The following is a 115,343-nucleotide window of genomic DNA, read 5'->3' as shown; positions in this document are numbered from 1 at the left end:
AGCCGTGCTGGCCCGCGCCCTCGCCGGGCACTTCAAGGAAGCCAAGCACGCGCTCGATGACCCTGACGGACGCTGGGGCGAGGGTGATCCCGTGCCCCGCCGCTTCACCGCCGAACAGCTCACGGCACTCGTCGAGGGCGCGGGCCTGCGGGTCGGCGCCGTGCACGGCGTACGGATCTTCGCGGACCTGGTCCCCGGCGTCCTCGTCGACACCGAGCCGGGAGCCCTGGAAGCCCTCCTGAAGCTGGAGGAGGCGACCGCCGAACTGGCCGCGTTCCACTCCGTGGCCACGCAGCTTCATGTGCTCGGTGAGACGCGGGGGGCCGACGAGAGCTGAGCCGTCTCCCGTGGTGCGCCCCTGATCAGGGGCGGGACGGCAGATGGAGTACGCCACAGGCCCCCCGATCGGGCGCTCGGCGCCGTATGATCGAGGGAGACCGTCCGGCATGACGGACCGTCCTCTGGGGAATGCACGCCTCAGTGGATCGGGGCGGCCATGGCGGGTCCCGGTTGGCGAATTGGCGCAGAGGGGCGGGTTTCACGGGGGCGATTCCCTGCCTATCCTTAAGGGGACCCCCGGTCGCCCCGGCGACTGCACGATGAGGAGGACGCCGTGCCGCTCTCGGAGCACGAGCAGCGAATGCTCGAGCAGATGGAGCGAGCGCTGTACGCCGAAGATCCCAAGTTCGCGACAGCGCTTGAGGGTAGCGGGCTGCGTACGTACACCCGGCGACGGGTCTACCAGGCGGTCGCGGGTTTTCTGGTGGGTATCGCGCTCCTCATGGCCGGAATGGTCGCCCAGCAGATCTGGGTGAGCGTGGTGGGCTTTCTCGTCATGCTGGGCTGCGCGGTGCTAGCCGTCACCGGATGGCGCAAGGCTCCCAAGCCGGGTGAACAGCCGGCCACGCCCGGTGCATCCGGCGCACCTGCCGCGCGCCGCCAGGGCCGACAGCGCCGCTCCATGATGGACCGCATCGAGGAACGCTGGCAGCGCCGCCGAGACGAGCAGGGCGGGCACTAGCCTCCGGGCGCCCCTAGCCCAAAGACATCGCGTGAGGGGGTGTCCACCGACAGGGTGGACACCCCCTCACGCACGCCCTGAAGCAGTCGCGCCGAAGTGGTGAGCCTGAGTGCCGCCAACGGCGATGAGGTATCTGCCCGATCGCGCCGAGCTCTCGGCTGAGCCGAGACCGCGGGGAGGGCGTGCGTACAGCAGTCCCGGTCAGCCGTCCCGGTCAGCGGTGCCTGTGCATCCGTGTGGGCCTGTATCCCGGCCGACCGGGATACAGGCCCACACGGGCACCGACGTCAGCCGCTCTGCTCCGAAGGGCGCTCGGAAGGACGCCACCGCCGCAGCAGGGACTCCCTGCGGGCAGCCAGGCGAACCGTCAGGCTCGCCCAGCGGTCCAACGCCGTCCAGGCCACTCTGACGGCTGAGCGGGGAGCGAGGAGCGCCCGGAGGCGGGCGGCGCGGCTGGCCGGCGCGCGGAGGGCGTCCGCGACACGGCAGGCGTCTTCCGTGAGACCTGCCGTCGGGCGGGGATGCGGAGCGTAGAGCACTTGCTCCACCGCCGCGGCCATCCGGTGCACCGCCCCCGACGCCTCCGCATCGAGGAGCCCGAGCCGCACGATCCGTGCGGCGGCCTTGCGCGGCGTCTGGGACTCGTCCGGCACGATCCCGTAGTCCCACGCCGTATCGGTCACTTCCAGCCAGGCCGCCAGTGTGTACGCCGCTGCGTCCGCCTCACTTCGGCCGTGCGCACCGAGCCGCAAGGACCGGACCCGTATCCGCCACAGCATCGGCAGCAACGGCACCGCCAGCACCACGAGTCCCGCCAGAGCCAGCCCCAGGATCTGGAACCACGGTGTGCCGTCGTCCTTGGAGCCCACCGTGGCCAGCGCGGACTCGCTCGCGCACGCTTCTCGCCTCTGCTGTCCTTGAACCTGGCAGTCGTCGTCGGCCGAGGGGGCGGCGGGAGGCGCCACGGACGTCGATGTCGACGGCCTCGGCACGGTCGGCGCGTCGAGGCCGGGGGTGTCCGTCTGGGTGTACTCGGGCACCGAGCCCCGGTTCGGGGTCGGCTCGAAGCGGGTCCAGCCCACCCCTTCGAAGTACAGCTCGGGCCAGGCGTGCGCGTCCCGCAGCATCACCGACATCGAACCGTCCGCCTGCGGAGAGCCGGGCGTGAATCCCACCGCGACCCGGGCCGGTATCCCCAGCGTGCGGGCCATCGCGGCCATGGCGAAGGAGAAGTGGACGCAGAAGCCCTCCCTGTCCTTCAGGAAGCGCGCGATCGCGGCCGAACCGCTGCCGACCTGCACTTGGGTGTCATAGGTGAATCCACCGGACACGGCGAAGTAGTCCTGGAGTTTGACCGCCTGCTCGTAGTGATTGGCCGAGCCTTCGGTGACCTCTCGCGCGGTGTCCGCCACCAACGACGGCAGCGACTCGGGCACCTTGGTGAACTCGCGCTTCAGGGCTGCCGACGGCTCCGGCGCGTTCGCGAGCTGTTCCGCGGTCGGCTGGACGATCAGGCTCGTCACGCCGTACCGCACGCCGCGCGTGTTCTGGCCGTGGTCACCGACCAGCGTGCGCCCCACCGGCTCGTACCGCCAACTGCCCTCGATGCTCACCCGGCTCGCGGGATAGGGCATCGGCAGCCAGTCCTGCGCATACCAGTCCGCCGCCGAGATACTGGTCTGGATCTCACTGCGCTGGATGTCGGCCCCGAGGCCGATCGGTGTCGGAAGCGTGTCCGGCACGTCCTCGATGCGCCGCTGGGCCGGCTTCCACGCCGTGCCGTCGAACTCGTCCAGCGACACGATCCGCAGATACAGGTCCTGGGTGTCGTCGGAGTTGGTGCGGTAGGACATGACCTGGCGGTCCTCGTCCACGTTCAGACTGTCGCGGAGCGAGACCAGCGGGTTCACCGCGGAGATCGTGCCGCCGCCCCCGGAGCCCGAGCCGACGCCCGCGCCCGCGCCGTCCAGCAGACCGCCGTCGAGTGCGGGCAGACCGAGCGGCACCACCAGGGCGACGCCCAGGGCGACCGCACCGATGCGCCGCCCTGTGCGGACGGGCGCGACCGCCCCAGCCGCGGGATCCGGCCCCTGCGTGCGGGGCGCGCCACCGAAGACGCGGCCCCATTGCGACAGCCGGTCGCGGCCCTCCGCCAGGAGGAGCGTCAGATAGCCGGCGGCCGCGAGCAGGAACCACAGCCAAGTGGCGCCGCCGTCCGACAGCCCCGCAGCGACCGAGTACAGCGCGAGCAGCGGGAGTCCCGCGGGGGCCGCACTGCGGAACGTCACCGCGAGCGCGTCCACCGCGAGCCCGATCACCAGGACACCGCCGACCAGCATCAGCCGGATACCGTCGGACAGCGGTGCCGGTATGGCGAATCGCCCGACGTCGTCCGTGCCGGCCTGCAGCAGCACCCCGAACTGGTTGAACACCTCGGGCCCCGGGATGATCCCGAGGACTGCCTGCTGCCTGGCGAAGACCAGCGTCAACAGCAGCAGCGTCACCAGCGCCTGCACCGCCACGGTCAGCGGTCGGGCCAGCGGAACCCGCCGGGTCAGCGCGCCCACACCGGACTGCACCGCCAGCAGGAACGCCGCCTGGAAGAGCCAGGTCACCTGGCCGACCAGCGGCAGCAGCGCGCACGCCGCCGTCAGCGTGGCCGCCGCCGAGCACAGCGTCAGTCGCGCGCGCCCGCTCATGAGCCTCCACCCCCTGCTGTACTCCCGGTCGACGCGACGTCCGTGCGCTGCCGGTCCGCCTGCCGCCACAGGTCGGCGAGCCCCGCCCCCCGTGGCACCATCACGGCGGTCCAGCCCGCCTCGCGCAGCATGCGCAGTCGATCCTCGCTCTTGTCCAACGGGCCGGGGACGTCGGTCGGTTCCCGCACCCATGTCTCGCTGTCCAGCAGGAAGGCGACGGCCCCGCCGCTGCGCTGGCGCATCTTGGCGAGCACCGTCGCCTGCTCCTGGTCCAGGTCACCGAGAAAGGCGATCAGCAGCCCCTCGTTGCCACCACGCAGCACGTCGTACGCGCGTGAGAGTCCGGTGCCGTCCGAGTGGTCGATGACCGCGAGCGTGTCCATCATCAGCCCGGCCGCGTCGGCCGACTGCTGGTTTGCGCCCGCGAATCCGTCGGCCCCCTCGCCGGGCACCGAACTGCCGTCGTCCGTCAACAGCCTTACCGAAAAGCCTCGCTCGAGCATGTGCACCAGCGCCGACGCCGTGCCCGAGACGGCCCACTCGAAGGCCGAGTCCGGGCCCGCGCCGGCGTAGGCGAGGCCCCGGGTGTCGAGCAGCACCGTGCAGCGGGAGCGCTGTGGCTGCTCCTCGCGACGGACCATCAGCTCGCCGTAGCGCGCGGTCAGGCGCCAGTGCACCCGGCGCAGATCGTCGCCGTAGCGATATCCGCGGGGGATGATGTCGTCCTCGCCGGCCAGCGCGAGCGAGCGCTGCCGCCCGTCGCCGTACCCCTTCGCTTCGCCGCTCAGCCGCACCGGCGGCAGCGGTTCCACGCGCGGGACGACCGTCAGGGTGTCGTACGTCGAGAAGGAGCGGGTCAGCTCGCACATTCCGAAGGGGTCCGTGAGCCGCAACTGCAGCGGCCCCAGCGGATACCGGCCGCGCAGGTCCGAGCGCACCCGGTAGGACACCTCGCGGCGGCCGCCCGCCTCCACCCGGTCCAGGACGAACCGGGGTCGCGGGCCGAGCACGTACGGCACCCGGTCCTGGAGCATCAGCAGTCCGGTGGGCAGCCGTGAGACGTTGTCCATCCGGAGATGGACCCGGGCTTCGGAACCGGCGGGCACGCGCGCGGGAGAGAGCCTGCGGCTGCCCGCGACCCGGTAGCGGGTGCGGTACAGCACGGTTGTGCAGACCAGCGGCAGCACGGCGAGCAGCAGCCCGACCCGGAGCAGATCGCTTTGCCCCAGGACGTACGCGCAGATCGCCGCCGCGACTCCGGCGGCCAGGAAGGAGCGTCCGCGCGTGGTGAGACCGGCGAGCGCGGTGCGCAGCCCGCCCTTGTCCTCCTCGGCGTCGCTCGTCCCCCCGGACGTCATCACAGCCTCCGGGGCGGCTGCTGGCCGTACGCGGGCGCCCCGCGGCCCATCGTGAAGCCGGGCTGCTGCTGGGGCGCGGCAGGCAGGGGGGTGCGCTGCAGGATCTCCTCGACGACCTGCTCGGCCGTACGACGGTTCAACTGCGCCTGGGCCGTGGGCAGGAGACGGTGGGCCAGGACCGCTACGGCGAGTGCCTGGATGTCGTCCGGCAGCGCGTACTCCCGGCCGCTGAGCGCCGCGGAGGCCTTCGCCGCGCGCAGCAGGTGCAACGTGGCACGCGGCGAGGCGCCGAGTCTGAGGTCGGGGTGGGTGCGGGTGGCGGCGACCAGATCCACCGCGTACCGCCGAACCGTGTCCGCGACGTGAACCGTGCGGACGGCGTCGATCAGCTTCACGATCTCGTGCGCGTGCGCCACCGGCTGGAGGTCGTCCAGCGGGGAGACCCCGCCGTGGATGTCCAGCATCTGCAATTCGGCGTCCGCACTGGGGTAGCCGATGGAGACGCGGGCCATGAAGCGGTCGCGCTGGGCCTCCGGCAGCGGGTACGTGCCCTCCATCTCGACCGGGTTCTGCGTGGCCACCACCATGAAGGGGCTGGGCAGTTCGTAGGTCTGACCGTCGATGGTGACCTGGCGCTCCTCCATCGACTCCAGGAGCGCGGACTGCGTCTTGGGCGAGGCGCGGTTGATCTCGTCGCCGATCACGATCTGAGCGAAGATCGCACCCGGCTTGAACTCGAAGTCCCGGCGCTGCTGGTCCCAGATGGACACCCCGGTGATGTCCGAGGGCAGCAGGTCGGGCGTGAACTGAATACGCCGCACTGAGCAGTCGATGGACCGCGCCAGTGCTTTGGCGAGCATGGTCTTGCCGACGCCCGGGACATCCTCGATCAGAAGATGCCCCTCGGCCAGCAGCACGGTCAGCGAAAGCCGTACGACCTCAGGCTTGCCTTCGATCACTCCTTCCACCGAACTGCGGACACGCTCCACAGTGGCGGTCAGATCTGTAAGGCTCGCTCGATCGTCATAGGTCGTCACCCGGCCCTCCTCGGCCCTTTCTCGGGCCGACGCCCTGTGCGGACCGGCCCACCCCGAAACACGGACACCACTTGGGAGAAGTTCCCCGTGATGCCACACCCGCATTCTTGTTGCCGTTACCGGTTCGTGTCATCCGCCTGTGGATAACTGGCTGCGATATGTCAGGTCTTACGGCCTTTTGGGAGCCGGAAGGTCGGGGTTTTTCGTGAAGAGAGAGTGCCACGAGGGCCCCGGGGAGTTTCGGCGGGGCCCGCGGAGCGGTCAGGCAGGGTCGATCTCGCGCAGCAGACCCGTCGTCACGTCGAAGACGAAGCCGCGCACGTCATCCGTGTGCAGAAGGAACGGGGAGGTGCGCACGCGCTGCATCGACTGCCGTACGTCCTGTTCGACGTCCCGGAAGGCTTCGACCGCCCAGGCGGGACGCTGACCGACCTCCATCTCCAGGTCGTGCCGGAAGTCCTCGGTGAGGGACTCCAGGCCGCACCCGGTGTGGTGGATGAGCACGACGCTGCGGGTGCCGAGCGCCCGCTGGCTGATGGTGAGGGAGCGGATCACGTCATCGGTGACGACCCCGCCCGCGTTGCGGATGGTGTGGCAGTCGCCCAGCTCCAAGCCGAGCGCGGCGTGCAGGTCGAGCCTTGCGTCCATGCACGCGACCACCGCCACGTGGAGTACGGGACGGGCATCCATCCCGGGGTCGGTGAATGCGGCGGCGTACTGATGGTTCGCGTCGATGAGACGGTCGGTCACCGTGTCGCCGGTGGATCCGCCCTTGGTCGTTATGGCGCCTTCGGGCTCGGTGGGAACGGATGCAGAAGTCGTCATACCTATGACGGTACTGGTCACGCCCGGAGGAGTCCTGCTGTGAGAGGGGACAAAGAACGTCATCGCGTCTTGTTGTGAGGTAACCCACACGGGCAGTGCGAGAGCATCCATATGGCTGATTTTTCCGATTCAGGGCTTCGTCCAGGGGTTCGTCCAGGCGTTCGTCGAGGTGTGGTCAGCGACGCGCATGCTGATTGATTGACCCCGAGACACCGTGGACTAAAGTGACGCGAAGCGGGAGGTGAGACTCTCCCTGCTGGACAGATTTCCCCCGGAGACCCGGCGATTTTCCGGCGTCTTCCCCGCGTGCGCGGTGCGTACGTACGGCTCGGCCTCCTCCCGCTCCCGGTCGGCTGACGCCACTCACCCGGCGCCGGCAGGCCTCTCCTTCTCGAGCGGGTGGGGACCCGGTGGTGCGTACGGCCGCGCCGGACCTGAGAGGGCCCCTTGAGCCAGAGTCGACACGTCCCGGTGATGCTCCAGCGGTGCCTGGACATGTTGGCCCCGGCCCTCACCGAGCCGGGAGCCGTCGTCGTCGACTGCACCCTCGGACTCGGCGGCCACAGCGAGGCGCTCCTCACCCAGTTCCCTGACGCCCGTCTCGTAGCCCTCGACCGCGACAAGGAAGCGCTGCGCCTCTCCGGGGAACGGCTCGCTCCCTTCGGTGACCGTGCCACCCTTGTGCACGCCGTTTACGACGAACTGCCCGACGTACTCGACCGCCTGGGCCTGCCCCGCGTCCAAGGTGTCTTGTTCGACCTCGGCGTCTCCTCCATGCAACTCGACGAGGCGGACCGTGGGTTCGCGTATGCGCAGGACGCCCCGCTCGACATGCGCATGGACCAGACCACCGGCATCGGCGCGGCCGAGGTGCTGAATACCTACCCGCCGGGCGAACTGGTGCGGATCCTGCGGGCGTACGGCGAGGAGAAGCAGGCCAAGCGGATCGTCTCGGCCATCGTGCGCGAACGCGCGAAGGAGCCCTTCAGTAACAGCGCGCGGCTCGTCGAGTTGATCCGCGACTCGCTGCCGCAGGCCGCCAAGCGCACCGGCGGCAACCCCGCCAAGCGCACCTTCCAGGCGCTGCGCATCGAGGTCAACGGCGAACTCACCGTCCTGGAGCGGGCGATTCCCGCGGCCGTGAAGGCGCTCGCCGTCGGTGGCCGGATCGCGGTCCTCTCGTATCACTCGCTCGAGGACCGGTTGGTCAAGCAGGTGTTCGCGGCCGGCGCCGCCACCACCGCGCCGCCCGGACTGCCGGTCGTGCCCGAGCGCTACCAGCCCCGGCTCAAGCTGCTCACCCGCGGTGCCGAACTTCCCACGGAGGAAGAGGTCGCCGAGAACCGGCGAGCGGCTCCCGCGCGGCTGCGCGGGGCGCAGCGCATCCGAGAGGACGCCGTGTGAGGCGCGGGGAGGGGGCGGCGAGTGAGTCGGAAATCTCAACTCGCACGGGCCATGGGTCGAGGTTCCTCACCCGGACGGGCCCAGGGTCGAGGTTCCTCACTCGCGCGGGCCGAGGGTCGAGTTTCCAAACTCGATCGAGGTCGTGGGGTGAGGGTTCAAGCTTCCGCAATGCTGTGGGTTGGGGATCTGGACTCATGCGAGGGTCCAGACGGGGAATCCGGACTCGCGGAGGGCTCCGGACGGGGGACCCTGGCTTTCCGGGTATCGGCGGGTTGGGAATCCAAACCCGCCTGCCGTCGGTCAGTCGGGGAGGCAGATCTGTACGGTGGCGGCGAGTTTGAAAGACAAACCCACGCGGCGGCGGCGAAGCGGGAAGACAACCCCGCGCGGCAACCGCGAGTCGAGAAGGCAAACTCGCAGCGCGGCAGCGAGTCGGAAAGGCAGACTCACGTCGCGATCGTGAGTCGAGAAGACAAACCCGCAAGGAGGGCCCGTGAGTAGGAAACCCGAACTCAGGGGCCGAGCCGCCCGGCTCGCCCGCCTCCTCCCCGCCGGCGGTGGCCAAGCCGCCCGCACCCCTTTCGTCCTGCTCGTCGTGCTCCTGCTCGGCGGCGGCCTCATCGGTCTCCTCGTGCTGAACTCCGCGCTCAGCGAGGGCTCGTTCCGCCTGGACGACCTGCAGAAGGACGCCACGAGCCTCACCGACGAGGAACAGGGGCTGCAGCGGGACGTGGACGCCTACTCCGCCCCCGACGCCCTCCAGCGCCGTGCCCGTGAGTTGGGCATGGTCCCGGGCGGCGACCCGGCCTTCCTCAACCCGGACGGCACGGTCAAGGGCGTCCCAGGAGCGGCCACGCAACAGTCCTCCGCGCATACATCGGTGGTGCGCCCGCCTGAGGCCATCGCCCCCATGCAGGCGGTGAGCCCAGCCCCGACCTCGACGACGGCGGCCACGAACGCGCCCGCCGCCGTCACCCCCACGCCCGCCACGCAGCTCCCCACCCTCACCCCCGCCCCCAACCGCACACCCCACCTCACCCCCACCCCGTCCGTACAGCCCTCCACAACCCCCGGCAGGTGACGGAAGTGTCCGACAGGGAACCGCCGCGCCGCCGTGTGCCCGGACCCGCCAGGCCCGTACGCCCCGGAAATCAGCGGCGTCCGGGCCCAGGCGCCCGCCCCGTACGCCGGCCGGGCACGCCGCCCCGGCCAGGCGGCCCGCAGGTCCTCAGGCTCGGCAGCCCCCGGCCCCGGCTCCGCATGGTCAGCCTCGCGCTGACGCTGGTGATGATCGCCTTCGTCGTACGGCTGCTCCAGGTGCAGGCCGTGGACGCGGGCGCGTACACCGCGAAGGCCGACCAGAACCGGTACGTCGGCCGCACGCTGGCCGCCACCCGCGGTCAGATCACGGACCGCAACGGCGTCGAGCTGGCGTCGAGCGTGGACGCGTACGACATCACGGCCGACCCCACGCTGTTCACGCGCGCGGCGACGAAGGTGGGCGACGCGCCCGAGCAGGCCGCGGCGCTGCTCGGGCCGATCCTCGGGCAGAGCGTGGACACGGTCGCCAAGAAGCTGCGGACGAAGAACACCCGTTACACCCTGCTCGCGCACCGCCAGACCCCCCAGGTCTGGAAGCAGATCAAGGACCTGAAGACCACGCTCGCGGCCAAAGCGGGGACCGACGCGAGCACGGTCAACTTCCTCGCGGGCGTCCTCGCGGTCCCCGCGAGCAAGCGCGTGTATCCGAACGGTGATCTCGCCGCCGGGATACTCGGCTGGGTCAATGCCGAAGGCAAGGGCGGCGGCGGAGTCGAGCAGGAGCTGGACAAGGAGCTCACCGGCAAGGACGGCGAGATCCGTTACGCCCAGTCCGGCGGCCTCCAGGTGCCGACCGCGGGCTCCACCGAGACGCCCGCCGTGGCCGGCTCGGACGTCGAGCTGACCATCGACCGCGACATCCAGTGGGCCGCCCAGAACGCCATCACCGAGCAGGTGAAGAAGTCCAAGGCGGACCGCGGGTATGTGATCGTGCAGGACTCCAGGACCGGCGAGATCCTCGCCATGGCCAATTCGCCGGGCTTCGACCCCAACGACCTCTCCCAGGCCGACTCGGCGGCCCTCGGCAACGCGGCCATCCAGGACGCGTACGAGCCCGGCTCCACCGCCAAGGTCATGTCGATGGCCGCCGTGCTGGAGGAGAACGCCGCCACGCCCGGGACGCACGTGGTCGTGCCCAACCGGCTGCACCGCGGTGACCGGCTCTTCCAGGACGACATCGACCACCCGACCTGGAACCTGACGCTCAACGGCGTGCTGGCCAAGTCCAGCAACATCGGCACCATCCTGGCGGTCGGCCAGCTCGGCAAGACGCAGAAGGAGGCCAACCAGGTCCTCCACTCGTATCTGCGCAAGTTCGGCATCGGCAGCTACACCGGACTCGGCTTCCCCGGTGAGACGAAGGGCATTCTCGCGTCCCCCGACAAGTGGTCGACCTCGCAGCAGTACACGATTCCTTTCGGCCAGGGCGTGTCCATCAACGCGATGCAGGCCGCGTCCGTCTACTCGACGATCGCCAACGGCGGCGTGCGCGTCGAGCCGACACTGGTACGCGGCACGAAGGGACCCGACGGCCGCTTCACTCCGGCCGCCCAGCCCAAGAAGACCAGGGTCGTGAGCGAGAAGACGGCCAAGACCCTCGCCCAGATGCTGGAGTCCGTCGTGGACGACGAGGAGGGCACCGGCACCAAGGCGCGCATCCCCGGCTACCGGGTCGCGGGCAAGACGGGTACGGCCAACCGCGTGGATCCGGCCACCGGCAAGTACCGCGGCTACACATCGTCGTTCGCCGGATTCGCCCCCGCGGACAACCCCCGGATCACCGTCTACTGCGCGATCCAGAACGCCACCCAGGGCGGCTATTTCGGCGGCCAGATCTGCGGGCCCATCTACAAGCAGGTCATGGAGTTCGCCCTCAAGACCCTCCAGGTCCCGCCGACGGGGGCCGGGGCCGCGAAACTGCCCGTCACCTTCACGCCCTGATCAGACAGGAAGCACAGTCGTACGCACAGCCGCACGCACCATGCACGCACCAATGGACCAGGAACCAGCTCGTGACAACGATCACCCCGGATTCCGGGAACCACGGCCAGCTACGCCCCTCGCTTCGCTCGGGCGGGGGTGCGCCCGGTACGCTCACCGCCGTGCCACACGCTGATCAGTCCCAAACCACCCAGAAGGGCGTTCCTGTGACATATCCGGGGCCGCCGCGACCGGCCCAGAACTCCGCCACACCCCTCGCGGAGCTCGCCGATCAGCTGGGTGCCACCGCCCCGGCGTCGACCGCGGAGGTCACGGGCATCACCCACGATTCCCGCGCCGTGCGCCCCGGGGACCTCTACGCCGCGCTGCCCGGAGCCCGTCTGCACGGCGCCGACTTCGTGACGCAGGCGGCCGGTCTCGGCGCGGTCGCCGTGCTGACCGACCCGACCGGCGCCGAACGCGCCGTCGCCACCGGCCTGCCCGTCCTCGTCGTGGACGACCCGCGAGGGCGGATGGGAGGGCTGGCGGCCACGATCTACGGCCACCCCGGGCGCGATCTGCTCCAGATCGGCATCACCGGCACGTCCGGCAAGACCACGACGGCGTACCTCGTCGAGGGCGGTCTGAAGACGGTCCGCAGCACCGGGCTGATCGGCACCGTGGAGATGCGCATCGGTGACGAGCGCATCAAGTCGGAGCGCACGACCCCCGAAGCCACCGATCTCCAGGCACTGTTCGCGGTCATGCGCGAGCGTGGTGTCGAGGCGGTCGCGATGGAGGTTTCCAGCCATGCGCTGATCCTCGGCCGGGTCGACGGCTGCGTCTTCGACATCGCCGTCTTCAACAACCTCAGCCCGGAGCACATGGAGTTCCACTCCGACATGGAGGACTACTTCCGGGCCAAGGCACGGCTGTTCACCCGTGAACGCAGCAAACTCGGCGTCATCAACCTCGACGACGAGTACGGGCGCCGGCTGGCCAAGGAGGCCGCCGTCCCCGTCATCACCTTCTCCGCCGAGGGCCACCCGGACGCCGACTGGCGTGCCGAGGACGTCGAGGTCGGCCCGATGGACTCGGCCTTCGTCGCGGTCGGCCCCCAGGGCGAGCGGATCACCGCCAGGTCGCCGCTCGCCGGCCCCTTCAACGTGGCGAACACCCTCGCCGCGATCGTTGCCCTCGCCGCCGCCGGGATCGACCCGCAGACCGCCGCCGACGGCATCGCCGCGGTGCCGGGTGTTCCGGGCAGACTGGAGCGCGTGGACGCGGGCCAGCCCTACCTCGCGGTCGTCGACTACGCCCACAAGACGGACGCCGTCGAGTCGGTCCTGCGCGCACTGCGCAAGGTCACCGAGGGCAAGTTGCATGTCGTGCTCGGCTGTGGCGGCGACCGCGACAGGACCAAGCGGATGCCGATGGGCGCGGCGGTGGCCCGCCTCGCCGACACCGCCGTACTGACCTCCGACAACCCCCGCTCCGAAGACCCCCTCGCGATCCTCGCCACGATGCTCGCGGGAGCCGCCGAGGTGCCGGCGCACGAGCGCGGTGAGGTCCAGGTCTTCGAGGACCGGGCCGCCGCCATCGCCGCCGCCGTCGCCCGCGCACGGCCCGGCGACACCGTGCTGGTCGCGGGCAAGGGCCACGAGCAGGGCCAGGACATCGCCGGGGTGGTGCGTCCCTTCGACGACCGCCAAGTGCTTCGCGCAGCTATCCAGAAGACTCAGGGATGAACTTGTGATCGCCCTCTCCCTCGCCGAGATCGCAGCAGTCGTCGGCGGGCAGACGTACGACATACCGGATCCGGCGGTACAGGTCACCGGACCGATCGTCAGAGACTCCCGCGAGGTGGAGTCCGGCAGCCTCTTTGTCGCCTTCGCCGGCGAACGCGTGGACGGCCACGACTTCGCCCGGGCGGTCGTCGACGCGGGCGCGGTCGCCGTACTGGCCTCCCGGCCCGTCGGTGTCCCCGCGATCGTCGTCGCGGACGTCCAGACGGCCCTGGGCGCCCTCGCGCGCCACGTCGTCGAGCGGCTCGGCGCCACCCTCGTGGCCCTCACCGGCTCCGCGGGCAAGACCAGCACCAAGGACCTGATCGCTCAGGTACTGCGGCGCAAGGCACCGACCGTCTTCACGCCCGGCTCGCTCAACAACGAGATCGGGCTGCCGCTCACCGCGCTCAGCGCCACCGAGGAGACCAAGTTCCTCGTGCTGGAGATGGGAGCCCGCGGCATCGGCCACATCAGGTACCTCACGGACCTCACCCCACCCAGAATCGGTCTCGTCCTCAACGTCGGCACCGCCCACATCGGCGAGTTCGGCGGCCGCGAGCAGATCGCGCAAGCGAAGGGCGAACTCGTCGAGAGCCTCCCGGCGGACGGCGCGGCGGTTCTCAACGCCGACGATCCCCTCGTACGCGCCATGGCGTCCCGGACGAAGGCGCGCGTGATCCTCTTCGGAGAGTCCGGCGAAGCGGACGTACGCGCAGAGAACGTGCGTCTCACGGCGGCCGGACAGCCCGCGTTCAGGCTTCACACACCCTCCGGGTGCAGCGATGTGACCATGCGCCTGTACGGTGAGCACCACGTGTCGAACGCGCTCGCCGCGGCCGCCGTCGCCCATGAGCTGGGCATGTCCGCAGACGAGATCGCCCTCGCGCTCTCCGAGGCGGGCTCCCTCTCCCGCTGGCGCATGGAGGTCACCGAGCGCCCGGACGGCGTGACGGTCGTCAACGACGCCTACAACGCGAACCCCGAGTCCATGCGAGCCGCCCTGCGCGCGCTCGCGGCCATGGGCAAAGCCTCACAGGCACAGGGGGGAAGGACGTGGGCGGTGCTCGGTCAGATGGCCGAGCTCGGGGACGAGGCGCTCGCCGAGCACGACGCGGTCGGGCGGCTCGCCGTTCGACTCAACGTCAGCAAGCTCGTCGCGGTCGGGGGCAGGGAAGCGTCCTGGCTCCAACTGGGCGCATATAACGAGGGTTCGTGGGGTGAGGAGTCGGTGCACGTGTCCGACGCACAGGCGGCTGTCGACCTGTTGCGCAGTGAACTGCGCCCGGGGGACGTCGTACTCGTGAAGGCGTCCCGGTCGGTCGGGCTCGAACGGGTGGCGCAGGCGCTGCTCGACGGTGGCGTCGAGGGTGAGGTTGTCGCCCGATGATGAAGCAGATCCTGTTCGCAGGAGTCATTGGTCTCTTCCTGACCCTGATCGGCACTCCGCTGCTGATCAAGCTGCTGGCCCGCAAGGGTTACGGGCAGTACATCCGTGACGACGGCCCGCGCGAGCACCACAGCAAGCGCGGTACGCCGACCATGGGTGGTATCGCCTTCATCCTGGCGACGATCATCGCGTACTTCACGTCCAAGATGATCACTGGTTATGCCCCGACCTTCTCGGGTCTGCTGGTGCTCGGCCTGATGGCGGGCATGGGCCTGGTCGGCTTCCTGGACGACTACATCAAGATCGTCAAGAGGCGTTCGCTCGGTCTGCGCGCCAAGGCGAAGATGGCCGGTCAGCTGATCGTCGGTATCGCCTTCGCGGTCCTCGCACTGCAGTTCGCGGACAGTCGGGGCCAGACCCCGGCGTCCACCAAGCTCTCCTTCGTCCAGGACTTCGGCTGGACCATCGGCCCGGTGCTCTTCGTCATCTGGGCGCTGTTCATGATCCTCGCCATGTCCAACGGCGTGAACCTCACGGACGGTCTGGACGGTCTGGCCACCGGCGCGGCGACGATGGTCTTCGGCGCCTACACGTTCATCGGCGTCTGGCAGTTCCAGGAGTCCTGCGCCAACACGCAGACCCTGACCAACCCGGCCGCCTGTTACGAGGTGCGAGATCCGCTGGACCTCGCGATCGTCGCCTCCGCCCTGATGGGTTCCTGCTTCGGCTTCCTGTGGTGGAACACCTCGCCGGCCAAGATCTTCATGGGTGACACCGGTTCGCTGGCGCTCGGCGGCGCGCTCGCCGGTCTCGCGATCTGCTCCCGCACGGAGCTCCTGGTCGCGCTCCTCGGCGGTCTCTTCGTCCTGATCACCATGTCGGTCGTCATCCAGGTCGGCTCCTTCCGGCTCACCGGGAAGCGCGTCTTCCGAATGGCGCCACTCCAGCACCACTTCGAACTGAAGGGGTGGTCCGAAGTCCTTGTGGTGGTCCGCTTCTGGATCATCCAGGGCATGTGCGTGATCGTCGGACTCGGTCTCTTCTACGCGGGATGGGCAGCCCAGAAGTGAGCGACTGGCAGGGCAAACACGTCACCGTTGCCGGGCTCGGCGTCTCCGGCATCCCGGCGGCCAAGGTGCTGCACGGCCTCGGCGCGGTCGTCACGGTCGTCAACGACGGCGACGACGAGCGTGCCCGGGCCCAGGCCGCGGAGCTGGAGGCGCTCGGCATCACCGTGCGCCTCGGTGACGGTGCGACCCTGCCCGAGCGCAGCGAACTCATCGTCACCGCGCCCGGCTGGAAGCCGGACAAGCCGCTGTTCGCCGCGGCCGCCGCGGCGGGCGTCCCGGTCTGGGGCGACGTCGAGCTGGCCTGGCGGCTGAGGGGACCCGACGCGGCTCCCTGGCTCGCCGTCACCGGCACCAACGGCAAGACCACGACCGTGCAGATGCTCGCCTCCATCCTGAAGGCGGCCGGACTGCGCACGGCCGCCGTCGGCAACATCGGCGTCTCGCTGCTGGACGCCGTGCTGGGCGAGGAGACGTACGACGTCCTGGCGGTGGAGCTGTCCAGCTACCAGCTGCACTGGGCGCCCTCACTGCGCGCCCACTCCGCGACGGTGCTGAACCTGGCGCCCGACCACCTCGACTGGCACGGCTCCATGGAGGCGTACGCCGCCGACAAGGGCCGTATCTACGAAGGGAATCGGGTCGCCTGCGTCTACAACGCGGCCGACAAGGCCACCGAGGACCTGGTGCGGGCAGCGGACGTCGAAGAGGGCTGCCGGGCGGTCGGCTTCACGCTGGGCACGCCCGGACCCTCCCAACTGGGCGTCGTGGAAGGCATCCTGGTCGACCGCGCCTTCGTCGAGAACCGGCAGCAGAACGCCCAGGAACTGGCGGAGGTGTCGGACGTCAATCCGCCCGCCCCGCACAACATCGCCAACGCCCTTGCGGCGGCGGCCCTGGCGCGTGCCTTCGGGGTGCCCGCCAAGGCCGTACGGGACGGTCTGCGGGCCTTCACGCCGGACGCCCACCGCATCGCGCACGTCGCCGATGTGGACGGCGTCGCATACGTCGACGACTCCAAGGCGACCAACACGCATGCGACGGAAGCCTCTTTGGCGGCTTACGAGTCGATCGTGTGGATCGCGGGCGGGCTCGCCAAGGGTGCCACCTTCGACGAGCTGGTCGCCAAGTCGGCAAAGCGACTTCGGGGGGCCGTGCTGATCGGCGCGGATCGTGCGCTGATCCGTGAAGCCCTGGCGCGACACGCGCCGGAAGTACCCGTCGTCGACCTCGACCGGACCGACACTGGGGCGATGCTCGCGGCGGTCCAGGAGGCCCAGCGGCTCGCGGAACCAGGGGACACCGTTCTACTGGCGCCGGCCTGCGCTTCCATGGATATGTTCGCCAACTACAACAAGCGCGGTGACGCTTTCGCGGAGGCGGTCCGCGAACTCGGCACCGCGAGCGCCTGACGGCGGTCTGAGCCGGTCCAGGGCGCCCGGGACCCTTGGAGGGACGCGTGACGCCATCGTGGTCGGGGCCAAGCCGTCGGCGATCCGCCGGCGGCACGACGCCGGTTCGGCCCTACGTCTGCGCGGACGGCGGAGTGGCTGATGACCAGTAGCCGTACCGGCCGTCCCCCCGTCCAGCGCGCCCCCCGGCGCCCCGTCGGACCACGACCCCCGCGCGACAACCCCGTACGCCGGTTCTGCACGCGTGCCCGCAAGGCCTGGGACCGGCCTTTGACCGCGTACTACCTGATCCTCGGCAGCAGCATGCTGATCGCGGTGCTGGGCCTGGTGATGGTCTACTCGGCCTCGATGATCACGGCGCTGCAGCTGTCGCTGCCGGGTTCGTTCTTCTTCCGCAAACAGTTCCTCGCGGCGATGATCGGGGCCGTGCTGCTCCTGATCGCCATGCGGGTGCCGGTGAAACTGCACCGGGCGCTGGCGTATCCGATCCTGGCCGGCGCAGTCTTCCTGATGATCCTGGTGCAGGTGCCGGGGATAGGGATGGCGGTCAACGGCAACCAGAACTGGATCTCTCTCGGCGGCTCGTTCCAGATCCAGCCCAGCGAGTTCGGCAAGCTCGCGCTCGTCCTGTGGGGTGCCGACCTGCTCGCCCGCAAAGAGGACAAGGGGATGCTGGCGCAGTGGAAGCACATGCTGGTGCCCCTCGTCCCGGCGGCCTTCATGCTGCTCGGGCTGATCATGCTCGGCGGCGACATGGGCACGGCGATCATCCTCACCGCGATCCTCTTCGGGCTGCTGTGGCTGGCGGGAGCGCCCACGCGGCTGTTCGTGGGCGTGCTGTCCATCGCCCTGGCGCTCGGCTTCATCCTCATCAAGACCAGCCCCAACCGCATGTCCCGACTGGCCTGCATCGGCGCCACCGAGCCCGGCCCGAACGACACGTGCTGGCAGGCCGTGCACGGCATCTACGCCCTCGCCTCCGGCGGCCTCTTCGGTTCCGGCCTCGGCGCCAGTGTGGAAAAATGGGGCCAACTGCCCGAAGCGCACACCGACTTCATCTTCGCCATCACCGGGGAGGAACTCGGCCTCGCGGGGACGCTGTCGGTGCTCGCCCTCTTCGCGGCTCTAGGCTATGCGGGTATCCGCGTGGCCGGACGCACGGAGGACCCCTTCGTGAGGTATGCCGCGGGAGGCGTGACCACCTGGATCACGGCCCAGGCCGTGATCAACATCGGTGCGGTGCTCGGTCTGCTGCCGATCGCCGGAGTCCCGCTCCCGCTGTTCTCGTACGGGGGCTCCGCCCTGCTGCCGACCATGTTCGCCATCGGGCTCATGCTTGCCTTCGCACGCGACGAGCCCGCTGCGCGGGCGGCGCTGGCGATGCGGCAACCCCGCTTTGGCAGAAAGCGTGCTGCGGTGAGAGGCTCCGCGGGGGCCGCGGGGCCTCGGAGATGGAACACGATGCGACGGCGTGCCGCGGCGCGCTCGTCCGGAGAGCGGTGAATTTCGGTGCATGTCGTACTCGCCGGCGGGGGGACCGCCGGCCACATCGAGCCCGCGCTCGCCCTCGCGGACGCCCTGCGCAGGCAGGACCCGACCGTGGGAATCACGGCCCTGGGAACGGAACGCGGTCTTGAGACCCGACTCGTACCCGAGCGCGGCTATGAACTCGCGCTGATCCCCGCCGTCCCGCTGCCGCGCAAGCCCACACCCGAGCTGATCACCGTCCCCGGGCGGCTGCGCGGCACGATCAAGGCGGCCGAGCAGATCATGGAGCGCACCAAGGCGGACGCGGTCGTCGGCTTCGGCGGCTATGTCGCGCTGCCCGGCTATCTCGCGGCCAAGCGCCTCGGCGTGCCGATCATCATCCACGAGGCCAACGCCCGCCCCGGCCTCGCCAACAAGATCGGTTCGCGGTACGCCGCCCAGGTCGCCGTCTCCACCCCGGACAGCAAGCTGCGCGGCGCCCGCTACATCGGCATCCCGCTGCGCCGCTCCATCGCCACCCTGGACCGGGCCGCTGTACGCCCCCAGGCGCGCGCCGCGTTCGGGCTCGACCCCGCCTTGCCCACCCTGTTGGTGTCGGGCGGCTCGCAGGGCGCCCGGCGCCTCAACGAGGTGGTCCAGCAGGCGGCCCCGTACCTCCAGCGGGCGGGTATCCAGATCCTGCACGCGGTCGGCCCGAAGAACGAACTGCCGCAGGTCCACCAGATGCCGGGAATGCCCCCCTATATCCCGGTACCGTACGTGGACCGGATGGATCTCGCGTACGCGGCGGCCGACATGATGCTCTGCCGTGCGGGTGCGATGACCGTCGCCGAACTCTCCGCCGTCGGGCTCCCCGCCGCCTATGTCCCGCTGCCCATCGGCAACGGCGAACAGCGGCTGAACGCTCAGCCGGTGGTAAAGGCCGGTGGCGGACTGCTGGTCGACGACGCGGAACTGACGCCCGAGTGGGTCCAGGGCAACGTCCTGCCCGTGCTGGCCGATCCGCACCGGCTGTACGAGATGTCCCGCGCCGCCAGCGAGTTCGGCCGCCGGGACGCCGACGACCTGCTCGTCGGCATGGTGTACGAGGCGATCGCCTCGCGCCGCCACCAGTAACGCACAGGCGAGTGAGCCGAAGGGGCGCGCCGGTGTCGAGGGGTCGAACGCGCGGAAGCCCGAAGGGCTGAGCACGATCGGCCACTCGACGCCGGCACAAGCGCCCCGGAGGCGAACCGAGCCACAAAGAAGGGGAGTGCGCGTGGCCGGACCGACGACCGCCGAGCGCGGCGAACGGCAGAAGCTGGAGTCCGGCCCGCCCCGGCCGCCCTTTACCGGGCGGCTGCCCCGACCTCGTACGCTCATCATCCTTTTGATCGCCCTGGTGTTGATCGTGACCGGCTCCCTCTGGGCCCTCTATGGCACGCAGTGGCTGCGGGTGGAGAAAGTGTCGGTCTCCGGGGTGCGGGTCCTGACGGTGCAGCAGGTGCGCGAGGCGGCCGACGCACCGGTCGGATCGCCACTGATTTCCGTCGATACCGACGCCATCGAGGCGCGATTGCGCCGGAAATTGTCCCGAATTGACACGGTTGATGTCGTCCGTTCCTGGCCGCACGGAATCGGGCTGAAAGTGACCGAGCGAACCCCGGTCCTGATTCTCAAAAACCCCGGAAACGGTGGCAAGTACGTCGAAGTGGACGCCAAGGGCGTGCGATTCGCGACGGTTTCTGTTGCCCCGAAGAACGTGCCCGCTCTGGAATTGACGGTGTCCCGTTCGACCGGCTCCCTGCGGCGCTTCCCCGCGGACCGGCTCGTGCGCGAGGCGGTGCGGGTCGCCGGGGACATTCCGGCCGCCGTCGCCCGCGACACCCGTACCGTCAAGGTCCGTTCGTACGACTCGATCTCACTGGAGTTGGCGGGTGGCCGCACCGTCGAGTGGGGGAGCGGCGAGAAGGGGCGCGCGAAGGCCAGGACGCTGACCGCTCTCATGAAAGCAGCTCCGAGGGCCCGGCACTTCGACGTGAGCGTTCCCACCGCCCCTGCGTCATCGGGGAGTTGACGCACATCTGCGCAGGCCAGCACCCTGGTTGGGCACTGCTTCGCCTGATCACATAGGGTGAAAAGAAAAACGGGAGGTTCGGCGTGTTCGTTGAACGTGCGCCACTTGTCGACTTAGTGTCCTGTTCGGAAGAGTCCAAGGAACAGACACACTGGTAACCCTAAACTTCAGCGTTAGGGTTCGGGTCGGCGTTCGGACCGTCCCACTTCGGCATCAGTCGTCGGATCGCGAACACGCGAGGCGGCGACACGTAACTCGAGGCGAGAGGCCTTCGACGTGGCAGCACCGCAGAACTACCTCGCAGTCATCAAAGTCATCGGTGTCGGCGGCGGTGGTGTCAATGCCATCAACCGGATGATCGAGGTCGGTCTCAAGGGCGTCGAGTTCATCGCCATCAACACGGACGCGCAAGCTCTGTTGATGAGCGACGCCGACGTCAAGCTCGACGTCGGCCGCGAACTCACCCGCGGACTCGGCGCCGGAGCCAACCCGGCCGTCGGCCGCAAGGCCGCCGAGGACCACCGCGAGGAGATCGAGGAGGTCCTCAAGGGGGCCGACATGGTCTTCGTGACGGCAGGCGAAGGCGGCGGCACCGGCACCGGCGGCGCGCCCGTCGTGGCCAACATCGCCCGCTCGCTCGGCGCCCTCACCATCGGCGTGGTCACGCGCCCGTTCACCTTCGAGGGACGGCGCCGCGCCAACCAGGCCGAGGACGGCATCGCGGAGCTCCGCGAAGAGGTCGACACCCTCATCGTCATCCCGAACGACCGGCTGCTGTCCATCTCGGACCGCCAGGTCTCCGTCCTCGACGCCTTCAAGTCGGCCGACCAGGTCCTGCTCTCCGGTGTGCAGGGCATCACCGATCTCATCACCACGCCCGGTCTGATCAACCTCGACTTCGCCGATGTGAAGTCCGTGATGTCCGAGGCGGGTTCGGCGCTCATGGGTATCGGCTCGGCCCGTGGTGACGACCGCGCGGTGGCGGCGGCCGAGATGGCGATCTCCTCGCCGCTCCTCGAAGCCTCCATCGACGGCGCCCGCGGCGTACTGCTCTCCATCTCCGGCGGCTCCGACCTCGGCCTGTTCGAGATCAACGAAGCCGCCCAGCTGGTCAGTGAGGCCGCGCACCCCGAGGCCAACATCATCTTCGGCGCGGTCATCGACGACGCCCTCGGCGACGAGGTACGGGTCACCGTCATCGCCGCCGGCTTCGACGGCGGCCAGCCGCCGGCCAAGCGGGACAACATCCTCGGCTCGACCTCGGCCAAGCGCGAGGAGCCCACCCCGGTCCGGTCCACCGACAGCCGCCCGTCGTTCGGTTCGCTCGGCAGCGTCACGCCGAAGGAAGCGCCGGAGCCGACCCCGGAGCCGGTGAACGAACTGCCGGTCTCGCCGCCGGTTCCGCCGTCCCGCTCCTACTCGGACAGCGCGGCCGAGGAACTGGACGTGCCGGACTTCCTGAAGTGATAGGACAGCGCTCCGAAACGAGCACCGCGAGCGGCGCGCACTTCGCCTTCACCGACCGGTGGGGCGGGGTGAGCGCCGTTCCGTACGAGGAGCTCAACCTCGGCGGAGCGGTCGGCGACGACCCCGACGCCGTACGGGCCAATCGTGAACTGGCCGCCAAGTCGCTGGGACTCGACCCGGCGCAGGTCGTCTGGATGAACCAGGTGCACGGGCCGGAGGTGGCGGTGGTCGACGGACCTTGGGGTTCTTCGGAGATTCCGGCTGTCGACGCGATCGTCACCGCGCGGCGGGGGCTCGCCCTCGCCGTCCTCACCGCCGACTGCACGCCGGTGCTGCTCGCCGATCCCTTCGCCGGGATCGCGGCCGCGGCCCACGCGGGACGGCCCGGCATGATTGCTGGGGTCGTCCCCGCCGCCGTGCGGGCCATGGTGGAACTCGGCGCCGATCCCGCCCGGATCGTCGCTTGCACCGGACCGGCGGTCTGCGGCCGGTGCTACGAAGTGCCGGAGGGGATGCGCGCCGACGTCGCCGCCGTCGAGCCCGCGGCGTACGCCGAGACCAGTTGGGGCACTCCGGCGGTCGATGTGACCGCCGGCGTGCACGCGCAGTTGGAACGGCTCGGGGTGCGTGACCGGGAGCAGTCGCCGGTGTGCACGCTGGAGTCGGACGACCACTTCTCGTACCGACGGGACCGCACCACCGGGCGGCTCGCGGGCTATGTCTGGCTGGACTGATGGGGCATGACGGACCGTAAGGCTCAACTCGCCGGAAATCTGGCGAAAGTGGAAGAGCGTATCGCCGCGGCGTGCACAGTCGCCGGGCGCAAGCGCGCAGAGGTGACCCTCATCGTGGTCACCAAGACCTACCCGGCGAGTGACGTGCGGCTCCTGTCGGAACTCGGTGTGCATCATGTCGCCGAGAACCGGGACCAGGACGCGGCCCCCAAGGCCGCCGCCTGCTCGGATCTGCCCCTCTCATGGCATTTTGTCGGTCAGTTGCAGACCAACAAGGTGCGGTCTGTGGTCGGTTATGCCGATGTGGTGCAGTCCGTCGACCGCTCCCGCCTCGTCTCGGCGCTGTCGAAGGAGGCGGTACGGGTGGAGCGCGAAGTGGGCTGCCTCATCCAGGTCGCGCTGGACGCGGAGGAGAGCGGCCGGGGCGAGCGCGGGGGCGTGGGAGTCGGCGGAATCGAAGAGTTGGCCGACCTCGTCGCACGGGCCCCCGGGCTCCGGCTCGACGGGCTGATGACCGTCGCGCCGCTCGCCGGACCGTTCGCGGGGCGCCAACAGGCGGCGTTCGAGCGGCTGATGGATTTGTCGACTGCTATGCGCCGCACGCATCCGGCTGCGAACATGGTGTCTGCAGGGATGAGTACGGACCTCGAACAGGCCGTGGCGGCCGGAGCGACACATGTGCGCGTCGGTACGGCGGTACTCGGAGTCCGACCCAGGCTCGGGTAACGTCGCCAAGAAGTCGGACCACAGCAGAAAATATGGTCATTACCGCCACTGGCGGACATAACGGCCTCGTGGATCGCGGGCACTTGGCAAGTCGTCAGCCGATCCACCACAGAGCGGAGGACTCAGAGCATGGCCGGCGCGATGCGCAAGATGGCGGTCTACCTCGGCCTCGTGGAGGACGATGGGTACGACGGCAGGGGGTTCGACCCCGACGACGAGTTCGAGCCGGAGCTCGATCCGGAGCCTGAGCGCGACCGGCGACGGCATGAGCCGCCGCACCAGTCACATCAGGCGCATCAGTCCCAACGGGATGAATCGGTACGAATGGTACATCCGCCGGCGCAGCGCGATCCGGTGTCGCATTCCGCTTCGCTACCCGCGGAATCCGGACGTCCGGCACGCATCGCGCCCGTGGCATCCATCACACAAGAACGCGCAAGCCTGGAGAAGAACGCACCGGTGATCATGCCCAAGGTTGTGTCGGAACGAGAGCCGTACCGGATCACCACACTTCACCCCCGGACCTACAACGAGGCCCGTACCATCGGGGAACACTTCCGTGAAGGCACTCCGGTGATCATGAATCTGACGGAGATGGATGACACGGACGCGAAGCGACTTGTCGACTTTGCGGCCGGTTTGGTGTTTGGTCTCCACGGCAGCATCGAGCGGGTGACGCAGAAGGTGTTCCTGTTGTCGCCTGCTAACGTCGATGTCACGGCGGAGGACAAGGCCCGCATCGCAGAGGGCGGGTTCTTCAACCAGAGCTGAGACGCAGGACCGGAATCAAGGTACGGAAACAGGGGAGAGGGAAGCACGGATCATGAGCGTGGTCGGGCAGGTTCTCTACGTCGCGCTGATGTGTTTCCTCATCGTGCTGATTTTCCGGTTGGTCATGGACTACGTCTTCCAGTTCGCCCGCTCATGGCAACCCGGCAAGGCGATGGTGGTCGTTCTGGAGGCCACCTACACTGTCACCGATCCACCGCTCAAGCTTCTGCGGCGGTTCATTCCGCCGCTGCGTCTCGGGGGCGTGGCGCTTGACCTGTCCTTCTTCGTATTGATGATCATCGTCTACATCCTGATCACCATTGTGAGGTCGGTGTTGGTGTGAACGATACGGTCTTGCCGAATGCCGACGACTACGTTGAGGTGAAGAGATGCCGTTGACCCCCGAGGACGTGCGGAACAAGCAGTTCACGACCGTCCGCCTCCGAGAAGGCTATGACGAGGACGAGGTCGATGCCTTCCTCGACGAGGTCGAAGCCGAACTGACGCGACTGCTCCGCGAGAACGAGGACCTGCGCGCCAAACTGGCGGCGGCCACGCGCGCGGCTGCGCAGAACCAGCAGCAGGGTATGCGCAAGCCCCCCGAGCCGCAGGACCAGCAGCAGCAAGGTCCGCCGCAGGGCATGCGAGGTCCGGGTGCCCCCGTGCCCGCCGGCATATCGGGCCCGCCGCAGCAGCAGATGGGTGGCCCGATGGGTGGGCCGCCCCAGCTGCCGAGCGGTGCGCCGCAGCTGCCCGCAGGCCCCAGCGGGCAGGGTCAGGGCCAGGGCGGCCCGCAGGGTCAGGGTCCGATGGGCCAGGGCCCCATGGGACAGGGGCCGATGGGCCAGGGTCCGATGGGCCAAGGCCCCATGGGTCAGGGTCCGATGGGTCAGGGTCCCGGTCAGCAGATGCAGCAGCAGATGCCGGGCCAGATGCAGCCGCAGATGCAGCAGCAGATGGGTGGCCCGATGGGCGGCCCCATGGGCGGACCCATGGGTGGCCCGATGGGCGGTCACGGCCCGCAGATGGGGCAGCCCGGTCAGGGCCCCGGTGGCGACAGCGCCGCCCGTGTGCTCTCGCTGGCTCAGCAGACCGCCGACCAGGCGATCGCCGAGGCCCGCTCCGAGGCCAACAAGATCGTCGGCGAGGCTCGCAGCCGTGCCGAGGGTCTGGAGCGCGACGCCCGTGCCAAGGCCGACGCCCTGGAGCGGGACGCGCAGGAGAAGCACCGTGTCGCGATGGGTTCCCTGGAGTCCGCGCGCGCCACGCTGGAGCGCAAGGTCGAGGACCTGCGCGGCTTCGAGCGCGAGTACCGTACGCGGCTGAAGTCGTACCTCGAGTCGCAGCTGCGTCAGCTGGAGACCCAGGCCGACGACTCGCTGGCTCCGCCGCGCACCCCGGCCACGGCTTCCCTGCCGTCGCCCTCCGCGCCCTCGATGGCTCCGGCCGGCGCGAGCGCGCCGTCGTACGGCGGCAGTCAGGGCATGGGTGGCGGTCCGGCACCGGCCGCGCCCTCCTACGGTGGGCAGCAGCAGATGTCGCCGGCCATGACTCAGCCGATGGCTCCGGTGCGGCCCCAGGGGCCGTCTCCGATGCAGCAGGCTCCCTCGCCGATGCGTGGGTTCCTCATCGACGAGGACGACAACTGACGGCCTCTAGTACGCCTTAGGCGTCGGCAGCGTTCAGGGCGGAGCCCCCGGAATTCCGGGGGCTCCGCCCTTTTGTGGGGTCTTGTGCGGGTGGGGTGGGGGGTGTGTTGCGCCCCCGCCGCCCCTACCCGTCCCATCCGTTCCTGGGGGCTCTGCCCCCAGGCATGCGGCAATGGTGAAGGCCTGGTGGGACCAAGGGATCTTGGTGCCACCAGGCCTTCGGATGGGTGGTTACGCCTTGCGGAGGCGGAACGTCAGGGACAGACCCTCGTCCGTGAACGTGGCGCCGTAGGTGTCGTCCGCCTCGCCCTGGGCGAAGTCCGTGGCGAGGACCTCGTCGGCGATGAGGCGGGAGTGCTCGGTCAGGGCCGCGATGACGGCGGGGTCCGTGGACGTCCAGCGCAGGGCGATGCGGTCGGCCACGTCGAGGCCGCTGTTCTTGCGGGCCTCCTGGATCAGGCGGATCGCGTCACGGGCGAGGCCCGCCTGACGCAGTTCCTCCGTGATCTCCAGGTCGAGGGCGACCGTGGCACCGGAGTCGGACGCCACCGACCAGCCCTCGCGCGGGGTCTCCGTGATGATGACCTCGTCGGGGGCGAGGGTGACGGTGTCGCCGTCGACCTCGACGGAGGCCGTGCCCGCGCGCAGGGCGAGGGAGAGGGCCGCGGCGTCCGTCTCGGCGACGGCCTTGGCGACCGCTTGGACGCCCTTGCCGAAGCGCTTGCCGAGCGCGCGGAAGTTCGCCTTGGCCGTGGTGTCGACCAGCGAGCCGCCGACTTCGGAGAGGGAGGCCAGCGAGGAGACGTTCAGCTCTTCCGTGATCTGCGCGTGCAGCTCGCGGTCGAGGGACTCGAAGCCGGACGCCGCGACCAGCGCGCGGGACAGCGGCTGGCGCGTCTTGACGCCCGACTCCGCGCGGGTGGCGCGGCCGAGCTCCACGAGACGGCGCACCAGCACCATCTGATTCGACAGCTCCGGGTCGATGACGGACAGGTCCGCCTCCGGCCAGGAGGAGAGGTGCACGGATTCGGGGGCTCCGGGCGTCACGGGTACCACCAGGTCCTGCCAGACCCGCTCGGTGATGAACGGGGTCAGCGGGGCCATCAGGCGCGTGACCGTCTCGACGACCTCGTGCAGCGTGCGCAGCGCGGCCTTGTCGCCCTGCCAGAAGCGGCGACGCGAGCGACGCACGTACCAGTTGGACAGGTCGTCGACGAACGCCGACAGGAGCTTGCCGGCTCGCTGGGTGTCGTACGACTCCAGCGACTGCGTCACCTGGTCGGTGAGCGCGTGGAGTTCGGAGAGCAGCCAGCGGTCGAGGACCGGGCGGTCGGCCGGGGCTGGATCGGCCTCGCTCGGGGCCCAGTTGGAGGTGCGCGCGTACAGGGCCTGGAAGGCGACCGTGTTCCAGTAGGTGAGGAGGGTCTTGCGCACGACCTCCTGGATCGTGCCGTGGCCGACCCGGCGCGCCGCCCACGGGGAGCCGCCCGCCGCCATGAACCAGCGCACCGCGTCGGCGCCGTGCTGGTCCATCAGCGGGATCGGCTGCAGGATGTTGCCCAGGTGCTTGGACATCTTGCGGCCGTCCTCGGCCAGGATGTGGCCGAGGCAGACGACGTTCTCGTACGACGACTTGTCGAAGACGAGTGTGCCGACGGCCATGAGGGTGTAGAACCAGCCTCGCGTCTGGTCGATGGCCTCGCTGATGAACTGCGCCGGGTAGCGGCTCTCGAAGAGCTCCTTGTTCTTGTACGGGTAGCCCCACTGCGCGAACGGCATCGAACCCGAGTCGTACCAGGCGTCGATGACCTCCGGGACGCGGGTCGCTGTCTGCGCGCACTGCGGGCAGGGGAACGTGACCTCGTCGATGAACGGGCGGTGCGGGTCCAGGTTCGACTGGTCGGTGCCGGTGAGCTCGGAGAGCTCGGCGCGGGAGCCGACGCACGTGAGGTGGCCCTCCTCGCAGTGCCACAGCGGGAGCGGGGTGCCCCAGTAGCGACTGCGGGACAGCGCCCAGTCGATGTTGTTGTTCAGCCAGTCGCCGAAGCGACCGTGCTTGACCGACTCCGGGAACCAGTTGGTCTTCTCGTTCTCCTGGAGGAGGCGGTCCTTGATGGCCGTGGTGCGGATGTACCAGGACGGCTGCGCGTAGTACAGGAGCGCGGTGTGGCAGCGCCAGCAGTGCGGGTAGCTGTGCTCGTACGGGATGTGCTTGAAGAGCAGGCCGCGCTGCTGGAGGTCTTCCGTGAGCTTTTCGTCCGCCTTCTTGAAGAAGACGCCGCCTACGAGCGGGACGTCCTCCTCGAAGGTGCCGTCCGGGCGAACCGGGTTCACGACGGGCAGGCCGTACGCGCGGCAGACCTTGAGGTCGTCCTCGCCGAAGGCGGGGGACTGGTGGACCAGACCCGTGCCGTCCTCGGTGGTCACGTACTCGGCGTTCACGACGTAGTGGGCTGCCGGGTCCGCCGGGAACTCCACCAGCTCGAACGGACGTTGATACGTCCAGCGCTCCATCTCGGCGCCGGTGAAGGTCTCGCCGGTGGTCTCCCAGCCCTCGCCGAGCGACTTCTCGACGAGCGGCTCGGCGACGACGAGCTTCTCCTCGCCGTTGGTCGCGACGGCATAGGTGACGTCGGGGTGCGCGGCCACGGCCGTGTTGGAGACCAGCGTCCAGGGGGTCGTCGTCCACACCAGGAGCGCTGCCTGGCCGGCCAGCGGACCGGAGGTGAGCGGGAAACGGACGTACACGGACGGGTCGACGACCGTCTCGTAGCCCTGTGCCAGCTCGTGGTCCGACAGACCCGTGCCGCAGCGCGGGCACCAGGGGGCTACGCGGTGGTCCTGGACCAGCAGACCCTTGTTGAAGATCTCCTTCAGCGACCACCAGACGGACTCGATGTACTCGGGGTCCATGGTGCGGTAGGGGTCATTGAGGTCGGCCCAGTAACCCATGCGGGTCGTGAGCTCCTCGAAGGCGTCGGTGTGGCGGGTCACGGACTCGCGGCACCTGGCGTTGAACTCGGCGATGCCGTACGCCTCGATGTCCTGCTTGCCGGTGAAGCCGAGCTCCTTCTCGACCGCCAGCTCCACGGGGAGGCCGTGGCAGTCCCAGCCGGCCTTGCGGGCCACGTGGTAGCCGCGCATGGTGCGGAAGCGCGGGAAGACGTCCTTGAAGACGCGCGCCTCGATGTGGTGGGCGCCCGGCATGCCGTTTGCGGTCGGCGGGCCCTCGTAGAACACCCACTCGGGGCGGCCCTCGGACTGCTCAAGGCTCTTGGCGAAGATCTTCTGCTCGCGCCAGAAGTCGAGCACGGCGTGCTCGAGCGCGGGCAGGTCGACCTGGGCGGGCACCTGGCGGTACGTCGGCGTTGTCATCAGCGAGCTTCCTCCGGCGGACTTTCTGCCTTCCGTCCGGAGGGACGAGAGCCTGTGCGGCTACCTTGTAGCCACTGCGGACGCCGTGTGCGGCGCGCTCCCGCGGTACCACCCTCCTTGGCTCGCCGGTGCGTTCTGTGCACCAGTGAGCCCCCTCATTGAGGTCGCGATGCCGGGTCTACCGGCCGCTGCTTCTCGGCTGCGGCTTTCTTCCGGCGGCTCCGGGGTGATCTTCGCGTCGCGCTCGCCTCCGGGCTTCCACCGTCCCCGGATCGCTCTTGGCCGCTTACGCCGCTACTCGTCCCCATCCACGCTTCTCGCTGCGCCCAGTGTACGGCGCCGCGCGGACAGCGGCCGACCGGTTTTCCGGGGCGGCCGGCGCCCCGCGCAGTGACCCGAATGGCGAGGCGCGGGCGTCCGGATCCTGGGACGCCGGGCCTGGCGGATTACCGGGCGGGGAGCTGGGCACAACGCATGCAGGCTTGTCGCGCGGGTCTCACGGGGCGGCGAATCGTTGGTGTGCCCCGTTGCCGTGGGCCACAAGTCGATTTATCGTCCCAGCACGATTCGCGAGCGAAATCACAATATGTGAAGGGGCCGCGGCCATGGTGGCGAAGAAGACCGCCGTACAGCAGCCTGCGTCCGGCAGATCCACGGGTCCGGCGGCCAAGGATGTGGGCGGGAAGAAGAGCACACAGGGGGCAGCGGCGGTGCGTGGCACCAGGCCGGTGAAAACGACGGCCGAGGCGCCCACCGAAACCGTCACCGAAACGGCCAACGGAGCCGTGGCCAGGAAGGCGGCTGTCAGGAAGGCCGGGGTGAAGAAAGCGGCTGCCACGAAGACGGTCATCAAGAAGCCGGCCACCAAGAAGCAGGTCGGCAAGCCGGTCACCAAGCCGGTCACCAAGAAGACAGCGGCCAGGAAAACGGTCGCCGAGAAAGTGGTGGTCGAGAAGGTGGTAGCCGAGAAGACCGTCGGCAGGAGGACCGCGGAGGTGAAGCCGACCGCGGAGGAGGCGGGCCGGGCGGCGGTCGGTGCGGCGAAGGGCACCACCAAGAAGACCGGCGCGAAGAGCGCGACCAAGAAGGGCACCAGTACGGCCAAGAGGAGCACGGGTACGGCCAAGAAGAGCACGGTCAAGAAGACGGTCGCTTCCGCGGCCGAAGGCGCGGCGCAGGCCGCGAAGACGACGGGAGCCACGACGGTGGTTGCGAAGAAGACTCCTGGCACGGCCACCGCGGCGACGAAGCCCACCGCGGTCCCCAAGTCGCGGATCGCCGCCGTTGAGCCCGGCGAGCTCGCGGTGCGCCCCGGTGAGGATCCCTGGACCCCTCAGGAGGTCGCGGAGGCGCGCGCGGAGCTGCAGTCCGAGGCGCTGCGGCTGGGCACCGAGATCTCGTCGTCCGAGCAGGCGATCGTGGGCCTGATGCGCGACTCCGGTGACGGTGCGGGCGACGACCAGGCGGACACCGGCACGAAGAACATCACGCGCGAGCACGAGATGGCTCTCGCCGCCAACGCGCGCGAGATGCTCGAGCAGACCGAGCGCGCGCTTGAGCGTCTCGACGCGGGAACGTACGGACTCTGCGAGAACTGCGGCAACCCCATCGGCAAGGCGCGGATGCAGGCCTTTCCACGCGCCACCCTGTGTGTCGGGTGCAAGCAGAAGCAGGAACGCCGCTGAGACCGGGCGCGGGAAGGCTCCTGAGCACATGTGTGCCGGGGGGTGTGACGTACCCTCGTCCTCAGTCAGGCACCTAGGTCGAGGGACTCACTTACGTGGCAGAGGCGGAGCGCATCATCGGTACGCCGGATACCCCAGGAGCGGCGGGCGCCGAGCCGGAGCAGTCCGACGGGAACGTGGCGTCGGGCGACCGGTCCGGTCCCGGCGAGTCGGCCCCGGCCGAGCAGCCCGGCGTGGACGGGACGAAGGCCCCGCAGGAGCGGCCGAAGGGGCGGCGCAGGATCGCCGTCCTGTTCTCGGTCGCCGCGCTGGCGTACGCCCTCGACCTCGTCAGCAAGATGATCGTGGTCGCGAAGCTGGAGCACCACGACTCGATCGAGATCATCGGGGACTGGCTGAAGTTCGAGGCGATCCGCAACGCGGGCGCGGCCTTCGGCTTCGGCGAGGCGTTCACGATCATCTTCACGGTGATCGCGGCGGCGGTGATCGTGGTGATCGCGCGGCTCGCCCGCAAGCTCTACAGCCTGCCCTGGGCGATCGCCCTCGGCCTGCTGCTGGGCGGCGCGCTGGGCAATCTGACCGACCGGATCTTCCGTTCGCCCGGCGTCTTCAAGGGCGCTGTCGTCGACTTCATCGCGCCCAAGCACTTCGCGGTCTTCAACCTGGCCGACTCGGCGATCGTCTGCGGCGGCATCCTGATCGTGCTGCTGTCCTTCCGGGGGCTCGATCCCGACGGGACCGTCCACAAGGACTGAGGCTCGGGGCTGAGGCTCGGGGCTGAGGCTCGGGGACCGAGGCTCTGGTAAGGGGCTGTCGGACGCGTCCGGCATACTCGACGAGTGAGCACGATTCCCGAGATCCGAAACCTGCCCGTGCCCGACGGCCTGGAGGGCGAGCGCGTCGACGCCGCCATCTCCCGCATGTTCGGCTTCTCCCGCACGAAGGCCGCCGAGCTTGCCGCGGCGGGGAAGGTCACGGTCGACGGATCGGTGGTCGGCAAGTCCGAGCGGGTGCACGGCGGTGCCTGGCTCGAAGTGGAGATGCCGCAGGCTCCCGCGCCCGTGCAGATAGTCGCCGAGCCCGTCGAGGGCATGGAGATCGTGCATGACGACGACGACTTCGTCGTGATCGTCAAGCCGGTCGGTGTGGCCGCCCACCCGAGCCCCGGCTGGAGCGGACCTACGGTGATCGGCGGGCTCGCTGCGGCCGGGTACCGGATCTCGACCTCGGGTGCCGCCGAGCGCCAGGGCATCGTGCACCGGCTGGACGTCGGCACCTCCGGGCTGATGGCCGTGGCCAAGTCTGAGCGGGCGTACACCTCGCTGAAGCGGCAGTTCAAGGAACGTACGGTCGACAAGCGGTACAACGCGCTGGTCCAGGGACACCCCGACCCGATGAGCGGCACCATCGACGCGCCCATCGGTCGGCATCCGAACCACGACTACAAGTGGGCGGTCACGGCCGAGGGCAAGCCGTCCGTCACGCACTACGACCTGATCGAGGCGTTCCGCGCGGCCTCCCTCCTCGATATCAAGCTGGAGACCGGGCGCACCCACCAGATCCGCGTCCACATGGCGGCTCACCGGCACCCCTGCGTGGGCGATCTGACCTACGGCGCGGACCCGACGATCGCCAAGCGGCTCGGCCTCACCCGGCAGTGGCTGCACGCGGTGCGACTCGGCTTCGAGCACCCCGGGGACGGGCAGTGGGTGGAGTTCGAGAGCGACTACCCCGAGGATCTGCAGCAGGCGCTCGACAAGGTGCGTGAGGAGAGCTACGCGTGAGCGCCGCGTACGTGGTGCGGGTGGCCGAGGACGCGGCCGACCGTGAGGCGTGCTTCGCGGTGCGCAAGGAGGTCTTCGTCGGCGAACAGGGCGTACCCGAGGACATCGAGTACGACGCGTACGACGAAGGGGCCGTGCACGTGCTGGCGGTCCGCGCGGACGGGGTGCCGCTCGGCACCGGGCGGCTCCTGGACGGTGCGGAAGCCGCCGCGAAGACCGGCGGTGACCTGAGCGTCGGTTCGCTCGGGCGGCTCGCCGTGGCGAAGGCGGCGCGCGGGCTCGGTGTCGGTGTCGCCCTCGTGGGCGCCATCGAGGACGGGGCACGCGCGCGTGGGCTGGCGGCGGTGGACCTGCACGCGCAGACGCAGGCGCTGGGGTTCTACGAGCGGCTCGGGTATGTGGCGTACGGCGAGGAATTCCTCGACGCCGGTATCGAGCACCGGGCGATGCGCAAGGCCCTGTGAGCGGGGTTCGCCGCGAGGGGCTTGCCTCGAGGGCATTGTCGTAGGCGCGTGGCACGCTGGGGGTCTGGCATTTTCTTGATCGCCTAGACCTCGCCGGAGCGCTGACCGTGGATCAGTTGGCCCTGCTGTTCATGCTGTTGCTCGGGGCTGTGGTGAGTGTCCCGGTGGGGGACCGGCTCGGGCTGCCGGCGCCGGTGCTGATGACGCTCCTCGGGATCGTGCTGGCCATGCTGGCGTTCGTGCCCGACGTGGACATCCCGCCCGAGCTGATCCTGCCCTTGCTGCTGCCGCCGCTGCTGTACGCCTCGGTGCGGCGGACGTCGTGGAGACAGTTCGCCGCCAACAAACGGCCGATCTTCCTGCTGGCCGTGGCGCTGGTGTTCGTCACCACCGCGGCCGTGGCGGTCGTCGCGAACGCGATCGTGCCGGGGCTGCCGATCGCCGCCGCCGTGGCGCTCGGGGCGCTCGTGGCGCCGCCCGACCCGGTCGCCGCGACCGCCGTCGCGGGGCAGCTCGGACTGCCGCGTCGGCTGGTGTCAATCCTCGAGGGCGAGGGGCTGTTCAACGATGTGACGGCCATCGTGCTCTATCACATCGCGATCGCCGCCGTGGTGAGCGGCACCTTCTCGCCGTGGCAGGCCGGGCTGGACTTCGTGCTGTCCGCTGTCGTCGCGGTCGCCGTCGGGCTGGCGCTGGGCTGGGCCGCGAACAAGCTGATGGGCCTGCTCGGCGACGCCACGCTGCAGATCGGGCTGACGCTGCTCGTGCCGTACGCCTCGTACGTCCTGGCCGAGGAACTGCACGGGTCGGGGGTGCTCGCCGTGCTCACCACCGCGCTGTTCCTGGCGGAGTACGCCACCGATGCCGACGACGTCCTGACCCGGCTGGCCGGGGCGACCGTCTGGGACGTGGTGGACACGCTCGTCACCGGGGTCGCGTTCGGGCTGATCGGGCTCGAGCTGCACCACGCCATCAGGACGGCGTCGGGGCGGTGGGGCGAGATGCTCGGGTGGGCCGCCGCGGTCGTCGCCGTCGTCGTGCTCGTACGGCTGGTGTACCTGCTGCCGGCGTCCCTGCTGACCCGACGGCTGCACGCCAAGCGGGACTACGACGAGGAGATTCCGGCCTCCTGGCGGGAGACCGTGGTGATGTGGTGGTCGGGGATGCGGGGAGTGGCCTCCGTGGCCTTGGCGCTGGCGATTCCGCTGAAGACGGAGGACGGGTCGCCGTTTCCGGACCGGGACGAGATCGTCTTCATCGCGTTCGGGGTGATCATGGCGACGCTCGTGCTGCAGGGGCTCACATTGCCGTGGCTGGTGAGGAAGCTCGGGGTGCGGGCCGACACGGATGTCGAGAAGGCGTTCGAGAAGGAGTTGGCGATTCGGGCCGCGAAGGCCGCGAAGCGGAGGCTCAGGGAGATCGAGGAGGTGGAGGAGCTGCCGGAGGAGGTGTCCGAGCAGTTGCTGCGGCGGGCCTTCGACATCGGGGTGCGGATCAGTCCGGATATGGGGGACGAGGAGCGGAGGGAGGCGCATGAGAAGCGGGCTCGGCGGATCAAGCGGATGCGGCGGATTCAGGGGGAGATGATGAGTGCGGCTCGGCATGAGGTGCTGGCGGCGCGGAGTGAACCGGGGGCGGATCCGGAGATTGTGGATCGGGTGTTGCGGCACCTGGATGTGCGCAGCTTGAAGTGACGTGGTGTTCTCCCGCCCGCGCACCGCCCGCTTCTGGCCCGATGACAGGTGCGGGTTGCCCGTGGGGGGAATCGCCGTGGGCGGCTGCAGGGAGTAGGGGGAACTGCAGGGAGCAGCGGAGACTGCGGGGAGCAGCGGAGACTGCGGGGAGTGGGCGTCCCTGGGAAGTGGGGCCCGCAGGGTGTGGGGGCCCGCGGGGTGTGGGGGCCCGCGGGGTGTAGAGGGACTGTGGGGGTGGGCGGGCTGGGGTTTGTGGGTGGTGAGCTTGGTGTTTGTGCCGGGGCCGCGGTCTTGCAGCCGTGCCGCGTTGGGCTGTGGCTGCGGGCGTGTGGCGGTGGGGAAGCCGTCCCCTCGGATCATTCCTGTCAGGCCGTGTTTCCCGCGTTGCGCAGGCGGGCGAAGGACGTGTCCAGGCCCTTCTTCAGCATCCGCGCCAGGGGCCGCTCCACGAAGCGGTGGACCAGCCAGCTCAGGACCAGGAAGCCGGCGATCACGGTCACGACCAGCAGTCGGGCGTCCATGGTGTCCCGCAGGCGGTTGATCAGCGTCGTACCGGCCACGTAGTGCAGCAGATAGAACGGGTACGTCAGGGCGCCGGCGGTCACGAGCCACTTCCAGCGGATCCGGTCGGTCAGGCCGACCGCGATCGCGACCATGACCAGCAGGAACACGGTGAAGATCAGCACGCTGCCCCGCCAGCCGGAGACGTGCTCGACCGTGTCGATGCGGTGCCCCAGCTCCAGCTGGCCCATCAGCCACGCCATGCCGAGGATGCCCCACAGCAGCAGGTCCTGGCCGAACCGGTGCATGAGGTAGAGCGCCAGCCCCGCGATGAAGTACCAGGCGCCGTCCGGGTTGGCGACCAGCACCAGCAGAGGGAAGTCGGACACCGGTGCGAGCATCGCGGCGGCGCCCCACGCGCAGCAGAACACGACGACCTTGCGGTACGTCAGCCCCGTGGCGACGACGAGCAGGAAGAGCAGGTAGAAGCGCAGCTCCGACCAGAGGGTCCAGTACACGCCGTCGACGTTCGACACGCGTGAACCGGATTGCAGCATCGTGAAGTTGAACAGGACCTCGCGCAGGCGAAGCCGCTCCCACACGCCGGGCACGGCCACCAGGACGCCCGTGGTGAAGACGATGGCGAACCAGTACGCCGGGTAGAGCCGGATCACCCGCGAGACGAAGAACTGCCGCGGGGTACGGCCCCAGCACGACATGCAGATCACGAAGCCGCTGATCACGAAGAAGATCTCGACGCCGATCCAGCCGTAGGCGGCGAACCGGAACACCGAGGGCATGATGTCGGACGTCGGCCGGTCCCAGATCGCGTTGTTCGGCTGGTTGACCCGGTAGGTGCCGGCGTAGTGGTGTACGGCCACCATCAGGGCGGCGAGCAGACGGATGCCGTCGATGGCGTACAGCCGACGGCCCTCCCGCCCGCGGACGGTGGCCTGCCTCGCAGCCGTCCCGGCGGGCCGCGGTGGCTGCTCGGCCGCGGTGAGTGGGGGGAGCGGCTTGCGCAACCCGCTCACGACCCGCATCGGTATCGACGATATGCCGTCCGTGCCCTGCATCGGAACCTATCCCATCCCCGCGAGAGAACTCCGCCCCCCGGGGCGGCAACAGAACGGCTCACGCTACGGCAGGCACAATTACCCCACAGGTAAAGGACAGGAACAAACCTCACGTCTACGATGCGCAGTTGCCCGAACCATCGCCGAGACGCATGACAGCGTTCGCCAAGACTTCACTTGACTGCGGCTTCGGCTCAGATCCGTCCGGGGCCCGTGTGCGGTGGCTCGGCGGCGCGGCCGTGGTCCGGGCGGGCCGCCGCACCGTCCGACTCGCCGCGGCCGGGCCGGGGAACCCGCCCGTCGGCCCGGCCCGGCGGCAGCACCGCGTCCGCGGTGTTGACGCGGGGGAGCGCGTAGGGGTGTTCCTCGGTCAGCCAGCGGATCATCCGCTCGCGCACCGTGACCCGTACCGTCCAGATGTCGTCCGCGTCCTTCGCCGTGACCAGGGCGCGTACCTGCATGGTGTTGGGCGTCGAGTCGGTGACGGCCAGGTTGTGTTCGCGGCCGTCCCAGGCCGGGCAGTCGCGCAGGATGTCCCGCAGCTTCTCGCGCATCGCCTCCACCGGCGCACTGTGGTCGACGTGGAAGAAGACGATGCCGGTCATCATGGCGCTGCCGCGCGACCAGTTCTCGAAGGGTTTCGAGGTGAAGTACGAGACCGGCATCGTGATCCGGCGCTCGTCCCACGTCCGCACCGTCAGGAACGTCAGCGTGATCTCCTCGACCGTGCCCCACTCGCCGTCCACCACGACCGTGTCACCGAGGCGGACCATGTCACCGAAGGCGATCTGCAGCCCGGCGAAGAGGTTCGCCAGCGTGGACTGGGCGGCGACACCGGCGACGATGCCGAGGACACCGGCCGAGGCGAGCAGCGAGGCGCCGGCCGCTCGCATCGCCGGGAACGTGAGCAGCATCGAGGCGATCGCCACCACGGCGACGATCGCCGACAGTACGCGTTGGATCAGTGTCACCTGCGTGCGCACCCGGCGGACCCGCGCCGGGTCGCGGTGGGAGGCCGCGTAGCGGGTGTACGAGGTCTCGACGATCGCCGTCGCGATGCGCACCACCAGCCACGCGGCGGACGCGATGAGGATCAGGGTCAGGGCCCGGCCGATGCCGACCCGGTGTTCCACCAGCAGCTTCGCCTGGTCGTACGAGCCTCGCAGCAGGCCCGCGAACAGCATGAACCGGAAGGGGACGCGGCCGCGGCGGAGCAGGCCCCACAGTGGTGTCTCGCGCCGGGCGTCGGCGTGTCGCAGCAGGTGGTCGACGGCCCACCCGATGAGCAGTGCGAGCACGACCGATCCACCGACGACGATCAGCGGACGCAGTACGTTCTCCATGCCGATGTCCATGTCCTTGACCGTAACCGGCCCGGGGGCGCCCTGAACATGCGATGTCAGTGTCGGCTGGCACGATGGGGTTCATGAACATCATGCTCTTTCACTCGACCTACGGGCTGCGGCCGGCGGTGCGTGCCGCGGCGGACCGGCTGCGTGCCGCGGGGCACGAGGTGTGGACGCCCGACCTCTTCGAGGGGCGCACCTTCGAGACCGTGGAGGAGGGCATGGCGTTCAACGACGCGATCGGCAAGGACGAGTTGCTCAAGCGCGCGGTCCTGGCTGCCGCGCCCTATTCCGAACGCGGCTTGGTGTACGCGGGATTCTCGCTCGGCGCCTCCATCGCGCAGACCCTGGCGCTCGGTGACGAGAAGGCCCGCGGGCTGCTCCTGCTGCACGGCACGTCGGACATCGCCGAGAGCGCGTCGGTGGACGAGCTGCCGGTCCAGCTGCATGTCGCGGAGCCCGACGCGTTCGAGACGGACGACTGGCTGAGTGCCTGGTATCTGCAGATGCAGAGAGCGGGAGCGGATGTGGAGATCTATCGGTACGCCGGGGCCGGACATCTCTACACCGACCCCGACCTGCCCGACCACGACGCCGAGGCGACCGAGGCCACCTGGAAGGTGGCGCTCGGCTTCCTCGACAACCTGTAGGGACTCATACCGGGTTACACCGGGTCGTAGGTCCGCTCCACCTGCTGCGTGCCGCTGCGCGTGCGGTACGAACGCCACCATGACGAGGTCGCGTTGGCGTTCTTGCGGTCGGAGAGGACGTAGTAGTCCATCTGCGCGCGATCGGCGGTGATGTCCAGGACGCCGTAGCCGTGGCGGTCGGTGTCGACCCAGTGGACGTGCCGGTTGGCGGCGCGGATGATCGGCCCGGCGATCGCGGTGAGGGTTCCTTCGGGGACCTTGACGATGTCGTCGAGGTTGTCGGAGGTGACCGAGGTGACGACGAACTCGGTGGCGGCGGAGGGGGACAGCGGGTACGTACCGGCGTCCACCGGCACGTCGTTGGCCCACGCCATGTGGATGTCGCCGGTCAGGAAGACCGTGTTGCGGATGGCGTTGGAGCGCAGGTGCGCGAGGAGTTCGCGGCGGTCGTCCGTGTAGCCGTCCCACTGGTCGGTGTTGAGGGCGAGGCCCTCCTGCGGCAGGCCCAACAGCTCGGCGAGCGGCTTCAGCAGGTCCGCGGAGAGCGAGCCCACCGCGAACGGCGAGATCATCACCGAGTTGCCCACCAGGCGCCAGCTGGTGTCGGACGCCTTCAACCCTGCCTTCAGCCAGTCGAGCTGGGCACGACCGGTGAGCGTACGGTCCGGGTTGTCGACCTCGCCGTTGCCGACGGCGGTCTGCTGGGAGCGGAAGGAGCGCAGATCGAGCAGGGACAGATCGGCGAGCCTGCCGAAGCGCAGACGGCGGTAGGTGGTGCCGGCGATCGCCGGACGGACCGGCATCCACTCGAAGTACGCCTGCTTGGCGGCGGCCTGACGCGCGGCCCAGGCGCCCTCGGATCCCTCGGTGTGGTTCTCGGCACCGCCCGACCAGGTGTCGTTGGCGAACTCGTGGTCGTCCCAGATCGCGACGACCGGAGCCGCCGCGTGCAGTGCCTGGAGGTCGGGGTCGGTCTTGTAACGCCCGTGCCGGGTGCGGTAGTCGGCGAGCGTCAGGATCTCGTGGGTGGGCGCGTGCGGTCGTACGACGGTGTCGCGCGTCCCGTACTCGCCGGTTCCGTACTCGTAGATGTAGTCGCCGAGGTGCAGCCAGGCGTCCAGGTCGCCGCGGGCCGCGAGATGGCGGTACGAGGAGAAGTACCCGGCTTCCCAGTTGGCGCAGGAGACCACGCCGAAGCGCAGGCCAGGGACGGCGGCGTCGGCGGCGGGCGCGGTGCGGGTGCGGGCGGCGGGGGAGTCGGTGCCCCCGGCGGAGAAGCGGAACCAGTAGTCGGCGGCGGGCTGAAGGCCGCGGATGTCCGCCTTGACGGTGTGATCGGAGGCGGCGGTCGCGGTGAGGGAGCCTTTGGCGACGACGTTGGTGAACGCCTTGTCCTTGGCGACGGTCCAGCTGACCTCGGTGTCCGGGCCGAGCCCGGAGCCCGGTATCGCCGCGGTGGTGGGAGTCACCCGGGTCCACAGCAGGATGCCGTCGGGCAGCGGGTCGCCGGAGGCGACACCGTGCAGGAAGATGGGGGCCTCGGCGGCGCGGGCCGGCAGGGTGGCCGCGAGCGGGGCTGCGAAGACGGTGACGCCGGCGGTGGCGGCCGCGGCCTTGACGACCGAACGGCGGCGCGGCGTGCGCCCGTTGGCGCTGTCTGTTGATCTGTTTCGACTGGTCACGAGCGATCAGGTTACTGACCGGTACGACCAAGAGCGGGCGAACTCGCAAAAGTTCGCCCGCTCTTCGACTGGAGGTCGGCTGAGGCCCCGGAGGGTTCAGACCGGCCGGTCTCAGTTTTAGGCCTTGAGCGCGGCCTCGATCGCGGTGTTGAAGTCGGCCACCGTCATCGGCGCGTTCTCGCCGTCGGCACCGGTGAGCTTCTTGCCGTCCATCTTCAGCGTCGGAGTGCCCTGCACACCGCTGTCGTCGAACGTCGAGGACATCTCCAGGGCCCACTTGTCGTAGGTGCCGTTGTTCACGGCGTTCTGGAACTTCTTGTTGTCCTTCAGGGCGTCGACCGTGTCGGCCACCTCGATCAGGTAGGAGTCGTCCTTGAACTTGTCGTCCGACTCCTCCGGGTGCCACTTCGTCGAGTACAGCGCGGTCTTGTACTCGAGGAACGCCTCGGGGCTGACGTTCAGCGCGGCACCCAGGGCGCTGAGCGCGTTCTTGGAGCCCTCGCCGGTCAGGCTGTTGTCGAGGAACGTGGCACCGACGTACTGGACCTTGTACTTGCCGTCCTCGAGGCCCTTGTCGACGGTCGTGCCGACGGTCTGCTCGAACTGGGCGCAGATCGGGCAGCGCGGGTCCTCGTACATGACCAGGGTCTTCTTGGCGCTGCTCTCGCCGACGACGACGGTGGTGCCGTTCTCGCCGGTGGTGTTGGCCGGCTTGACGAGCTTGTCGTCCTTCGCGGCCTCCCAGTAGCCGGGCTCGTTGCCCTGCACGACCGCGTAGCTGATGCCGCCGGCTATCGCGAGGACGCCGACGATCGAACAGGCCACGATGACCTGGCGCTTGACCTTGTCGCGCTTGGCCTGCCGCTCGCGCTCCTGGCGCAGCCGCTCACGGGCGGCGTTCTTCGAGGCCTGGCTGTTCCGCTTGCTCATGGTGGTGATCTCCAGAGGGGACGCGCACACGGTGTGCGCGGAATGCGTACGGGGGACTGCTGATGCTCAGTGGCTGTTCGCGGTGGATGGTCACGCGAAAGCGGCCGAGCGCGGCGGTCCACGCCGTCCCAGGGAGTGCACGAGGATCCGGTCGCGGGCGGTGCTCGTACGGCGGCTGGAGCGCTGCGGCGGGCTTACCGCCGGAGCCGGGCTCACCGTCACCGCGGCGACCGCGAGGAGCAGCGGGCGGAACGTGGTCGCCGTCACCGCCCGCAGTACCTGGGCCAGCGCCTGCTCGCCGCGGCGCAGCCAGGCGGCGGCGAGGAGGCCGACGCCGATGTGCGCGCCGAGCAGCAGCCAGGCGGTGGCCGGGTCGGCGTGGGCGAGCAGCGCCGAGATCCGGTCGGGGCCGGTGCCGCTCACCCGGGCCAGCGGGGTGCCGAAGTCGGCGCCGCCACCGCACAGCACGTCGAAGCCGACGGAGCGCAGGGGGCCGGCGACCGGGCCGCCCGCCGCGCCGTAACAGACGTGCTGACCCGTGGTGAACACCGTGTCGGCGGCCAGTTCCAGCGGGATGAGGAGGGCGGCGATCCGGCCGAAGCCGCGTTCGCGGCCTGCCAGGGCGTACGCAGTGACGAACACGGCGGCGGCGACCGCGGCCACCGTGTTCAACGGCAGCGGGACCCGGGACAGCAGCACGTGCGACGCGGTGCTGAGTGTCACGACGAGTGCCGTGAACAGCGCCGCGCGTACGGCTCTGAGCTGGGTCCCGGATATGTCCATAGCGGGGAGAGTGTGTCACGGACTCCTGTAGGGGACCCCTAAAGGGTTCCTATGAGTGGGCGGACGGTTACAGACCCGGAATCCGGCCGTTGCGGAACAGGTCGACGAAGATCTGGTGGTCGGCACGCGCGCGTGCGCCGTAGCTGTGCGCGAATTCCACCAGGAGCTCCGCGAAGCCGTCCTCGTCGGCCGCGATCGCCGCGTCGATGGCTCGCTCCGTGGAGAACGGGACCAGCTCCGAGTGACCGCTCTCGTCGTCGGCGGCCGCGTGCATGGTGGCCGTGGCCCGGCCCAGGTCGGCGACGACCGACGCGATCTCCTCCGTGTCGTCGATGTCACCCCAGTCCAGGTCCACCGCGTACGGCGAGACCTCGGCGACGAGCTGGCCCGCGCCGTCCAGCTCGGTCCAGCCCAGCCACGGGTCGGCGTGTGCCTGGAGGGCGCGCTGGGAGATCACCGTGCGGTGGCCCTCGTGCTGGAAGTACTCGCGGATCGAGGCGTCCGTGATGTGCCGGGAGACGGCCGGGGTCTGGGCCTGCTTGATGTAGATCACGACATCGTTCTCCAGGGCGTCGCTGTGGCCCTCCAGGAGGATGTTGTACGAGGGCAGGCCGGCCGAGCCGATGCCGATGCCGCGGCGGCCCACGACGTCCTTCACGCGGTACGAGTCGGGGCGGGCGAGCGAGGACTCCGGGAGCGTCTCCAGGTAGCCGTCGAAGGCCGCGAGGACCTTGTAGCGGGTGGCGGCGTCGAGCTCGATGGAGCCGCCGCCGGGCGCGAAGCGGCGCTCGAAGTCGCGGATCTCGGTCATCGAGTCGAGCAGTCCGAAGCGGGTCAGCGAGCGGGCGTCGCGCAGGGCGTCCAGGAGCGGGCCCTCGGCCGTGTCCAGGGTGAAGGGCGGCACCTCGTCGCTCTTGGCGCCGGTGGCGAGGGCGTGGACCCGCTCGCGGTAGGCGGCCGCGTACACCGTGACCAGCTCGGTGATCTGCTCGTCGCTGAGCGCCTTCGCGTACCCGATGAGCGCCACGGAGGCGGCGAACCGCTTGAGGTCCCAGGTGAAGGGACCGACGTACGCCTCGTCGAAGTCGTTCACGTTGAAGATCAGGCGGCCCTGGGAGTCCATGTACGTGCCGAAGTTCTCGGCGTGCAGGTCGCCGTGGATCCAGACCCGGGAGGTCCGCTCGTCCAGGTACGGTCCGCCCCGCTTCGAGCCGAAGCCGATGTCCGCGGTGAGGTCGTGGTAGAAGAGGCCCGCCGTGCCCCGGTAGAACGCGAAGGCGGAGGCCGCCATCTTGCGGAACTTCACGCGGAACGCGGCCGGGTCGGCGGCCAGGAGCTCGCCGAAGGCGGTGTCGAAGACGGCGAGGATCTGCTCGCCGCGTTGCTCGGCGCTGAGCTGCGGGACCGACATCGCTGGGTGCCTCCTGGTGCAGGTGGTGCGTGACATGTGGGAAGGGGTGCCGTCCGCCGGGGCGGACGCTTCCGTCCAACTCCAACGGACGAAGGTACGCGGGAGTGCCCGGGTACCCGGATGAAGGTACGGGTGATCCTCCGCCGAGTGTCAGTGGCCCGGCATAGACTTCGACGCTGTCCCCCCAGACTGTCCGCAGCCTGTCGACGATTGTTCTCCTTGGAGGCCGAAGCCGTGTCAAAGCCGCCGTTCACGCACCTGCACGTCCATACCCAGTACTCGCTGCTGGACGGTGCCGCGCGGCTCAAGGACATGTTCAATGCCTGCAATGAGATGGGCATGACACACATCGCCATGAGCGACCACGGCAACCTCCACGGGGCGTACGACTTCTTCCACACGGCTCAGAAGGCGGGCGTCACGCCGATCATCGGCATCGAGGCGTACGTCGCTCCGGAGTCCCGGCGCAACAAGCGCAAGATCCAGTGGGGTCAGCCGCACCAGAAGCGCGACGACGTGTCCGGTTCGGGCGGTTACACGCACAAAACGATCTGGGCGGCCAACAAGACGGGCCTGCACAACCTCTTCAAGCTCTCCTCGGACGCGTACGCCGAGGGCTGGCTGCAGAAGTGGCCCCGCATGGACAAGGAGACCATCTCCCAGTGGTCCGAGGGCCTCATCGCCTCCACCGGCTGCCCCTCCGGTGAGCTGCAGACCCGGCTGCGCCTGGGCCAGTACGACGAGGCGCTGAAGGCGGCCGCCGAGTACCAGGACATCTTCGGCAAGGACCGGTACTTCCTGGAGCTGATGGACCACGGCATCGAGATCGAGCGCCGGGTCCGCGACGGGCTCCTGGAGATCGGCAAGAAGCTCGGCATCCCGCCCCTGGTGACGAACGACTCGCACTACACGTACGCACACGAGGCGACCGCGCACGACGCTCTGCTCTGCATCCAGACCGGCAAGAACCTCTCGGACCCCGACCGCTTCCGCTTCGACGGCACCGGTTACTACCTGAAGTCCACGGACGAGATGTACGCCGTGGACTCGTCGGACGCCTGGCAGGAGGGCTGCCGCAACACCCTCCTGGTCGCGGAGCAGATCGACACCACCGGGATGTTCGAGAAGCGCGACCTCATGCCGAAGTTCGACATCCCGGAGGAGGGCTACACCAACACCACCTGGTTCAAGGAGGAAGTGCGGCGCGGCATGATGCGCCGCTACCCGGGCGGCGTCCCCGAGGACCGGCAGAAGCAGGCCGAGTACGAGATGGACATCATCATCCAGATGGGGTTCCCGGGGTACTTCCTCGTCGTCGCCGACTTCATCATGTGGGCCAAGAACAACGGCATCGCGGTGGGCCCGGGCCGTGGCTCCGCGGCCGGCTCGATCGTCTCTTACGCCATGGGCATCACCGACCTCGACCCGATCGAGCACGGGCTGATCTTCGAGCGGTTCCTCAACCCCGAGCGCGTCTCCATGCCCGATGTCGACATCGACTTCGACGAGCGCAGGCGCGTCGAAGTGATCAGGTATGTGACCGAGAAGTACGGCGAGGACAAGGTCGCCATGATCGGCACGTACGGAAAGATCAAGGCCAAGAACGCGATCAAGGACTCCGCGCGCGTGCTGGGCTACCCGTACGCGATGGGCGACCGCCTCACCAAGGCCATGCCCGCCGACGTCCTCGGCAAGGGCATCGACCTGAACGGCATCACCGACCCCTCGCACCCCCGCTACGGCGAGGCGGGCGAGATCCGCGGGATGTACGAGAACGAGCCGGACGTCAAGAAGGTCATCGACACCGCCAAGGGTGTGGAGGGCCTGGTCCGGCAGATGGGTGTGCACGCGGCCGGCGTGATCATGTCCAGCGAGCCGATCGTCGACCACGCCCCGATCTGGGTGCGGCACACCGACGGCGTCACCATCACACAGTGGGACTACCCGCAGTGCGAGTCGCTCGGCCTGATCAAGATGGACTTCCTGGGCCTGCGCAACCTCACCATCATGGACGACGCCGTGAAGATGGTGGAGGCCAACAAGGGCGTCAAGCTGGAGATGCTCGAGGTCCCGCTCGACGACCCCAAGACGTACGAACTGCTCTGCCGCGGTGACACGCTCGGTGTGTTCCAGTTCGACGGCGGCCCGATGCGCTCGCTGCTGCGCCAGATGCAGCCCGACAACTTCGAGGACATTTCCGCCGTTTCGGCCCTGTATCGGCCGGGTCCGATGGGCATGAACTCGCACACGAACTACGCCGAGCGCAAGAACGGCCGGCAGGAGATCACGCCGATCCACCCGGAGCTCGAAGAGCCCCTGAAGGAGACGCTCGGCCTGACCTACGGCCTCATCGTGTACCAGGAGCAGGTGCAGAAGGCCGCCCAGATCGTCGCCGGTTACTCGCTCGGCGAGGCCGACATCCTGCGCCGCGTGATGGGCAAGAAGAAGCCCGAGGAGCTGGCGAAGAACTTCACCATCTTCCAGGCGGGCGCCAAGAAGAACGGCTTCTCGGACGCGGCGATCCAGGCCCTGTGGGACGTCCTGGTCCCGTTCGCCGGCTACGCGTTCAACAAGGCGCACTCCTCCGCGTACGGCCTGGTCACCTACTGGACCGCATACCTCAAGGCGAACTACCCGGCCGAGTACATGGCCGCGCTGCTGACCTCGGTGAAGGACGACAAGGACAAGTCGGCGGTCTACCTCAACGAGTGCCGCCGCATGCGCATCAAGGTGCTGCCGCCGAACGTCAACGAGTCGGTGCACAACTTCGCCGCCCAGGGCGACGACGTGATCCTCTTCGGCCTGGAGGCCGTGCGCAACGTCGGTACGAGCGTGGTCGATTCGATCATCCGGTCCCGCAAGGCCAAGGGAAAGTACGCCTCCTTCCCCGACTACCTGGACAAGGTCGAGGCCGCCGCCTGCAACAAGCGCACCACGGAATCGCTCATCAAGGCCGGCGCCTTCGACACCATGGGGCACACCCGCAAGGGCCTCACCGCGCACTTCGAGCCGATGATCGACAACGTGGTGGCGGTCAAGCGCAAGGAGGCCGAGGGGCAGTTCGACCTCTTCGGCGGCATGGGAGAGGAGGAGACCAGCGAGCCCGGCTTCGGACTCGACGTGGAGTTCACGACCGACGAGTGGGACAAGGCCTATCTGCTCGCCCAGGAGCGGGAGATGCTCGGTCTGTACGTCTCCGACCACCCGCTCTTCGGGCTGGAGCACGTTCTGTCCGACAAGGCCGACGCGGGCATTGCCCAGCTCACCGGAGGTGAGCACGCGGACGGCGCGGTGGTGACCATCGGCGGCATCATCTCCGGCCTGCAGCGCAAGATGACGAAGCAGGGCAACGCCTGGGCGATCGCCACCGTCGAGGACCTCGCGGGCTCCATCGAGTGCATGTTCTTCCCGGCGACGTACCAACTGGTGTCGACCCAACTCGTCGAGGACGCGGTCGTCTTCGTCAAGGGACGCCTCGACAAGCGCGAGGACGTGCCGCGCCTCGTCGCGATGGAACTTCAGGTCCCGGACCTGTCGAACGCCGGCACCAACGCGCCGGTGATCCTCACCATCCCCGCGGTGAAGGTCACCCCCCCGATGGTCAGCCGCCTCGGCGAGATCCTCAGCCACCACAGGGGCGACAGCGAGGTGCGCATCAAGCTCCAGGGCCCGCTCAAGACCACGGTGCTGCGGCTCGACCGACACCGGGTGAAGCCGGATCCGGCGCTCTTCGGTGACCTGAAGGTGCTACTGGGGCCGGCCTGCCTGGCGGGCTGAGAGACGTGAATTGATGTACGAGAGGGGCGCATCCGTAATCGGATGCGCCCCTCTGTGTGTGTCTGGGCTTCAACAGCCCTTACACGGGGCCTCAGTTGTGGCCGAAGCGCTTCTGTTGCTTACGGGCAACATCCGCGGGGCTGCCATGGGTCTGCGGCATCGGCGACTGCTGCGCCTCTGTCGAGGACCGCTGCGCCTGCTCCTGCGCACGCTCGGCCTGCGAGGAGCGGTCCTGCTGGCCGCCCTGCTTGCGGTTCTTGTTCTTGGCCATGGTGATTGCCTCCTGTGGGGCTCTAGGGGCCAGGGCCGGGACCAGATTCACATAGCCTGACAAGCAGCGCATTTCGTGGAATTACCGTGCGTAATAAGCCCTGTCGGAGAGTGCTTCACCGATCCGCCACGCCGAAGATCGAGTTCGGGCCGTTAACCTCCGCGCCGTCGGGCAGACTCGAAGGAAGCCCGAAGCAAACCTCCCGGAAACCGGAAAGAGGGTGGACCGCGTGGACCGCTGCATCGTCCTGGTGGACGCCGGGTACCTGCTCGGGGCTGCCGCCAGTCTCCTCGCCGGGGAGCCTTCGCGATCCCGGATCACCGTCGACCACGCCGCCCTCATCCAGGGTTTGCGCGAGCGCGCCGAGTCCGACACGGAGCGACCCCTGCTGCGCATCTACTGGTTCGACGGCGCCCCCGACCGCGTACCGCAGCCGGAGCACCGCAGGCTGCGCGTGATGCCGCGGGTGACGGTGCGCCTGGGCGCGCTGACCCGTAGCGACGGACGGTGGGCGCAGAAGGGCGTCGACGCCGCGATGCACGCCGAGCTCACCGAGCTGGCCCGCAATCGCGCCTGCTCCGACGTGGTCCTGGTGACCGGCGACGGGGATCTGCTGCCGGGCATGATGGCCGCCAAGGAGCACGGGGTCGCCGTACACCTGTGGGCCGTGCAGGCCGCCGACGGCGACTACAACCAGTCCGAGGACCTGGTCGCCGAGGCCGACGAACGTCGTGTGCTCGACCGGACCTGGATCACCAAGGCCGTGCGTGCCAAGGAATTCGGCGGGATCTGCGCGCCGTCGCCCGCGCCGCGCCCCGAGATCGCCGCGATCCTCTCCGCGCCGTTGCCCGACTCGGCGCTCGGTGCCGCCGCCGAGCGGCCTGCCCCGGAGGCGGAGCACGGCCAGGCGGCCGACTCGCAGAACGGCAGCGAGGAGCGGGTGCCCGCGTCCAAGGGCGTGCCGACGCCGAAGGACCTGGCCGCACTGCGCGCGCCCGGCACGCACACCGCCCAGCAGCCCGCGAGCGCGACCCTGCGGTGGTCGTCGGACAAGGGATGGATCGACCGGCCGGGCGGTGCCACCGAGCCCGCGGACGCCGCCGCGCTGCCGACGCTCGCCCAGCTCACCTCCGCCGAGCAGCGGTGGGCGGACCGCGAGGAGGACATCACCACGGTCGGCGGCGATCCCTACGAGGTGGGGCAGGTCTTCGCCCGCCGCTGGATGGGGCGGCTGACGGACCAGAGTCATCTGCAGAAGCTGTCCACGATGTACCCGCGGGTACCGCATCGCGTGGACGGGGAGCTGCTGCGCTACGCGGCACGCTTCGGGCTGCTCGCGCACAAGGACGATCAGATCGACGAACACGACCGGTACGCGATCCGGGCGGGCTTCTGGCGCGAGATCGACGTACGGACGGCGGCGGAACACGCCCCTGCCGGGGAATGAGCCGGAGTCCTGGGCTTGCGTTTGCGTCCGGGTGCGCTGGTGGCGGGGGTGCGGCGCGGTCCCGGATCGCCGGCGGCGGGGGCGGGGCGAGGCCCCGGGCGTATATCGGGGCATCGGACCCCGTAGGCTCGTCCTTCGTGAGTACGCGCACGGCACAGACAGCCCACAACGGGCACGGGGGCGATGTCGTGTGCGCGGTGCGCTCCCTGACCAAGACCTATCCGGCCGTGCGTGGACGCCGCGGCGCCCCCGGTACGCCCGAGGTACGGGCCACCGACGGGGTACGTCTGGACATCCGGCGCGGTGAGATCTTCGGGCTGCTCGGGCCGAACGGCGCCGGGAAGTCCACCCTCGTACGGCAGCTGACCGGGCTCATGCGCCCCGACAGCGGCAGTGTCGAGATCCTCGGGCACGACATCGTGCGCCACCCCGAGCGGGCGGCGCGGATCCTCGCGTACCTCGGGCAGGAGTCCACCGCCCTCGACGAGCTGACCGTGTCGCTCGCCGCGGAGACGACCGGGCGGCTGCGCGGCCTGGAGATCCGCGAGGCGCGGGCCGAGCGGGACGCGGTCCTCGACGAACTCGGCCTCACCCCGCTCGCCGCCCGGCCCCTGAAGAAGCTGTCCGGCGGGCAGCGGCGGCTCGCCTGCCTCGCCGCCGCGCTGGTCGGAAGGCGGCCGCTGCTCGTCCTCGACGAGCCCACCACCGGCATGGACCCGGTGGCCCGGCGCGCCGTCTGGGCGGCGATCGATCGGCGCCGGTCCGAGGACGGCGCGACCGTACTGCTGGTCACCCACAACGTCATCGAGGCGGAGACGGTCCTCGACCGGGTCGCCGTCCTCGACCGGGGCCGCGTCATCGCCTGCGACACCCCGGCCGGGCTGAAGGAACAGGTCGCCGGCGAGGTGCGGGTCGACCTCGTGTGGCGCGAGAGGGCTCCGCTCGACGTGCCCGAGGTCGCCGCGCTGCGTCCCCGAGCCGTGGAGTCGGGCCGCCGCTGGACCCTGCGGCTCGCCCCGGAGGAGGCCCGCGCGGTCGTCGCCACGGTCACCGGAGGCGCCGCCTTCGTCGCCCTGGACGACTTCACGCTGGCCACGCCGAGCCTCGAGGACGTCTATCTGGCGCTCGGGGGCAATACCCAGGGGCTGGTGAAGGCGTGAGTGTGCGGCGCGTGGGATCCGTACGGATGTGTGTGCGGAGGGGGAGGGGCGTCGTGGGCGCTGGGAACTGGACGGCTGCCGGAGCGAAGAGGAGCAGCTCGACGTGAGTGTCGTACCCGCTGAGGTGCTGCCGGGCAGTGCGCTGTCCCTGGCGGAGGATGTCGGCGACGCGGTGGAACTCGCGCCGCGGGCGCGGCTGTGGCCCTCGCTCGCCGCCGTGTACCGGGCGCAGCTCTCCCGGGCGCGCGTCGCGCGGATCCCGCTGCTGTTCGTGGCCACCTTCCAGTCCGTCGGCATCATGATCATGATGCGGGGCGTGGTGGACGGCGGGGCCGAGGCGCGGGCCGTGGTGGCCGGGGCGTCGGTCCTGGTGGTCGCCTTCGTCGCGCTCAACCTCCTCGCGCAGTACTTCGGACAGTTGCGGGCCAGCGGTGGGCTCGACCACTACGCGACGCTGCCGGTGCCGCCGGCCGCGGTCGTGCTGGGCGCCGCGGGCGCGTACGCGTCCTTCACCGTGCCCGGGACCATCGCCACCGCCGTCTTCGGCTGTGTGCTCTTCGGGCTGCCGGTGGCCCACCTGTGGGTGCTTGCCGCGGTGATCCCGCTCGCGGGGGCCGCGCTCGCCGGGCTGGGGGCGGCGTTCGGGCTGCTCGCGCCGCGGCCCGAGCTCGCCACGCTGCTGGGGCAGCTGGGCATGTCGGCGGCGCTGCTGCTGGGGGTGCTGCCGGCGGACCGGATGCCGACGGTCGTGCAGTACGGGCGTGATCTGCTGCCCTCGACCTATGGCGTCGAGGCCTTCGCGCGGACCTTCGGCGACCATCCCGACTGGGCGCTCGTTCTGGGTGACCTCGCCGTCTGCGCGGGCGTCGGGGCGGCCTCGCTGGCCGTGGCGACCTGGGCGTACCGCCGGGCGGCCGTCCGGTGACGCGACTGACAGCCGGGCCTGGCACGATGTCAGGGTGACCGCACCGCTGACTCCGCCTCCGCCGCCGCATGAACAGCCCTCCGACAGCGCCAACGCCTGGCAGGCTCCGCCCGCCGGTGGTGTCGGCGTCGCGGGGATCGCCGGGTACGAACAGGACGGTCCCGGGATGAAGACCGAAGTGCGCGAGGCCGCCGTGATCACGGTGGCGGTGGCGGTCGCGGGGGCGCTGCTGGGTGTGCTGTGGTGGTGGCTGGCGCCGCATGTGCCGCTGGTCGCGGACGACAGCGCGGTGTATCTGAAGGACACCGAGGGCGAGCAGGCCATCGGGGTCGACGGAACGTTCACGCTGCTCGCGCTCGCGTTCGGGGCGGTCAGTGCGGTGGTGGTGTATCTGATGCGGCGGCGTGGGGGCGTGCCGTTGGTCGTCGCGCTTGCCGTGGGGGGCGTGCTCGGGTCGGTGCTCGCCTGGCGGGTCGGGATATGGCTCGGGCCCACGCAGGACGTGGTCGCCCACGCCAAGGCGGTGGGGGAAGGGGTTACCTTCTCGGCGCCGTTGAAGCTGGGGGCGAAGGGGGCGTTGTTGGCGTGGTCCCTGGCGGGGCTGGTGGTTCATCTCGGGTTGACCGCGTTGTTCGGGCCCCGGGATCCGGATCCTTACGCGAGTCCGTACGCGGCGCCTCCGGCGGGGTAGGCGGGGGCCAGGGGAGCCCTGGGGGCTCCGCCTCCAGACCCCCGCCAGGGGGCGCTGCGCCCCCTGGCGCCCCGCCAGGTGTCTCAGCCGCTGGGGGCGACGAGGGGGCGCAGGAACACGGTGTCAGGCCGGTCGGCGGCCGTGGTTCGAGCGGCCCTTCTTGATGCGCCACTTGCGTTTGCGTGTTTTCTTCGACATGCCCTTCGTGCTTAACCGAAGGCGGGGCATCCGTCGAGGGGTCACGCACGGGCGACGGGGGCGCGGACCGCTTCCGTGAGGTTGGCGAGGTCGTCCGGGGCGAGTTCCACCTCGAGGCCGCGGCGGCCCGCCGAGACGCAGATCGTGGCGTGGGCGGCGGCCGACGCGTCCAGCACGGTGGGGAGCTTCTTGCGCTGGCCCAGGGGGGAGATGCCGCCGCGGACGTAGCCCGTGGTGCGTTCGGCGGCCGCCGGGTCCGCCATCGCCGCGCGTTTGCCGCCCACCGCCGTGGCCAGGGCCTTCAGGTCGAGCGAACCCGCGACGGGGACCACGGCGACCACCAGGGAGCCGTCCACGTCCGCCACCAGGGTCTTGAAGACCCGGTCGGGGGACACGCCCATCGCCTCGGCGGCCTCGTCGCCGTAGGAGGGGTGCGCGGGGTCGTGCTCGTAGGCGTGAACGGTGTACGTGACGGCTGCCGCGGTCAGGGCCACCGTCGCCGGCGTGCCCCCGGGCTGCTGCTTCTTCGACTTCTTCGCCATCTGCCTTCTCGAATGCGTCAGTTGAGACTCGTCGGGCCGCGTGTCAGGTCCGATGCCGGAAGCGACGGCAGATTGCGGATGATCGCGGTCTCGGTGCGCAGCAGTTTCAGTTCCTCGCGGAGGCGGGAGGCCGTGTCGGGGACCTGGAGCAGCTGTTGCTTCGCGGGGATGTCGAGCATCACGGCGGCGGCGACGAGGTAGGAGACGACGGCCGGGTCGTCCGGCAGTTCGGCGCCGGTGGACAGCGAGCGCTCACGGGCGCCCGCGAGCCGCTTCTGGTACTGGCGGAAGGCCCGCAGCACCCCTTCGGCGAGCGCACCGGCCTCCTCGCCCGGCTCCTCGGGCAGCTCCTCCAGCTCGGCGGTGAGGAACGCGCCCGAGGCGTCCACGGACAGCAGCCGTACGCGTGTGGTGCCCGTCGCCAGTATTTCGAAGCTGCCGTCGGCGCGCTCCCGGATGGTCGCCGCGTCCGCGATGCAGCCCACCTCGTGGAAGGCGGCCAGCGGGTCGTCGCCGAAACCGGCCGCGGGCCCGCGCTGCGGCACGGCCGTCTGGTCCGGCAGACCGGGTGCGCTGGGTGCGACCTCATGGCCGTCGCGGATGGCGACGACGGCGAACCGGCGCGGTTCGTCCTCTGGGATCTTCAGCAGATCGCGCATCATGGCGCGGTAGCGCTCCTCGAAGATGTTCAGAGGAAGCACGAGCCCCGGGAACAGAACCGTGTTCAGGGGGAAGAGCGGGAGCCGGACGGTGGTCACGACGCGAAAGCCTAATGGTCGCCGGAGCGGGCGCGTCCGTCGTGCTCACTCCGTGGATGCAGGGGGGTGTTCGCAGCGACCTCCAGACGGACGCCGTCGCGCAGCTCGAGGAACTGGCCCAGCGGGTCGTCGGAGACCCGGTCCCAGGGGAACGAGGTCGCGTAGGGGCCGATGAGGCGGAGCTGTTCCAGGGCGTCCGTCCAGCGCTTCAGCCTGATCAGGACGTAGGTGAGGAGGTTGCGGACCTCCGCGGGCCAGGGGTCGGCGGCCGGATACGTCGCGGAGACCGCGATCGCGAGGTCGGCCGCCGCGTCGAGCCGCTCGCGCAGGACCACCGCACCGCCGCCCTCGGTGAGATACGCGAACGCCGCGCGTACCGGCAGCGCCTGCACCAGGGAGCCCGGCAGCGCGTCCTGGGCGGCCCGCTCGGCGAAGTCGAAGCACTCGCGGTGGGAGCCGTACCAGGCGGCCGACAGGTACTTCAGGGCGGCCACGTGGCAGCCGTAGTGGTGCGGGGAGCGGCGTACCGCCTCGCCCCACAGCTTCTCGAACTCGGTGTGCCCGGCGTTGGTGCCGCGGGCGTGGTCGAGCGCGATCCGCCAGGGCACCGGGTCGCGCGGGTCGCCCTCGGCGGCGGCGCCGATCAGCGGGCCGACCTGGCCCAGCAGCTCGGCGCGGGCGGGCGACCGCCACCAGCGGCGTACCGCCAGCTCGGCCTTGACCAGCAGGGCGTCCGGGTCGTGCGGGGACTCCTCCTGCCACAGCTGGAGCCACTCGTCGCGGGTACGCGCGAAGGCCGCGAGGCGCATCACGTACCGGTCGCGGTTCTCCCACTCGGCGGCCTCGCGCGTGGTGGCGAGCAGCTTGGCCGCGGCGCCGTAGTCGCCGCGGCTCGCCGCGACGAGGGCCGGCCCGAGCCGCTCGTCGGGGGCGTCCAGCAGTACCTCGTCGTCGGTGGGCAGTCCGGCGGCGAGGCGCGAGGAGTTCCTGGCCATCCGGGCCGTACGGATGAGCGCGCTCAGCAGTGCCATGGTGTCGCCATTGAAAACCGCAGGTCGGAGCTGTGCCAGGGGGTGTGTGGTGACGCTTCTGTAACCATCAATTGGTTGTACGTTAAACAGTCAAGGGTAAGTAAAAAAGTGAGCGTTGTTCTGCTCTTGCGGGCTGTAAGTGAAACAGACCGGGCCCTGTGCTCAGCTTCGGCGCAGCATCCGTGTCGCCCCCGCCGCCACCGTCGTCGCCAGGATCCAGCCCAGCAGGATCACCACCGCGGACAGCCACTGCCAGCCGCCGTTCAGCTGCCAGAAGCCCACCTGGCCGAGGTCGATCACCGGCAGCAGCAGGTCCAGGGCGAACAGCGAGGCGTTCCACGGCGGATGCTCGCCGTCCTTGATCGGCGGATGGCTGGAGTGCGCGAACGCGACCGACGTCGCCGCCCAGAGCACCGCCATCCACAGTGCGGCCCGCCCCGGCCGGTATCCGTAGGCGACCGTCCAGTCCTGTGCGTACCCCCACAGCTTGGCCGCGAGCGGCAGGGTCTCGCGGCGGCGGCGCTGCTTGGCGAGCAGCACCTCGCGCGCGTCCTCGTCCTCGCCGGAGTTGCGCAGCACCGTGGCCAGGCGTTCGTACGGTTCCGGGTTGTACTCGGCGGTCGCCGCCGCCACCCACTCCAGGCGCCGGGTCAGCGGGAACGCGCCCTGCGGCACGAGGTTCTCGTAGCCGAAGCCGCCCATGTGGAGGCGGCCCGGGCCCGGCCAGCTGTCCGCCCGGTCGACCAGATTGACGATCCGCGCGCCGGACAGCACGACCTTGCCGCGCTCGGGATGCTCCCCGAGGAAGCGCAGCTCCGGCGTCTGGACCCGCAGCAGCGACAGCTCGTGGTCGTCGTCGAAGGTGAAGCGGGCCCGCTCGAAGTCGACCGCGTCCCCGAACCGGCCGTCGTCGAGCCGGATCCCGCCCTGGCACTCGAACCGCTGCACCAGCGTGCCGTGGGCCGGAGTCGTGCCGCTGGTCAGCAGCGGATTACCGACAGCCGCGGGGGTCATGTACATCGTGCGGTTGACGGTCAGCTGGGGGGCGTTCAGGGCGAGGCGGGTGTACGGATTGCTCAGCTTGCTGCCACGCAGGCTGAGCGAGACGCCGATGGTGGCGCCGCGCAGGCTCAGCTCGCCGTGCGACTCCAGCATCTCGGCCTGGAGATCCTGGCCGACGGTCATGCCGTCGCCGGTGAGCGAACGCCCGCGTCGGTCCCGGTAGACCACGGCCTGGTTGAGCAGCAGATCCGTGCCGATGTGCGCGTCGGTCAGCCGTACGCCGTTGTGGAAGCGGCAGCGCGGCAGATGCAGATCGCCCTCGGTGTGCACGCGGGCCGCCTCCAGGCGCGGCACCGAGCAGTTGACCAGGCGTGCGGTCGTGAAGCGGGCCTCCGGAAGCAGGATCTCCTTCTCGAACCGGCAGCCCTTCATCTCGATGTACGGCACCACGGTGCCGCCCGCGAGGTCGAGGACGTCGGTGATCTGTACGCCGGTCAGCTTCAGGGAGGCGACCCGGCCCTGGAGAGCGGGCGGGCCGTCGAGCAGCAGCCAGGCCACGATCCGTGCCCGGACGCTGCGCTCGGGTCCCCAGGGATGGCCGCCGTGCGGATCGTCGACCGTCATGTCCCCGCTGCGCAGGTCGTACACACTGCCGTCGCGGAAGGCCTGCCACATCCCGGCCTCGGTGGCGGTCAATTCGTCCGGCAGGTCCCCGCCGTGGATGCCGGCACCCTCGGTCACGGCACTTCCCTTCCTCCCCAGCTACTCACGGGTTTCATACAACCGTTCATGCCCGCTGTGTGACGGGCCGAACGCTACTGGTGAGGGGGATCTTCCGGGGAATCGAAGGTGGCTTGTATCAGCCATTGATACAGGCGTCCGGCGCCTTATCGCGGTCTGAGAGAATTGGGTCTGTGATCTCCCGAATCGATCTGCGCGGCGACGCCCTCCCCGAGGGCTACGCCCTGCGTGACCTGCTGCCCCGAGCCGACTTCGACGTGTCTGCCGCCCTGGAGAAGGTGCGTCCGATCTGCGAGGCCGTGCATCATCGTGGGGACGCGGCGCTGATCGACTACGCGGAGAAGTTCGACGGCGTACGGCTGGAGTCCGTACGGGTCCCGGTCCAGGCCGTCAAGGACGCCCTGGAGCAGCTCGACCCGGTCGTGCGCGCGGCCCTGGAGGAATCCATCCGCCGCGCCCGCCTGGTCCACCGTGCCCAGCGTCGCACCACGCACACCACCCAGGTCGTTCCGGGCGGCTCGGTCACCGAGAAGTGGGTGCCGGTCGAGCGCGTGGGCCTGTACGCGCCGGGCGGACGCTCCGTGTACCCGTCGTCCGTGATCATGAACGCGGTCCCGGCGCAGGAGGCCGGAGTCGCCTCCATGGCCCTGGCCTCCCCGCCGCAGAAGGAGTTCGACGGCCTTCCGCACCCGACGATCCTCGCCGCCTGCGCCCTCCTCGGCATCGACGAGGTGTACGCGGTCGGCGGAGCCCAGGCCGTCGCGATGTTCGCGCACGGCACCGAGTCCTGTGCCCCGGCCAACATGGTCACGGGCCCCGGCAACATCTGGGTCGCCGCCGCCAAGCGCTACTTCACCGGCAAGATCGGCATCGACGCGGAGGCCGGTCCCACCGAGATCGCGATCCTCGCCGACGAGACCGCCGACCCGGTGCACGTCGCCGCCGACCTGATCAGCCAGGCCGAGCACGACCCACTGGCCGCCGCCGTCCTCGTCACGGACTCCCCTCGACTCGCGGATGCCGTCGAGAAGGAGCTGGAGCCGCAGGTCGGGGCCACCAAGCACATCGAGGACCGGATCGTCCCGGCGCTGAACGGCAGGCAGTCCGCGATCGTGCTGGTCGAAGGCGTGGACGACGGGCTGCGCGTGGTCGACGCGTACGGCGCCGAGCACCTGGAGATCCAGACGGCGGACGCGGCCGCGGTGGCCGACCGGGTGAAGAACGCGGGCGCGATCTTCGTCGGCCCCTGGGCGCCCGTATCGCTGGGCGACTACGCGGCGGGCTCCAACCACGTCCTGCCCACCGGCGGCTGCGCCTGCCACTCCTCGGGCCTGTCCGTCCAGTCCTTCCTGCGCGGCATCCACATCGTCGACTACACGAAGGACGCGCTCGCCGACGTGGCACATCACGTGGTGACGCTGGCGGAGGCGGAGGACCTGCCGGCCCACGGCGCGGCGATCAAGGCAAGGTTCGGTTGGAAGGTGCCCACCAAGTGACCATCGGAATCGATGATCTTCCCGTACGGGACGAGCTGCGCGGCAAGTCCCCCTACGGCGCGCCCCAACTCGACGTCCCCGTACGCCTGAACACCAACGAGAACCCGTACCCGCTGCCCGAACCCCTCGTCGAGCGGATCGCCGAGCGCGTGCGCGTGGCCGCCCGCAACCTCAACCGCTACCCCGACCGGGACGCGGTCGAGCTGCGCACGGAGCTGGCCACGTACCTGACGCGGACCGGCAAGCACCGGGTCGGCCTTGAGAACGTCTGGGCGGCGAACGGCTCGAACGAGGTCATCCAGCAGCTGCTGCAGACCTTCGGTGGCCCCGGCCGTAAGGCGATCGGCTTCGAGCCGTCGTACTCGATGCACGCGCTCATCGCGCGCGGCACCGGGACCGGCTGGATCTCCGGCCCCCGCAACGAGGACTTCACGATCGACCTCGTCGCCGCCGAGCAGGCCATCGCCGAGAACCGGCCGGACGTCGTCTTCATCACCACCCCCAACAACCCCACGGGCAACGCGGTGCCGCCCGAGACGGTCCTCGCGCTGTACGAGGCCGCGCAGGCCGCCAAGCCCTCCATGGTGATCGTCGACGAGGCCTACATCGAGTTCAGCCACGGCGACTCGCTGCTGCCGCTGCTCGAAGGTCGGCCGAATCTCGTCGTTTCGCGGACCATGTCCAAGGCCTTCGGCGCGGCGGGACTGCGCCTCGGCTATCTCGCCGCGCACCCGGCGGTCGTGGACGCCGTCCAGCTCGTACGGCTGCCGTACCACCTGTCGGCCGTCACCCAGGCGACCGCGCTGGCCGCCCTGGAGCACACCGACACGCTGCTCGGGTACGTGGAGCAGCTGAAGGCCGAGCGGGACCGGCTGGTCACCGAACTGCGCGCGATCGGCTACGAGGTCACCGCGTCCGACGCGAACTTCGTCCAGTTCGGGCGATTCGAAGGCAGCGAGGGCTCGCACGAGGCCTGGCAGAAGATCCTCGACCGGGGTGTCCTGGTCCGGGACAACGGCGTACCGGGGTGGCTGCGGGTCAGCGCCGGAACTCCCGCCGAGAACGACGCGTTCCTCGACGCGGTACGTGAACTGAAGAAGGAGCAGAGCGCATGAGCCGCGATGGGCGTGTCGGAAGAGTCGAGCGGAGAACCAAGGAGACCTCGGTCCTCGTCGAGATCGATCTCGACGGGTCCGGCAAGGTCGATGTGGCTACGGGCGTCGGCTTCTACGACCACATGCTCGACCAGCTCGGCCGGCACGGTCTGTTCGACCTGACCGTGAAGACCGAGGGTGACCTGCACATCGACTCGCACCACACCATCGAGGACACCGCCCTCGCGCTGGGCGCCGCCTTCAAGCAGGCGCTCGGCGACAAGGTGGGGATCTACCGCTTCGGCAACTGCACGGTCCCGCTGGACGAGTCACTCGCCCAGGTGACGGTGGACCTGAGCGGCCGCCCGTACCTCGTGCACACCGAGCCCGAGAACATGGCGCCGATGATCGGCGAGTACGACACGACGATGACCCGGCACATCCTGGAGTCCTTCGTCGCCCAGGCCCAGATCGCGCTGCACGTGCACGTGCCCTACGGGCGCAACGCGCACCACATCGTGGAGTGCCAGTTCAAGGCCCTGGCCCGGGCGCTGCGCTACGCCTCCGAGCACGACCCGCGCGCCGCCGGGATCCTCCCCTCCACGAAGGGCGCATTGTGAGCGACGCACGCGCGGCCGCCGGGCCGCAGACGAGGACGATGGCCGCACCTCTGCGCCGCGCGGGCGGAGAAGCGAACGGAGGGACACTGTGACCGGCCTGTCTAGCATCCTGATCATCGTCGGACTCTTCCTCCTCGGCGGCATCTACTCCTTCGTCAAGCAGAAGATGCCCATGAGCCTCATCGTGCTGCTCTCGTTCGGCGCGACGATGTGCCTCGTCGCGGGCGTCATGAGGCTGGAGGTGTGGAATTGAGCACCCCCAAAAAGGTGGTCGTCTTCGACTACGGCTTCGGGAACGTGCGTTCCGCCGAGCGCGCCCTCGCGCGCACGGGTGCCGAGGTCGAGATCACGCGCGACTTCGACACGGCGATGAACGCGGACGGGCTGCTGGTCCCGGGCGTCGGCGCCTTCGCCGCCTGCATGCAGGGGCTCAAGGACGCCCGCGGTGACTGGATCATCGGCCGTCGGCTCTCGGGCGGCCGTCCCGTCATGGGCATCTGCGTCGGCATGCAGATCCTGTTCGCGCGCGGCATCGAGCACGGCGTGGAGACCGAGGGCATGGACGAGTGGCCCGGCAGCGTCGAGCCGCTCCAGGCCGACATCGTGCCCCACATGGGCTGGAACACGGTCGAGGCCCCGGCCGGCTCGCAGCTCTTCGCGGGGCTCGAAGCCGACGCGCGCTTCTACTTCGTCCACTCCTACGCCGTCCACGACTGGTCCCTGGAAGTCGCGAACCCGGCGCTGCGCGCACCCCTGGTGACCTGGTCGACGCACGGCAAGCCCTTCGTAGCGGCCGTCGAGAACGGCGCACTGTGGGCCACGCAGTTCCACCCCGAGAAGTCCGGCGACGCCGGAGCCCAGCTCCTCACCAACTGGATCGGAACACTGTGAGCAAGCTCGAACTCCTTCCCGCCGTCGACGTCCGCGACGGCCAGGCCGTGCGCCTCGTGCACGGCGAGTCCGGGACGGAAACTTCTTACGGCTCCCCCCTCGAGGCCGCCCTCGCCTGGCAGGGCGCGGGCGCCGAGTGGCTGCACCTCGTCGACCTGGACGCCGCGTTCGGCACCGGCGACAACCGCGCGCTGATCGCCGAGGTCGCAGGGGCGATGGACATCAAGGTCGAGCTGTCCGGCGGCATCCGCGACGACGAGACGCTGGCCGCCGCGCTCGCCACCGGCTGCACCCGGGTGAACCTGGGCACCGCCGCTCTGGAGACCCCCGAGTGGGTCGCCAAGGTCATCGCCGAGCACGGCGACAAGATCGCGGTCGGTCTCGACGTACGCGGCACGACGCTGCGCGGTCGCGGCTGGACCCGCGACGGCGGCGACCTCTACGAGACGCTGGAGCGCCTCAACTCCGAGGGCTGCACGCGGTATGTGGTGACGGACATCGCGAAGGACGGCACGCTGCAGGGCCCGAACCTGGAGCTGCTGCGCAATGTATGCGCCGCGACGGACCGCCCGGTGGTGGCCTCCGGCGGTGTGTCCTCCCTGGACGACCTGCGTGCCATCGCCGAGCTGGTGCCCCTCGGCGTCGAGGGCTCCATCGTCGGAAAGGCCCTGTACGCGAAGGCGTTCACGCTGGAAGAGGCCCTGGAGGCGGTAGCCAAGTGAGCGATGTACGACGCGTCTCGACCGGCGCGCCCTGGGAGGATGCCTTCGGCTATTCCCGCGCGGTGGAGCTGCCCAACGGCCTGGTGCTGGTGGCCGGCTGCACCTCCGTGATCGACGGAGCGATCGTCGGCGGCGACCCGTACGAGCAGGCGGTGAACTCCTTCAACGTCGCGTTCGCGGCCCTGAAGGAACTCGGCCTCGGCCGCGACGACGTGGTCCGTACGCGCATGTACATCACCCACGCCCGGGATGTGGAGGACGTCGGCCGCGCCCACAAGGAGCTGTTCGACACCGTCCGCCCCGCCGCGTCCATGATCATCGTCTCCGGCTTCGTGGACCCGCGTCTGGTCGTCGAGGTCGAGGTGGAGGCGTACCGAGAGGCACCGCAGTCATGACCCTCGCCGTCCGAGTCATCCCCTGCCTGGACGTGGACAACGGCCGGGTCGTCAAGGGCGTCAACTTCCAGAACCTGCGCGACGCGGGCGACCCCGTCGAGATGGCCAAGGTGTACGACGCCGAGGGCGCCGACGAGTTGACGTTCCTGGACATCACCGCGTCCTCCGGCAACCGCGAGACCACGTACGACGTGGTGCGGCGCACCGCCGAGCAGGTCTTCATCCCGCTGACCGTGGGCGGCGGCGTACGCACCGCCGAGGACGTCGACAAGCTGCTGCGGGCCGGCGCCGACAAGGTCGGTGTCAACACGGCGGCCATCGCCCGTCCCGAGCTGATCCGCGAGATCGCCGAGCGGTTCGGGCGGCAGGTGCTGGTGCTGTCGGTGGACGCGCGCCGGACCGAGAGCGGGTCCTTCGAGGTCACCACCCACGGCGGGCGCAAGGGCACCGGCATCGACGCCGTCGAGTGGGCCCATCGGGCCGCCGAGCTGGGCGCGGGCGAGATCCTGCTCAACTCCATGGACGCGGACGGCACGAAGGACGGCTACGACATCGAGATGATCGAGGCCGTACGCAAGCACGTGACCGTGCCGCTGATCGCCAGCGGCGGCGCGGGGCGGCTCGCCGACTTCCCGCCCGCCGTCGCCGCGGGCGCGGACGCCGTGCTCGCCGCGTCCGTCTTCCACTTCGGGGATCTGCGGATCGGCCAGGTGAAGGAGACGCTGCGGGGCGCGGGGCATCCCGTGCGCTGACGCCATACGGCTGTGAGCCCCGGTCACCTGGTGGCCGGGGCCCGGCTTTGACGAGATGGGAAAGAAAAGTTGCGCAACTTATATTGCGCAACTTTCCTTTCGTATCTAGCCTGGGGTGCATGACGGCCAAGGGGAACCACCCCATCACGGACATCGGGACGCTCAAGGCGCTCGCCCACCCGCTGCGGATGAAGCTGTACCGAGCGCTGTGCGTGGCGCGCGTGGCCACCGCCTCGCAGCTCGCCGACCAGGTCGACGAGGCCGTTTCCCTGGTCAGCTACCACCTGCGCAAGCTCGCCGAGCACGGGCTGATCGAGGAGGCGCAGCCGCAGAGCGGCGACGGCCGGGAGCGCTGGTGGCAGCCGTCATCGGAGGGCGTCAGCATCAAGGACAAGGACTTCCGGGACGCGCCCGAGAGGGCAGCGGCACACCTGGCGGCCACCCGCCTCTTCCACGAGCAGCGCAGCGACATGTACCGGCGCTACCTCGACGAACGTCTCCTCTGGGGCCCGGAGTGGAACTCCGCCGCCCCCGACAACGAGTCCCTGCTGCGCCTGACCCCCGCCGAACTGACCGAGCTCGGCAAGGAGTTGCTCGCCCTTGCCAAGAAGTACGACGAGATGGGCCGCGCCGCCGAGGCCACCGGCGACACCGAAGGGCGCGAGAACGTCGCGCTGCACGTGTACGGCTTCCCCTTCCGCCCCTGAGAGGACGCGTCCCGTGACCGCGACCGTCATACCCCCGGCCCCGCAGCCCGTGGCGGACACACCCGCCCACCGAGACGGCAACGTCCTGCGCTGGCTCGGCGCCTACACCTCGTCGATGATCGGCGACAACGTCTACTACATCGCGTTGTCCTGGGCCGCAGTGCAGGCCGGAACACCCTCGCAGGCCGGAATGGTCATGGCCGTGAGCGCCGTGCCGCGGGCCCTGCTGATGCTGGGCGGGGGCGTGGTCGCCGACCGCTTCGGGCCGCGCAAGGTCGTCATCGGCAGCGACGCCGTGCGCTGCGCGGCCGTCCTCGCGGCGGCCGCGCTGCTGTTCGCGGCCAGTCCGGGGCTGTGGCTGCTGGCCTTGCTCGCCGTCGTCTTCGGCATCGTCGACGCCGTCTTCATGCCCGCCGTGGGCGCCCTCCCGGCCCGCGTCACCGGCCGTAGCCAGCTCGCCCGCGTCCAGGGCATGCGGGGCCTCGCGATCCGCTTCGCCAACGTGGTGGGCGCCCCGCTCGGCGGCCTCGGCGTGGCGCTCGGCGGCGCGGCGGCGGCCTTCGGCCTCGCGGGGATGCTGATCGCCGTGTCGGTGCCGTTGCTGATCTCCGTACGGATGAAGGAACTGCCCGCCGCCGCCGCCGACGACGACGCCGTCGGCGACTCCCGCGGCGAGGTCGCTGAGCGCACTCCTTGGCGGGACCTCCGGGACGGGCTGCGCTACATCCGCCGTCACCCCGTCCTCGCCCCGCTCATCGCCGCCATCGCCCTCGGCGACCTCGGGTTCGTCGGGCCGCTCAACGTGGGCCTGACGCTGCTGGCCGACCGGCGCGGCTGGGGCGCCTCCGGCATGGGCTGGGTGCTCGCCGGGTTCGGGATCGGGGCGGGGACCGCCGCGCTGCTGCTGACCGTGCGCGGCCGGCTGCCGCACGCCGGACGCGTGGCCGCCGTCGCGATCCTGACGGGCTCGGTCGCGATCGGCGCCCTCGCCTACGTACCGAGTGTCGCCGCGGCCGTCGGTGTCGCCCTCCTCGTCGGGCTGCTCGCCGGGCTCAGCGGAGCCCTGTGCGGCGCCCTGCTGCAGACCCAGGCGGACCCCGCCTACCTGGGCCGGGTCAGCGCCGTCGCCGGCCTTGTCAGCCTCGGCCTCGCCCCGCTGAGCATGCCGCTGACCGCCGCCGCCATCGGCTGGTGGGGCACCGGCCCGGTCTTCGTCACCAGCGCCGCGGTCTGCGGCCTCGGCGGGGTCCTCGTGCTGTGCTTCCGCGACCTGCGCCGCGCCGAACTGCCCCGTTGAGAAGGCCGCTCAGAGCCCGAGCTGCTTCGTCTCGTGCAGCTTCGCGATCGCGTCCTTGTCGCCCGCCAGCTCGACATCGGCCACCTGCTGCCGGCCATAGGCGAACATCAGCAGCTCCGAGGGCTCGCCGGTCGCCGTCACGACCGGTGTGCCCTTGTGCGCGACCACCGTCTGGCCGTCCGGGCGGCGCAGCACCAGGCCGGTCGGGGCGCCACGACCGGTCAGACGGGCCGAGCGCTCCAACAGGGACCACAGGGCGTTCTGGAAGACCGGATCCAGCTCGCGCGGCGTCCAGTCCGGCTGCGCGCGCCGTACGTCCTCGGTGTGGACGTAGAACTCGATCGTGTTCGACGCCTCGTCGATCTGCTTCAGCGAGAACGGCGAGAAGCGCGGCGGCCCCGTACGGATCAGCAGGATCAGCTCCTCGTACGGCTTCTCGGCGAACTCCGTCTGCACCCGCTCCAGACGCGGCGCGAGCTGCTTGATCAGAATCCCGCCCGCGGCGTCCGCGCGGCGCTCGCGCACCACCACGTGCGCGGCGAGGTCACGGGTGTTCCAGCCCTCGCAGAGGGTGGGGGCCTCAGGCCCCAGCGCCTCCAACAGGTCGGCGAGGAGAAGTCGTTCACGCTTCGCATGGGTCGACATGTCAGCAAGCCTACGACCGCTCCCGGACTCAGCCCACCCGTCTCCCGGCCACCGCCCCTCACCGAGGCGCTTCGCGCCGCCCCTCATATCTCAGAGGACATCGGCGGGCAGGGGGCGCGGTCCGGCCTGTGGACAACCGCCGGGCGCGTCCTTGCGGCGCGGCACAATGGTCCGCATGACCAGCACGCCCCCGCCCAGCAGGCCCACCGGCCTTGACCCCGAGATCGCCGCACGCCTCAAGCGCAGCGCCGACGGGCTCGTCCCCGCCATCGCCCAGCAGTACGACACCGGTGAGGTGCTGATGCTCGGCTGGATGGATGACGAGGCGCTGCATCGCACCCTCACCACGGGCCGCTGCACCTACTGGTCCCGCAGCCGCCAGGAGTACTGGGTGAAGGGCGACACCTCCGGCCACTTCCAGCACGTGAAGTCCGTCGCCCTCGACTGCGACGCCGACACCGTCCTCGTCAAGGTCGACCAGGTCGGCGCCGCCTGCCACACCGGTGCCCGCACCTGTTTCGACGCCGACGTCCTGCTCAAGGACGCCGATTCGGGCGTACCGCCGCTGGGTCAGTAAGGTCAGCCGCCATGGACCTCGAGACGTTCCGCAAGCTGGCCACCGACCGCCGCGTGATCCCCGTCAGCCGCAAGCTCCTCGCGGACGGCGACACGCCGGTCGCGCTGTACCGCAAGCTGGCCGGCGAGCGCCCCGGCACCTTCCTCCTGGAATCCGCCGAGAACGGCCGCGCGTCCTTTTCGTGGTCTCGCTACTCCTTCGTGGGTGTCCGCTCGTCCGCGACGCTCACCGAACGCGACGGACAGGCCCACTGGCTCGGCACACCGCCCGTCGGCGTCCCCGTCGACGGCGACCCGCTCGCCGCCCTGCGCGCCACCATCGAGGCGCTGCACACGCCCCACGGAGAGGGCCTGCCGCCGTTCACCGGCGGCATGGTCGGCTATCTCGGCTACGACATCGTGCGCCGCCTGGAGAAGATCGGCCCCGGCGAGCGGGACGACCTGAAGCTGCCCGAGCTGACCATGCTGCTCACCAGCGACCTGGCCGTCATGGACCACTGGGACGGCTCCGTCCAGTTGATCGCCAACGCGATCAACCACAACGACCTCGACACGGGCGTCGACGAGGCCTACGCCGACGCCGTCGCCCGCCTCGACGCCATGGAGGCCGACCTCTCGCGCGCCGTCTCGCAGCCGCCCGCCGCGCTCCCCCCGTCCGAGCTCCCCGAGTACACGGCCCTGTGGGGCGGACCGGACTTCCGGGAGGCCGTCGAGGACGTCAAGGAGCGCATCCGGGCAGGCGAGGCCTTCCAGGTCGTCCCCTCCCAGCGCTTCGAGACGCCGTGCACGGCAAGCGCGCTGGACGTCTACCGGGTCCTCAGGGCGACCAACCCCTCCCCGTACATGTACCTCTTCCGCTTCGAGGGCTTCGACGTCGTCGGCTCCTCCCCGGAGGCCCTGGTCAAGGTCGAGGACGGGCAGGCGATGGTGCACCCCATCGCGGGCACCCGGCCGCGCGGCGCCACCGTCCAGGAGGACCAGGCCCTCGCCGACGAACTCATCGCCGACCCCAAGGAGCGCGCCGAGCACCTGATGCTCGTCGACCTGGGACGCAACGACCTCGGACGGGTCTGCGAGCCGGGCTCCGTCGAGGTCGTCGACTTCATGTCCATCGAGCGGTACTCGCACGTGATGCACATCGTGTCGACCGTGACCGGACGGGTCGCGGCGGGCCGTACGGCCTTCGACGTGCTGACGGCCTGCTTCCCGGCCGGCACCCTCTCCGGGGCCCCCAAGCCGCGCGCGATGCAGATCATCGACGAACTCGAGCCGTCCAGGCGCGGACTGTACGGCGGCTGCGTGGGCTATCTGGACTTCGCGGGCGACTCCGACACCGCCATCGCCATCCGTACGGCCCTGCTGCGCGACGGCACCGCGTACGTCCAGGCCGGCGCCGGAATCGTCGCCGACTCCGACCCCGTCGCCGAGGACCACGAGTGCCGCAACAAGGCGGCGGCGGTGCTGCGCGCGGTGCACACGGCGAACCGGCTCGGGCAATAGGACGAGGCTCACGTGAACCCCGGGTGACGGTTCCCCCGGGGTTCAGGCGATAGTGGAGTACGTGACTGCTGTACCGCACTCCCGATCCCAAGCCGCCGGACCCGAGCGGTCCGTCCGCCGTAGCCTCGCCGTCGCCCTGCTCAGCGGCGCCCTCGGCGCGACCGTGGCGCTGCTCTCCACCCGGCAGAGCTGGGCGGAGGGCACCGCGGCGGTGGCCGGCGGCGACTTCCAGCTGACCGCCAGCGGCAGCGACGTCACGGGCGTACCCGCGGCGCTCGCCATAGTGGGCCTCGCCGCGCTCGTCGCCGTGTTCGCCGTCCGCCGCTCCGGGCGCTTCCTGGTCTCCGCGCTGCTCGCGCTCTCCGGCGCCGGCACGGTCGTCGCGGCGGTGCTCGGCGCCGGTGACAGCTCCGCCCTCGACGAGAAGGCCGCGGCGGCCTCCGGCGACACCGCCTCCACCGCGGACGCCCTCAGCCACACCGCCTGGCCGTATGTCGCCGCGGTGGGCGGGGCGCTCATCCTCCTCGCCGGGCTCCTCGCGCTGTGCTACGGACGGCTGTGGCCCGCCATGTCCGGCCGCTACGAGCGCGACGGGACGCCCCGGCCGCGCAAGGCCAAGCCCGTCGACCCCGACCGGCCCGAGGACATCTGGAAGGCGCTCGACCGCGGCGAGGACCCGACGGGCCCCGACCCCGCCGGTACTTAGGTCCCGGCGGCCGCGGGGACTTGAGCCCCGGGCCTTTCGTCGTGACTTGGTCGAATCGACGCGCGAGGGCAGACCCCGCGCTCACGGCAGGGGCGCGGGTACGGGACAATGGACGGTGAGCGTCCGACTCACACACGCAAACAGCAACGAGGAGCAAGTCATGGCGGGCAGCAGCCACGGTCACACCCCGGCCGCCTGGACCGGTGTCATCATCGCCTTCATCGGTTTCTGCGTATCGGGTGCCTTCATGGTGATGGCCGACCCGCTGGGCTTCTGGGCCGGCATGGTCATCGTCGGCCTCGGCGGTGTCGTCGGCATGGCCATGAGGGCGGCGGGCCTGGGCCAGCCGAAGGCCGCGTCCGCGCCGGCGACCGCGCACCCGGTCCGCGAGGCCGTGGGCGCCGAGAGCTGACCCGCACGACCCGCAAGGCTTCCTGAGAGGCGGCCCCGGCTTCTGTCCGGGGCCGCCTCTCGCGCGTTCGCGGCGAAGCGCCGTACAGGGCGAGCGCCACGCGCGCGTGCGAGGCAGAATGCGTCAGGTGAACGCCGAAACCCGGAGGGTGACGCACCGCGGCCCGGAGACGGGGCCTGCCGTCGGGCTTCCCGAGAGGACCGTCGGGCGCGGTGGTGTGCTGCGGCGGCTCGTCGTCCCCGGCGGGGTCCTCGCGGCCGTCGTCGGCGCCTTCGCCTATGTCGGGGCCGTGGACCCCAACGAGCCCGGGCACTACCCCGTCTGCCCCCTGCTGCGCTACACGGGCCTGTACTGCCCCGGCTGCGGCGGCCTGCGCGGGGCGCACGCCCTCATGCACGGAGACCTCGCGACAGCGCTCACGAACAACGCGCTCGCCGTCGTGGGATATCTGGTCTTCGCGGTGGTGTGGAGCGTCTGGGCGGTCCGGTCGGTGCGCGGGCGCCCGGTACGGATCGAGCCGGGGCCCGTGCACCTGTGGACCGTCGGCGTGTTGCTGCTGGCCTTCACGGTTGTCCGGAACCTGCCGTTCGGTGGCTGGCTGCGCCCTTGATCAAATGGCAAACGTCCAGGTAGTGGGACCGCCGTCCACCGGATGCGCGGGCGACGCCGTCCTGCGGATACCATCAGAGTGACCCATCAGAATCGCCGGGACGGCGCTTCGGGTCGAACAGCTCAACCGCTTCAACAGTTCACCGTCAGGGAAGGGGGCCGCTCGCGTGAGTGTGCTCGACGAGATCATCGACGGAGTCCGTGCCGACCTCGCGGAACGGCAGGCGCGCGTCAGCCTCGACGAGCTCAAGGAGCGCGCGGCGAAGGCTCCTGCTGCCAAGGACGGACTGGCCGCCCTGCGCGGAGACGGCGTCAAGGTCATCTGCGAGGTCAAGCGCTCCAGCCCGTCCAAGGGCGCGCTCGCCGCGATCGCCGACCCGGCCGCGCTCGCCGCGGACTACGAGGCAGGTGGCGCGGCCGTCATCTCGGTCCTCACCGAGGAGCGGCGCTTCGGTGGCTCGCTGGCCGACCTGGAGGCCGTTCGCGCCCGCGTGGACATCCCGGTGCTGCGCAAGGACTTCATCGTCACGTCGTACCAGCTGTGGGAGGCCCGTGTGTACGGTGCCGACCTCGCGCTGCTGATCGTGGCCGCCCTCGAGCAGCCCGCCCTGGAGTCCCTCATCGAGCGCGCCGAGTCCATCGGGCTCACGCCGCTCGTCGAGGTGCACGACGAGGACGAGGCCGAGCGGGCGGTGGACGCCGGCGCCAAGGTGATCGGTATCAACGCGCGCAACCTGAAGGACCTCAAGGTGGACCGCTCCACCTTCGAGCGGGTCGCCCCCGAGATCCCGGCGGGCCTGATCAAGGTCGCCGAGTCGGGTGTCCGCGGGCCGCACGACCTCATCGCGTACGCCAACGCCGGCGCCGACGCGGTCCTGGTGGGCGAGTCCCTCGTCACCGGCCGCGACCCGAAGACGGCGGTCGCCGACCTCGTCGCGGCCGGGGCCCACCCCGCGCTGCGGCACGGACGGGGCTGACACCCCGGTGACCGCGTCGACCCACGTTCCCGCCGTCTCCCGTCCGGGCCCGCGCCCGGACGGCGACGCGGCGTGCGTGCGGTCGGCAGCGCCTGGCTCGGACGGTGCGGACTCGTACGCGGGCGAGGAGGGCTCGTGCGCAGGGCGCCCCTGCGTGCGATTCGCCGCTCCGCTTGCGGTCGCTTCGGCGGCCCGGAATCCCTACGCCCGCCTCGCCCGCGGCTGTCGTCCGCGCGGCTGCCGGGCGCCCGCACGACGGGTGCACGGGCGCCGGGTCCGCTACGTCATCGGCGATGAGCCGGGTCAGGTCAACGGCATGCGATGGCCCGGTGGCGTACGCGCGCTCGCGCCGTCCCCGGGCGACGCCACCCTGCGGGTGGGCTGACCGGGGTCCGGCACCGCCGGGCCTCGGCGGGACCGTCGCCGGTCGTCATGACCGGATGACCCCGGCTCCCGGCTCCATGCTCCCGGCCGTTGCGCTCGGGCTTCGTCCGGTTCCCGATGATGGGTGGGTCCGGGGCAGGTCCGGCGCGGTCGTGGGGGCTGGTTGCTCGCCGCCTCCTGCTGAACCCTCCGCCGCTCATGGCCGAGGGCGATCGGCCGGCCGCCGGGGGCGCGACGCGTGTGTACCTACCTGCTCATGTGACCCCATGTCCGATCTGTAACCGGGGCTGTCGCCCCTGCGAGGTAACCGCATGCCCAGCGAGTTCTTCATTCCCGACCCGGAGGGTCAAGTTCCCAGCGCCGAGGGGTACTTCGGCGCGTTCGGCGGCAAGTTCATCCCGGAGGCACTGGTCGCCGCCGTGGACGAGGTCGCCGTCGAGTACGACAAGGCGAAGGCGGATCCCGAGTTCGCGCGTGAACTCGACGACCTGCTCGTCCACTACACAGGGCGCCCGAGCGCACTGACCGAGGTGCCGCGGTTCGCCGAACACGCCGGTGGCGCCCGCGTGTTCCTCAAGCGCGAGGACCTCAACCACACCGGGTCCCACAAGATCAACAACGTGCTCGGCCAGGCCCTCCTCACCAAGCGGATGGGCAAGACGCGTGTCATCGCCGAGACCGGCGCCGGGCAGCACGGCGTCGCGACCGCCACCGCCTGCGCGCTGTTCGGCCTCGAATGCACCATCTACATGGGCGAGATCGACACTCAGCGGCAGGCCCTCAACGTCGCCCGCATGCGCATGCTCGGCGCCGAGGTCATCGCCGTGAAGTCCGGTTCCCGGACGCTGAAGGACGCCATCAACGAGGCTTTCCGCGACTGGGTCGCCAACGTCGATCACACCCACTACCTCTTCGGTACCGTCGCCGGGCCCCACCCCTTCCCCGCCATGGTGCGCGACTTCCACCGCGTCATCGGCGTCGAGGCGCGGCGGCAGATCCTCGAGCGCGCCGGACGGCTTCCCGACGCCGCCATCGCCTGTGTCGGCGGCGGCTCCAACGCCATCGGGCTCTTCCACGCCTTCATCCCGGACGCGGACGTGCGCCTCATCGGCTGCGAGCCGGCCGGACACGGCGTCGAGACCGGGGAGCATGCGGCCACGCTGACGGCGGGTGAGCCGGGCATTCTGCACGGGTCGCGGTCGTACGTCCTGCAGGACGAGGAGGGGCAGATCACCGAGCCCTACTCGATCTCGGCCGGACTCGACTACCCGGGCATCGGGCCCGAGCACTCCTACCTCAAGGACAGCGGTCGCGCCGAGTACCGCGCGGTCACCGACGACGCGGCCATGCAGGCCCTGCGCCTGCTCTCCCGCACCGAGGGCATCATCCCGGCGATCGAGAGCGCCCACGCGCTCGCCGGGGCCCTGGAGGTCGGTAAGGAGCTGGGCAAGGACGGGCTGATCGTCATCAACCTGTCCGGCCGCGGCGACAAGGACATGGACACGGCCGCCCGCTACTTCGGCCTGTACGACACCGGTGCCGACGCCGTCGTCGCCGCGGACGCCGCCGGCGAGAACGCAGAGATCGAGGGGGACGCGAAGTGAGTGGCAACATCCGGCTGTTGAGCGACACCCTCGCCGCGGCGAAGGCGGAAGGGCGGTCCGCTCTCATCGCGTACCTGCCGGCCGGCTTCCCGACCGTCGACGGCGGCATCGCGGCCATCAAGGCCGTCTTCGACGGCGGCGCGGACATCGTCGAGGTGGGGCTGCCGCACAGCGACCCCGTCCTCGACGGCCCCGTCATCCAGACCGCGGACGACATCGCCCTGCGGGGCGGCGTCAAGATCGCCGACGTCATGCGTACGGTCCGTGAGGCCCACCAGGCCACCGGCAAGCCCGTACTCGTGATGACGTACTGGAATCCGATCGACCGCTACGGCGTCGAGCGCTTCACCGCGGAGCTCGCGGAAGCGGGCGGGGCCGGGTGCATCCTGCCCGATCTGCCTGTGCAGGAATCGGCGCTGTGGAGGGAGCACGCCGAGAAGCACGGCCTCGCGACTGTCTTCGTCGTCGCGCCCAGCAGCAAGGACGCCCGGCTCGCCGACATCACCGCGGCGGGCTCCGGCTTCGTCTACGCGGCCTCGCTGATGGGCGTCACCGGCACGAGGGAGTCGGTCGGCACGCAGGCGCAGGACCTGGTGCGGCGCACCAAGGCCACCACCGAGCTGCCCGTCTGTGTCGGCCTCGGCGTCTCCAACGCGACGCAGGCCGCTGAGGTGGCCGGCTTCGCCGACGGCGTGATCGTCGGCTCGGCCTTCGTGAAGCGGATGCTGGACGCGCCGGACGAGGCGACGGGCCTGGAGGCCGTACGGGCGCTCGCGGGTGACCTCGCGAAGGGCGTGCGCGCAACGGCGTAACGATGTAACACAGAGGCTGCGCAGCCACAGGACGGAGTGGGTGCGTAACGGACAATCCGCTCACTCGTACGGGTGGACCTGGGACCGGGGAGGCGCGCTGCGCCTCCCCGGTTCGTTCTGCCGGGTGTGAGCGAGAAGAACCGTGAGGGAAAGCGCACCGCCCGCGAGCGGCTGGCGGTCGAGCGAGAGAAGCACAAGGCCTCGGAGAAGCGTCGCCGGGCGTTGATCGTGGGCGCGTCGGTGGTCTGCGTCCTGGGTCTCGCCGCGGTGGTGGGGGTGATGGCCGCCAACGCAGGCAAGGACAAGAGCGACGCCTCGGGCCCGGTCGCGGCGCCCTCGGGGGCGACCGGGAAGGACGGTCTCGCGATCCCCGTGGGCAAGGACAGCGCCAAGTCGACCCTCACGGTCTGGGAGGACTTCCGCTGCCCGGCGTGCCAGATCTTCGAGACCAATTACCGCTCGACGATCCAGGAGCTGGTCGACGCCGGTCAGCTGAAGGTCGAGTACCACCTCGTCACGCTGATCGACGGGAAAATGAGCGGCAGCGGCTCCCGCAACGCCGCCAACGCGGCGGCCTGCGCCCAGGACGCCGGAAAGTTCACCGCGTACCACGACGTCCTGTTCGAGAACCAGCCCGAGGAAACCGACGACGCCTTCGCGGACAACGGCAAGCTCATCGAGCTGGCGGGCAAGGTCGACGGCCTGGACACCCCGGCCTTCCGGAAATGCGTCAACGACGGTACGCACAACAGCTGGGTCGTGAAGTCGAACGAGGCTTTCCAGACCGGCGGCTTCTCGGGCACACCGACCGTGCTGCTGGGCGGCAAGAACATCAACGCGGACCAGACGATGACCCCGGCCAAGCTGAAGCAGATGGTGGAGGCGGAGAACAAGGGCTGAGCCCTTCGTCGGCCCCTGTGCCCCCGGCCCGGCGCGGGCCGGGGGCACACGTCCGTCATGGGCCTGAGGGACGCCCTGTCAGGGACCCGGGGCGACCGCCCGGCACGGCCTCTGGGTGACCGCCTGTTATGGACCCGTTGCCGGGCTGCTTGCCGTGGGTCCCGTCCGGCACGGTAGCGTCGACCTTGCCATGGAACTTGCCTACATTCCCAGCCCGTCGCGCGGTGTGCTGAACCTCGGCCCCATTCCGCTCCGCGGCTACGCGTTCTGCATCATCATCGGCGTCTTCGTAGCCGTCTGGCTCGGAAACAGGCGCTGGATCGCCCGCGGAGGGCGGGCCGGCACCGTGGCCGACATCTCGGTGTGGGCCGTGCCGTTCGGCCTCGTCGGCGGGCGGCTCTACCACGTGATCACGGACTACGAGCTGTACTTCAGCGAGGGCCGTGACTGGGTGGACGCCTTCAAGGTGTGGGAGGGCGGCCTCGGCATCTGGGGTGCGATCGCGCTCGGTGCGGTGGGCGCGTGGATCGGCTGCCGCCGGCGCGGCATCCCACTCCCGGCCTGGGCCGACGCCCTCGCGCCCGGCATCGTCTTCGCGCAGGCCATCGGGCGCTGGGGCAACTGGTTCAACCAGGAGCTGTACGGCAAGGCGACGGACCTGCCCTGGGCGTTGCACATCACGTCCGCGACGGACGGGCGGGTGGAGGGTTACTACCACCCCACGTTCCTGTACGAGTCCCTGTGGTGCATCGGTGTCGGTTTCCTCGTCATCTGGGCGGACCGCCGCTTCACGCTGGGTCACGGTCGGGCGTTCGCGCTGTACGTCGCGGCGTACTGCGTGGGGCGCTTCTGGATCGAGTACCTGCGCGTCGACGACGCCCACCACGTCCTGGGCCTGCGTCTCAACAACTGGACCGCGATGGTGGTGTTCCTCCTCGCGGTGATCTACATCGTGATGTCGGCGCGGCTGCGGCCCGGGCGCGAGGAGGTCGTCGAGCCCGGGGCGGACGCCTCCGGCGAGGGTGACGCCGAGTCCGAAGGTGAGGCCGTCGAGCTGGACAAGAAGCTCGACGAGAAGACGGACGAGAAGGACGAGACGCACGACAAGGGCGAGAAGGACGAGAAGGCGGACGAGAAGACGGACGCCGTGCTCGACGAGGCCACGAAGGACGAGGCCGAGTCGGCGAAGAAGGGCTGAGTTCTTCCGGTACGTCGAAGGGGGCGCCGCGTTTGAGGATGCGGCGCCCCCTTCGACGTACCCGTGCCTACCGCGTCAGGACGTTGCGGCGGGCCAGCGTCAGTGTGCGGTGGGCGCCGGCCACGATCGCCGCGTCCACGAAGCGGCCGTCGGGGAGGGCTTGGGCGCCCGGTTCGGCGGTGGCCGCGTTGACGACCGCTTGGGCGGCCTCGACTTCGGCCGGGGTCGGGAGATAGGCACGTTCGATCACCGGAAGCTGACGGGGGTGGATGGCCGCGCGGCCGAGGAAGCCCAGGGCGCGGCCATGGGCGCAGGAGGCGGTCAGTCCTTCGAGGTCGCGGATGTCCGGGTAGACCGACTGAGCGGGCGGCGCCAGATGGGCTGCCCGGGCGGCGACCACGACGCGGGCGCGCGCCCAGTCCAGGCCCGCGTCCTCCCGCACGCCCAGGTCGGCGCGGAGATCCGATTCCCCCAGCGCGATGCCGCGCACCGCCGGATGGGCGGAGGCGATGGCGAAGGCCCGCTCCACGCCCAGGGCCGTTTCCAGGAGGGCGTACAGGGGGATCGCGCCGCCCTCGGCGGGGGCGACGCGTTCCGCGACGCGCACGACGTCGGCGGGCGAGGTCACTTTGGGCAGCCGGAGGCCGGTAAGGCCGGGGCGCGAGGAGAGCGACTTGAGGTCGGCCGCGGCCAGGGGGCTGTCCAGGGCGTTCACGCGGACGTGGACCGGGATCGGGAGCGGGTCCGAGAGCAGCTCCGCGGTGGCGTCGCGGGCGTACTCCTTGCGGTGCGGGGCGACGGCGTCCTCGAGGTCGATCAGGATCACGTCGGCCCCGGAGACGAGGGCCTTGGCCACGACCGCGGGCCGGTCTCCGGGGACGTACAGCCAGGTGAGCGGGAAGCCCGGGAGTGTCACAGGGCGCCCTCCGATCTGAGGGTCGTGATCTCGGCGCCGGACAGGCCGAGTTCGGCGAGGACCGCGTCCGTGTCGGCGCCGTGCGGGCGGCCCGCCCAACGGATCGCGCCGGGGGTGGCGGAGAGCCGGAAGAGGACGTTCTGCATGCGCAGGGGGCCCAGTTCGGGGTCGTCGACGGTGGTGATCGTGTCCAGGGCCGCGTACTGCGGGTCCGCCATCACGTCCCGTACGTCCTGGATGGGGGCCACCGCCGCCTCCGCCTTCTCGAAGGCGTCCACGACCTCGGTGCGGGAGCGGCGGGCGATCCACGCCCCCACCGCCTCGTCCAGGACGTCCGTGTGCCGGGCCCGGCCCGCGCCCGTCGCGAACCACGGCTCTTCGATCAGGTCCGGACGTCCGACCAGCCGCATCACCCGCTCGGCGATCGACTGCGCCGAGGTCGAGACGGCGACCCACGAACCGTCCGCCGTGCGGTAGGTGTTGCGCGGCGCGTTGTTCGCGGAGCGGTTGCCGGTGCGGGGCTGGACGTGGCCCAGCTGGTCGTACCAGAGCGGCTGGGGGCCGATGACGGTGAGGATCGGCTCGATGATCGCCATGTCGATCACCTGGCCGTGGCCCGACAGGTCACGGGCCCGGAGCGCGGTCATCACGGCGTACGCCGTCGCCAGGCCCGCGATCGAGTCGGCCAGGCCGAAGGGCGGCAGGGTCGGTGGCGCGTCCGGTTCGCCGGTGATCGCCGCGAAGCCGCTCATCGCCTCCGCGAGCGTGCCGAACCCGGGCCGGTGCGCGTACGGGCCGAACTGGCCGAAGCCGGTGACGCGGGCGAGCACGAGGCGGGGGTTGGCGGCCGACAGTTCCTCCCAGCCCAGGTGCCACTTCTCCAGGGTGCCGGGGCGGAAGTTCTCGATGATCACGTCGGCGGTGGCGGCGAGGCGCAGCAGGGTCGCGCGGCCTCCGGGCTTCGACAGGTCGAGGGTGATCGTGCGTTTGTTGCGGCCGAGAAGTTTCCACCACAGACCGATGCCGTCCTTCGACGGGCCGTGGCCCCGGGACGGGTCGGGTTTGGCCGGGTGCTCTACCTTGACGACCTCCGCGCCGAAGTCGCCGAGCATGGTGGCGGCGAGCGGCCCGGCGAAGAGGGTGGCGAGGTCGAGGACGCGCAGGCCGGTGAGGGGACCTTGTGGCGTACCGGTGCGGCCGGCTTCCGTGTGGGCGCTCATGACGTGTGCTGCGGGTGCCGTGACGCCTGGGCGTCGATCTCGGAGCGGTACGGCATCGAGGACGACGCCCCGGCTCGCTGCACCGCCAGCGAGGCGGCGGCCGACGCCCACGCCAGGGCCGCCGGCATGGACCGGCCCTCGGCGAGCGCGACCGCGAGCGTGCCGACGAAGGTGTCGCCCGCGCCCGTCGAGTCCACGGCGGTGACGTGCGGCGCGGGCACGGTGAGGGGTTCGGCGCCCCTGGCCGCGTACAGGCTGCCGGCCGCGCCCAACGTGATGACGACCTGCGGTACCTGGTCGAGCAGTGCGGTGGCGGCTTCGCGGGGATCGGTGAGGCCGGTGAGGGCGGCTGCCTCGTGTTCGTTCGGTACCAACAGGTCGATGGCGGCGAGGAGTTGAGGCGGCAGGGGCTGCGCGGGGGACGGGGTCAGGATCGTCCGGACACCGTGGCGGCGGGCGGCCTTGGCGCCCGCGAGGACGGCGGCCTGCGGGATCTCGAGCTGGAGCAGGAGCGTGTCCGCGGTGGTGATGAGGGCCTCGTCGCCGGGGGCGAGGTGGGTGACGGTGCCGTTGGCGCCCGGGACGACGACGATCGCGTTGGCGCCCTCGTCGTCGACGACGATGTGCGCGGTGCCGGACGGGCCCTCGGTGGTGCGCAGATGGTCGGTGTCCACGCCCGAGTGCTCCAGGGCCGTACGGAGGTGGGAGCCGAAGGCGTCGGCGCCCACCGCGCCGATCATCGAGACGTCGGCGCCCGCGTGTGCCGCGGCCACCGCCTGGTTGGCGCCCTTGCCGCCGGGGGTCGTACGGAACTCCCGTCCCGTGACCGTCTCGCCGCGCTGCGGGGCCTTGGCGACGTACGCGACGAGGTCCATGTTCGTGCTGCCGAGTACGGCGATGTGGGTCATGGGTGGCGGGTCTCCCGGAGTGTGAGCTGGGCGAGGGTGTCGAAGCCGATGCCGTTGAAGTCGGCGACGGAGGTGGACAGTCGGTTCTTGAGGGGGGTGGTCCAGTGGTCGGGAAGGGCGGCGGGGGAGCCCGCGAGGAGGCCGGCGACGCTGCCTGCCGTGGCACCGTTGGAGTCGGTGTCCCAGCCGCCGGACACCGCGCGGCAGATCGAGCCGCCGAAGTCGCCGTCCGCATGGGTGAGGGCGGCGGCGATCAGAGCGGTGTTGGGGATGGCGTGGACCCAGTGGTAGCCGCGGTGGGTCGTGTGCAGTTCGTCGACGACGGTGTCGAAGTCCCCGTTCGTACGGGCGAGTCGGACCGCTTGCCGGACCGCCTTCGCCAGGCGGGAGGCGGGGGGTACGACGGACAGTCCCGTGCGCAGGCAGGCGTGGACGTCGCTGCGGCCGCCGGCCGCCTCGGCGATCGTCGCGGCGGCGAACATGGCGGCGTACACGCCGTTCGCCGTGTGGGTGAGGACGGCGTCGCGGTGAGCTTGTGCCGCGGCAAAGGCGGGGTCGCCCGGGTTCGTCCAGCCGTGCACGTCCGCGCGGATCAGGGCGCCGATCCATTCGCGGAACGGGTTGCGGTGGCGGGCGGTGCGTGGGGGTTCGACGCCGGCGAGGAGGTTGCGGTACGCGACGCGTTCCGCGGTGAAGGTGCGGCCCGCGGGGAGTTCGTCCAGCCAGAGGCGGGCCACGTCCGTGGTGGTGAAGTCGCTGCCGTGGCGTTGGAGCAGCAGGAGGTTCAGGAGGGGGTAGTTGAGGTCGTCGTCCTCCGGCATGCCGTCGATGTTCTCGGCGAGGGAGGTGGGGGCGGAGCGCTTGTTCCAGGGGTAGGTGCGGAGGAGATCGGCCGGGACTCCCTGTGCGGTGAACCAGGTGTGCAGGGGCCGGTTGCCGGTGGCTCGGGCGAGTTCCCTGATCCCTTTGAGGGGGAGTTTCTCCACGGGTTTGCCGAGCAGACAGCCCGCTGCTCTGCCGAGCCAGGCGGCTTCCAGGCGGGCCTGGGTGTGGGCTGGGGGCGGGGTTTCCGCAGTCTCTGGCGACGGCCAGTTCGGGCAGTGGCTCCTGATGCGGGTGAGGTCTGTCGGCTCCGTGTCCCTCAACCTGCTCGGCAGGTCCGTGAGTTCGTCCAGGAGGTCATTCGCCAGTACGCGCAGGTACGAGGACGCCGGAGTCGGGGACGCGCCCGCGCGCAGCGGGGACTCGGGGCCGCCCGCCGCTCGCCAGCGGGCGGCGATGGGCCCGGGCTCGCGGCCGTCCTGGTATGCCTGGTGGAGTTCGTGGCCGAGAAGGTCCTCCGGCTGGACCCAGGTCAGTCGGAGCACGGGGTCCCCGCCAGCTCGGCGTACGCCGACTCGTGCGCATGGCGACGTCGTACGTCCCGTTCGAAGATCTCGCGGGTCACCTCCGCGAGGTCCGCCGCCGGGGCGTGCAGGTCCAAGCGGCTGGACTCCGCGACCGTCTTGGCCCAGTCGTGCGGGACCTCGCGGCCGAGGGCGCCCGCGAGGGCGCCGGACATCGTGGCGATGGAGTCGCAGTCGCGGCCGTAGTTCACCGAACCGAGGACCGCGTGCCGGTAGTCGCCTGCGGAAACCACCAACATGCCCAGGGCGATGGGAAGTTCCTCGATGGAGTGGAGCCGGGAGGGGCGGCGGGCGCCGAGGGACGGGGCGCGGTAGTCCGGGCCGACCGTGTCGTAGGGGGCCACCGCCTCGCGCAGCGGGACCAGCGCCGACTCGAAGTCCGTGTGCCGGGCGGCCACTTCGCAGACCGCCTCGATGGCGGCGCGCGTACCGTCCTTCGCCAGGGCCAGACAGGAGTCGACCACGGAGGCCGGGGTGGCCCCGGGTGTGCAGGCCGCCGCCACCGCCGCCGCGAAGACGGCCGCCGCCTCCCGCCCGTACGACGACTGGTGCGCGCCCGCGACGTCCAGGGCCTCGGCGTACGCGCCCGCCGGGTGGGCCGCGTTGACCAGGCCGACCGGAGCCATGTACATCGCGGCTCCGCAGTTGACGATGTTGCCCGCGCCGGCCTCCCGGGGGTCCACATGGCCGTAGTGGAGCCGGGCCACCAGCCACTTCTCGGCGAGGAAGATCCGCTGGAGGGGGAGCGCCTCGGCCTGGAGTTCCGGGATCCAGCGGAGGTTCGTCATCAGGTCGGGGACCAGGTGCTCGGCGACGGCGTACGCGTCGAGATGGTCGCGGACCGTGGCGTACACGCGGATCAGCGCGTGGGTCATCAAGGTGTCGTCGGTGACGTGTCCATCGCCCTTGTGGTACGGGGCGATGGGGCGGGCGGTGCGCCAGGCGTCGCCGTTCCAGGGGCCGACGATGCCGTGGACGCGGCCGCCGTGCCGTTCGGTGATCTGTGCGGGGGAGTACCCCTCGACCGGGCCGCCGAGGGCGTCGCCGACGGCGGCTCCGACGAGGGCTCCGGTGATGCGTTCGTCGAGGGTTCCCGTTCCTTCTCCTTTGGGCGTCATGCCCGAATCATCCCTCCGGGGTGGCCAGTTCCGTGGCTTCCAGGAGGTCGGCGAGTCCGATGAGGTCGGTGCCGGTGAGACGGGGCAGGGCGCAGCCGGAGAGGGTGCGGCAGGCGTCGCGCCAGGTGGCGGGGATCGCGGCGCCGCCGCCGAGCGCGCCGGTGAGCGCGCCCGCGAGGGCCGGGGCCGAGTCGGCGACGCGGGACAGGCAGGCGGCGGCGGGCACCGCCTCCGCGATCCGGCCGCGCGCGGCGGTGGCGAGGGCCAGGGCGACCGGGACGGTTTCGGCTGCCGCGACGCCGTAGCTGTAGACGTGGTCGACGATCTGGTGTTCGAGAAGGGGGATGAGAGCGAATGTTCCTCCGCTGCGGTGACCGCTGCCGTTACCGCTGTCGCCGAGGCTCTCGCGGGCGAGTCGGAGTGCGTGCCGGGCGTTGCGGCCGATCTCGGTCGACTCGGGCAGTTCGGCGAGGGCCGCGTCCGCGCAGGCCTCGACGTCGGCCCCGGCGAGGGCGAGCGCGAGGGCGGCGGCCATGGCGCGGGCGCCGTGCACACCGTCGCCGTCCTGGGTGTAGCGGGCGTCGAACTCGGCGAGTTCCGCGGCGAGCCGGGGGTCGCCCGGGTGGGCCACGGCGAGCACACAGGCCCGTACGCAGGCCGCGTCGTCGAAGTAGTGGGGGTTGTCGTGGCCGGTGGCGGGCGGGCGCAGACCGGTGGCGAGGTTGCCCAGGCCGGCCCGTACGGAGATCCGGGCGCGCAGGGGCAGCAGCGCGGACTCGACCTCGGGGGCGCGTTCCGCCGCCGCGGCGACCTCGCTGGCGATGGCGTTCCAGGACAGGTCGATGGATGCCCTCATCCGGCGTTCTCGGCTCAGGTCGCCGAGTGCGCTGCCGTCCCCGGCCCGCAGTACGGCCTCCGCCGCGAACGCCGCCCACTCCGCGTCGTCCGAGGGGCCCAGCCGCAGCGGCTCCGGCGGCTGGTTCAGCGCGATGGGTACGGGCAGGGTCGTCGTCGCGTTCTGCTCCGCGAAGGTGTCCAGTTCCCGGGTCAGCCGCCGCGTCCACTCGGGCATGCGGGCGGCACGGTGCCGGGCGGCGGGCCAGCCCGCGGCGTCGCCCGCGGCCAGACCCAGCAGGAGGCCTTCGATACGGCGGGGACGCGGGTCGAGTGGTGCGGCGTCGGTGACGTCCGTATCGGGCTCCGCCGCGGAGTCCGATCCCTCGCCGGGTTCGTCACCCACCAGGCCGGGGCTCATGGCTGCACCTCGTCGTCTTCGGGGGCCAGGACGCAATCGGTGGTGAGGACGTACGGGCTCGGGGCCGTTCCCCGCACCGGCAGTGCCGTGCCCCGGGCGCCCCGGGCAGGCTCGGCTCCGCTTCGTACGCGTCTGCCCTTCTCTCGTGCGTACCCCTTCGTTCCCCACTTTCCGTCGTCGCCCGGCGTCAGGAGTTCCGCCACGTCCAGTACGTGGTGGCCGGCCATCGAGGGGAGGCAGCTGCCGCGGGCCGGGCCGATGACGCTCGCCCAGGCGGCCGGGATCGATGCGGCGCCCCGCGTCGCCCCGGCCAGTGCGCCCGCCACCGCCGCCGTCGTGTCGGCGTCGCGGCCCATGTTGACGGCGGTGAGGACGGATTCGGTGAAGTCGCCGTCGGCGGCGGCGTACGCGCCGAAGGCGAGGGCGACGGCTTCGGGGGCGAGGTCCGTCCAGGGGTAGCCGCCGATGACGACCGCCGAGCGCACCGCACGTTCGCCGCGGTGGGCGACGGCGACCCCGCGGCGCAGGGAGCGTGCCGTCCACGAGTCGTCCGGGATCACGGCCAGCGCGGAGGCGACCACCGCGATGGTGGGGGCGCCGCCCATCGCGGCCGCGACGCCCGCCGCGACCGCCTGGCCGCCGTAGATGCCCTCCCCGTCGTGGCTCACCGAGCCGTCGATGGCCACCAGCCGGGCCGCCTCGGCCGGGCGGCCCGCCGCGAACACCCCGAAGGGCGCCGCGCGCATCGCGAGCCCGTCGCTCCACGCATGCCGGTGCTGGGCGGAGATGGGTGCCGCGAGGCCCCGGCGCAGGTTCTCCAGCGTGCCGCGCTCACTGAACCCCGCGCCCCGGAACGGCCCTTCGTCCTGGTCCGCGATCCACTCGTGCCAGGCCGCCTCGACGTGGGTCACGGTGAGCGCCGAGCCGTGCCGGGCCAGCAACAGCCCCGAGAAGATCGCGTACTCCGTGTCGTCCGTCCCGGCCGGCTGCTCGGCGACGTACCCCGTGATCCGGCCCCACTTCGCACGGATCTCCGACGGCTTCATGTTCTCGGCGGGCGCGCCCAGCGCGTCCCCGACGGCGAGCCCGAGCAGCGCGCCGCGTGCCCGTTCACGGAGACCGGCGGCGTCCCCCGGCACCGGGACGGAGGGAATGCAGGCGATGGAAGCCATACGGTGCCTCTCCTCTCAGGGCGCAGAGCCCTTTGGGGATGTGTCCCACCGCAGGGCAGGAGGAGAGCCTCACGTACCCCCGTATTCACCCGGTCGACACCTGTGCATTACCTTCCACGGATGAGCGAGGAGAGACAAAACCGCAGGTTAGACCAGCCTTTCCTTGCTGGCGGGCCAGGAATTCCCGGCGTAGTTTCAGAGTTGTCGAAAAGTAGAAGTAGTCCAATCAGTCACTCTGGGGGAGAGGTATGTCCATCATCGAGACCGAAGCGACACTGCACGAGGCGCACCGCGACAACCACACACACCGGGATGTCAACGGCGGCTGGTTGCGCCCGGCCGTGTTCGGTGCGATGGACGGGCTCGTGTCCAACCTCGCCCTGATGACCGGTGTCGCCGGCGGATCCGTCTCCCATCGGACGATCGTCATCACCGGGCTTGCCGGCCTCGCCGCCGGTGCCTTCTCCATGGCCGCCGGCGAGTACACCTCCGTCGCCTCGCAGCGTGAACTCGTCGAGGCCGAGCTCGACGTCGAGCGCCGGGAGCTGAGAAAGCACCCGAAGGACGAGGAGCGCGAGCTCGCCGCGCTCTACGAGACACGCGGCGTCGAGCCCGAGCTGGCGCGGCAGGTTGCCCGGCAACTCTCGCGCGACCCCGAGCAGGCCCTCGAGATCCACGCGCGCGAGGAGCTGGGCATAGATCCCGGCGACCTGCCCTCCCCGACCGTCGCCGCCGTGTCGAGCTTCGGCTCCTTCGCCCTGGGTGCGCTGCTCCCCGTGCTCCCGTATCTGCTGGGTGCGACCGCCCTGTGGCCCGCGCTGCTGCTCGCGCTGATCGGGCTCTTCGCCTGTGGCGCGATCGTGGCCCGTGTGACGGCGCGAACCTGGTGGTACAGCGGAATTCGGCAGCTCGCTCTCGGGGCCGCCGCGGCGGGTGTGACGTACGTCCTGGGCAGTCTGCTGGGTACCGCCGTAGGATGATGTGACGAGCGACTATGCAAGGGACTGCATAAGTAGTCGTTACTCGACGGTTTCGATCCCTTAACCACCGGGCATGAGCCGTAAGCGCTGTGGGCAATGAGGCCCGCACCGCATCGGCGTGGCCGGCGACGTTGCCTGTCGTGCTCCGGGCCCACGGGCATTGATCTGTCCGCTTAGGTCCCCTTAACTCCACCGCTGAGCGCGGTACCCCCGCCGCGACCCCGCGGTGTCCGCATGTTGGAACGACGTTTTCAGTTTCCGAGAACCGCTCCATCATGTAACCTGCACGAAATTTTGCACCCCCAGCAGAGGGCCAACGTCGTCCCTCGGCACATTGCATATGCCACGACGACGACGGGAGAGCCGATGCGTACGCCGCGCCAGCCGTCCCAGCACTCCACGAATGGCCAGAACTGGTCCTTCATGGATGCTCGCCCTGCTGCGCAGGGTATGTACGACCCCCGCAACGAGCACGACGCCTGTGGCGTCGGCTTCGTGGCCACCCTCACCGGCGAGGCGAGCCACGCGCTGGTCGAGCAGGCGCTCACGGTTCTGCGCAACCTGGAGCACCGCGGTGCGACCGGTGCCGAGCCCGATTCGGGCGACGGTGCGGGCATCCTGTCCCAGGTCCCGGACGCATTCCTCCGTGAGGTGGCCGAATTCGAGCTGCCCGCGGCCGGCGCGTACGCGGTCGGTATCGCCTTCCTGCCCGGCGACGGCGCCGAGGACCGCGTCTCGCAGATCGAGACGATCGCCGCCGACGAGGGCCTCACCGTCCTCGGCTGGCGCGAGGTCCCGGTCGCTCCCGATCTCCTCGGAGCCACCGCCCGCTCGACGATGCCCGTCTTCCGTCAGATCTTCGTGACCGACGGCGTCAGCGAGGGCATCGACCTCGACCGCAAGGCGTTCGTGCTGCGCAAGCGCGCCGAGCGCGAGGCGGATGTGTACTTCCCGTCCCTCTCCGCCCGCACCATCGTCTACAAGGGCATGCTGACCACCGGCCAGCTCGAGCCCTTCTTCCCGGACCTGTCCGACCGCCGCTTCGCCTCCGCGATCGCGCTCGTGCACTCCCGGTTCTCCACCAACACCTTCCCGAGCTGGCCGCTCGCCCACCCGTACCGCTTCGTCGCGCACAACGGCGAGATCAACACGGTCAAGGGCAACCGCAACTGGATGGTGGCCCGCGAGTCCCAGCTCGTCTCCAACCTCTTCGGCGCCGACAAGGACCTCGACCGGATCTTCCCGGTCTGTACGCCCGACGCCTCCGACTCCGCCTCCTTCGACGAGGTCCTGGAGCTGCTCCACCTCGGCGGCCGCTCCCTCCCGCACTCCGTGCTGATGATGATCCCGGAGGCGTGGGAGAACCACGACTCCATGGACCCGGCCCGCCGCGCCTTCTACCAGTTCCACTCCACGATGATGGAGCCCTGGGACGGCCCGGCCTGTGTCACCTTCACCGACGGCACCCAGGTCGGCGCGGTCCTCGACCGCAACGGTCTGCGCCCCGGCCGCTACTGGGTCACCGACGACGGCCTCGTCGTCCTCGGCTCCGAGGTCGGCGTCCTCGACATCGACCCCGCGAAGGTCGTCCGCAAGGGCCGCCTGCAGCCCGGCAAGATGTTCCTCGTCGACACCGTCGAGCACCGCATCATCGAGGACGACGAGATCAAGGCGGGCCTCGCCGCCGAGAAGCCGTACGCCGAGTGGCTGGAAGCCGGCGAGATCGAGCTCTCCGACCTCCCCGAGCGCGAGCACATCGTGCACACCCACGCCTCGGTCACCCGCCGCCAGCAGACCTTCGGCTACACCGAGGAAGAGCTGCGCATCATCCTCGCGCCGATGGCCAAGAGCGGCGGCGAGCCCCTCGGCTCCATGGGCACGGACTCGCCGATCGCGGCCCTCTCGCAGCGTCCCCGGCTGCTGTTCGACTACTTCACCCAGCTGTTCGCGCAGGTCACCAACCCGCCGCTGGACGCCATCCGCGAGGAGCTCGTCACCTCGCTGCGCTCCTCGCTGGGCCCGCAGGGCAACCTCCTCGAGCCGACCGCCGCGTCGTGTCGTAGCGTCACGCTGCCCTTCCCGGTGATCGACAACGACGAGCTGGCCAAGCTCATCCACATCAACGCCGACGGCGACATGCCTGGCATGAAGGCCGCCACGCTGTCCGGCCTGTACCGGGTTTCCGGTGGAGGCGACTCCCTCGCCGCGCGGATCGAGGAGATCTGCACCGAGGCCGACGCCGCCATCGACAACGGCGCCCGTCTGATCGTCCTGTCGGACCGCCACTCCGACGCCGAGCACGCGCCGATCCCGTCGCTGCTGCTCACCGCGGCCGTCCACCACCACCTCATCCGCACCAAGCAGCGCACCCAGGTGGGCCTGCTGGTCGAGGCCGGCGACGTCCGCGAGGTCCACCACGTGGCCCTCCTCATCGGCTTCGGCGCCGCTGCGGTCAACCCGTACCTGGCGATGGAGTCGGTCGAGGACCTGGTCCGCGCCGGCACCTTCCTGCAGGGCATCGAGTCCGAGCAGGCCATCCGCAACCTGATCTACGCGCTCGGCAAGGGCGTCCTCAAGGTCATGTCCAAGATGGGCATCTCCACCGTCGCCTCCTACCGTGGCGCGCAGGTATTCGAGGCCGTCGGTCTCGACACGGCCTTCGTCGAGAAGTACTTCAACGGCACGGCGACGAAGATCGGCGGCGCCGACCTCGACGTCATCGCCAAGGAGGTCGCGGCCCGTCACGCCAAGGCGTACCCGGCCTCCGGCATCGCGCCCGCACACCGTGCCCTGGACATAGGCGGCGAGTACCAGTGGCGCCGTGAGGGCGAACCGCACCTGTTCGACCCGGAGACGGTCTTCCGCCTCCAGCACTCGACGCGCACCGCCCGCTACGACATCTTCAAGAAGTACACGGACCGCGTGAACGAGCAGTCCGAGCGGCTCATGACGCTCCGTGGACTCTTCGGCTTCAAGTCGGACCGTCCCTCGATCTCCATCGACGAGGTCGAGCCCGCTTCCGAGATCGTCAAGCGCTTCTCCACCGGCGCCATGTCGTACGGCTCCATCTCCAAGGAGGCGCACGAGACCCTCGCCATCGCCATGAACCAGCTGGGCGGCAAGTCCAACACCGGTGAGGGCGGCGAGGACGCCGACCGGCTCTACGACCCCGCGCGCCGTTCGTCCATCAAGCAGGTCGCCTCCGGCCGCTTCGGTGTGACGTCCGAGTACCTCGTCAACGCCGACGACATCCAGATCAAGATGGCGCAGGGCGCCAAGCCCGGCGAGGGCGGCCAGCTGCCCGGCCACAAGGTGTACCCCTGGGTCGCCAAGACCCGGCACAGCACCCCCGGCGTCGGCCTGATCTCGCCGCCGCCGCACCACGACATCTACTCCATCGAGGACCTGGCTCAGCTGATCCACGACCTCAAGAACGCCAACCCGCAGGCCCGCATCCACGTGAAGCTGGTCTCCGAGGTCGGCGTCGGCACGGTCGCCGCGGGTGTCTCCAAGGCCCACGCGGACGTCGTACTGATCTCCGGTCACGACGGTGGTACGGGTGCCTCCCCGCTCACGTCGCTGAAGCACGCGGGCGGTCCCTGGGAGCTCGGCCTCGCCGAGACCCAGCAGACCCTGCTGCTCAACGGCCTGCGTGACCGCATCGTCGTGCAGACCGACGGCCAGCTGAAGACCGGCCGTGACGTCGTCATCGCCGCGCTGCTCGGCGCCGAGGAGTTCGGTTTCGCGACCGCGCCGCTCGTCGTCTCCGGCTGCGTCATGATGCGCGTCTGCCACCTGGACACCTGCCCGGTCGGCATCGCCACCCAGAACCCGGTGCTGCGCGAGCGGTTCGCCGGCAAGGCCGAGTACGTCGTGAACTTCTTCAAGTTCATCGCCGAAGAGGTCCGCGAGATCCTCGCCGAGCTGGGCTTCCGCACCATCGAGGAGGCTGTCGGCCACGCCGAGCACCTCGACGTGGAGCGGGCCGTCGGCCACTGGAAGGCACAGGGCCTGGACCTGTCGCCGCTCTTCCACGTGCCCGAGCTGCCCGAGGGCGCCGCCCTCCACCAGGTCATCGAGCAGGACCACGGCCTGGAGAAGGCGCTCGACAACGAGCTGATCAAGCTCGCCGCCGACGCGCTGTCCGCCGACTCCTCGACCGACGCCCAGCCGGTCCGCGCCCAGGTCGCGATCCGCAACATCAACCGCACGGTCGGCACCATGCTCGGCCACGAGGTGACGAAGAAGTTCGGTGGCGCGGGCCTGCCCGACGACACCATCGACGTCACCTTCACCGGCTCCGCGGGCCAGTCCTTCGGTGCCTTCCTGCCGCGCGGTGTCACGCTGCGCCTGGAGGGCGACGCCAACGACTACGTCGGCAAGGGCCTCTCCGGCGGCCGGGTGATCGTCCGTCCCGACCGGGGCGCCGACCACCTCGCCGAGTTCTCGACGATCGCGGGCAACACCATCGCGTACGGCGCGACGGGCGGCGAGCTCTTCCTGCGCGGCCGCACCGGCGAACGCTTCTGCGTCCGCAACTCCGGCGCGACGGTCGTGTCCGAGGGCGTCGGCGACCACGGCTGCGAGTACATGACCGGCGGCCACGCGGTGGTGCTCGGCGAGACGGGCCGCAACTTCGCGGCCGGTATGTCGGGCGGTATCGCCTACGTGATCGACCTGAACCATGACAACGTCAACGTCGCGAGCGCCGGCGCCGTCGAGGAGCTCGACAGCGGCGACAAGCAGTGGCTGCACGACGTGGTGCGCCGCCACCAGGAGGAGACCGGCTCCACCGTCGCCGAGAAGCTGCTGGCCGAGTGGGACACGGCGGTGGACCGCTTCAGCAAGATCATCCCCAGCACGTACAAGGCAGTGCTCGCCGCCAAGGACGCCGCCGAGCGAGCCGGACTCACCGAGTCCGAGATCACCGAGAAGATGATGGAGGCGGCGACCAATGGCTGATCCCAAGGGCTTTTTGAACCATGGCCGCGAGGTCGCCAGGACCCGTCCGGTGGGCGAGCGCGTCAGGGACTGGAACGAGGTCTACGTTCCCGGCTCGCTGCTCCCGATCATCTCCAAGCAGGCCTCGCGCTGCATGGACTGCGGTATCCCGTTCTGTCACAACGGCTGTCCGCTGGGGAACCTGATCCCCGAGTGGAACGACTACGCCTACCGCGAGGACTGGACCGCCGCGTCCGAGCGCCTGCACGCCACGAACAACTTCCCGGAGTTCACGGGCCGGCTGTGCCCCGCCCCGTGCGAGTCGGCGTGTGTGCTCGGCATCAACCAGCCCGCCGTGACCATCAAGAACGTCGAGGTCTCGATCATCGACAAGGCGTGGGACAGCGGTGACGTCGCCGCGCAGATCCCCGAGCGCCTGAGCGGCAAGACGGTCGCGGTCATCGGCTCGGGCCCGGCGGGCCTCGCCGCCGCCCAGCAGCTGACCCGGGCGGGCCACACGGTCGCCGTGTACGAGCGCGCGGACCGCATCGGCGGCCTGCTGCGCTACGGCATCCCCGAGTTCAAGATGGAGAAGCGGCACATCAACCGGCGCATCGAGCAGATGCGCGCGGAGGGCACCCGCTTCCGCACGGGCATCGAGATCGGCCGCGACCTCAAGGCGACGGACCTGCGCAAGCGGTACGACGCCGTGGTCATCGCCGCCGGTGCGACGACCGCGCGTGACCTCCCGGCCCCCGGCCGCGAGCTCAAGGGCATCTACCAGGCCATGGAGTACCTGCCGCTGGCCAACAAGGTGCAGGAGGGCGACTTCGTGGCGCCCCCGATCACGGCCGAGGGCAAGCACGTCGTGGTGATCGGCGGCGGCGACACGGGCGCGGACTGCGTGGGCACGGCCCACCGTCAGGGCGCGGCCTCGGTCACGCAGCTGGAGATCATGCCGCAGCCCGGCGAGGAGCGGCACCCGGGCCAGCCCTGGCCGACCTTCCCGATGCTCTACAAGGTCACCTCCGCGCACGAGGAGGGCGGCGAGCGGGTCTACTCCGTCTCGACCACGCACTTCGAGGGCGACGAGGACGGCAACGTCCAGTGGCTGCACCTTGTCGAGGTCGAGTTCGTCGACGGCAAGCTGAACCAGAAGCCGGGCACGGAGCGCAAGATCCCCGCCCAGCTGGTGACGCTGGCGATGGGCTTCACGGGCACCGACGTCGAGAACGGACTGGTCTCCCAGTTCGGCCTGGAGCTCGACGCGCGCGGCAACATCGCCCGCGACGCCGACTTCGCGACCAATGTCCCCGGCGTGTACGTCGCCGGTGACGCGGGCCGCGGCCAGTCCCTCATCGTCTGGGCCATCGCGGAGGGCCGCTCGGCCGCCCGCGGGGTCGACCGCTTCCTCACCGGTGCGAGCGACCTGCCGGCCCCCATCCGTCCCACGGACCGTTCCCTGATGGTCTGACCCTCGTTAATAGACGTCCCGTACAACGGCGTACGGAAACGAACGCGGCGCCTGCCTTGTCCCCGACCGGACGGTGGTGGGCGCCGTGGTGCGTCTGCCTCCGGCGGTTGCGCGGGGGGATCGCCTGAGGGGCTCGTCCTCAAACGCCGGACGGGCTGGGGGTGGCTGGCCGGGGTGTGGGTGTGTTGCGGCTGGTGGGTTATGGGAGGTTGTATGTGTCGCCGTAGACCTTCCATTCCAGGGGGGTGTCCAGGTTGAAGTTGCCTTCGTGGAGGAACTTTCGCTGGGCTGTGTCGATGCGGGTTGTGTCGCGGTGGGCGTTCTTGGACTTCATGGCGTGGCGGCGGATGTCGAGGAAGAGGTCGAGGTAGGACCTTTCAGAGCCGCCCTCGGCGGGGGTGTCGGCCCCGGCCATGGCGCGTTCGCGCAGATCGTGGAAGCTGCCCGGGCTGGTGCCGGGGCCATGCATGATCATCGCGTCGTAGTAGACGAACTGGCCCAGCGTGCCCAGGCCGTCGTGTTCGGCGAGGCGGACCGCGGGGTCGAAGTAGACCCGGTCGCGTTCGGCGTCCTGGGCCTTGCGGAAGGCGGCGACGGAGGCCTCCTTGCGCCAGGCTGCCGTAAAACCGTCGAGGCCCTGGTGGGAGTCCGTGCCGTCGACCTCGCGCAGCGCGGGGAGATAGCGGGCGAGGAGGTTGTCCGGGTGGTCGACGGTGTAGCGCTCGACCAGGACGAGCAGATCGTGGGTGCCGGTGCAGAAGCCGATGAGCCCCGCCGTGTAGCCCTGACCGTCGCCGATGTCCTCGATATAGGCGTACGTGCTGCGCCAGTCCAGCGTGGAGTTCTCGGCGCTCGACACGATCCGCTGGGCCGACTCCTTCTTGTCCGGGGCGGCGAGGCCGGGCGGCGGGGCCTGCTGCGACACGCTCGCCTCCGCCTTGGCGTCGGCCCGGGCGTCTGCCGTGTCCGCGGGCTCGGGCAGGGCGAAGTAGGCCGCCGCCGCGGCGAGGAGAGGGACGGTGGCCAACAGCAGACGACCGGCTCGCTTCATGGCGCACAGAGTAGGCGCGGTGGCCGTAACGGCGTCCCGTTCTTCGGTTCCGCCGCCTTCCTCCCCCTCGCCGAAAGCACCAACAGCACCGACAGCACCAACAGCACCAACAGCAGCAACAGCACCAACGGCACCGCCTGCACCGGCGTCCGGTGGTGACGTAATCTCGGCACTCCCGTCACAGCTCGCCGCACCGAAGGGAGCCCGTATGCCCGGGATCAGCCTCAGCAAGGTGGAGGAGACCGCGCCCGCGCTGGTCAGTCTGTACAAGAGCGCCGGTGTATCCCTCACCAAGCACGGGCTGAGCGGGCAGCGGGCCGCCGTGTATCTGGTGGTCGACTACTCCGGGTCGATGAAGCCGTATTACAAGGACGGCAGCGTGCAGGCGCTCGCCGACCGGGTGCTCGGACTGTCGGCGCACCTCGACGACGACGGCACCGTCCCGGTCGTCTTCTTCTCCACGGACATCGACGCGGTCACCGACATCGCGCTCGACAACCACCGGGGCCGTATCGAGCGGATCGTCGCCGGTCTCGGCCACATGGGCAAGACCAGCTATCACCTGGGCATGGACGCCGTCATCGACCACTACCTCGACAGCGGCTCCAAGGACCCCGCCCTCGTCGTCTTCCAGACCGACGGCGGACCGATCAACAAGCTCGCCGCCGAACGGTACTTGTGCAAGGCGGCGAAACTTCCCCTGTTCTGGCAGTTCATAGGGTTCGGCGATCCGGACAGCCGGCAGTTCGAATTCCTGCGCAAACTCGACGAGTTGCCGGTGCCGCAGAAGCGCGTCGTCGACAACGCCGGGTTCTTCCACGCCGGTTCGGATCCGCTGAAGGTGTCCGACGACGAGCTGTACGACCGGATCGTGGGCGAGTTCCCGCAGTGGCTGGCGGCGGCGCGAGCGAAGGGGATCGTGCAGTGACCGTACGGTTTCTGCCCGCTGCCGAGCGCGTCGCCGTGCCCTGGAAGAACGGCGGCGGTGTCACCCGCGAGATCGTCGGCTCGCCCGAGGGCGCGGGCATGGACGACTTCGCGTGGCGGGTGAGCCTGGCCGACGTCGGCGCGGACGGACCGTTCTCCGCGTTCGACGGGGTGGAGCGGATCCTGACCCTCGTCGAGGGCGCCGGGATGGACCTGACAGTGGGCGGGGCGCGGCGGATCGTCGACACCCGGTACGTCCCCCAGAACTTCCCCGGCGATCTGCCGACCGACTGCCGACTGCTCGCCGGGCCGGTGGTGAATCTCAACGTCATGTGGCGCAGGGGCGGCGACACGGCCCCGACCGTCACCCTCGCACCTCCCGGCCGGGCCCTCGCCGTCCCGGCGGGCCCGGCCGTGGTGGTCGTGGCGCTGGACGGGACCGCTGAGGTGGCCGACCTGGCCCTCGAACCGTACGACGCCGTGTTGCTGACCGCAGAGGACGCCGTGCTGCACACGGTGGGCCGCGCCGCCGTCATCGGTCTCGCTCCGTGAGGCCGGCACCGCTGAGGACCTCCGACCTGCACGCCGACGGGCTGCCCCACGCGGTGCGCAGGGCACGGGCCTTGGTCAGCCACAGGGACAGGTCGCACTCCGCGGTGTAGCCGATCGCGCCGTGCAGCTGGAGTGCGGTGCGCGCGGTCGCGTACGCCGCCTCGCAGGCCGTGACCTTGGCGGCGGCCACGTCGGCGCGCGCCATGGTCAGCGCCGCCCCGAAGAGCAGCGGGCGCGCGAACTCCAGCGCGATCTTCGCGTCGGCGAGCTGGTGCTTGACGGCCTGGAACGAACCGACGGGGACACCGAACTGCGTGCGCCGCTTCACGTGGGCGACGGTTCGGTCGAGGAGGGCGAGGCCGACCCCGAGGGCCTGGGCGGCGGTGGCGAGACGGGCCCAGGTGAGGGCGTGGGCGGCCGCGACGGTCAGGTGCGGGCCGCAGGCCAGCAGTTCGCCGCCGGGTTCCGGTCGGGCGAGCCGCCGGGCCCGGTCCAGGGACGCGCGCACCGGGCCGTGGCCGGGGGCCAGGCGCAGGGCGTCGCCGTCCACGGTGAGGAGCACCGCCGCCGCGTCCGCGTCCAGCGCGTACGAGCCCTCCTGGGCGAGCGTGGCGACACTCGCGCCCGAGGCCAACGGCGGGAGCAGACGCTTGGCCGGACCCGATTCGCCCAGCTCGGTCAGCAGGGCCGCCGCCGTCACCGTCTCCACCAAAGGCCCCGGGACCGCGTGCCGGCCCAACTCGACGAAGGCCACGGCCAGTTCCACGGGAAGCGGGCCGACCCCCTCGTATGCCTCCGGTATCGCCAGCGCGAAGACACCCGCGTCGGCGAGGCGGGACCACAGGGCGAGGCCGGGGCTGTGGTCGCCGGTGCCCCACGCGCGGACGACCGCGGGCGGGTCGGCCGCGGTCAGCATCGCGTCCAGTGAGCGGGCGAAGGCGCGCTGCTCGGCGTCGAGGAGGAAGCGCATCAGCGGCGGCCCTTCGGGAGACCGAGCAGACGCTCGGCGATGATGTCGCGCTGGATCTCGTTGGTGCCGGCGTAGATCGGGCCGGCGAGGGAGAAGACGTACCCCTCGCACCAGTCGGTGTCCGTCGACTCGCCCTCCGGGCCGAGGAGATCGAGTGCCGTCTCGTGCAGCGCGATGTCGTACTCGGACCAGAAGACCTTGTTCATGCTGGCCTCCGCCCCGATGCTCTCGCCGTCGAGGAAGCGGGAGGCATGCGCGTACGCGAAGAGCTGGTAGGTGCGGGCGCCGATCACCGCGTCGGCCACCCGGTCGCGCAGTGCCGTGTCCGAGGGGTCCGGGTGGGAGTGCCAGAGGGCCACCAGCCGGTCGGCGGCGGCAAGGAAGCGGCCCGGTGTGCGGAGCGTCAGACCGCGTTCGTCGGCCGCCGTCGACATGGCGATCCGCCAGCCCTCGCCGGGTGCGCCGATCACGTCCTCGTCGGGGACGAAGACCTCGTCCAGGAAGAGTTCGGCGAACGCCGGCTTTCCGTCGAGGCGCCCGATGGGGCGGACGGTGACGCCGGGCGCGCGCAGGTCGAACATCAGGTAGGTCAGGCCCTGATGGGGTTTGGGGGTGTGCGGCTCGCTGCGGAACAGGCCGAACGCCCGATCCGCGAACGCCGCCCGTGACGACCACGTCTTCTGCCCGCTCAAGCGCCAGCCCCCGTCCGTGCGCACCGCGCGGGAGGTGAGCGAGGCGAGGTCGGAACCGGCCTCCGGTTCGGACCACGCCTGCGCCCAGACGACCTCGCCGGTGGCCATGGAGGGGAGGATGCGGGCGCGCTGCTCCGGTGTGCCGTGGTCGAAGAGCGTGGGGGCGAGGAGGCTGATGCCGTTCTGGCCGACCCGGCCCGGGGCGTGCGCCGCGTAGTACTCCTCCTCGAAGACCAGCCGGCGCACGACGTCCGCGTCCCGGCCGCCGTACTTCGTCGGCCAGGACACCACCGACCAGCGGTCCGCGGCCAGTTCGGCCTCCCACGCGCGGTGCGCCGCGAAGCCCTCCTCGGTCTCCAGGGAGGGGAGCGGCGACGGCGGCACATGTGCGGTGAGCCAGGCCCGGGCCTCGGCGCGGAACGCCTCGTCGGCGGGGGAGTGCGTGAGGTCCATCGGCGGCACCCTTCGGCGACAACCTTCCCTAACAAGTGTTTGGTAGGTTAGCGTGGAGGCATGAGCGACGTCGAGACTCCGGCGTACGTCCCCGGGCACGGGCTGCTGAAGGGGCGTACGGCCGTGATCACCGCCGCGGCCGGCGCCGGAATCGGCGGAGCCACGGCGCGCAGGTTCCTCGAAGAGGGCGCACGCGTGCTGATCAGCGACGCGCACGCGCGCCGGCTGAAGGAAAGCGCCGAGGTCCTGTCGGGCGAGTTCGGCGCCGCGAAGGTCGCCTCACTTCCTTGCGATGTCACCGACGAGGACCAGGTCCAAGCCCTCTTCGACGCGGCTCTGCAGTTACACGGAGGCCTGGACGTCGTCGTCAACAACGCGGGCCTCGGCGGTACTTCGAACCTCGTCGACATGACCGACGAGCAGTGGTCGAAAGTGCTCGACGTGACGCTGAACGGCACGTTCCGGTGCACCCGCGCCGCCCTGCGGCGACTCAAGGAGCGGGGCGGCGGCGGGGTCGTGGTGAACAACGCCTCCGTCGTCGGCTGGCGCGCCCAGGCCGGACAGGCCCACTACGCCGCCGCGAAGGCCGGGGTGATGGCACTCACCCGCTGCGCCGCCGTCGAGGCGGCCGCGTACGGGGTGCGGGTCAACGCCGTCTCGCCGAGCCTCGCCATGCACCCGCACCTCGTGAAGGTGACCACCCCCGAGCTGCTCGAGGAGCTGACCGCCCGCGAGGCCTTCGGGCGGTACGCCGAGCCCTGGGAGGTGGCCAACGTGATCGTGTTCCTGGCGTCCGGCTACTCCTCGTACATGACGGGCGAAGTCGTCTCCGTCAGCAGCCGGCACCCCTGAGGCCGGTGCAGACCACAATGGAACCGTGCCTACCAAGAAGAAGCCCCAGGTGACCGCCACCCCCCAGCGGCGCCGTGAACTCCTCGGCACCGCCGCCGAGGTCTTCGCCGAGCAGGGCTACAACGCCACCACCGTACGGAAGATCGCGGACCGAGCGGGCATGCTCGCGGGCAGCCTCTACTACCACTTCGACTCCAAGGAATCGATGCTGGAGGAGATCCTGCGGTCCTTCCTCGACGAGCTCTGGGACGGCTATGACACCGTCCTGGACGCCGAACTGGGCCCCCGCGAAACCCTGGAGGCCCTGGTCACCGAGTCCTTCCGGGAGATCGACCGGCACCGCGACGCCGTCGCCATCTATCAGAAGGAGTCCCGGCACCTCGCCGCACAGCAGCGCTTCGCTTTCCTCGCCGAGTCGCAGCGCAACTTCGAGAAGGCGTGGCTGAGCACGCTGGAGCGTGGCGTGAGCGCCGAGGTCTTCCGGGCCGACCTCGACATCCGCCTCACCTACCGGTTCGTGCGCGACACCGTGTGGGTCGCCGCGTCCTGGTACCGGCCCGGTGGACAGCACAGCCCGGAGGAGATCGCCCGGCAGTACCTGACGATGGTGCTGGACGGGATCTCCGTACGCGAATAACCCCATGTCCGCGTGTCTGTGAGGGAGTTGTCATGGCCGAGGCCTACATCGTCGAAGCGGTCCGTACGCCCGTCGGGCGGCGCGGGGGAGGTCTGAGCGGTGTCCACCCGGCCGACCTCGGCGCGCATGTCCTGGGCGCCCTGGTCGAGCGGTCCGGCGTGGACCCGGCCGCCGTCGAGGACGTCGTCTTCGGCTGCCTGGACACCGTGGGGCCGCAGGCCGGGGACATCGCCCGCACCTGCTGGCTGGCGGCCGGGCTCCCCGAGGAGGTGCCGGGTGTCACCGTCGACCGGCAGTGCGGGTCCTCCCAGCAGGCCGTGCACTTCGCGGCCCAGGGCGTCCTGTCCGGCACCCAGGACCTGGTCGTCGCGGGCGGCGTCCAGAACATGAGCCTGATACCCATCGCCTTCGCCTCCCGCCGGGCCGCCGAACCCCTCGGCCTCACCGAGGGCCCCTTCGCGGGCAGCGAGGGCTGGCGGGCCCGCTACGGCGATCGGCCCGTCAACCAGTTCCACGGCGCGGAACTGATCGCCGCCAAGTGGGGCATCAGCCGTCAGGACCAGGAGGAGTTCGCCCTCCGCTCCCACCAGCGGGCGATCCGCGCCATCGACGAGGGCCGCTTCACCCGCGAGACCGTCGCGCACGGGCAGGTCACGGTCGACGAGGGCCCACGCCGGGACACCTCACTGGAGAAGATGGCGGGCCTGAAACCGGTCGTCGAGGGCGGCACCATCACCGCCGCCTGCTCCTCCCAGGTCTCCGACGGCGCCGCCGCGATGCTGCTCGCCTCCGAGCGGGCGGTCCGGGAACACCGGCTGACCCCGCGTGCCCGCGTCCACCACCTCTCCGTGCGCGGCGAGGACCCCATCCGCATGCTCTCGGCGCCCATCCCGGCCACCGCGTACGCCCTGAAGAAGACCGGCATGTCCCTCGCCGACATCGACCTCGTCGAGATCAACGAAGCCTTCGCCCCGGTCGTCCTCGCCTGGCTCAAGGAGACCGGCGCCGACCCCGACAAGGTCAACGTCAACGGCGGCGCGATCGCCCTCGGCCACCCGCTCGGCGCCACCGGCGTGAAGCTGATGACGACACTCCTCCACGAACTGGAGCGCACGGGCGGCCGGTTCGGCCTCCAGACCATGTGCGAGGGCGGCGGTCAGGCGAATGTGACGATCATCGAGCGGCTCTGACGGCTCTCCCACCGCGCCCTGCTCGCGGCATCGCCCTGCCGGGAACCGGTGCTCCGGGACCTGTCCGGTCGATGACGGTGGAGGAAAGCAGCGGTGCGTGCCCCACCCCGCGTCTCCGCCGTGATCGACCGGACAGGTCCTAGTGGGTGCGGTCCACGTCGTGACGATGGGTGGGAAGGCCGCGGAGAATCACCCCCGCTTCCGTCATCACCCGGTCGACGAGCTCCGCGCACGACGGCAGGTCGTCGATCACCCCGGCCACCTGCCCCGACGCCATCACCCCCAGATCCGTACGCCCCTCGACCATCGAGGCACGCAGCAGCATCGGCGTGTTGGCCGCGAGCAGGACCTGGCTCCAGGACAGGTCCTTGCCGTGCTTCATGGCGAGGCCGTCGTGGATCATCCGTGACCAGGAGAGACCGGAGATCTTCCTGAACCCGGCCGCTCGGCGCACGGCCTGGACGAGGGCCCTGGTGCGGCCGGACTTCTCCAGGGCGTCCACGAGGTCCGTACGCAGCATGCGGTGCGGGAGTCCGTCCACGGCCGTCGTGACCGTGACGTCCTTGACCGTCGCCGCCAGGTATCTCGCCTTCACCGAGTCCGGGACCGTCGAGTCGGACGTGAGCAGGAAGCGGGTGCCCATGGCGATGCCCGCCGCCCCGTACGCCAGCGCGGCCACCAGCCCCCGCCCGTCGTGGAAGCCGCCCGCCGCCACCACCGGGATCTCCACCGCGTCCACCACCTGCGGCAGCAGCACCGTCGTCGCCACCTCCCCGGTGTGTCCGCCGCCCTCGCCGCCCTGCACGATCACCGCGTCGGCACCCCAGGCGGCCACCTTCTCGGCGTGCCGGCGCGCCCCGACGGACGGGACGACGACCACCCCCGCCTCCTTCAGCTCGGCGATCAGCTCGCGGGAGGGTGCGAGGGCGAAGGACGCCACGCGCACACCCTCGTCGATGACGATCCGCACCCGGTCGCCCGCGTCCCCGGCGTCGGCGCGCAGATTCACCCCGAACGGCGAGTCCGTACGGGACTTGACCTCCCGTACGGCGTCGCGCAGATGGTCGAGCGTCATCGTCGCGGAGGCCAGGATGCCCAGCGCGCCGGCGTTCGCCGTGGCGGAGACCAGGCGGGGCCCGGCCACCCACCCCATGCCGGTCTGCACGAGGGGGTGACGGACGCCGGTCAGACGGGTGAGCGCGGTCTCCATCAGCGCCCGACCTCACCGACGCGAGGGGCACCGGGATCGACGACCTCACGGTCCCGGGCGCCGCCCGGGTCGATGACCTCGCGGATCAACTCCAGCTCCAGGGAGGTCGGTTCACGTGTGTACGGCACCTCGTCGGGGACGTACAGCTCGAAGCCCGTCGCCTCCCGCACCCGCTCGACGGTGACGCCCGGATGCAACGAGGCGAGACGCATCGAGCGGTCGGGGGTCGCGAAGTCGAAGACCCCGAGGTCGGTCACCACACGCGGGATGCGGTGGAAGCGGGTGGCGCTCGGGCCCGCGGCGGCGGCACGGTCGTACCCCACCCCGCACACCATGTCGACGTGGGCGACGAAGACGCGCGGGGAGTGCTTCGGGACCCAGTAACTGGTCGGGTTGTTCAGGGTGTTGACCGGGGCGCCGCGCACCCCCAGCAGCTGGCGCCCGGGTCGTGACCAGTCGCCGATGCAGGAGATGTTCTGGTTGCCGTAGCGGTCGAGCTGGCTCGCGCCCATCATCACGTGCCGGCGCCCGCCGGTCACCATGGTGAGGTGCTGACGGTACGGCAGCCAGCCCTCCGGAGTGCCGTCGAGACCGACCAGCATGGCCTCGCCGTCCGTCAGCAGCAGGTCGGGGGAGAAGGTGCGCTTGGCGAGGCGGGCGCCGATGGACGGGATCGGGCCCATCGGGCTCGCGAGCACTTCGCCGTTGTCCCGCCAGGCCTCGGCGCAGGCGATCACGCAGTACTCGGAGCGGGTGGGCGGGGGAGAAGGCGTGCGGGTGACCGCGGTCTCGGGGCTCATCGCTGCTCCTTGTGCCAGGCCCGCACGGCGGACTGGTAGTCCTGTTCGTCGCCGGAGAGGAACCGCTCGGCGAACTCGGCGTACGGCGTGGTGGCGTACAGCTTCTGGAAGGGCTCGTCGCGTCCGTAGTCGGGGGCGCACGACGTGAAGTGCGCGCCGTTGGGCGTCTCGACGACTCCCGTCACGCTCGACCGCTTGAGCAGCAGCGTCTGCGGTGCGGCCTCCTTGGTCAGCTCGGCCGTGTCGACGATCCGCTCACAGGAGGCGTACGCCGCGCCGGCCGCCTCGCAGAACAGGTCGTCCATGTACGGGTCCGGGCCCAGGTACTGGCCGTTGCCCGCGCGGTCCGCGCGGTTCATGTGGACCAGGGCCGCGTCCAGGCGCAGGGCGGGCATGGCAACGAACGTCTCGCCGTCCTCGTACGGCGAAGTGACCGTCCGCAGCGTGGGGTTGACCCGCATCACGTCCGAACCGAGGCCGGCCCGGACGGGGAGGAAGGGCAGCCGGTTCGCGGCGGCGTGCAGGCCCCACAGGAACATCGCCTCGTCGACCTCCCGCAGCTCGAAGGCCGCGCGCTCGCGTGCCGCGCGGTAGTGCGGTTCGAGCGGGATCGAGTCGAGGGTCGTGAAGGCGGTGACGAGGGTGCGGATCCGTCCGGCGGCGGCGAGCAGGCCGACGTCCGGCCCACCGTACGAGACGACGGTGAGATCGGTGATGTCGGACCGGAGCAGCGCTCTCACCAGGGCCATCGGTTTGCGGCGCGAACCCCAGCCCCCGATGCCCAGCGTCATGCCGCTCTCCAGCCGGCCGACGACCTCGTGTACCGACATGGTCTTGTCGCTCACCGGGCGGCCTCCTCGCCGAAGCCGGCGCGGACCCGCCCGGCGACCCCGCTGAGATTGGCCTCGAAGGTGAAGCCCTGCTCGAAGCGGTAGCTGCGGCGCACGTCCACGGGATCGATGCCGTTGATCGCGGCCTTGGCGAGCCGGATCAGCTCGCCGTCCTTGGCCGCTATCTCGCGCGCCAACTCCAGGGTGGCGCCCGGGAGTTCTTCGCGCTCAACGACCCGCCACACCGAGCCGTGCGCATGCAGCTCGGCCGCGGTCGCCGTGCGCGAGGTGTAGTACAGCGCGCGCATCAGATGCTGGGGGACCAGGCGGGCCAGATGCGTGGCCGCGCCCAGGGCGCCGCGGTCCAGCTCGGGCAGGCCGAAGGTCGCGTCCTCGCTCGCCACGATCGCGTCCGCGTTCCCCACCAGCCCGATCCCCCCGCCCAGACAGAAGCCGTGCACCGCCGCGACGACGGGCACCTCGCACTCGTACACCGCGGCGAAGGCCTCGAAGCAGCCGCGGTTGGCCCCGATGAGCGCGCGAGGGCCCGCCGGGTCGCGCTGTATCTCCTTGATGTCCACGCCCGCGTTGAACCCGCGCCCCTCGGCCATGAGCACGACGCACCGGATCCCGGGGTCGCGGCCCGCCGCGCGGACGGCGTCGGCCAGCTCGAACCAGCCCCGCACCGGCAGTGCGTTCACCGGCGGGAAGTCGATCGTGACGACGGAAATCCCCTTTTCCGGGGACGAGGTGGAGACACCCATGGGCGCATCAGCTACCTTCCACTCAACACCTTTCCACCAAACGTTTGTTAGGTGCAATCTCGAAGCTAGCAGCGAATGCATCCGCGCGGGAGGCCCTGTGGACAACGTCGACACCGTGGATCTCGGAGGCAGGACCGTCGTCGTCACGGGCGGCACCCGCGGCGTCGGAGCCGGCATAGCGCGGGCCTTCGTCAAGGCGGGCGCGGAGGTGGTGGTCTGTGCGCGCAGGCCCCCGGAAGTCCCGCTGGAGGGAATCGAATTCACGTCCGTCGACCTGCGCGACCCGCCCGCCGTGCACGCCTTCTTCGCCGCGCTGCCCCGACTCGACGTGCTGGTCAACAACGCGGGCGGCGCCCCGTACCGTCCGCTCGCCCAGGCTGACGCGGAGCGTCACGCGCGCGTGATCGAGCTCAACCTCATCGCGCCGCTGACCGCCTCGCTCGCCGCGTACGACCACCTCAAGCGGGCCAGGGGCTCGGTCGTGATGATCGGCAGCGTGAGCGGTACACGCCCCTCGCCCGGTTCGGCGGCGTACGGGGCCGCCAAGGCGGGCCTGGAGAACCTGGCCCGTTCGATGTCCGTCGAGTGGGCCCCCGACATCCGGGTCAACACCCTGGTCGTCGGCATGGTCCGCACCGAGCTGTCCCATCTGCATTACGGGGGCGAGGACGGCATCGCCGCCGTCTCCCGCACCGTCCCGCTGGGCCGCCTCGCCGACCCGTCCGACATCGGCGAGGCTGCCGTCTTCCTCGCCTCGGACGCGGCCAGGTACATCAGCGGGGCCTCGCTGCTCGTCCACGGCGGTGGGGAGCGGCCCGCCTTCCTCGACGCCGCGACCGCCAACAAAGCCGACGCCGCTACCGCTGACAAAGCCGACGCCGCGACCGCTGACAAAGCCGACGCCGCGACCGCCAACAAAGCCGCCGCCGCGACCGCTGACAAAGCCACGGAGGAGACCTGAGATGAGCGCACCGCTGTTGTGCGAGGGGCGCGTCGTGATCGTCACGGGCGCGGGGCGCGGGCTCGGCCGGGCGCACGCGCTCGCGTACGCCGCCGAGGGCGCGCGGATCGTCGTGAACGACCTCGGGGTCGGCCTCGACGGCACGCCCGGCCCGGACAGCCCGGCCGCGCGGGTCGTGGACGAGATCCGTGCGGCGGGCGGGGAAGCGGTGGCCCACGGTGGCGACGTCGCCACGACCGACGGCGCCGCGTCCCTCATCCACACCGCCCTGGAGACGTACGGGCGCCTCGACACCCTCGTCAACAACGCGGGTTTCCTGCGCGACCGGATGCTGGTCAACCTCGACGAGGACGACTGGGACGCGGTCATGCGCGTGCACCTGAAAGGACATTTCCTGCCGCTGAAGCACGCGGCGGCGCACTGGCGGGCGGCGGCGAAGGCGGGGCGGGTGCCGCGGGCCCGCGTGGTCAACACCAGCAGTGGAGCGGGTCTGCTGGGGTCGGTCGGGCAGGGGAACTACAGCGCCGCCAAGGCCGGGATCATCGGGCTGACCCTGGTCGCCGCGGCCGAGATGGGGCGCTACGGGGTTCAGGTCAACGCGATCGCCCCCGCGGCCCGCACACGGATGACCGAGCGGACCTTCGCGGAGATGATGGCGGCGCCGGGCGCCGACGCGGGCGCCGGTTCTTTCGACGCGATGGCGCCGGAGAACGTCTCGCCGCTGGTCGTCTGGCTCGGATCCGCCGCCGGTGCCGGTGTCACCGGTCGGGTCTTCGAGGTCGAGGGCGGCCGGATCACCGTCATGGAGGGCTGGCGGCCGGGGCCGAGTGCGGACAAGGGGGCGCGCCGGAGTCCGGCCGAGGCCGGGGAGACGGCGCTGAAACTGCTGGCGGAGGCGGAGGCTCCGGGGGTGGTGTACGGGGCGGGGTGATCGGCCTTGCTGTGGACCCCCGCCTTCGCCCGAAGGGCTCGTCCTCGAACGCCGGACGGGCTGGATGGTGCCGACCGGTGGCGACAGCTACGGCTGAGGGCGTCCCAGTCGGCCCAGTACGTCGGCTCCGAAGGCCTGTCGGAGCGGGTCCGGGCTTCCGCACCACAGGGACGCGGCCCGGAAGGTCTCCTCGTCGGCGCGGCGGCCGAGCGCGGTGGCCGCCTCGGTCCAGTCGTCGTTGTCGGGGTCGGCGCAGCGCAGGGCGCGGGCAGCCAGTTCGGCGCTGGGGGCGGCGATGCCGAGGGACGTCTCGAGGAGGGTGACGATCGCGGCGTGGCCCGTCTGCTGGTCGTTGCCGGCCACCGGGTGCCCGGCGGGGTCGAGGAGCTGGACCTCGATGGTGATACCGCCGTCCTCCGGGTAGCGGTGGGTGGCTGACGGGTGGCCGGGGCCGTAGGTCTGTTCCAGGCCCGTGCGCAGTTCGCTCTCCACATCGAGAGTGAGCAGGCGGTGGGCCTCGGCGAGGGCCGCTGACCGCGCCCGCGCTCCGCCCCGCAGCAGGGCGCGTACACAGCCGGGCGAGCCGCGGCGGGCGGCCGCGACGAGTGGGGGCTCACCAGTCGGGCCCGGGCGGTCGGGGTCGGCGCCGCCCGCGAGGAGCTCCGTCACCACCGCGACCTGGCCCCGTCGCACGGCCCACGTCAGCGCCGTGAACCCGAACGCCTCCACCGTGTCCGGTCCGGCCCCGGCCGCCAACAGGGCGTGTACGACTTCCGTGTGCCCGCCGCACGCCGCCCCGCACAGCGGCGCGTCCGTGCCCTGGCTGAGCCGGTCGGGCTCGGCACCCGCGGCCAGCAGCAGTCGTACGATGCCGGGCTGGTCGCTGACCGCCGCCAGATACAGCACCGTTTGGCCGTCCTCGTCCACCGACTCCGCGCCGACCCCGGATCGCAGCAGCCGTACGACCGTGTCCTCGTCACCGTCGTACACCGCGGCGAAGAGACGTGCCGCGGGCTCTTTCGTGCTCATCCCTCGACACTCGCTCGCTAAGGGCGCGGGAGGCAAAGTTTTGAGTGGTGTTCTGCCTCACCCCTTACGTGTCGCACTCCAGTACCGTCCGGCACAACGTGCAGCGGGCCCGTACCCGGCCCCGCACCGGCACTCTGATCCGCTGGTGGCAGGTCGGGCAGGGGAAGGAGACACGCAGGGGGCCGCGGCTGTCGGGGGTGAACGCGTAGGGGGCGCCGGGGTGGAGGCCCGGGGCGTGGTGGTCCTGGGCGGAGCGCCGGTCCTTCGCGTAACGGTGCCGGCCCACCCAGCCGGCCGCGGTCAGCGGGGGCTGCTGCTCGTCGCGGCGGGCCTGCGCCATGCCCTTCGTGTACGCCGTGTACGCCTGCGGGCTGGTGAACCAGATCGACGGGTCCTCACCGAACACCAGAGCGCGTTTGGCGAGGACGTAGCCGAACTCCTCCGGGGTGAGGTAGCCGAGCTTCTGTGAGGAGGCCGAGTCCTCGCGGTAGGCGTCGAGAAGCAGCCAGCCCGCGCCGAGGTAGGTCGCCGCGGTGTCCGTGAGGATCTCGTTGTCGCGGGTGCCGGGGAAGGAGAGATCGAGGCGGTGCAGATAGACGTGCATCACCTCGTGGGCGAGGGCCGCGCCGATGTCCCTGCGGTAGGTGCGGAAGCGGTCGTTGAGTTCGATGAAGTACTCGGGGCCCGCGGTGAGTTCGACGTTCGCCGCGTGTGTCATCTCGCGGAAGCTGATGATCATCCGGGCGTCCGGGAGGCGGTAGTGGCGCACCATCTCGTGGGCCACGCGCTGGGCGCCCAGATACAGGTCGTCGATGTCGCCGAAGGCCACGTCGGCGGGGGCCACGCTGGTCGAGAAGGTGTGGATGGTGTCGTACGAGAGCCGCTTGTAGAGCGCGGTGATCGCCGCCCGCACCGTGTCCAGATGCGGGTAGCCGTGCTCGACGGGTCCGCCGTTCGCCACGTCCGCACCCCCTGAAGGCGCCAGCACTTGCCACTCCACTCTAGGCGGGGTTTCGGCGATCGGAGGGGCAGGCGCACGCCCCGCCCCCTCACGTCCGCACCCGGGTGCCGCCCGGGACTCACGGGGGCCGCCCGGCGACGTATCGGCCCCCGGCCGCCGCGTCGTTGCAGGGCATACCCGCGCACCAGCCCTTCCCGCTCGTCCGCCTTGGCGCCCAGCGGCCGGGCCAGCCGCGCCTCGACCGACGAGATCTGCCCGCGCAGCCAGGCCAGATGCGCCACCTGCCCACGCCTGGCCAGCGCCCACAGGTCATGCGTGGCCTTGGTGATACTGCCCGCCCAGCGCGCCGACGACCGCCCGTCAGCCCCCGCTTGCGCACCGCCCACCCCGCCGCATCATGCGCCGGCCCTTGCCGTGACCGCTCCGCGAATCACCAGCAGCCGGCGAACCCAGAAACATCCCGACCTCGGCCAGCACCGCCGCATCCGCCACCGACACCCGCAGCCGGTCCTGGATCGCCACCCCGGCGGGACCAGGCACCACGAACGACGCCGCCAACTCCCGCAGCCCGCCCACTCGTTCCCCCTCCCCTCCGACAGGAGATCCCCGTCACGACAGTCAACTAGCAGCCCCTGCAAAGGTCACCCATTCGACCCGAGAACCCCAGTTCCCCTCTCGAAGAACGAAGGGCGGAACACGCCCCCCATAGCAGAGAGGCCCCCGCGCACAACGGAACAACCGCATCCAGCCCTGGCGCTCACGCACACTCACCAGAAGTCACTCCTGCTCAGTACGCCGGCAACAGGTGCCAACCTCCTCCTGGAGGTCGAGACCGGCGCCGCCGTCCACGAACTCCTCGTCGTGTTGCGCCGCGCCCGCGCCGACCTCGCCCCCGACGGCGACCCGGTCCTGCACGCCCTCGCCCGCGACGCCTGCCAGCCCCTGTCCGTTGCCGAGCACGCCGCTCGGCACGGCGTGACCCCCGTCGAACTGCGCGCCGCCGTCCGCCGCGCCGCCGTCCGCCGCGCCGCCGTCCGCAGCCCCAAGGACTTCCTCCTCAGCATCCGCCTGGGCCGCGCCAAGGAACTCCTCGCCGCCACCGAACTCCCCGTCGCCGCGGTGGCCAGACGCGTCGGCTACGACGATCCGGCGTACTTCTCCCGCCTGTTCACCCGCCGCGTCGGCATGGCCCCCGTCCGCTTCCGCGAGCAGCAGGCCCGCACCCTGCCCGGCGGCCGCGGCAGGCCCTAGCCGCATAGGGTTGGTCACCATGACCATCAGCAACACCAACGACAACACCACCGGCAGCACTGACAACACCGACGCGGCGAAAACCGGCGTCGACCCCGCCGTGCGCGCCGAACTCGCCCGGCTGCGCGACAGCATCGACAACATCGACGCCGCCGTCGTCCACATGCTCGCCGAACGCTTCAAATGCACCCAACAGGTCGGCCACCTCAAAGCCGCCCACCAGCTGCCGCCCGCCGACCCGTCCCGCGAGGCCCACCAGATCGCCCGGCTGCGCCGCCTCGCCGAGAACGCCAAACTGGATCCGGCCTTCGCGGAAAAACTGCTGAATTTCATCATCGCCGAGGTCATCCGCCACCACGAGCGCATCGCGGACGGCGCCGAGCCCCACGCCGCCGACACAGGGGAGTGACACCAGGCGCCCCCGGCGTGCATTCTGCGCTGAACACCCCCTGCCAGGTGTCACGAGGGGACGTCGGGCCATGCCGTCGGATGCCAAGATCCTCATCGTCGACGACCATGAGGACACGCTGTACGCGCTCGAGAGCGCCCTGGCCCCGCTGGGTTACCTCGTCAGCCGCGCCACCAGCGGCGACGAGGCCCTCAAGGAGGTCCTGCGCGGCCAGGTCGGACTGCTCCTCCTCGACGTGCGCATGCCCGGCGTCAGCGGTCTGGACGTCGTGCGCTACATGCGGCGCGTCGAGCAGACGCAGCACATCCCGATCATCCTGCTCACCGGTTTCGGCCCGGACACCGAACTGACCGCCACCGCCTTCGGCCTCGGCGTCGCCGACCTCGTCATGAAACCCGTCGACCCCTGGGCCCTGCGCACCAAGGTCCGCTACCTCTACGACGCCCATCAACGCCACCAGGCCGTCCTGGCGGAACTGCGCGAACTCCGTGCCGCCCTGCCCCAGGGATAAACACAAGGGGTCGATACGGGGTCAACACAAGGGGTGGACGCAGGGTGCGTACGCCGCGGCCATCGGGTACATACGCCGCATAACGGACCACCTCTGTGCCCTGTCCGACCCATCAGGCAGCATGTCCCCATGTCCGTACTGACGCGCGACGAAGCGCAGACCCGTGCCAAGCTCCTCGACGTCCACCACTACGGGATCGAACTCGACCTGACCAGCGGGGACGACACCTTCGACTCCCTGACCGTCATCCGGTTCACCGCCCGCGCCGACGCGGACACCTTCGTCGAGCTGAAGCCCGCCGAACTGCGCTCCGTCACCCTCGACGGACAGCCCCTCGACCCCGAGACACTCGACGAGAACCGGCTGCCCCTCAAAGGCCTCACCACCGGCGAGCACGAACTGCGCATCGACGCCGCCATGCGCTACTCCCGCACCGGCGAGGGCATGCACCGCTTCACCGACCCCACCGACGGCGAGACCTACCTCTACACCCAGCTCTTCATGGAAGACGTCCAGCGCGTCTTCGCCGCCTTCGACCAGCCCGACCTGAAGGCCGTCTTCGCACTGTCCGTCACCGCCCCCGACGGCTGGACCGTCCTCGCCAACGGCGTCACCGAACACCTCGGAGAGGGCCGCTGGCAGGCCGCGCCCACCCCGCTGATCTCCACCTACCTCGTCGCCGTCGCCGCCGGCCCCTGGCACTCCGTACGCACCGAACACCGCGGCCTCCCCTTCGGCATCCACTGCCGCCGCTCCCTGGCCCCCTACCTCGACGTCGACGCCGACGAGATCCTCGACGTCACCCGCGCCTGCTTCGACCGATACCACGAGAAATTCGACGAGCCCTACCCCTTCGACTCCTACGACCAGGCGTTCGTCCCCGAATTCAACGCCGGCGCCATGGAAAACCCCGGCCTCGTCACCTTCCGCGACGAATTCGTCTACCGCTCCGCCGTCACCGACACCGAGCGCCAGACCCGCGCCATGGTCATCGCCCACGAGATGGCCCACATGTGGTTCGGCGACCTCGTCACCCTGCGCTGGTGGGACGACATCTGGCTGAACGAGTCCTTCGCCGAGTACATGGGCTACCAGACCCTCACCGAAGCCACCCGCTTCACGGGCACCTGGACCGACTTCGGCGTCACCCGCAAACCCTGGGGCTACGACGCCGACCAGCGCCCCTCCACCCACCCCGTCGCCCCCGACCCCCACGCCGTCCCCGACACCGCGTCCGCCATGCTCAACTTCGACGGCATCTCCTACGCCAAGGGCGCCTCCGCCCTCAGGCAACTGGTGGCCTGGCTCGGCGAGAAGGACTTCCTCGCCGGCATCAACACCCACTTCGCCCGCCACAAGTTCGCCAACGCCACCCTCGCCGACTTCATCGACAATCTCGCCTCCGCCACCGAACGCGACGTACACGCCTGGGCAGACTCCTGGCTGCGCACCACCGGCGTCGACACCCTCACCCCCGAAGTCCGAGCCGAGGGCGGAAACTGGCACCTCGACATCCGGCACCTGAGCAGCCCCGGAGTCTGGTCCAAGCCCGACCCCGCCCAGAACCGCCACGGCCTCACCCACCTCACCACCCTCGAGTCGCCCGGCGGCAGGCGCCCGCACCGCATCACCATCGGCGTCTACGACCACGACCTCCACGACGCGCGCCTGCTGACCCTGCGCAAGCGCCTGGAGGCGGACCTCCCCGCCACCGGCAACATCGGCATCAGCACCGCCGGCCCACGCCCCGCCCTCGTCCTCCTCAACGACGGCGACTTCACCTACGCCAAGATCCGCTTCGACGCCGAGTCCCTCGACGCCGTCCGCACCCGCCTCTCCGGCCTGCCCGAACCCCTCACCCGCGCCGTCGTCTGGAACGCCCTGCGCGACGCCGTACGCGACGGCGAACTCCCCGCCATGGCCTACGTGGAAGCCGCCCGCGCCCACCTCCCGCACGAGACCGACCTCGCCCTCGTCCAGGGCGTCCTGTCCTTCGCGGCCACCCACGTCGCCGACCGCTACCTCGCCCCCGAAGACCGCCCCACCGCCCTCGCCACCCTCACCGACCTGTGCCGCGACCTGATCCGCCGCACCGAGGACGGCTCCAACCCCGGCCTACGCCTCACCGCCGTACGCCACTACATCGACGTCGCCGCCCACCCCGACACCATCAGCGCCTGGTTCTCCGAAGGCACCGTCCCCGGCGGCCCCGAACTCGACCCCGAGCTGCGCTGGCGCATCCTCGGCCGCCTCGCCGTCCTCGGCGCCATCGACGACGCCGTCATCGACGCCGAACTCGTCCAGGACCCCAGCGCCGCCGGCCAGGAAGGCGCCGCCCGCTGCCGCGCCGCCCTGCCCGACCCGGAAGCCAAACGCCGCGCCTGGGAGGAGATGTTCGCGACCGACGACCTCTCCAACTACCTCTTCACAGCGACCGCCCAGGGCTTCTGGCAGCCCGAACAGGCCGACCTCGTACGGGAGTACGTCAAGCGCTACTGGCCCGACGCCGTAGCCCTCGCAGCCCGCCGCGGCCCCGCCATCGCCGAAGCCGCCGGACGCTGGGCCTTCCCCACCCACGCCATCGCCCCCGAAACCCTCACCCTCGGTGAAACCTGCCTGCGCGAAGCCGACCTCATCCCGGCCCTGCGCCGCAAACTCGTCGACCAACTCGACGACCTGGCACGGGCGTTGAAGGTACGAGAAGCCTAGAAAAGGCGATGTGAACCTCGCTCCTCCCCGACGACGATGACGACACGGCGAGCTGATCGTCCCTCCGAGCCTCGGCCACGGCAGGGACGGTCAGCTCACCCAAAGGGGCGCGGGACTGTGACCTATGCGGCTGCGCCGCGCGTCCGCGACCAGCCACAAACAACCTGCCGCAGCCCGCATACCACCGTTCCCCCGGTTCCAGCGGAGCGCCTAGCACTTCCGCCTCCCGCGCACATTTCCTCCGTACGGCAGTACCCCCAAACGAGTCGGATCGTTGTCCTCTCCGGGCGTGCCGACCCGATCCGCGTACAGGCTTGAATCCCCTGCCGCGCGCCCACCGGAGGACACCCCATGAGCACGCCGCCCCTCGCCTCAGGCCCCGAAGGCCCCGACGCACTGCGGCCCCTGCTCGAAACCGTGCTCGACGCCCTACGGGACGGCGGCGAGGCCCGCGGGGGACCACTGCCCGCGGGAGGCCCGGAGGAGGTGGCGCGCCGCGTACGGGACGCCGTCGGCGACGTACTGCCCCAGCAGGGAACCCACGACGCCCTACGAACCCTCGTCCGCACCCTCGCCGAAGGCTCCGCCGACCCCGCCGACCCTTTGTGCGCCGCCCACCTGCACTGCCCACCCCTCGCCGTCGCCACCGCCGCCGACCTCGCCGCCGGCGCCCTCAACCCGTCCCTCGACTCCTGGGACCAGGCCCCGGCCGCCTCGGAACTGGAAACCCTCGTCACCCGGGCCCTGACACACGAGGTGTACGGCGCAGCAGGCGACGCCCTGGTCACCACCGGCGGCACCGAGTCCAACCAACTCGCCCTCCTCCTCGCCCGAGAAGCCCACGGCGGAGTGCAGCTCATCTGCGGAGCCAACGCCCACCACAGCCTGCACCGCGCCGCCTGGCTGCTCGGCCTGCCCGACCCCGTCCTCGTACCCGCCCCCGCCGGCACCATGGACCCCGCCGCCCTCGACGAAGCCCTGGGCGAACTGCACGGCCCCCTTCTTGTCGCCGCCACCGCAGGCAGCACCGACGCCGGGCTCATCGACCCCCTGCCCGACATCGCCGACCTCTGTGCCGCCCACGGAGCCCGCCTCCACATTGACGCCGCCTACGGCGGAGGCCTCCTCTTCAGCGACCGCCACCGCGCCACACTCGACGGACTCCACCGCGCCCACACCGTCACCCTCGACCTGCACAAACTCGGCTGGCAACCCGTCGCCGCAGGCCTCCTCGCCGTACGCGACGCACACGACCTCACCGCACTCCAACACCGCGCCGACTACCTCAACGCCGACGACGACACCGAAGCAGGCCTCCCCGACCTCCTCGGCCGCTCCCTGCGCACCACCCGTCGCCCCGACATCCTCAAAATCGCGGTCACCCTCAAAACCCTCGGACGACACGGCCTCGGCGCCCTCGTCGACCAAGTCTGCGCCCACGCCCACGAACTGGCCGACCTCGTCGAAGCACACCCCGGCTTCGAACTCTACGACCCGCCCACCCTCAGCACCGTCCTGTTCCGGCCCACCGAAGCCACCGACGAAACCGTCGCCGCCGTACGCCGAAAACTCCTCCACGACGGCCGCGCCGTCCTCGGCCGCGCCCGGCTCGACAACCGCCTCTGGCTCAAAGCCACCCTCCTCAACCCGCACACCCGGCCGAGCGACCTGGCCGCGCTCCTGAAACTGGTGGAAGGACACACACCCCGATGAGCCCGACGCCCCTCCCTCCACGCCACGAACCCGAAGCACCCCGCGACCTCGTCGGCATCGGCATCGGCCCGTTCAACCTCTCCCTCGCCGCCCTCGCCCACCCCCTCCCCGAACTCGACATCGCCTTCTACGAACAACGCCCCGGCTTCGACTGGCACCCCGGCCTCCTCATCGACGGCGCCACCCTCCAAGTTCCCTTCCTCGCCGACCTGGTCACCCTCGCCGACCCCGCAAACCCCTGGTCCTTCCTCAACTACCTCAAGGCCCGCGACCGCCTCTACCCCTTCTACTTCGCCGAGCGCTTCCACATCCAACGCGCCGAATACGACGCCTACTGCCGCTGGGTCGCGGACAACCTCCCCGGACTCCACTTCGGCCACCAGATCGACGCCGTCCGCTGGAACCCCGAACGCGCCCTGTTCGAAGTCGACTTCACCCAACTCGACACCGACGAAGAAGCCGAAGCCCTCGGCCGCGCCTACACCCGCAACATCGTCCTCGGCATCGGCACCGCCCCCCACATCCCCGAACCCCTCAAACCCCTCGTCGAAGCCCCCGGCGTCCCCGTCATCCACGCCGCGGACTACCTCGCCCACCGCGAACACTTCCTCACCGCCGAACACATCACCGTCATCGGGGCGGGCCAATCAGGCGCCGAAATCTTCCTCGACCTCCTGCGCAACCGCCCCACCGGACACGAAAAGATCCACTGGCTCGCCCGCACCGAAGCGTTCGCACCCATGGAGTACTCCAAACTCGGCCTCGAACACTTCACCCCCGACTACACCCGCTACTTTCACGCCCTCACCGAACCCGTACGCGACCGGCTCGTCACCGCCCAATGGCAACTCCACAAAGGCATCGACGCCGACACCATCGCCGCCATCCACGACGAGCTCTACCGCCGCACCCTCCACGGCGGCTGGCCCGACGCCGTCCTCACCCCCGCCGTCACCGTCCGCACCGCCGGACGCGTCGCCACCACCAAAATCGAACTCCACCTCGAACACGCCCAACAAGGCGCCCGCTCCCGCCTCACCACCAGCGCTGTCGTCCTCGCCACCGGCTACCGCGAACGCCCCCTCGGCCGCATCCTCGCCGGACTCGACCCCTACCTGCGCCGCGACAGCGCCGAACGCCCCCGCGTCGACGACCAGTACCGCCTCGTCCTCGACCCGTCCATCACCGGCTCCGGCTGCCACATCCACGTCCAGAACGCCGAACTCCACACCCACGGCGTCGGCACCCCCGACCTGGGCCTCGCCGCCTGGCGCAGCGCCACCATCCTCAACTCCCTCACCGGCAAAGAGCCCTACCCGCTCCCCACGCGCACCGCCTTCACCACCTTCGGACTCGAACCCCGACCGCAGATCCCACCCGTACGACAGAACAGGGCACTCATCCCCCTCGTTGACGGAAGGTGACGGATGGTGACGGAAGGCAGGGACGCGGACACACCGACGGCGCCGACGCTTTCGCGCCGACGCCGCCGATCTCACCGCCGAAGTCCTAGAACACCGGCGTACCCTCACGCGTCAGCTTCCAGTCCACCGAAGCGAACTCCTTCGGATCCAGCGAACCCTTCGCCGTCACCCACTCCGCGATCCGCGTACGAATCTCCGTCGACTCCGCCCACAGCTCCTTCGCCGACGCCACATGCGGGAACGCGCCACCACCGTTCGCCCGGTAGTTGTTCACCGCGAACACGAACTGCTGCGCGTCATCCAGCGCCGCACCGTTGTACGTCAGATTCTTGATCCGCGAACCGACCGCCTGCGCGATGTCGATGTCGTACTGAAGACCCGACACATAGTCGTAGTTGTAGTCCGGGCGGTTGGCGGCGTTGGTCAGCTTCGCCGTGTCGATCACCTCACCCGCCGCCGTCTGCACGAAGTACTGCGCCGAGTACTCCAGGTACGCCCGCACCTGAGCACCCGTCAACAGCTTCGCGACCAGCGTGTTGTCGTACACATACAGACTCGACAGATCCCGGATCGTCACATCCCCGGCCGGGATCTCCGACGTACGCGAGAACGGCGAAGCCTGCGCGATGACAGGCAGCGACGCGTACTCCGTACCCACCAGCGCCGCCTTGACGACGTCCTCCTGCACCTTCGTGATCAGGTCGATGATCGGGGCATCCTTGTAACGCGCCTCGACCGTCGTCAGCGTCTCCGTCGCCGTGCCGACCACCTGATTGACGTACGCCACGACCACGTCGTGCTCGTCCTTCAGCAGCTTCGTGATCCTCGGGTCGTCGGCCACCGAGTTCGAGTTGCGGACCGACGCCGCCACCGACTCGACCTGCCACTTCCCCTTCTCGAAGACCAACTCGAAGTCGAACAGCGACAACCGCTCCGCATACGCCAGCGGCTCCGACAGCACGACCGTCCTGCCCGACGCCGTGTTCGTCACCTTCAGCTCAGGAATCTCCACATGCGCGTGCCCGACAAGAATCGCGTCGATCCCCGGCACCTGCTGAGCCACCAGCGCCGCCGAGTTCTCGACGTACGGCAGTTGATCACCGTACGACGATGTACCGGACGAACCGGAGTGCGCCGACACGACCACGACATCCGCACCCATGGACCGCAGCTTCGGCACCCACTTCGCCGCCTGTTCCTCCAGCCCCGGGAACGTCAACTTCCCCTGCACATACGCCTTGTCCCAGATCGCGATACCCGGGTTGGTGAGGCCGAGCACGGCCACCTTCACCGCCGGGGCGCCCGGCACATGGAACTTCTTCATGAAGTACGGAGGAAACGCCGGCTTCAGCGTCTTCGCGTCCAGCGCGTTCGCACCCAGCAGCGGGAAGTGGCACTGCGACTCGAACTTCCGCAGCGTCTCGATGCCGTAGTTGAACTCGTGGTTGCCCAGCGCCACAGCGTCATAGCCGATGGCATTCATCGCCTGCGCCATCGGGTGCACCGGACCACCCTTGGCCGTGATCGGGTCCACCTTCGCGTAGTAGTACGTCAGCGGCGTGCCCTGGATCGTGTCACCGGCGTCCAACAGCAGCGTGTTGCGACGGCCCTTCTCCTTGCGCACCGCGTTCACCAGCGTCGAAATCCGCGCCAGACCCTGAGCGTTGCCCGCCGTGTCGGAGTACTCCGCGTCCTTGAAGTAGTCCCAGTTGAAGACATGCCCGTGCAGGTCCGTCGTGCCCATCACCGTCAGGGAGTACCGCTTCGGCTTCGACGGCTTCCCGCCCGCCGGCGCCGCCGCCTGCGCGGACGGAGCCGCGACCGCACCGGTCAACGCGACACCCGCACCCGTCACAGCGGACTTCTTCAGGAACTTCCTGCGGTTCAACGGCATGTCTCAGGCTCCTCGGGAAAGGTCAACGACGCGCGTAGATTCTCACCCAACTCGCCTGCCCCGTAACAGGTCCAGTAGGTTTCGATCTGGTGACCAGAGGGCACCGCAACCACCCCCCGAGTGACAGAGTGGGACGTATGGCTCCCACCGAAACGGAACCCCAACCCGCCCTCCCCTACGGAACCCCCGACTCCCCCCGCATCGCCGTCCGCGGCGAAGCCCACCTCGAAGTCGACCCCGAAATCGCCCGCATCGGCATCACCGTCAGCGCCCGCGGCACCGACCGACGAGAAGCCCTCACCGACCTCACCCGCCGCAACGCCACCGCCCTCGACCTGGTCAAGTCCTACGGCGACGCCGTAGAACGCGTCGAAACCGGCGCCTTCTCCATCACCCCCGAACTCACCAAACACGGCCGCGGCGAACGCATCCGCGCCTACCACGGCCGCGTCCACATCACCGCCGAACTCACCGACTTCACCGCCCTCGGCGAGCTGACGACCCGACTGGCCGACCTCGACCTCACCCGCGTCGACGGCCCCTGGTGGGCCCTGCGCCCCGACTCACCCTCCCACCGCCAAGCCCGCCAGCAAGCAGTGCGCGAAGCCGTCCAACGCGCCCGCGAATACGCCGAAGCCCTCGGCACCACCCTCGCGGCCCTGGTGGAACTCGCCGACATCGGCGCGGAGAACGCGGAGCCGTACGCCTCCGGCCGAGCCATGCGCGCCATGTCCCTGGCGAGCGCCGCCACCGAGGAAGCTCCGCCCCTCGACCTCGAACCCCAGCGCCAGCACGTCTACGCCCAGGTCAACGCCCGATTCACGATGGAGCCGCCTCGGCTGTAGACGAGTCGCGGGTAAGTTGTAGATAAATGCAACCGGGGTGCAGGAAATCCATACCGCCGCTCATCAGAGCACCCCGGCGCACAATTCAACTTTTGTCAAGAAGGCTTCACGCAAAGGTTGTTGAGTAGTCATACGTAGCCAATTCCCTACCGGCCGGTAAGGCCTAGTACTCCAGCTGTAGATCGTGATCTTGCTGGCCCCGTGCCAGATCTCGGGCCGAACTGATCCCCGTCTCGATTGGTCCGGTCCGATGCGCT

General features: G+C 70.4%; 99 protein-coding genes and 2 pseudogenes (1 of these 101 running past the window's edge). 67 read left to right on the top strand and 34 right to left on the bottom strand.

Going from position 1 to position 115,343, the window contains the following annotated elements; translation table 11 throughout:
* Together AB0D57_RS04460 and AB0D57_RS04455 are read left to right on the top strand one after the other, a co-directional pair.
* Positions 1–337, top strand: partial view of a methyltransferase gene (locus AB0D57_RS04460; RefSeq protein ID WP_362066883.1) — the end only. The gene continues 434 nt to the left of window position 1, outside the view; 337 of the gene's 771 nt are visible here — the last part of the coding sequence; the start codon falls outside the window, past its left edge; it ends in the stop codon at positions 335–337.
* Positions 338–613: 276 nt separating this feature from the next.
* On the top strand, positions 614–1,021 hold the full coding sequence (locus AB0D57_RS04455) for a DUF3040 domain-containing protein (RefSeq protein ID WP_362066881.1): 408 nt from the start codon (positions 614–616) through the stop codon (positions 1,019–1,021).
* Between the two features lie 287 nt (positions 1,022–1,308).
* Here the strand turns inward: AB0D57_RS04455 and AB0D57_RS04450 are convergent, their stop codons facing one another.
* From AB0D57_RS04450 to AB0D57_RS04435, 4 genes are all read right to left on the bottom strand, one after another.
* Positions 1,309–3,720, bottom strand: coding sequence for a DUF3488 and transglutaminase-like domain-containing protein (locus AB0D57_RS04450; RefSeq protein ID WP_362066879.1), 2,412 nt, complete (start codon positions 3,718–3,720; stop codon positions 1,309–1,311).
* Complete coding sequence (locus AB0D57_RS04445; RefSeq protein WP_362066877.1) at positions 3,717–5,078, bottom strand: DUF58 domain-containing protein; 1,362 nt, start codon at positions 5,076–5,078, stop codon at positions 3,717–3,719. The genes AB0D57_RS04450 and AB0D57_RS04445 overlap by 4 nt, the downstream gene beginning before the upstream one ends.
* Positions 5,078–6,115: a MoxR family ATPase gene (locus tag AB0D57_RS04440; RefSeq protein WP_362066875.1), complete on the bottom strand. Its 1,038-nt coding sequence runs from the start codon at positions 6,113–6,115 to the stop codon at positions 5,078–5,080. The genes AB0D57_RS04445 and AB0D57_RS04440 overlap by 1 nt, the downstream gene beginning before the upstream one ends.
* Before the next feature lie 261 nt (positions 6,116–6,376).
* Positions 6,377–6,940, bottom strand: coding sequence for a carbonic anhydrase (locus AB0D57_RS04435; RefSeq protein WP_362066873.1), 564 nt, complete (start codon positions 6,938–6,940; stop codon positions 6,377–6,379).
* A gap of 447 nt (positions 6,941–7,387) precedes the next feature.
* Here AB0D57_RS04435 and rsmH point away from each other — a divergent pair, with 447 nt between their 5' ends.
* The 16 genes from rsmH (at position 7,388) to AB0D57_RS04355 (ending at position 25,909) form a co-directional block, all read left to right on the top strand.
* A complete protein-coding gene (gene rsmH / locus AB0D57_RS04430; RefSeq protein WP_362066871.1) occupies positions 7,388–8,344 on the top strand; it encodes a 16S rRNA (cytosine(1402)-N(4))-methyltransferase RsmH in 957 nt (318 codons plus the stop codon).
* 493 nt (positions 8,345–8,837) lie between these two features.
* Positions 8,838–9,425 carry a septum formation initiator family protein gene (locus tag AB0D57_RS04425; protein ID WP_362066869.1) on the top strand — a complete coding sequence of 196 codons (588 nt, stop codon included), beginning with the start codon at positions 8,838–8,840 and terminating at the stop codon, positions 9,423–9,425.
* Positions 9,426–9,430: 5 nt separating this feature from the next.
* Complete coding sequence (locus AB0D57_RS04420; RefSeq protein ID WP_362066867.1) at positions 9,431–11,386, top strand: penicillin-binding protein 2; 1,956 nt, start codon at positions 9,431–9,433, stop codon at positions 11,384–11,386.
* A gap of 206 nt (positions 11,387–11,592) precedes the next feature.
* Positions 11,593–13,113, top strand: a complete 1,521-nt coding sequence (locus AB0D57_RS04415) for a UDP-N-acetylmuramoyl-L-alanyl-D-glutamate--2,6-diaminopimelate ligase (RefSeq protein ID WP_362067065.1) — start codon at positions 11,593–11,595, stop codon at positions 13,111–13,113.
* Between the two features lie 4 nt (positions 13,114–13,117).
* Positions 13,118–14,539, top strand: a complete 1,422-nt coding sequence (gene murF, locus AB0D57_RS04410) for a UDP-N-acetylmuramoyl-tripeptide--D-alanyl-D-alanine ligase (protein WP_362066864.1) — start codon at positions 13,118–13,120, stop codon at positions 14,537–14,539.
* On the top strand, positions 14,536–15,609 hold the full coding sequence (gene mraY / locus AB0D57_RS04405; protein WP_362066862.1) for a phospho-N-acetylmuramoyl-pentapeptide-transferase: 1,074 nt from the start codon (positions 14,536–14,538) through the stop codon (positions 15,607–15,609). The genes murF and mraY overlap by 4 nt, the downstream gene beginning before the upstream one ends.
* Complete coding sequence (gene murD, locus AB0D57_RS04400; RefSeq protein WP_362066859.1) at positions 15,591–17,018, top strand: UDP-N-acetylmuramoyl-L-alanine--D-glutamate ligase; 1,428 nt, start codon at positions 15,591–15,593, stop codon at positions 17,016–17,018. Before mraY ends, murD begins: the two co-directional genes overlap by 19 nt.
* 141 nt (positions 17,019–17,159) lie before the next feature.
* Positions 17,160–18,521, top strand: coding sequence for a putative lipid II flippase FtsW (gene ftsW, locus AB0D57_RS04395; protein WP_362066857.1), 1,362 nt, complete (start codon positions 17,160–17,162; stop codon positions 18,519–18,521).
* 6 nt (positions 18,522–18,527) lie between these two features.
* Positions 18,528–19,622: an undecaprenyldiphospho-muramoylpentapeptide beta-N-acetylglucosaminyltransferase gene (murG, locus tag AB0D57_RS04390; RefSeq protein ID WP_362066855.1), complete on the top strand. Its 1,095-nt coding sequence runs from the start codon at positions 18,528–18,530 to the stop codon at positions 19,620–19,622.
* Between the two features lie 142 nt (positions 19,623–19,764).
* Positions 19,765–20,562 (top strand): FtsQ-type POTRA domain-containing protein, encoded by a 798-nt coding sequence (locus AB0D57_RS04385; RefSeq protein WP_362066853.1) that lies wholly within the window; start codon positions 19,765–19,767, stop codon positions 20,560–20,562.
* A gap of 276 nt (positions 20,563–20,838) precedes the next feature.
* A complete protein-coding gene (gene ftsZ / locus AB0D57_RS04380; protein ID WP_362066851.1) occupies positions 20,839–22,029 on the top strand; it encodes a cell division protein FtsZ in 1,191 nt (396 codons plus the stop codon).
* The gene (pgeF, locus tag AB0D57_RS04375; protein WP_362066849.1) at positions 22,026–22,763 is read left to right on the top strand and encodes a peptidoglycan editing factor PgeF; all 738 of its coding nucleotides are present in this window, start codon (positions 22,026–22,028) and stop codon (positions 22,761–22,763) included. The genes ftsZ and pgeF overlap by 4 nt, the downstream gene beginning before the upstream one ends.
* A gap of 6 nt (positions 22,764–22,769) precedes the next feature.
* Positions 22,770–23,489: a YggS family pyridoxal phosphate-dependent enzyme gene (locus AB0D57_RS04370; protein ID WP_362066847.1), complete on the top strand. Its 720-nt coding sequence runs from the start codon at positions 22,770–22,772 to the stop codon at positions 23,487–23,489.
* 129 nt (positions 23,490–23,618) lie between these two features.
* On the top strand, positions 23,619–24,260 hold the full coding sequence (gene sepF / locus AB0D57_RS04365) for a cell division protein SepF (protein WP_362066845.1): 642 nt from the start codon (positions 23,619–23,621) through the stop codon (positions 24,258–24,260).
* Positions 24,261–24,312: 52 nt separating this feature from the next.
* Positions 24,313–24,603: a YggT family protein gene (locus AB0D57_RS04360; protein ID WP_362066843.1), complete on the top strand. Its 291-nt coding sequence runs from the start codon at positions 24,313–24,315 to the stop codon at positions 24,601–24,603.
* A 46-nt stretch (positions 24,604–24,649) separates the two neighbouring features.
* Positions 24,650–25,909: a DivIVA domain-containing protein gene (locus tag AB0D57_RS04355; protein ID WP_362066841.1), complete on the top strand. Its 1,260-nt coding sequence runs from the start codon at positions 24,650–24,652 to the stop codon at positions 25,907–25,909.
* A gap of 231 nt (positions 25,910–26,140) precedes the next feature.
* Here the strand turns inward: AB0D57_RS04355 and ileS are convergent, their stop codons facing one another.
* A complete protein-coding gene (ileS, locus tag AB0D57_RS04350; RefSeq protein ID WP_362066839.1) occupies positions 26,141–29,284 on the bottom strand; it encodes an isoleucine--tRNA ligase in 3,144 nt (1,047 codons plus the stop codon).
* Between the two features lie 605 nt (positions 29,285–29,889).
* Between ileS and AB0D57_RS04345 the strand changes: the two genes are divergently transcribed.
* The 5 genes from AB0D57_RS04345 (at position 29,890) to AB0D57_RS04325 (ending at position 34,911) form a co-directional block, all read left to right on the top strand.
* Entirely contained in the window at positions 29,890–30,969 is a 1,080-nt protein-coding gene (locus AB0D57_RS04345; protein WP_362066837.1) for a TraR/DksA C4-type zinc finger protein, read from the top strand.
* Between the two features lie 95 nt (positions 30,970–31,064).
* Complete coding sequence (lspA, locus tag AB0D57_RS04340) at positions 31,065–31,724, top strand: signal peptidase II (protein ID WP_362066835.1); 660 nt, start codon at positions 31,065–31,067, stop codon at positions 31,722–31,724.
* Between the two features lie 84 nt (positions 31,725–31,808).
* A complete protein-coding gene (locus tag AB0D57_RS04335) occupies positions 31,809–32,753 on the top strand; it encodes an RluA family pseudouridine synthase (RefSeq protein WP_362066833.1) in 945 nt (314 codons plus the stop codon).
* Positions 32,750–33,217 (top strand): GNAT family N-acetyltransferase, encoded by a 468-nt coding sequence (locus AB0D57_RS04330; protein ID WP_362066831.1) that lies wholly within the window; start codon positions 32,750–32,752, stop codon positions 33,215–33,217. The genes AB0D57_RS04335 and AB0D57_RS04330 overlap by 4 nt, the downstream gene beginning before the upstream one ends.
* 107 nt (positions 33,218–33,324) lie before the next feature.
* On the top strand, positions 33,325–34,911 hold the full coding sequence (locus AB0D57_RS04325) for a Na+/H+ antiporter (protein WP_362066829.1): 1,587 nt from the start codon (positions 33,325–33,327) through the stop codon (positions 34,909–34,911).
* 365 nt (positions 34,912–35,276) lie between these two features.
* Here AB0D57_RS04325 and AB0D57_RS04320 read toward each other — a convergent pair whose 3' ends face one another.
* Both AB0D57_RS04320 and AB0D57_RS04315 read right to left on the bottom strand, forming a co-directional pair.
* Positions 35,277–36,455, bottom strand: a complete 1,179-nt coding sequence (locus AB0D57_RS04320) for an acyltransferase (RefSeq protein WP_362066827.1) — start codon at positions 36,453–36,455, stop codon at positions 35,277–35,279.
* A gap of 227 nt (positions 36,456–36,682) precedes the next feature.
* Positions 36,683–37,831: a mechanosensitive ion channel domain-containing protein gene (locus AB0D57_RS04315; protein ID WP_362067063.1), complete on the bottom strand. Its 1,149-nt coding sequence runs from the start codon at positions 37,829–37,831 to the stop codon at positions 36,683–36,685.
* An 83-nt stretch (positions 37,832–37,914) separates the two neighbouring features.
* On the opposite strand from AB0D57_RS04315, the gene AB0D57_RS04310 reads away from it, so the two are divergent.
* The gene (locus AB0D57_RS04310) at positions 37,915–38,484 is read left to right on the top strand and encodes a dienelactone hydrolase family protein (protein ID WP_362066825.1); all 570 of its coding nucleotides are present in this window, start codon (positions 37,915–37,917) and stop codon (positions 38,482–38,484) included.
* Between the two features lie 14 nt (positions 38,485–38,498).
* On the opposite strand, the gene AB0D57_RS04305 is transcribed toward AB0D57_RS04310, so the two are convergent.
* From AB0D57_RS04305 to AB0D57_RS04290, 4 genes are all read right to left on the bottom strand, one after another.
* Complete coding sequence (locus tag AB0D57_RS04305) at positions 38,499–40,166, bottom strand: alkaline phosphatase D family protein (RefSeq protein WP_362066823.1); 1,668 nt, start codon at positions 40,164–40,166, stop codon at positions 38,499–38,501.
* Positions 40,167–40,283: 117 nt separating this feature from the next.
* Positions 40,284–41,096, bottom strand: coding sequence for a DsbA family protein (locus AB0D57_RS04300; RefSeq protein WP_362066821.1), 813 nt, complete (start codon positions 41,094–41,096; stop codon positions 40,284–40,286).
* A gap of 90 nt (positions 41,097–41,186) precedes the next feature.
* A complete protein-coding gene (locus AB0D57_RS04295; protein WP_362066819.1) occupies positions 41,187–41,879 on the bottom strand; it encodes a hypothetical protein in 693 nt (230 codons plus the stop codon).
* A 67-nt stretch (positions 41,880–41,946) separates the two neighbouring features.
* A complete protein-coding gene (locus tag AB0D57_RS04290; protein WP_362066817.1) occupies positions 41,947–43,290 on the bottom strand; it encodes a DUF2252 domain-containing protein in 1,344 nt (447 codons plus the stop codon).
* A gap of 234 nt (positions 43,291–43,524) precedes the next feature.
* Here AB0D57_RS04290 and dnaE point away from each other — a divergent pair, with 234 nt between their 5' ends.
* The gene (gene dnaE, locus AB0D57_RS04285; RefSeq protein ID WP_362066815.1) at positions 43,525–47,067 is read left to right on the top strand and encodes a DNA polymerase III subunit alpha; all 3,543 of its coding nucleotides are present in this window, start codon (positions 43,525–43,527) and stop codon (positions 47,065–47,067) included.
* A gap of 91 nt (positions 47,068–47,158) precedes the next feature.
* On the opposite strand, the gene AB0D57_RS04280 is transcribed toward dnaE, so the two are convergent.
* The gene (locus AB0D57_RS04280) at positions 47,159–47,338 is read right to left on the bottom strand and encodes a hypothetical protein (protein ID WP_362066813.1); all 180 of its coding nucleotides are present in this window, start codon (positions 47,336–47,338) and stop codon (positions 47,159–47,161) included.
* A gap of 229 nt (positions 47,339–47,567) precedes the next feature.
* Between AB0D57_RS04280 and AB0D57_RS04275 the strand changes: the two genes are divergently transcribed.
* From AB0D57_RS04275 to AB0D57_RS04260, 4 genes are all read left to right on the top strand, one after another.
* A complete protein-coding gene (locus AB0D57_RS04275) occupies positions 47,568–48,785 on the top strand; it encodes an NYN domain-containing protein (RefSeq protein ID WP_362066811.1) in 1,218 nt (405 codons plus the stop codon).
* A 188-nt stretch (positions 48,786–48,973) separates the two neighbouring features.
* The gene (locus AB0D57_RS04270; RefSeq protein ID WP_362067061.1) at positions 48,974–49,945 is read left to right on the top strand and encodes an ABC transporter ATP-binding protein; all 972 of its coding nucleotides are present in this window, start codon (positions 48,974–48,976) and stop codon (positions 49,943–49,945) included.
* 103 nt (positions 49,946–50,048) lie between these two features.
* Positions 50,049–50,870 carry an ABC transporter permease gene (locus AB0D57_RS04265; RefSeq protein WP_362066809.1) on the top strand — a complete coding sequence of 274 codons (822 nt, stop codon included), beginning with the start codon at positions 50,049–50,051 and terminating at the stop codon, positions 50,868–50,870.
* Positions 50,871–50,904: 34 nt separating this feature from the next.
* Positions 50,905–51,561 (top strand): AAA family ATPase, encoded by a 657-nt coding sequence (locus AB0D57_RS04260; RefSeq protein ID WP_362066807.1) that lies wholly within the window; start codon positions 50,905–50,907, stop codon positions 51,559–51,561.
* 239 nt (positions 51,562–51,800) lie between these two features.
* Here AB0D57_RS04260 and ybaK read toward each other — a convergent pair whose 3' ends face one another.
* The 4 genes from ybaK to AB0D57_RS04240 all read right to left on the bottom strand — a co-directional run bounded on the left by ybaK (position 51,801) and on the right by AB0D57_RS04240 (position 55,833).
* Positions 51,801–52,301 carry a Cys-tRNA(Pro) deacylase gene (ybaK, locus tag AB0D57_RS04255; protein WP_362066804.1) on the bottom strand — a complete coding sequence of 167 codons (501 nt, stop codon included), beginning with the start codon at positions 52,299–52,301 and terminating at the stop codon, positions 51,801–51,803.
* Between the two features lie 17 nt (positions 52,302–52,318).
* A complete protein-coding gene (locus tag AB0D57_RS04250; protein WP_362066802.1) occupies positions 52,319–53,059 on the bottom strand; it encodes an LON peptidase substrate-binding domain-containing protein in 741 nt (246 codons plus the stop codon).
* Positions 53,060–53,070: 11 nt separating this feature from the next.
* Positions 53,071–54,090, bottom strand: a complete 1,020-nt coding sequence (locus AB0D57_RS04245; RefSeq protein ID WP_362066800.1) for a hypothetical protein — start codon at positions 54,088–54,090, stop codon at positions 53,071–53,073.
* A gap of 162 nt (positions 54,091–54,252) precedes the next feature.
* Positions 54,253–55,833 (bottom strand): oxidoreductase, encoded by a 1,581-nt coding sequence (locus AB0D57_RS04240; protein ID WP_362066798.1) that lies wholly within the window; start codon positions 55,831–55,833, stop codon positions 54,253–54,255.
* Between the two features lie 173 nt (positions 55,834–56,006).
* On the opposite strand from AB0D57_RS04240, the gene hisD reads away from it, so the two are divergent.
* The 10 genes from hisD to AB0D57_RS04190 all read left to right on the top strand — a co-directional run bounded on the left by hisD (position 56,007) and on the right by AB0D57_RS04190 (position 63,807).
* On the top strand, positions 56,007–57,329 hold the full coding sequence (hisD, locus tag AB0D57_RS04235; RefSeq protein ID WP_362066796.1) for a histidinol dehydrogenase: 1,323 nt from the start codon (positions 56,007–56,009) through the stop codon (positions 57,327–57,329).
* A complete protein-coding gene (locus AB0D57_RS04230; RefSeq protein WP_362066793.1) occupies positions 57,326–58,444 on the top strand; it encodes a histidinol-phosphate transaminase in 1,119 nt (372 codons plus the stop codon). Before hisD ends, AB0D57_RS04230 begins: the two co-directional genes overlap by 4 nt.
* Positions 58,441–59,043 carry an imidazoleglycerol-phosphate dehydratase HisB gene (gene hisB, locus AB0D57_RS04225; RefSeq protein ID WP_362066791.1) on the top strand — a complete coding sequence of 201 codons (603 nt, stop codon included), beginning with the start codon at positions 58,441–58,443 and terminating at the stop codon, positions 59,041–59,043. The genes AB0D57_RS04230 and hisB overlap by 4 nt, the downstream gene beginning before the upstream one ends.
* An 88-nt stretch (positions 59,044–59,131) precedes the next feature.
* Complete coding sequence (locus AB0D57_RS04220; protein ID WP_362066789.1) at positions 59,132–59,296, top strand: hypothetical protein; 165 nt, start codon at positions 59,132–59,134, stop codon at positions 59,294–59,296.
* The gene (hisH, locus tag AB0D57_RS04215) at positions 59,287–59,934 is read left to right on the top strand and encodes an imidazole glycerol phosphate synthase subunit HisH (RefSeq protein WP_362066787.1); all 648 of its coding nucleotides are present in this window, start codon (positions 59,287–59,289) and stop codon (positions 59,932–59,934) included. Before AB0D57_RS04220 ends, hisH begins: the two co-directional genes overlap by 10 nt.
* Positions 59,931–60,656: a bifunctional 1-(5-phosphoribosyl)-5-((5-phosphoribosylamino)methylideneamino)imidazole-4-carboxamide isomerase/phosphoribosylanthranilate isomerase PriA gene (priA, locus tag AB0D57_RS04210; RefSeq protein ID WP_362066785.1), complete on the top strand. Its 726-nt coding sequence runs from the start codon at positions 59,931–59,933 to the stop codon at positions 60,654–60,656. Before hisH ends, priA begins: the two co-directional genes overlap by 4 nt.
* Positions 60,653–61,051, top strand: a complete 399-nt coding sequence (locus tag AB0D57_RS04205) for a RidA family protein (RefSeq protein ID WP_362066783.1) — start codon at positions 60,653–60,655, stop codon at positions 61,049–61,051. Before priA ends, AB0D57_RS04205 begins: the two co-directional genes overlap by 4 nt.
* The gene (gene hisF / locus AB0D57_RS04200) at positions 61,048–61,803 is read left to right on the top strand and encodes an imidazole glycerol phosphate synthase subunit HisF (protein WP_362066781.1); all 756 of its coding nucleotides are present in this window, start codon (positions 61,048–61,050) and stop codon (positions 61,801–61,803) included. The genes AB0D57_RS04205 and hisF overlap by 4 nt, the downstream gene beginning before the upstream one ends.
* 119 nt (positions 61,804–61,922) lie before the next feature.
* Complete coding sequence (locus AB0D57_RS04195; protein WP_362066779.1) at positions 61,923–62,510, top strand: helix-turn-helix domain-containing protein; 588 nt, start codon at positions 61,923–61,925, stop codon at positions 62,508–62,510.
* Positions 62,511–62,523: 13 nt separating this feature from the next.
* Positions 62,524–63,807 (top strand): MFS transporter, encoded by a 1,284-nt coding sequence (locus AB0D57_RS04190; protein ID WP_362066777.1) that lies wholly within the window; start codon positions 62,524–62,526, stop codon positions 63,805–63,807.
* Between the two features lie 9 nt (positions 63,808–63,816).
* On the opposite strand, the gene AB0D57_RS04185 is transcribed toward AB0D57_RS04190, so the two are convergent.
* Entirely contained in the window at positions 63,817–64,452 is a 636-nt protein-coding gene (locus AB0D57_RS04185) for a TIGR03085 family metal-binding protein (protein ID WP_362066774.1), read from the bottom strand.
* Between the two features lie 175 nt (positions 64,453–64,627).
* On the opposite strand from AB0D57_RS04185, the gene hisI reads away from it, so the two are divergent.
* The 11 genes from hisI to lgt all read left to right on the top strand — a co-directional run bounded on the left by hisI (position 64,628) and on the right by lgt (position 74,130).
* A complete protein-coding gene (hisI, locus tag AB0D57_RS04180) occupies positions 64,628–65,029 on the top strand; it encodes a phosphoribosyl-AMP cyclohydrolase (protein ID WP_362066772.1) in 402 nt (133 codons plus the stop codon).
* An 11-nt stretch (positions 65,030–65,040) separates the two neighbouring features.
* Positions 65,041–66,528: an anthranilate synthase component I gene (locus tag AB0D57_RS04175; RefSeq protein WP_362066770.1), complete on the top strand. Its 1,488-nt coding sequence runs from the start codon at positions 65,041–65,043 to the stop codon at positions 66,526–66,528.
* 52 nt (positions 66,529–66,580) lie between these two features.
* Positions 66,581–67,234, top strand: a complete 654-nt coding sequence (locus tag AB0D57_RS04170; RefSeq protein WP_362066768.1) for a TIGR02234 family membrane protein — start codon at positions 66,581–66,583, stop codon at positions 67,232–67,234.
* Between the two features lie 160 nt (positions 67,235–67,394).
* On the top strand, positions 67,395–67,646 hold the full coding sequence (locus AB0D57_RS04165; protein WP_362066766.1) for an HGxxPAAW family protein: 252 nt from the start codon (positions 67,395–67,397) through the stop codon (positions 67,644–67,646).
* 118 nt (positions 67,647–67,764) lie between these two features.
* Positions 67,765–68,256, top strand: coding sequence for a DUF2752 domain-containing protein (locus AB0D57_RS04160; protein ID WP_362066764.1), 492 nt, complete (start codon positions 67,765–67,767; stop codon positions 68,254–68,256).
* A 166-nt stretch (positions 68,257–68,422) separates the two neighbouring features.
* The gene (trpC, locus tag AB0D57_RS04155; RefSeq protein WP_362066762.1) at positions 68,423–69,232 is read left to right on the top strand and encodes an indole-3-glycerol phosphate synthase TrpC; all 810 of its coding nucleotides are present in this window, start codon (positions 68,423–68,425) and stop codon (positions 69,230–69,232) included.
* Positions 69,233–69,239: 7 nt separating this feature from the next.
* Positions 69,240–69,617, top strand: a complete 378-nt coding sequence (locus tag AB0D57_RS04150) for a tryptophan synthase subunit(beta) (protein WP_362066760.1) — start codon at positions 69,240–69,242, stop codon at positions 69,615–69,617.
* 310 nt (positions 69,618–69,927) lie between these two features.
* Positions 69,928–71,220: a tryptophan synthase subunit beta gene (gene trpB / locus AB0D57_RS04145; protein ID WP_362066758.1), complete on the top strand. Its 1,293-nt coding sequence runs from the start codon at positions 69,928–69,930 to the stop codon at positions 71,218–71,220.
* A complete protein-coding gene (gene trpA / locus AB0D57_RS04140; RefSeq protein ID WP_362066756.1) occupies positions 71,217–72,032 on the top strand; it encodes a tryptophan synthase subunit alpha in 816 nt (271 codons plus the stop codon). Before trpB ends, trpA begins: the two co-directional genes overlap by 4 nt.
* A 126-nt stretch (positions 72,033–72,158) precedes the next feature.
* A complete protein-coding gene (locus AB0D57_RS04135; protein WP_362066754.1) occupies positions 72,159–72,932 on the top strand; it encodes a thioredoxin domain-containing protein in 774 nt (257 codons plus the stop codon).
* A 190-nt stretch (positions 72,933–73,122) separates the two neighbouring features.
* Positions 73,123–74,130 carry a prolipoprotein diacylglyceryl transferase gene (gene lgt, locus AB0D57_RS04130; protein ID WP_362066752.1) on the top strand — a complete coding sequence of 336 codons (1,008 nt, stop codon included), beginning with the start codon at positions 73,123–73,125 and terminating at the stop codon, positions 74,128–74,130.
* Between the two features lie 67 nt (positions 74,131–74,197).
* On the opposite strand, the gene AB0D57_RS04125 is transcribed toward lgt, so the two are convergent.
* From AB0D57_RS04125 to AB0D57_RS04095, 7 genes are read right to left on the bottom strand one after another with little or no spacing between them, the layout of a single operon-like run.
* Entirely contained in the window at positions 74,198–75,046 is an 849-nt protein-coding gene (locus AB0D57_RS04125; protein ID WP_362066750.1) for a CoA ester lyase, read from the bottom strand.
* Positions 75,043–76,266 carry a CoA transferase gene (locus AB0D57_RS04120; protein WP_362066748.1) on the bottom strand — a complete coding sequence of 408 codons (1,224 nt, stop codon included), beginning with the start codon at positions 76,264–76,266 and terminating at the stop codon, positions 75,043–75,045. Before AB0D57_RS04120 ends, AB0D57_RS04125 begins: the two co-directional genes overlap by 4 nt.
* A complete protein-coding gene (rbsK, locus tag AB0D57_RS04115; RefSeq protein WP_362066746.1) occupies positions 76,263–77,174 on the bottom strand; it encodes a ribokinase in 912 nt (303 codons plus the stop codon). The genes AB0D57_RS04120 and rbsK overlap by 4 nt, the downstream gene beginning before the upstream one ends.
* Positions 77,171–78,541, bottom strand: a complete 1,371-nt coding sequence (locus AB0D57_RS04110) for an ADP-ribosylglycohydrolase family protein (RefSeq protein WP_362066744.1) — start codon at positions 78,539–78,541, stop codon at positions 77,171–77,173. Before AB0D57_RS04110 ends, rbsK begins: the two co-directional genes overlap by 4 nt.
* A complete protein-coding gene (locus AB0D57_RS04105) occupies positions 78,529–79,698 on the bottom strand; it encodes an ADP-ribosylglycohydrolase family protein (protein WP_362066742.1) in 1,170 nt (389 codons plus the stop codon). The genes AB0D57_RS04110 and AB0D57_RS04105 overlap by 13 nt, the downstream gene beginning before the upstream one ends.
* Positions 79,699–79,705: 7 nt before the next feature.
* Positions 79,706–80,953, bottom strand: coding sequence for an ADP-ribosylglycohydrolase family protein (locus AB0D57_RS04100; RefSeq protein WP_362066740.1), 1,248 nt, complete (start codon positions 80,951–80,953; stop codon positions 79,706–79,708).
* Entirely contained in the window at positions 80,950–82,125 is a 1,176-nt protein-coding gene (locus AB0D57_RS04095) for an ADP-ribosylglycohydrolase family protein (RefSeq protein WP_362066738.1), read from the bottom strand. The genes AB0D57_RS04100 and AB0D57_RS04095 overlap by 4 nt, the downstream gene beginning before the upstream one ends.
* A 248-nt stretch (positions 82,126–82,373) precedes the next feature.
* On the opposite strand from AB0D57_RS04095, the gene AB0D57_RS04090 reads away from it, so the two are divergent.
* The 3 genes from AB0D57_RS04090 to AB0D57_RS04080 all read left to right on the top strand — a co-directional run bounded on the left by AB0D57_RS04090 (position 82,374) and on the right by AB0D57_RS04080 (position 89,520).
* On the top strand, positions 82,374–83,105 hold the full coding sequence (locus AB0D57_RS04090; RefSeq protein ID WP_362066736.1) for a VIT1/CCC1 transporter family protein: 732 nt from the start codon (positions 82,374–82,376) through the stop codon (positions 83,103–83,105).
* A 366-nt stretch (positions 83,106–83,471) separates the two neighbouring features.
* Positions 83,472–88,067 (top strand): glutamate synthase large subunit, encoded by a 4,596-nt coding sequence (gene gltB, locus AB0D57_RS04085; protein ID WP_362066734.1) that lies wholly within the window; start codon positions 83,472–83,474, stop codon positions 88,065–88,067.
* A complete protein-coding gene (locus AB0D57_RS04080) occupies positions 88,060–89,520 on the top strand; it encodes a glutamate synthase subunit beta (protein WP_362066732.1) in 1,461 nt (486 codons plus the stop codon). Before gltB ends, AB0D57_RS04080 begins: the two co-directional genes overlap by 8 nt.
* Positions 89,521–89,719: 199 nt before the next feature.
* On the opposite strand, the gene AB0D57_RS04075 is transcribed toward AB0D57_RS04080, so the two are convergent.
* Positions 89,720–90,571, bottom strand: coding sequence for a chitosanase (locus AB0D57_RS04075; RefSeq protein ID WP_362066730.1), 852 nt, complete (start codon positions 90,569–90,571; stop codon positions 89,720–89,722).
* A gap of 208 nt (positions 90,572–90,779) precedes the next feature.
* On the opposite strand from AB0D57_RS04075, the gene AB0D57_RS04070 reads away from it, so the two are divergent.
* Both AB0D57_RS04070 and AB0D57_RS04065 read left to right on the top strand, forming a co-directional pair.
* The gene (locus tag AB0D57_RS04070; RefSeq protein WP_362066728.1) at positions 90,780–91,499 is read left to right on the top strand and encodes a VWA domain-containing protein; all 720 of its coding nucleotides are present in this window, start codon (positions 90,780–90,782) and stop codon (positions 91,497–91,499) included.
* Positions 91,496–92,050 (top strand): HutD family protein, encoded by a 555-nt coding sequence (locus tag AB0D57_RS04065; protein WP_362066726.1) that lies wholly within the window; start codon positions 91,496–91,498, stop codon positions 92,048–92,050. The genes AB0D57_RS04070 and AB0D57_RS04065 overlap by 4 nt, the downstream gene beginning before the upstream one ends.
* Here AB0D57_RS04065 and AB0D57_RS04060 read toward each other — a convergent pair.
* The gene (locus tag AB0D57_RS04060) at positions 92,031–93,020 is read right to left on the bottom strand and encodes an acyl-CoA dehydrogenase family protein (protein ID WP_362066724.1); all 990 of its coding nucleotides are present in this window, start codon (positions 93,018–93,020) and stop codon (positions 92,031–92,033) included. The two genes, AB0D57_RS04065 and AB0D57_RS04060, sit on opposite strands and share 20 nt — an antisense overlap.
* Complete coding sequence (locus tag AB0D57_RS04055) at positions 93,020–94,165, bottom strand: acyl-CoA dehydrogenase family protein (protein ID WP_362066722.1); 1,146 nt, start codon at positions 94,163–94,165, stop codon at positions 93,020–93,022. The genes AB0D57_RS04060 and AB0D57_RS04055 overlap by 1 nt, the downstream gene beginning before the upstream one ends.
* Before the next feature lie 60 nt (positions 94,166–94,225).
* Here AB0D57_RS04055 and AB0D57_RS04050 point away from each other — a divergent pair, with 60 nt between their 5' ends.
* The 3 genes from AB0D57_RS04050 to AB0D57_RS04040 are packed head-to-tail and all read left to right on the top strand — an operon-like array spanning position 94,226 to position 96,844.
* Complete coding sequence (locus tag AB0D57_RS04050) at positions 94,226–95,017, top strand: SDR family oxidoreductase (RefSeq protein WP_362066720.1); 792 nt, start codon at positions 94,226–94,228, stop codon at positions 95,015–95,017.
* A gap of 25 nt (positions 95,018–95,042) precedes the next feature.
* On the top strand, positions 95,043–95,654 hold the full coding sequence (locus AB0D57_RS04045) for a TetR/AcrR family transcriptional regulator (RefSeq protein WP_362066718.1): 612 nt from the start codon (positions 95,043–95,045) through the stop codon (positions 95,652–95,654).
* A 32-nt stretch (positions 95,655–95,686) separates the two neighbouring features.
* Entirely contained in the window at positions 95,687–96,844 is a 1,158-nt protein-coding gene (locus tag AB0D57_RS04040; protein ID WP_362066716.1) for an acetyl-CoA C-acetyltransferase, read from the top strand.
* Positions 96,845–96,983: 139 nt separating this feature from the next.
* Here AB0D57_RS04040 and AB0D57_RS04035 read toward each other — a convergent pair whose 3' ends face one another.
* Genes AB0D57_RS04035 through AB0D57_RS04020 form a run of 4 tightly spaced genes read right to left on the bottom strand, consistent with a single transcriptional unit; the run spans position 96,984 to position 100,448 of the window.
* On the bottom strand, positions 96,984–98,054 hold the full coding sequence (locus AB0D57_RS04035; RefSeq protein WP_362066714.1) for a nitronate monooxygenase: 1,071 nt from the start codon (positions 98,052–98,054) through the stop codon (positions 96,984–96,986).
* Complete coding sequence (locus AB0D57_RS04030; protein WP_362066712.1) at positions 98,054–98,854, bottom strand: CoA-transferase; 801 nt, start codon at positions 98,852–98,854, stop codon at positions 98,054–98,056. The genes AB0D57_RS04035 and AB0D57_RS04030 overlap by 1 nt, the downstream gene beginning before the upstream one ends.
* Positions 98,851–99,699 carry a CoA-transferase gene (locus AB0D57_RS04025; RefSeq protein ID WP_362066710.1) on the bottom strand — a complete coding sequence of 283 codons (849 nt, stop codon included), beginning with the start codon at positions 99,697–99,699 and terminating at the stop codon, positions 98,851–98,853. The genes AB0D57_RS04030 and AB0D57_RS04025 overlap by 4 nt, the downstream gene beginning before the upstream one ends.
* Positions 99,696–100,448, bottom strand: a complete 753-nt coding sequence (locus tag AB0D57_RS04020; protein ID WP_362066708.1) for an enoyl-CoA hydratase family protein — start codon at positions 100,446–100,448, stop codon at positions 99,696–99,698. Before AB0D57_RS04020 ends, AB0D57_RS04025 begins: the two co-directional genes overlap by 4 nt.
* 115 nt (positions 100,449–100,563) lie before the next feature.
* On the opposite strand from AB0D57_RS04020, the gene AB0D57_RS04015 reads away from it, so the two are divergent.
* Positions 100,564–101,409 (top strand): SDR family oxidoreductase, encoded by an 846-nt coding sequence (locus tag AB0D57_RS04015; protein WP_362067059.1) that lies wholly within the window; start codon positions 100,564–100,566, stop codon positions 101,407–101,409.
* Between the two features lies 1 nt (position 101,410).
* Positions 101,411–102,340: an SDR family oxidoreductase gene (locus tag AB0D57_RS04010; RefSeq protein ID WP_362066706.1), complete on the top strand. Its 930-nt coding sequence runs from the start codon at positions 101,411–101,413 to the stop codon at positions 102,338–102,340.
* A gap of 87 nt (positions 102,341–102,427) precedes the next feature.
* On the opposite strand, the gene AB0D57_RS04005 is transcribed toward AB0D57_RS04010, so the two are convergent.
* Both AB0D57_RS04005 and AB0D57_RS04000 read right to left on the bottom strand, forming a co-directional pair.
* Positions 102,428–103,369: an ankyrin repeat domain-containing protein gene (locus AB0D57_RS04005; RefSeq protein ID WP_362066704.1), complete on the bottom strand. Its 942-nt coding sequence runs from the start codon at positions 103,367–103,369 to the stop codon at positions 102,428–102,430.
* Positions 103,370–103,433: 64 nt separating this feature from the next.
* The gene (locus AB0D57_RS04000) at positions 103,434–104,330 is read right to left on the bottom strand and encodes a hypothetical protein (RefSeq protein WP_362067057.1); all 897 of its coding nucleotides are present in this window, start codon (positions 104,328–104,330) and stop codon (positions 103,434–103,436) included.
* 816 nt (positions 104,331–105,146) lie between these two features.
* On the opposite strand from AB0D57_RS04000, the pseudogene AB0D57_RS03995 reads away from it, so the two are divergent.
* From AB0D57_RS03995 to AB0D57_RS03970, 6 genes and pseudogenes are all read left to right on the top strand, one after another.
* Positions 105,147–105,581, top strand: a pseudogene (locus AB0D57_RS03995) (helix-turn-helix transcriptional regulator); the annotation flags it as partial.
* Between the two features lie 19 nt (positions 105,582–105,600).
* A complete protein-coding gene (locus AB0D57_RS03990; RefSeq protein WP_362066702.1) occupies positions 105,601–105,990 on the top strand; it encodes a chorismate mutase in 390 nt (129 codons plus the stop codon).
* A gap of 70 nt (positions 105,991–106,060) precedes the next feature.
* Positions 106,061–106,489, top strand: a pseudogene (locus AB0D57_RS03985) (response regulator); the annotation flags it as partial.
* A 141-nt stretch (positions 106,490–106,630) separates the two neighbouring features.
* Complete coding sequence (pepN, locus tag AB0D57_RS03980) at positions 106,631–109,210, top strand: aminopeptidase N (protein WP_362066700.1); 2,580 nt, start codon at positions 106,631–106,633, stop codon at positions 109,208–109,210.
* 351 nt (positions 109,211–109,561) lie between these two features.
* Complete coding sequence (locus AB0D57_RS03975; protein ID WP_362066698.1) at positions 109,562–110,923, top strand: aminotransferase class V-fold PLP-dependent enzyme; 1,362 nt, start codon at positions 109,562–109,564, stop codon at positions 110,921–110,923.
* Positions 110,920–112,347 carry a SidA/IucD/PvdA family monooxygenase gene (locus tag AB0D57_RS03970; RefSeq protein ID WP_362066696.1) on the top strand — a complete coding sequence of 476 codons (1,428 nt, stop codon included), beginning with the start codon at positions 110,920–110,922 and terminating at the stop codon, positions 112,345–112,347. Before AB0D57_RS03975 ends, AB0D57_RS03970 begins: the two co-directional genes overlap by 4 nt.
* Before the next feature lie 85 nt (positions 112,348–112,432).
* Here AB0D57_RS03970 and AB0D57_RS03965 read toward each other — a convergent pair whose 3' ends face one another.
* Positions 112,433–114,241, bottom strand: a complete 1,809-nt coding sequence (locus tag AB0D57_RS03965) for a 5'-nucleotidase C-terminal domain-containing protein (RefSeq protein ID WP_362066694.1) — start codon at positions 114,239–114,241, stop codon at positions 112,433–112,435.
* A 137-nt stretch (positions 114,242–114,378) separates the two neighbouring features.
* Between AB0D57_RS03965 and AB0D57_RS03960 the strand changes: the two genes are divergently transcribed.
* Positions 114,379–115,086: an SIMPL domain-containing protein gene (locus tag AB0D57_RS03960; protein ID WP_362066692.1), complete on the top strand. Its 708-nt coding sequence runs from the start codon at positions 114,379–114,381 to the stop codon at positions 115,084–115,086.
* The last annotated feature ends 257 nt before the right edge of the window (positions 115,087–115,343 follow it).

Source organism: Streptomyces sp. NPDC048275, from assembly GCF_040652275.1.
Classification (GTDB): domain Bacteria; phylum Actinomycetota; class Actinomycetes; order Streptomycetales; family Streptomycetaceae; genus Streptomyces.
Note: the sequence above shows the minus strand (reverse complement) of the source record. Positions and strands in the feature narration are given on the sequence as shown.

What these genes read in the sequence shown, in the direction of transcription:
- AB0D57_RS04450 (WP_362066879.1), bottom strand. Translation starts at nt 3,720, where the DNA reads ATGAGCGGGCGCGCGCGACTGACGCTGTGCTCGGCGGCGGCCACGCTG.
- AB0D57_RS04445 (WP_362066877.1), bottom strand. Translation starts at nt 5,078, where the DNA reads ATGACGTCCGGGGGGACGAGCGACGCCGAGGAGGACAAGGGCGGGCTG.
- AB0D57_RS04435 (WP_362066873.1), bottom strand. Translation starts at nt 6,940, where the DNA reads ATGACGACTTCTGCATCCGTTCCCACCGAGCCCGAAGGCGCCATAACG.
- mraY (WP_362066862.1), top strand. Translation starts at nt 14,536, where the DNA reads ATGATGAAGCAGATCCTGTTCGCAGGAGTCATTGGTCTCTTCCTGACC.
- murD (WP_362066859.1), top strand. Translation starts at nt 15,591, where the DNA reads ATGGGCAGCCCAGAAGTGAGCGACTGGCAGGGCAAACACGTCACCGTT.
- ftsW (WP_362066857.1), top strand. Translation starts at nt 17,160, where the DNA reads ATGACCAGTAGCCGTACCGGCCGTCCCCCCGTCCAGCGCGCCCCCCGG.
- AB0D57_RS04370 (WP_362066847.1), top strand. Translation starts at nt 22,770, where the DNA reads ATGACGGACCGTAAGGCTCAACTCGCCGGAAATCTGGCGAAAGTGGAA.
- sepF (WP_362066845.1), top strand. Translation starts at nt 23,619, where the DNA reads ATGGCCGGCGCGATGCGCAAGATGGCGGTCTACCTCGGCCTCGTGGAG.
- AB0D57_RS04360 (WP_362066843.1), top strand. Translation starts at nt 24,313, where the DNA reads ATGAGCGTGGTCGGGCAGGTTCTCTACGTCGCGCTGATGTGTTTCCTC.
- AB0D57_RS04355 (WP_362066841.1), top strand. Translation starts at nt 24,650, where the DNA reads ATGCCGTTGACCCCCGAGGACGTGCGGAACAAGCAGTTCACGACCGTC.
- ileS (WP_362066839.1), bottom strand. Translation starts at nt 29,284, where the DNA reads ATGACAACGCCGACGTACCGCCAGGTGCCCGCCCAGGTCGACCTGCCC.
- AB0D57_RS04345 (WP_362066837.1), top strand. Translation starts at nt 29,890, where the DNA reads ATGGTGGCGAAGAAGACCGCCGTACAGCAGCCTGCGTCCGGCAGATCC.
- AB0D57_RS04320 (WP_362066827.1), bottom strand. Translation starts at nt 36,455, where the DNA reads ATGCGGGTCGTGAGCGGGTTGCGCAAGCCGCTCCCCCCACTCACCGCG.
- AB0D57_RS04315 (WP_362067063.1), bottom strand. Translation starts at nt 37,831, where the DNA reads ATGGAGAACGTACTGCGTCCGCTGATCGTCGTCGGTGGATCGGTCGTG.
- AB0D57_RS04310 (WP_362066825.1), top strand. Translation starts at nt 37,915, where the DNA reads ATGAACATCATGCTCTTTCACTCGACCTACGGGCTGCGGCCGGCGGTG.
- AB0D57_RS04300 (WP_362066821.1), bottom strand. Translation starts at nt 41,096, where the DNA reads ATGAGCAAGCGGAACAGCCAGGCCTCGAAGAACGCCGCCCGTGAGCGG.
- AB0D57_RS04295 (WP_362066819.1), bottom strand. Translation starts at nt 41,879, where the DNA reads ATGGACATATCCGGGACCCAGCTCAGAGCCGTACGCGCGGCGCTGTTC.
- AB0D57_RS04290 (WP_362066817.1), bottom strand. Translation starts at nt 43,290, where the DNA reads ATGTCGGTCCCGCAGCTCAGCGCCGAGCAACGCGGCGAGCAGATCCTC.
- AB0D57_RS04280 (WP_362066813.1), bottom strand. Translation starts at nt 47,338, where the DNA reads ATGGCCAAGAACAAGAACCGCAAGCAGGGCGGCCAGCAGGACCGCTCC.
- ybaK (WP_362066804.1), bottom strand. Translation starts at nt 52,301, where the DNA reads ATGGCGAAGAAGTCGAAGAAGCAGCAGCCCGGGGGCACGCCGGCGACG.
- AB0D57_RS04245 (WP_362066800.1), bottom strand. Translation starts at nt 54,090, where the DNA reads ATGGCACTGCTGAGCGCGCTCATCCGTACGGCCCGGATGGCCAGGAAC.
- hisB (WP_362066791.1), top strand. Translation starts at nt 58,441, where the DNA reads ATGAGCCGCGATGGGCGTGTCGGAAGAGTCGAGCGGAGAACCAAGGAG.
- hisF (WP_362066781.1), top strand. Translation starts at nt 61,048, where the DNA reads ATGACCCTCGCCGTCCGAGTCATCCCCTGCCTGGACGTGGACAACGGC.
- AB0D57_RS04195 (WP_362066779.1), top strand. Translation starts at nt 61,923, where the DNA reads ATGACGGCCAAGGGGAACCACCCCATCACGGACATCGGGACGCTCAAG.
- AB0D57_RS04185 (WP_362066774.1), bottom strand. Translation starts at nt 64,452, where the DNA reads ATGTCGACCCATGCGAAGCGTGAACGACTTCTCCTCGCCGACCTGTTG.
- hisI (WP_362066772.1), top strand. Translation starts at nt 64,628, where the DNA reads ATGACCAGCACGCCCCCGCCCAGCAGGCCCACCGGCCTTGACCCCGAG.
- AB0D57_RS04175 (WP_362066770.1), top strand. Translation starts at nt 65,041, where the DNA reads ATGGACCTCGAGACGTTCCGCAAGCTGGCCACCGACCGCCGCGTGATC.
- AB0D57_RS04165 (WP_362066766.1), top strand. Translation starts at nt 67,395, where the DNA reads ATGGCGGGCAGCAGCCACGGTCACACCCCGGCCGCCTGGACCGGTGTC.
- AB0D57_RS04160 (WP_362066764.1), top strand. Translation starts at nt 67,765, where the DNA reads ATGCGTCAGGTGAACGCCGAAACCCGGAGGGTGACGCACCGCGGCCCG.
- trpB (WP_362066758.1), top strand. Translation starts at nt 69,928, where the DNA reads ATGCCCAGCGAGTTCTTCATTCCCGACCCGGAGGGTCAAGTTCCCAGC.
- lgt (WP_362066752.1), top strand. Translation starts at nt 73,123, where the DNA reads ATGGAACTTGCCTACATTCCCAGCCCGTCGCGCGGTGTGCTGAACCTC.
- AB0D57_RS04120 (WP_362066748.1), bottom strand. Translation starts at nt 76,266, where the DNA reads ATGAGCGCCCACACGGAAGCCGGCCGCACCGGTACGCCACAAGGTCCC.
- rbsK (WP_362066746.1), bottom strand. Translation starts at nt 77,174, where the DNA reads ATGACCCACATCGCCGTACTCGGCAGCACGAACATGGACCTCGTCGCG.
- AB0D57_RS04105 (WP_362066742.1), bottom strand. Translation starts at nt 79,698, where the DNA reads ATGACGCCCAAAGGAGAAGGAACGGGAACCCTCGACGAACGCATCACC.
- AB0D57_RS04100 (WP_362066740.1), bottom strand. Translation starts at nt 80,953, where the DNA reads ATGAGCCCCGGCCTGGTGGGTGACGAACCCGGCGAGGGATCGGACTCC.
- AB0D57_RS04095 (WP_362066738.1), bottom strand. Translation starts at nt 82,125, where the DNA reads ATGGCTTCCATCGCCTGCATTCCCTCCGTCCCGGTGCCGGGGGACGCC.
- AB0D57_RS04090 (WP_362066736.1), top strand. Translation starts at nt 82,374, where the DNA reads ATGTCCATCATCGAGACCGAAGCGACACTGCACGAGGCGCACCGCGAC.
- gltB (WP_362066734.1), top strand. Translation starts at nt 83,472, where the DNA reads ATGCGTACGCCGCGCCAGCCGTCCCAGCACTCCACGAATGGCCAGAAC.
- AB0D57_RS04080 (WP_362066732.1), top strand. Translation starts at nt 88,060, where the DNA reads ATGGCTGATCCCAAGGGCTTTTTGAACCATGGCCGCGAGGTCGCCAGG.
- AB0D57_RS04075 (WP_362066730.1), bottom strand. Translation starts at nt 90,571, where the DNA reads ATGAAGCGAGCCGGTCGTCTGCTGTTGGCCACCGTCCCTCTCCTCGCC.
- AB0D57_RS04070 (WP_362066728.1), top strand. Translation starts at nt 90,780, where the DNA reads ATGCCCGGGATCAGCCTCAGCAAGGTGGAGGAGACCGCGCCCGCGCTG.
- AB0D57_RS04060 (WP_362066724.1), bottom strand. Translation starts at nt 93,020, where the DNA reads ATGCGCTTCCTCCTCGACGCCGAGCAGCGCGCCTTCGCCCGCTCACTG.
- AB0D57_RS04055 (WP_362066722.1), bottom strand. Translation starts at nt 94,165, where the DNA reads ATGGACCTCACGCACTCCCCCGCCGACGAGGCGTTCCGCGCCGAGGCC.
- AB0D57_RS04050 (WP_362066720.1), top strand. Translation starts at nt 94,226, where the DNA reads ATGAGCGACGTCGAGACTCCGGCGTACGTCCCCGGGCACGGGCTGCTG.
- AB0D57_RS04040 (WP_362066716.1), top strand. Translation starts at nt 95,687, where the DNA reads ATGGCCGAGGCCTACATCGTCGAAGCGGTCCGTACGCCCGTCGGGCGG.
- AB0D57_RS04035 (WP_362066714.1), bottom strand. Translation starts at nt 98,054, where the DNA reads ATGGAGACCGCGCTCACCCGTCTGACCGGCGTCCGTCACCCCCTCGTG.
- AB0D57_RS04030 (WP_362066712.1), bottom strand. Translation starts at nt 98,854, where the DNA reads ATGAGCCCCGAGACCGCGGTCACCCGCACGCCTTCTCCCCCGCCCACC.
- AB0D57_RS04020 (WP_362066708.1), bottom strand. Translation starts at nt 100,448, where the DNA reads ATGGGTGTCTCCACCTCGTCCCCGGAAAAGGGGATTTCCGTCGTCACG.
- AB0D57_RS04010 (WP_362066706.1), top strand. Translation starts at nt 101,411, where the DNA reads ATGAGCGCACCGCTGTTGTGCGAGGGGCGCGTCGTGATCGTCACGGGC.
- AB0D57_RS04005 (WP_362066704.1), bottom strand. Translation starts at nt 103,369, where the DNA reads ATGAGCACGAAAGAGCCCGCGGCACGTCTCTTCGCCGCGGTGTACGAC.
- AB0D57_RS03990 (WP_362066702.1), top strand. Translation starts at nt 105,601, where the DNA reads ATGACCATCAGCAACACCAACGACAACACCACCGGCAGCACTGACAAC.
- pepN (WP_362066700.1), top strand. Translation starts at nt 106,631, where the DNA reads ATGTCCGTACTGACGCGCGACGAAGCGCAGACCCGTGCCAAGCTCCTC.
- AB0D57_RS03975 (WP_362066698.1), top strand. Translation starts at nt 109,562, where the DNA reads ATGAGCACGCCGCCCCTCGCCTCAGGCCCCGAAGGCCCCGACGCACTG.
- AB0D57_RS03970 (WP_362066696.1), top strand. Translation starts at nt 110,920, where the DNA reads ATGAGCCCGACGCCCCTCCCTCCACGCCACGAACCCGAAGCACCCCGC.
- AB0D57_RS03965 (WP_362066694.1), bottom strand. Translation starts at nt 114,241, where the DNA reads ATGCCGTTGAACCGCAGGAAGTTCCTGAAGAAGTCCGCTGTGACGGGT.
- AB0D57_RS03960 (WP_362066692.1), top strand. Translation starts at nt 114,379, where the DNA reads ATGGCTCCCACCGAAACGGAACCCCAACCCGCCCTCCCCTACGGAACC.